104 protein-coding genes, 2 tRNA genes, 1 pseudogene and 1 riboswitch (2 of these 108 running past the window's edge) are annotated in these 115,343 nt (G+C 37.5%); of the genes and pseudogenes, 58 read left to right on the top strand and 49 right to left on the bottom strand.

Going from position 1 to position 115,343, the window contains the following annotated elements:
• The 4 genes from ACMGDK_RS13560 to ACMGDK_RS13545 form a co-directional block, all read right to left on the bottom strand.
• Positions 1 to 457 carry the 5' portion of a DUF502 domain-containing protein gene (locus ACMGDK_RS13560; protein ID WP_111953713.1) on the bottom strand. Its footprint begins 161 nt before the window's first position, so 457 of the gene's 618 nt are visible here — the first part of the coding sequence; its start codon is at positions 455 to 457; its stop codon lies off the left edge, out of view.
• Positions 458 to 480: 23 nt separating this feature from the next.
• On the bottom strand, positions 481 to 1,059 hold the full coding sequence (locus tag ACMGDK_RS13555; RefSeq protein ID WP_436808448.1) for a MiaE family protein: 579 nt from the start codon (positions 1,057 to 1,059) through the stop codon (positions 481 to 483).
• Positions 1,060 to 1,133: 74 nt separating this feature from the next.
• Positions 1,134 to 2,222 (bottom strand): acyltransferase family protein, encoded by a 1,089-nt coding sequence (locus ACMGDK_RS13550; protein WP_436808447.1) that lies wholly within the window; start codon positions 2,220 to 2,222, stop codon positions 1,134 to 1,136.
• A 115-nt stretch (positions 2,223 to 2,337) separates the two neighbouring features.
• Entirely contained in the window at positions 2,338 to 3,225 is an 888-nt protein-coding gene (locus ACMGDK_RS13545) for a neutral zinc metallopeptidase (RefSeq protein WP_436808446.1), read from the bottom strand.
• A 195-nt stretch (positions 3,226 to 3,420) separates the two neighbouring features.
• Here ACMGDK_RS13545 and rplU point away from each other — a divergent pair, with 195 nt between their 5' ends.
• The 3 genes from rplU (at position 3,421) to ACMGDK_RS13530 (ending at position 4,634) form a co-directional block, all read left to right on the top strand.
• A complete protein-coding gene (gene rplU, locus ACMGDK_RS13540) occupies positions 3,421 to 3,996 on the top strand; it encodes a 50S ribosomal protein L21 (protein ID WP_436808445.1) in 576 nt (191 codons plus the stop codon).
• 12 nt (positions 3,997 to 4,008) lie between these two features.
• Complete coding sequence (rpmA, locus tag ACMGDK_RS13535; RefSeq protein WP_111953703.1) at positions 4,009 to 4,266, top strand: 50S ribosomal protein L27; 258 nt, start codon at positions 4,009 to 4,011, stop codon at positions 4,264 to 4,266.
• Between the two features lie 200 nt (positions 4,267 to 4,466).
• Positions 4,467 to 4,634, top strand: a complete 168-nt coding sequence (locus ACMGDK_RS13530; RefSeq protein WP_436808444.1) for a bacteriocin-like protein — start codon at positions 4,467 to 4,469, stop codon at positions 4,632 to 4,634.
• Positions 4,635 to 5,033: 399 nt separating this feature from the next.
• Here the strand turns inward: ACMGDK_RS13530 and ACMGDK_RS13525 are convergent, their stop codons facing one another.
• Positions 5,034 to 7,562, bottom strand: coding sequence for a DUF5686 family protein (locus ACMGDK_RS13525; RefSeq protein ID WP_436808443.1), 2,529 nt, complete (start codon positions 7,560 to 7,562; stop codon positions 5,034 to 5,036).
• Positions 7,563 to 8,027: 465 nt separating this feature from the next.
• Here ACMGDK_RS13525 and ACMGDK_RS13520 point away from each other — a divergent pair, with 465 nt between their 5' ends.
• The gene (locus ACMGDK_RS13520) at positions 8,028 to 8,813 is read left to right on the top strand and encodes a phage integrase SAM-like domain and Arm DNA-binding domain-containing protein (RefSeq protein ID WP_436808442.1); all 786 of its coding nucleotides are present in this window, start codon (positions 8,028 to 8,030) and stop codon (positions 8,811 to 8,813) included.
• A 384-nt stretch (positions 8,814 to 9,197) separates the two neighbouring features.
• On the opposite strand, the gene ACMGDK_RS13515 is transcribed toward ACMGDK_RS13520, so the two are convergent.
• From ACMGDK_RS13515 to ACMGDK_RS13470, 10 genes are all read right to left on the bottom strand, one after another.
• A complete protein-coding gene (locus tag ACMGDK_RS13515; protein WP_436808441.1) occupies positions 9,198 to 9,818 on the bottom strand; it encodes a hypothetical protein in 621 nt (206 codons plus the stop codon).
• Complete coding sequence (locus ACMGDK_RS13510; protein WP_436808440.1) at positions 9,815 to 16,489, bottom strand: RHS repeat-associated core domain-containing protein; 6,675 nt, start codon at positions 16,487 to 16,489, stop codon at positions 9,815 to 9,817. Before ACMGDK_RS13510 ends, ACMGDK_RS13515 begins: the two co-directional genes overlap by 4 nt.
• A gap of 10 nt (positions 16,490 to 16,499) precedes the next feature.
• Positions 16,500 to 16,970: a T9SS type A sorting domain-containing protein gene (locus ACMGDK_RS13505; protein ID WP_436808439.1), complete on the bottom strand. Its 471-nt coding sequence runs from the start codon at positions 16,968 to 16,970 to the stop codon at positions 16,500 to 16,502.
• 8 nt (positions 16,971 to 16,978) lie between these two features.
• On the bottom strand, positions 16,979 to 17,806 hold the full coding sequence (locus ACMGDK_RS13500; RefSeq protein WP_436808438.1) for a cell wall anchor protein: 828 nt from the start codon (positions 17,804 to 17,806) through the stop codon (positions 16,979 to 16,981).
• A 431-nt stretch (positions 17,807 to 18,237) separates the two neighbouring features.
• A tRNA-Asn gene (locus ACMGDK_RS13495) sits at positions 18,238 to 18,314 on the bottom strand.
• A gap of 136 nt (positions 18,315 to 18,450) precedes the next feature.
• Positions 18,451 to 19,170 carry an AAA family ATPase gene (locus ACMGDK_RS13490; protein WP_436808437.1) on the bottom strand — a complete coding sequence of 240 codons (720 nt, stop codon included), beginning with the start codon at positions 19,168 to 19,170 and terminating at the stop codon, positions 18,451 to 18,453.
• 162 nt (positions 19,171 to 19,332) lie between these two features.
• On the bottom strand, positions 19,333 to 22,494 hold the full coding sequence (locus ACMGDK_RS13485) for a S41 family peptidase (RefSeq protein ID WP_436808436.1): 3,162 nt from the start codon (positions 22,492 to 22,494) through the stop codon (positions 19,333 to 19,335).
• A 126-nt stretch (positions 22,495 to 22,620) separates the two neighbouring features.
• Positions 22,621 to 22,697: transfer RNA gene (locus ACMGDK_RS13480), tRNA-Asn, on the bottom strand.
• An 81-nt stretch (positions 22,698 to 22,778) separates the two neighbouring features.
• The gene (rseP, locus tag ACMGDK_RS13475; RefSeq protein WP_436808435.1) at positions 22,779 to 24,260 is read right to left on the bottom strand and encodes an RIP metalloprotease RseP; all 1,482 of its coding nucleotides are present in this window, start codon (positions 24,258 to 24,260) and stop codon (positions 22,779 to 22,781) included.
• Between the two features lie 103 nt (positions 24,261 to 24,363).
• Positions 24,364 to 24,804: a DUF6646 family protein gene (locus ACMGDK_RS13470; protein WP_436808434.1), complete on the bottom strand. Its 441-nt coding sequence runs from the start codon at positions 24,802 to 24,804 to the stop codon at positions 24,364 to 24,366.
• A gap of 105 nt (positions 24,805 to 24,909) precedes the next feature.
• On the opposite strand from ACMGDK_RS13470, the gene ACMGDK_RS13465 reads away from it, so the two are divergent.
• Positions 24,910 to 25,668, top strand: a complete 759-nt coding sequence (locus ACMGDK_RS13465; RefSeq protein WP_436808433.1) for a nitrilase family protein — start codon at positions 24,910 to 24,912, stop codon at positions 25,666 to 25,668.
• Between the two features lie 59 nt (positions 25,669 to 25,727).
• Here the strand turns inward: ACMGDK_RS13465 and ACMGDK_RS13460 are convergent, their stop codons facing one another.
• The 3 genes from ACMGDK_RS13460 to ACMGDK_RS13450 form a co-directional block, all read right to left on the bottom strand.
• The gene (locus ACMGDK_RS13460) at positions 25,728 to 26,027 is read right to left on the bottom strand and encodes a thioredoxin family protein (protein WP_034701246.1); all 300 of its coding nucleotides are present in this window, start codon (positions 26,025 to 26,027) and stop codon (positions 25,728 to 25,730) included.
• 63 nt (positions 26,028 to 26,090) lie between these two features.
• Positions 26,091 to 26,468 (bottom strand): rhodanese-like domain-containing protein, encoded by a 378-nt coding sequence (locus ACMGDK_RS13455; RefSeq protein ID WP_436808432.1) that lies wholly within the window; start codon positions 26,466 to 26,468, stop codon positions 26,091 to 26,093.
• A gap of 1 nt (position 26,469) precedes the next feature.
• Complete coding sequence (locus ACMGDK_RS13450; RefSeq protein WP_436808431.1) at positions 26,470 to 27,879, bottom strand: MBL fold metallo-hydrolase; 1,410 nt, start codon at positions 27,877 to 27,879, stop codon at positions 26,470 to 26,472.
• 359 nt (positions 27,880 to 28,238) lie between these two features.
• Between ACMGDK_RS13450 and ACMGDK_RS13445 the strand changes: the two genes are divergently transcribed.
• The 16 genes and pseudogenes from ACMGDK_RS13445 to ACMGDK_RS13370 all read left to right on the top strand — a co-directional run bounded on the left by ACMGDK_RS13445 (position 28,239) and on the right by ACMGDK_RS13370 (position 43,497).
• Positions 28,239 to 29,765 carry a helicase HerA-like domain-containing protein gene (locus ACMGDK_RS13445; protein WP_436808430.1) on the top strand — a complete coding sequence of 509 codons (1,527 nt, stop codon included), beginning with the start codon at positions 28,239 to 28,241 and terminating at the stop codon, positions 29,763 to 29,765.
• A gap of 86 nt (positions 29,766 to 29,851) precedes the next feature.
• Positions 29,852 to 30,025 carry a hypothetical protein gene (locus tag ACMGDK_RS13440; RefSeq protein WP_436808429.1) on the top strand — a complete coding sequence of 58 codons (174 nt, stop codon included), beginning with the start codon at positions 29,852 to 29,854 and terminating at the stop codon, positions 30,023 to 30,025.
• Between the two features lie 117 nt (positions 30,026 to 30,142).
• Complete coding sequence (locus tag ACMGDK_RS13435; RefSeq protein WP_436808428.1) at positions 30,143 to 31,366, top strand: 3'-5' exonuclease; 1,224 nt, start codon at positions 30,143 to 30,145, stop codon at positions 31,364 to 31,366.
• A 260-nt stretch (positions 31,367 to 31,626) separates the two neighbouring features.
• Complete coding sequence (gene lysA, locus ACMGDK_RS13430) at positions 31,627 to 32,826, top strand: diaminopimelate decarboxylase (RefSeq protein WP_436808427.1); 1,200 nt, start codon at positions 31,627 to 31,629, stop codon at positions 32,824 to 32,826.
• A 240-nt stretch (positions 32,827 to 33,066) separates the two neighbouring features.
• Complete coding sequence (locus ACMGDK_RS13425) at positions 33,067 to 33,285, top strand: thiamine pyrophosphate-binding protein (RefSeq protein WP_436808426.1); 219 nt, start codon at positions 33,067 to 33,069, stop codon at positions 33,283 to 33,285.
• Positions 33,234 to 33,998 (top strand): annotated as a pseudogene (locus ACMGDK_RS13420) (thiamine pyrophosphate-dependent enzyme); the annotation flags it as partial. The gene ACMGDK_RS13425 and the pseudogene ACMGDK_RS13420, both read left to right, overlap by 52 nt.
• Entirely contained in the window at positions 33,998 to 35,242 is a 1,245-nt protein-coding gene (locus tag ACMGDK_RS13415) for an MFS transporter (protein ID WP_436808425.1), read from the top strand. The pseudogene ACMGDK_RS13420 and the gene ACMGDK_RS13415, both read left to right, overlap by 1 nt.
• Positions 35,243 to 35,339: 97 nt before the next feature.
• Complete coding sequence (locus ACMGDK_RS13410) at positions 35,340 to 35,831, top strand: hypothetical protein (protein ID WP_436808424.1); 492 nt, start codon at positions 35,340 to 35,342, stop codon at positions 35,829 to 35,831.
• 9 nt (positions 35,832 to 35,840) lie between these two features.
• Complete coding sequence (locus ACMGDK_RS13405) at positions 35,841 to 36,251, top strand: energy transducer TonB (protein ID WP_436808423.1); 411 nt, start codon at positions 35,841 to 35,843, stop codon at positions 36,249 to 36,251.
• Positions 36,244 to 36,618 carry an energy transducer TonB gene (locus ACMGDK_RS13400; protein ID WP_436808422.1) on the top strand — a complete coding sequence of 125 codons (375 nt, stop codon included), beginning with the start codon at positions 36,244 to 36,246 and terminating at the stop codon, positions 36,616 to 36,618. Before ACMGDK_RS13405 ends, ACMGDK_RS13400 begins: the two co-directional genes overlap by 8 nt.
• Positions 36,619 to 36,736: 118 nt before the next feature.
• On the top strand, positions 36,737 to 38,173 hold the full coding sequence (gene miaB, locus ACMGDK_RS13395) for a tRNA (N6-isopentenyl adenosine(37)-C2)-methylthiotransferase MiaB (RefSeq protein WP_223557783.1): 1,437 nt from the start codon (positions 36,737 to 36,739) through the stop codon (positions 38,171 to 38,173).
• A 10-nt stretch (positions 38,174 to 38,183) separates the two neighbouring features.
• Entirely contained in the window at positions 38,184 to 38,696 is a 513-nt protein-coding gene (locus ACMGDK_RS13390) for a hypothetical protein (RefSeq protein ID WP_436808421.1), read from the top strand.
• Positions 38,668 to 39,465 (top strand): tetratricopeptide repeat protein, encoded by a 798-nt coding sequence (locus tag ACMGDK_RS13385; RefSeq protein WP_436808420.1) that lies wholly within the window; start codon positions 38,668 to 38,670, stop codon positions 39,463 to 39,465. Before ACMGDK_RS13390 ends, ACMGDK_RS13385 begins: the two co-directional genes overlap by 29 nt.
• 30 nt (positions 39,466 to 39,495) lie before the next feature.
• A complete protein-coding gene (locus ACMGDK_RS13380) occupies positions 39,496 to 40,782 on the top strand; it encodes a sigma-54 interaction domain-containing protein (RefSeq protein ID WP_436808419.1) in 1,287 nt (428 codons plus the stop codon).
• Between the two features lie 155 nt (positions 40,783 to 40,937).
• Entirely contained in the window at positions 40,938 to 41,459 is a 522-nt protein-coding gene (gene lptE, locus ACMGDK_RS13375) for an LPS assembly lipoprotein LptE (RefSeq protein ID WP_436808418.1), read from the top strand.
• Between the two features lies 1 nt (position 41,460).
• A complete protein-coding gene (locus ACMGDK_RS13370; RefSeq protein ID WP_436808417.1) occupies positions 41,461 to 43,497 on the top strand; it encodes a DUF8458 domain-containing protein in 2,037 nt (678 codons plus the stop codon).
• A 58-nt stretch (positions 43,498 to 43,555) separates the two neighbouring features.
• Here the strand turns inward: ACMGDK_RS13370 and ACMGDK_RS13365 are convergent, their stop codons facing one another.
• The 4 genes from ACMGDK_RS13365 to ACMGDK_RS13350 form a co-directional block, all read right to left on the bottom strand.
• Complete coding sequence (locus ACMGDK_RS13365) at positions 43,556 to 44,164, bottom strand: DUF4126 domain-containing protein (protein ID WP_436808416.1); 609 nt, start codon at positions 44,162 to 44,164, stop codon at positions 43,556 to 43,558.
• Positions 44,165 to 44,373: 209 nt separating this feature from the next.
• Positions 44,374 to 44,751: a ribonuclease P protein component gene (gene rnpA / locus ACMGDK_RS13360; RefSeq protein ID WP_436808415.1), complete on the bottom strand. Its 378-nt coding sequence runs from the start codon at positions 44,749 to 44,751 to the stop codon at positions 44,374 to 44,376.
• Positions 44,751 to 45,476 (bottom strand): tRNA threonylcarbamoyladenosine dehydratase, encoded by a 726-nt coding sequence (locus ACMGDK_RS13355; protein ID WP_436808414.1) that lies wholly within the window; start codon positions 45,474 to 45,476, stop codon positions 44,751 to 44,753. Before ACMGDK_RS13355 ends, rnpA begins: the two co-directional genes overlap by 1 nt.
• On the bottom strand, positions 45,469 to 46,095 hold the full coding sequence (locus tag ACMGDK_RS13350; protein WP_436808413.1) for a TatD family hydrolase: 627 nt from the start codon (positions 46,093 to 46,095) through the stop codon (positions 45,469 to 45,471). The genes ACMGDK_RS13355 and ACMGDK_RS13350 overlap by 8 nt, the downstream gene beginning before the upstream one ends.
• A gap of 96 nt (positions 46,096 to 46,191) precedes the next feature.
• On the opposite strand from ACMGDK_RS13350, the gene ACMGDK_RS13345 reads away from it, so the two are divergent.
• The 8 genes from ACMGDK_RS13345 (at position 46,192) to ACMGDK_RS13310 (ending at position 54,519) form a co-directional block, all read left to right on the top strand.
• Complete coding sequence (locus tag ACMGDK_RS13345) at positions 46,192 to 46,821, top strand: TetR/AcrR family transcriptional regulator (protein ID WP_073328854.1); 630 nt, start codon at positions 46,192 to 46,194, stop codon at positions 46,819 to 46,821.
• Positions 46,822 to 46,924: 103 nt separating this feature from the next.
• Complete coding sequence (locus ACMGDK_RS13340) at positions 46,925 to 47,920, top strand: outer membrane protein assembly factor BamD (RefSeq protein ID WP_436808412.1); 996 nt, start codon at positions 46,925 to 46,927, stop codon at positions 47,918 to 47,920.
• Positions 47,921 to 47,962: 42 nt separating this feature from the next.
• The gene (locus ACMGDK_RS13335; protein WP_027372958.1) at positions 47,963 to 48,286 is read left to right on the top strand and encodes a DNA-directed RNA polymerase subunit omega; all 324 of its coding nucleotides are present in this window, start codon (positions 47,963 to 47,965) and stop codon (positions 48,284 to 48,286) included.
• Positions 48,287 to 48,408: 122 nt separating this feature from the next.
• Positions 48,409 to 49,614, top strand: coding sequence for a bifunctional phosphopantothenoylcysteine decarboxylase/phosphopantothenate--cysteine ligase CoaBC (coaBC, locus tag ACMGDK_RS13330; RefSeq protein WP_436808411.1), 1,206 nt, complete (start codon positions 48,409 to 48,411; stop codon positions 49,612 to 49,614).
• 36 nt (positions 49,615 to 49,650) lie between these two features.
• On the top strand, positions 49,651 to 50,553 hold the full coding sequence (porD, locus tag ACMGDK_RS13325; RefSeq protein ID WP_436808410.1) for a type IX secretion system protein PorD: 903 nt from the start codon (positions 49,651 to 49,653) through the stop codon (positions 50,551 to 50,553).
• 72 nt (positions 50,554 to 50,625) lie between these two features.
• Positions 50,626 to 52,275, top strand: coding sequence for a DNA repair protein RecN (locus tag ACMGDK_RS13320; protein ID WP_436808409.1), 1,650 nt, complete (start codon positions 50,626 to 50,628; stop codon positions 52,273 to 52,275).
• 49 nt (positions 52,276 to 52,324) lie between these two features.
• On the top strand, positions 52,325 to 53,791 hold the full coding sequence (locus ACMGDK_RS13315; RefSeq protein ID WP_436808408.1) for a DUF5687 family protein: 1,467 nt from the start codon (positions 52,325 to 52,327) through the stop codon (positions 53,789 to 53,791).
• 2 nt (positions 53,792 to 53,793) lie between these two features.
• Positions 53,794 to 54,519 carry an ABC transporter ATP-binding protein gene (locus ACMGDK_RS13310; protein ID WP_436808407.1) on the top strand — a complete coding sequence of 242 codons (726 nt, stop codon included), beginning with the start codon at positions 53,794 to 53,796 and terminating at the stop codon, positions 54,517 to 54,519.
• A 157-nt stretch (positions 54,520 to 54,676) separates the two neighbouring features.
• Here ACMGDK_RS13310 and fumC read toward each other — a convergent pair whose 3' ends face one another.
• Complete coding sequence (gene fumC / locus ACMGDK_RS13305; protein ID WP_436808406.1) at positions 54,677 to 56,071, bottom strand: class II fumarate hydratase; 1,395 nt, start codon at positions 56,069 to 56,071, stop codon at positions 54,677 to 54,679.
• A gap of 137 nt (positions 56,072 to 56,208) precedes the next feature.
• Between fumC and ACMGDK_RS13300 the strand changes: the two genes are divergently transcribed.
• The 15 genes from ACMGDK_RS13300 (at position 56,209) to ACMGDK_RS13230 (ending at position 77,528) form a co-directional block, all read left to right on the top strand.
• On the top strand, positions 56,209 to 57,816 hold the full coding sequence (locus ACMGDK_RS13300) for a fumarate hydratase (RefSeq protein ID WP_436808405.1): 1,608 nt from the start codon (positions 56,209 to 56,211) through the stop codon (positions 57,814 to 57,816).
• Positions 57,817 to 57,907: 91 nt separating this feature from the next.
• Positions 57,908 to 58,192 carry a hypothetical protein gene (locus ACMGDK_RS13295; protein WP_174772309.1) on the top strand — a complete coding sequence of 95 codons (285 nt, stop codon included), beginning with the start codon at positions 57,908 to 57,910 and terminating at the stop codon, positions 58,190 to 58,192.
• 740 nt (positions 58,193 to 58,932) lie between these two features.
• Positions 58,933 to 61,770: an alpha-amylase family glycosyl hydrolase gene (locus ACMGDK_RS13290; protein ID WP_436808404.1), complete on the top strand. Its 2,838-nt coding sequence runs from the start codon at positions 58,933 to 58,935 to the stop codon at positions 61,768 to 61,770.
• Between the two features lie 102 nt (positions 61,771 to 61,872).
• Positions 61,873 to 61,981, top strand: a riboswitch (SAM riboswitch).
• A gap of 97 nt (positions 61,982 to 62,078) precedes the next feature.
• Positions 62,079 to 64,499, top strand: coding sequence for a TonB-dependent receptor plug domain-containing protein (locus ACMGDK_RS13285; protein ID WP_436808403.1), 2,421 nt, complete (start codon positions 62,079 to 62,081; stop codon positions 64,497 to 64,499).
• A gap of 7 nt (positions 64,500 to 64,506) precedes the next feature.
• Positions 64,507 to 65,802, top strand: a complete 1,296-nt coding sequence (locus tag ACMGDK_RS13280) for an APC family permease (protein WP_436808402.1) — start codon at positions 64,507 to 64,509, stop codon at positions 65,800 to 65,802.
• Between the two features lie 134 nt (positions 65,803 to 65,936).
• Positions 65,937 to 67,022, top strand: coding sequence for a peptide chain release factor 1 (gene prfA / locus ACMGDK_RS13275; protein WP_111958425.1), 1,086 nt, complete (start codon positions 65,937 to 65,939; stop codon positions 67,020 to 67,022).
• 91 nt (positions 67,023 to 67,113) lie between these two features.
• Entirely contained in the window at positions 67,114 to 67,788 is a 675-nt protein-coding gene (locus ACMGDK_RS13270) for a hypothetical protein (RefSeq protein WP_436808401.1), read from the top strand.
• An 88-nt stretch (positions 67,789 to 67,876) separates the two neighbouring features.
• Positions 67,877 to 69,985, top strand: coding sequence for a prolyl oligopeptidase family serine peptidase (locus ACMGDK_RS13265; protein ID WP_436808400.1), 2,109 nt, complete (start codon positions 67,877 to 67,879; stop codon positions 69,983 to 69,985).
• Positions 69,986 to 70,129: 144 nt separating this feature from the next.
• Positions 70,130 to 72,247, top strand: coding sequence for a methylmalonyl-CoA mutase (scpA, locus tag ACMGDK_RS13260; RefSeq protein ID WP_436808399.1), 2,118 nt, complete (start codon positions 70,130 to 70,132; stop codon positions 72,245 to 72,247).
• A 56-nt stretch (positions 72,248 to 72,303) separates the two neighbouring features.
• Positions 72,304 to 72,804 carry a hypothetical protein gene (locus tag ACMGDK_RS13255; RefSeq protein ID WP_436808398.1) on the top strand — a complete coding sequence of 167 codons (501 nt, stop codon included), beginning with the start codon at positions 72,304 to 72,306 and terminating at the stop codon, positions 72,802 to 72,804.
• A gap of 457 nt (positions 72,805 to 73,261) precedes the next feature.
• The gene (locus tag ACMGDK_RS13250) at positions 73,262 to 74,653 is read left to right on the top strand and encodes an RtcB family protein (protein WP_436808397.1); all 1,392 of its coding nucleotides are present in this window, start codon (positions 73,262 to 73,264) and stop codon (positions 74,651 to 74,653) included.
• A 197-nt stretch (positions 74,654 to 74,850) separates the two neighbouring features.
• Positions 74,851 to 75,273: a nucleotidyltransferase family protein gene (locus ACMGDK_RS13245; RefSeq protein ID WP_436808396.1), complete on the top strand. Its 423-nt coding sequence runs from the start codon at positions 74,851 to 74,853 to the stop codon at positions 75,271 to 75,273.
• A gap of 1 nt (position 75,274) precedes the next feature.
• Entirely contained in the window at positions 75,275 to 75,973 is a 699-nt protein-coding gene (gene prfH, locus ACMGDK_RS13240) for a peptide chain release factor H (RefSeq protein WP_436808395.1), read from the top strand.
• A 63-nt stretch (positions 75,974 to 76,036) separates the two neighbouring features.
• A complete protein-coding gene (locus tag ACMGDK_RS13235; RefSeq protein WP_436808394.1) occupies positions 76,037 to 76,459 on the top strand; it encodes a hypothetical protein in 423 nt (140 codons plus the stop codon).
• A 76-nt stretch (positions 76,460 to 76,535) separates the two neighbouring features.
• Positions 76,536 to 77,528, top strand: coding sequence for an enolase C-terminal domain-like protein (locus ACMGDK_RS13230; protein WP_436808393.1), 993 nt, complete (start codon positions 76,536 to 76,538; stop codon positions 77,526 to 77,528).
• A 77-nt stretch (positions 77,529 to 77,605) separates the two neighbouring features.
• Here ACMGDK_RS13230 and ACMGDK_RS13225 read toward each other — a convergent pair whose 3' ends face one another.
• Complete coding sequence (locus tag ACMGDK_RS13225; protein WP_436808392.1) at positions 77,606 to 77,893, bottom strand: cytochrome C; 288 nt, start codon at positions 77,891 to 77,893, stop codon at positions 77,606 to 77,608.
• Positions 77,894 to 77,915: 22 nt separating this feature from the next.
• On the bottom strand, positions 77,916 to 78,206 hold the full coding sequence (locus ACMGDK_RS13220) for a c-type cytochrome (protein WP_436808391.1): 291 nt from the start codon (positions 78,204 to 78,206) through the stop codon (positions 77,916 to 77,918).
• 141 nt (positions 78,207 to 78,347) lie between these two features.
• Here ACMGDK_RS13220 and meaB point away from each other — a divergent pair, with 141 nt between their 5' ends.
• Positions 78,348 to 79,331 (top strand): methylmalonyl Co-A mutase-associated GTPase MeaB, encoded by a 984-nt coding sequence (meaB, locus tag ACMGDK_RS13215; RefSeq protein WP_436808390.1) that lies wholly within the window; start codon positions 78,348 to 78,350, stop codon positions 79,329 to 79,331.
• On the opposite strand, the gene ACMGDK_RS13210 is transcribed toward meaB, so the two are convergent.
• Entirely contained in the window at positions 79,328 to 79,879 is a 552-nt protein-coding gene (locus ACMGDK_RS13210) for a DUF4251 domain-containing protein (RefSeq protein ID WP_436808389.1), read from the bottom strand. The two genes, meaB and ACMGDK_RS13210, sit on opposite strands and share 4 nt — an antisense overlap.
• Before the next feature lie 108 nt (positions 79,880 to 79,987).
• Between ACMGDK_RS13210 and ACMGDK_RS13205 the strand changes: the two genes are divergently transcribed.
• On the top strand, positions 79,988 to 80,794 hold the full coding sequence (locus ACMGDK_RS13205) for a M48 family metallopeptidase (RefSeq protein WP_436808388.1): 807 nt from the start codon (positions 79,988 to 79,990) through the stop codon (positions 80,792 to 80,794).
• A gap of 94 nt (positions 80,795 to 80,888) precedes the next feature.
• Positions 80,889 to 81,197, top strand: coding sequence for a hypothetical protein (locus ACMGDK_RS13200; RefSeq protein WP_306841510.1), 309 nt, complete (start codon positions 80,889 to 80,891; stop codon positions 81,195 to 81,197).
• 34 nt (positions 81,198 to 81,231) lie between these two features.
• Here ACMGDK_RS13200 and ACMGDK_RS13195 read toward each other — a convergent pair whose 3' ends face one another.
• The 12 genes from ACMGDK_RS13195 to ACMGDK_RS13140 form a co-directional block, all read right to left on the bottom strand.
• Positions 81,232 to 81,846, bottom strand: coding sequence for an outer membrane beta-barrel protein (locus ACMGDK_RS13195; RefSeq protein ID WP_436808387.1), 615 nt, complete (start codon positions 81,844 to 81,846; stop codon positions 81,232 to 81,234).
• A complete protein-coding gene (locus ACMGDK_RS13190; protein WP_111958469.1) occupies positions 81,830 to 82,645 on the bottom strand; it encodes an ABC transporter ATP-binding protein in 816 nt (271 codons plus the stop codon). Before ACMGDK_RS13190 ends, ACMGDK_RS13195 begins: the two co-directional genes overlap by 17 nt.
• Positions 82,645 to 83,397, bottom strand: a complete 753-nt coding sequence (locus tag ACMGDK_RS13185; protein ID WP_436808386.1) for an MlaE family ABC transporter permease — start codon at positions 83,395 to 83,397, stop codon at positions 82,645 to 82,647. The genes ACMGDK_RS13190 and ACMGDK_RS13185 overlap by 1 nt, the downstream gene beginning before the upstream one ends.
• A 119-nt stretch (positions 83,398 to 83,516) precedes the next feature.
• Positions 83,517 to 84,887, bottom strand: a complete 1,371-nt coding sequence (locus tag ACMGDK_RS13180; protein ID WP_436808385.1) for an exopolysaccharide biosynthesis polyprenyl glycosylphosphotransferase — start codon at positions 84,885 to 84,887, stop codon at positions 83,517 to 83,519.
• Between the two features lie 46 nt (positions 84,888 to 84,933).
• A complete protein-coding gene (locus ACMGDK_RS13175; protein WP_436808384.1) occupies positions 84,934 to 85,563 on the bottom strand; it encodes a 7-carboxy-7-deazaguanine synthase QueE in 630 nt (209 codons plus the stop codon).
• A 6-nt stretch (positions 85,564 to 85,569) separates the two neighbouring features.
• Entirely contained in the window at positions 85,570 to 86,454 is an 885-nt protein-coding gene (locus tag ACMGDK_RS13170; protein ID WP_111958477.1) for a bifunctional 5,10-methylenetetrahydrofolate dehydrogenase/5,10-methenyltetrahydrofolate cyclohydrolase, read from the bottom strand.
• A 20-nt stretch (positions 86,455 to 86,474) separates the two neighbouring features.
• Complete coding sequence (locus tag ACMGDK_RS13165; protein WP_436808383.1) at positions 86,475 to 87,299, bottom strand: class I SAM-dependent methyltransferase; 825 nt, start codon at positions 87,297 to 87,299, stop codon at positions 86,475 to 86,477.
• Positions 87,300 to 87,302: 3 nt separating this feature from the next.
• Complete coding sequence (gene pgi, locus ACMGDK_RS13160) at positions 87,303 to 88,943, bottom strand: glucose-6-phosphate isomerase (RefSeq protein ID WP_436808382.1); 1,641 nt, start codon at positions 88,941 to 88,943, stop codon at positions 87,303 to 87,305.
• A gap of 206 nt (positions 88,944 to 89,149) precedes the next feature.
• On the bottom strand, positions 89,150 to 89,758 hold the full coding sequence (locus tag ACMGDK_RS13155; RefSeq protein WP_436808381.1) for a hypothetical protein: 609 nt from the start codon (positions 89,756 to 89,758) through the stop codon (positions 89,150 to 89,152).
• Complete coding sequence (locus ACMGDK_RS13150) at positions 89,748 to 90,182, bottom strand: RNA polymerase sigma factor (protein WP_436808669.1); 435 nt, start codon at positions 90,180 to 90,182, stop codon at positions 89,748 to 89,750. Before ACMGDK_RS13150 ends, ACMGDK_RS13155 begins: the two co-directional genes overlap by 11 nt.
• Before the next feature lie 100 nt (positions 90,183 to 90,282).
• Complete coding sequence (locus ACMGDK_RS13145; RefSeq protein WP_436808380.1) at positions 90,283 to 91,152, bottom strand: TraB/GumN family protein; 870 nt, start codon at positions 91,150 to 91,152, stop codon at positions 90,283 to 90,285.
• Between the two features lie 159 nt (positions 91,153 to 91,311).
• Positions 91,312 to 92,223 carry a DUF4349 domain-containing protein gene (locus ACMGDK_RS13140; RefSeq protein ID WP_436808379.1) on the bottom strand — a complete coding sequence of 304 codons (912 nt, stop codon included), beginning with the start codon at positions 92,221 to 92,223 and terminating at the stop codon, positions 91,312 to 91,314.
• A 207-nt stretch (positions 92,224 to 92,430) separates the two neighbouring features.
• On the opposite strand from ACMGDK_RS13140, the gene ACMGDK_RS13135 reads away from it, so the two are divergent.
• A complete protein-coding gene (locus ACMGDK_RS13135) occupies positions 92,431 to 93,789 on the top strand; it encodes an acyl-CoA dehydrogenase family protein (RefSeq protein ID WP_436808378.1) in 1,359 nt (452 codons plus the stop codon).
• Between the two features lie 99 nt (positions 93,790 to 93,888).
• Here ACMGDK_RS13135 and ACMGDK_RS13130 read toward each other — a convergent pair whose 3' ends face one another.
• On the bottom strand, positions 93,889 to 94,266 hold the full coding sequence (locus tag ACMGDK_RS13130) for a DoxX family protein (RefSeq protein WP_436808377.1): 378 nt from the start codon (positions 94,264 to 94,266) through the stop codon (positions 93,889 to 93,891).
• Between the two features lie 158 nt (positions 94,267 to 94,424).
• Here ACMGDK_RS13130 and ACMGDK_RS13125 point away from each other — a divergent pair, with 158 nt between their 5' ends.
• Positions 94,425 to 94,664: a bacteriocin-like protein gene (locus tag ACMGDK_RS13125; protein WP_436808376.1), complete on the top strand. Its 240-nt coding sequence runs from the start codon at positions 94,425 to 94,427 to the stop codon at positions 94,662 to 94,664.
• 102 nt (positions 94,665 to 94,766) lie between these two features.
• Here the strand turns inward: ACMGDK_RS13125 and ACMGDK_RS13120 are convergent, their stop codons facing one another.
• Both ACMGDK_RS13120 and lon read right to left on the bottom strand, forming a co-directional pair.
• A complete protein-coding gene (locus ACMGDK_RS13120; RefSeq protein WP_436808375.1) occupies positions 94,767 to 95,879 on the bottom strand; it encodes an AI-2E family transporter in 1,113 nt (370 codons plus the stop codon).
• Between the two features lie 238 nt (positions 95,880 to 96,117).
• Entirely contained in the window at positions 96,118 to 98,523 is a 2,406-nt protein-coding gene (gene lon / locus ACMGDK_RS13115; RefSeq protein ID WP_436808374.1) for an endopeptidase La, read from the bottom strand.
• 260 nt (positions 98,524 to 98,783) lie between these two features.
• Between lon and ACMGDK_RS13110 the strand changes: the two genes are divergently transcribed.
• The 6 genes from ACMGDK_RS13110 to ACMGDK_RS13085 all read left to right on the top strand — a co-directional run bounded on the left by ACMGDK_RS13110 (position 98,784) and on the right by ACMGDK_RS13085 (position 105,358).
• Positions 98,784 to 100,937 (top strand): peptidylprolyl isomerase, encoded by a 2,154-nt coding sequence (locus tag ACMGDK_RS13110; protein ID WP_436808373.1) that lies wholly within the window; start codon positions 98,784 to 98,786, stop codon positions 100,935 to 100,937.
• 127 nt (positions 100,938 to 101,064) lie between these two features.
• A complete protein-coding gene (locus ACMGDK_RS13105) occupies positions 101,065 to 102,015 on the top strand; it encodes an MlaD family protein (RefSeq protein ID WP_436808372.1) in 951 nt (316 codons plus the stop codon).
• A 7-nt stretch (positions 102,016 to 102,022) separates the two neighbouring features.
• Positions 102,023 to 103,363, top strand: coding sequence for a 4Fe-4S dicluster domain-containing protein (locus ACMGDK_RS13100; protein WP_436808371.1), 1,341 nt, complete (start codon positions 102,023 to 102,025; stop codon positions 103,361 to 103,363).
• 11 nt (positions 103,364 to 103,374) lie between these two features.
• On the top strand, positions 103,375 to 103,998 hold the full coding sequence (locus ACMGDK_RS13095; RefSeq protein WP_436808370.1) for a hypothetical protein: 624 nt from the start codon (positions 103,375 to 103,377) through the stop codon (positions 103,996 to 103,998).
• Positions 103,988 to 104,767, top strand: coding sequence for a (Fe-S)-binding protein (locus tag ACMGDK_RS13090; protein ID WP_436808369.1), 780 nt, complete (start codon positions 103,988 to 103,990; stop codon positions 104,765 to 104,767). Before ACMGDK_RS13095 ends, ACMGDK_RS13090 begins: the two co-directional genes overlap by 11 nt.
• Before the next feature lie 102 nt (positions 104,768 to 104,869).
• Positions 104,870 to 105,358: a hypothetical protein gene (locus tag ACMGDK_RS13085; RefSeq protein WP_436808368.1), complete on the top strand. Its 489-nt coding sequence runs from the start codon at positions 104,870 to 104,872 to the stop codon at positions 105,356 to 105,358.
• An 18-nt stretch (positions 105,359 to 105,376) separates the two neighbouring features.
• On the opposite strand, the gene ACMGDK_RS13080 is transcribed toward ACMGDK_RS13085, so the two are convergent.
• Both ACMGDK_RS13080 and ACMGDK_RS13075 read right to left on the bottom strand, forming a co-directional pair.
• Positions 105,377 to 105,985, bottom strand: coding sequence for an acyltransferase (locus ACMGDK_RS13080; protein WP_436808367.1), 609 nt, complete (start codon positions 105,983 to 105,985; stop codon positions 105,377 to 105,379).
• Positions 105,972 to 107,204: an oligosaccharide flippase family protein gene (locus ACMGDK_RS13075; protein ID WP_436808366.1), complete on the bottom strand. Its 1,233-nt coding sequence runs from the start codon at positions 107,202 to 107,204 to the stop codon at positions 105,972 to 105,974. The genes ACMGDK_RS13080 and ACMGDK_RS13075 overlap by 14 nt, the downstream gene beginning before the upstream one ends.
• Before the next feature lie 75 nt (positions 107,205 to 107,279).
• Between ACMGDK_RS13075 and ACMGDK_RS13070 the strand changes: the two genes are divergently transcribed.
• Positions 107,280 to 107,804: a hypothetical protein gene (locus ACMGDK_RS13070; RefSeq protein ID WP_436808365.1), complete on the top strand. Its 525-nt coding sequence runs from the start codon at positions 107,280 to 107,282 to the stop codon at positions 107,802 to 107,804.
• Between the two features lie 66 nt (positions 107,805 to 107,870).
• Complete coding sequence (serS, locus tag ACMGDK_RS13065) at positions 107,871 to 109,139, top strand: serine--tRNA ligase (RefSeq protein ID WP_436808364.1); 1,269 nt, start codon at positions 107,871 to 107,873, stop codon at positions 109,137 to 109,139.
• A gap of 76 nt (positions 109,140 to 109,215) precedes the next feature.
• On the opposite strand, the gene ACMGDK_RS13060 is transcribed toward serS, so the two are convergent.
• Positions 109,216 to 110,292, bottom strand: coding sequence for a PLP-dependent cysteine synthase family protein (locus tag ACMGDK_RS13060; RefSeq protein ID WP_436808363.1), 1,077 nt, complete (start codon positions 110,290 to 110,292; stop codon positions 109,216 to 109,218).
• 150 nt (positions 110,293 to 110,442) lie between these two features.
• Here ACMGDK_RS13060 and ACMGDK_RS13055 point away from each other — a divergent pair, with 150 nt between their 5' ends.
• Positions 110,443 to 110,907, top strand: coding sequence for an Lrp/AsnC family transcriptional regulator (locus ACMGDK_RS13055; RefSeq protein ID WP_436808362.1), 465 nt, complete (start codon positions 110,443 to 110,445; stop codon positions 110,905 to 110,907).
• 164 nt (positions 110,908 to 111,071) lie between these two features.
• Here ACMGDK_RS13055 and ACMGDK_RS13050 read toward each other — a convergent pair whose 3' ends face one another.
• The 5 genes from ACMGDK_RS13050 to ccoG all read right to left on the bottom strand — a co-directional run.
• The gene (locus ACMGDK_RS13050; protein ID WP_436808361.1) at positions 111,072 to 111,848 is read right to left on the bottom strand and encodes a hypothetical protein; all 777 of its coding nucleotides are present in this window, start codon (positions 111,846 to 111,848) and stop codon (positions 111,072 to 111,074) included.
• 77 nt (positions 111,849 to 111,925) lie between these two features.
• Positions 111,926 to 112,666, bottom strand: coding sequence for a hypothetical protein (locus tag ACMGDK_RS13045; protein WP_436808360.1), 741 nt, complete (start codon positions 112,664 to 112,666; stop codon positions 111,926 to 111,928).
• 16 nt (positions 112,667 to 112,682) lie between these two features.
• Positions 112,683 to 113,438, bottom strand: a complete 756-nt coding sequence (locus ACMGDK_RS13040; RefSeq protein WP_436808359.1) for a sulfite exporter TauE/SafE family protein — start codon at positions 113,436 to 113,438, stop codon at positions 112,683 to 112,685.
• Complete coding sequence (locus ACMGDK_RS13035; protein ID WP_436808358.1) at positions 113,429 to 113,881, bottom strand: FixH family protein; 453 nt, start codon at positions 113,879 to 113,881, stop codon at positions 113,429 to 113,431. The genes ACMGDK_RS13040 and ACMGDK_RS13035 overlap by 10 nt, the downstream gene beginning before the upstream one ends.
• Before the next feature lie 60 nt (positions 113,882 to 113,941).
• Positions 113,942 to 115,343, bottom strand: the 3' portion of a protein-coding gene (gene ccoG / locus ACMGDK_RS13030) for a cytochrome c oxidase accessory protein CcoG (protein ID WP_436808357.1). 53 nt of this gene lie beyond the right edge of the window; the window shows 1,402 of its 1,455 coding nt (coding positions 54–1,455); its start codon lies off the right edge, out of view; it ends in the stop codon at positions 113,942 to 113,944.

Here is a 115,343-nt window from a genome sequence, read left to right as displayed (position 1 = left end):
GATATACTGCCACGTAATTGTGCTTTTCAACGTCCGACATTTCTTTTTGGGTCAGAAAGCCGATTCTCCAGATCTCCGGATTTTCATTCGTCTTTACCCAGACAGGATCGTTGAATTTCTTTTTGTCTCCCACAAATGATGACATGACGTCTTTTGTAGGGGTATAAATATGCTTTACTCCCGGAATCTTTTCCAGAAGGCTGTCCATAGTGTCAAAAAAGAATTTTCCTACTACAAATTTATTTCCGAGATACCCCAGAACGGCTGTGATAAGTATCGTTGAAACAAAAACCAATCCCGGAATCTCTTTTGCGACAGAAGGAATAATGTTGTCAACAGCACTCACAACATACCATATCACAAAGATGGTAAGCCCGATGGGACCAATAATAACCAACCCCTGAAAGAAATTTTTCAGAAAAAAATTGGCAATATTTTCAAAGGTCAGTTTTTTCAATGTAGATTCTTTACTTTTTTATTTTACCCGTGGATTGTTTCTTTGTTCCCGTAAGATTTAATGATATTGGCTTCATACTCCAGCCACGCTTCCCAGCGCTTGTTTACTTTTTCAGGATTTCCAAGCTGTCTTGCAAATCCTATAAATGTTGTATAATGGTTAGCTTCAGAGATCATAAGCTCTTTATAAAATGTCTTAAGCTCTTCATCTTTAATGTTTTCAGTAAGAACTTTAAATCTTTCACAGCTTCTGGCTTCAATCATAGCGGCAAAAAGCATTTTATCTACAATTAAATCTTCCCTGCTGCCCTGGATAATAAATTTAGCCAGTTCATTCACATAATCATCTTTTCTCGGCCTTCCAAAAGTATAACCTCTTTTTTTAATGATTTCGTGTACCTGGTTGAAATGGTCAAGCTCTTCCTGCGCAATGGCGAGAAGCTCCGTAACAATTTCAGGATATTCGGGAAGCATAGTGATTAAGCCGATAGCATTAGTTGCTGCTTTCTGTTCACACCACGCATGATCCGTTAAAATTTCTTCAATGTTTTCCTCTGCAATATTCGCCCACCTTGGATCAGTGGGAAGTTTCAACTTAAACATGCCTTGAATTTTCTGTAAAATTAAAATAAATTGCGATAAAAAGATTATTTTATTTCAAATTGATTGCTGAAGTGTTAAGAAGCTGTTTTTTTTCTTAAAAATTCCAGAATTTTCCATCCCGTATCATCCACTTTCTTCAATCCGGCAGCAATAATGAAAGCAAGGATTACATTAACGGTATAAATTAAGATCATGAGCAGCCACCACGGCATGTTTTCCTGCAAGGCAACCACAATGAAATAGACGAGTGATGAGCTTATACCCTGAGCGAAATAAAAGAATATAGCATTCTTGCCAATGTGGGTAACAAAATTTTCTTTTGTAATTTTTAACCTGTTATAGAGCACAAATAATGTTGTAAGCGAAAACAGTGACCAAATAATATAAGGTATTTTTGGAGGGAATTTATTTTTATTGATTTTGTAGAAAATCTCATTTCCGTAATACCAGAACATCCAGATTAAGGCTGCCGTAACTATCGCATATAGAAAGGGAATTGCTTTTTCAGGAATCTTTTTACCATGCATTCTGTTGGCTGTTAAAAAGATAGCAAGATAGAAGGCGACATAGCCTACCTGTCCTCCGGGATAATATTCCGGGAAAATATTAAATAGGAAAGTCAAAGCCAGGCACAACCCTATGAACCAGTTGATATGTCTTGGGAAGAATCTTATGATCAGTACTCCGAAAACAGCCAGAATAAAATATACTTTCAGATACCAGAAGCTACCCATAACAACCGGAAAAGTATCTGCGTTGGTATACTGATGAAGGTACCAGTTTCCAAGGTTCTGCCACTGCGGGACATCAGACACGCTGGTCGCTGCATATTTTGAACCAAAGGCTGAGTAGAAGCTCTGGAGCCACTCCATTGAAAAGAATGTTAACCCGAAAACTTTGAAAAAGTAATCCAGAAAGAATAGGAATGTTACAAAGATCATATAAGTGATCTGAAGTTTTAATAACCTGTAGAATGTTTTTTCGATGTTCGATCCTGAAGTAATTCCGCTTAAAGCATAAAAGAGGGCGACATCAAATACGAGGGAAAATACTCTGACCTCGGCAGGAATGTAAAACTGTCCCGACCAAAAAGCGGTATGGATGAATATAATGGAAAGGGTTGCCATTCCCTTGGCAAAATCAATATAGAGGTCTCTGTTCATCTGTTGTAGGATATGGCTCAAAAGTAAATAAACTTTGGCATATTTATCAAATAAACTAAAAAGAGACAGAACATTGCTGCCCTGTCTCCTTTGTTAAATATGCTAAAAATGAATGTTATTTAAGGTGTTTAAATTCTTCTTCAGAAATTTCTCCGGTCTGGATCTTTCTAAGTTCATCGATATATTGGCTCATATAAGCATCGATCTCAGGATTCATAGTATTTTTACCCATTTTGTACGTGCCGTTTAACACGCCCTGATAATAGTAGAAGAAATTGTAGTCAAAATTGGCTGCATTAAGATCATACTGCCCAAGAAGGAAGCCTAAACGTACAGCAGATCTTCTTTGAGGAGGAGTTCCGTGGTGATTAGCACTTGTAGTCTGGTAGTCCCCGATGCTTTGTGCAAATTCATAGGCTGCAGCAATTTCAGCGAAACTGGTTTTGTTGTATCCGTTTGGTCTTCTTAAGTAATATCCTGCGAAACCGTCTGCTTCAAGTTCGTTTGGTCTTGCCGTGGATTCGTTTACAGTAGGAAGATTAAAGATGTATTGTAGCTGGTGGCCATATTCATGAGCAAGAATCATGGCATTCACGATATCTCCTCCTTTATTCTTTGCGTCTGCATAGATTGCGTAACCGTAGTAAATTTTCCCTGTGGAATAAGAGATCGCATTGTAGGTGGAATTGAAATTGGAAGGATCATCTACAAAACGAAGAGTTGGGTTGCTTCTTCCCCAAAGACTGGCGATTTTAGTCATCTGGGAGTTCATAAAGTTGGTATCCGCTGTGTTTGGAAGACCGGTTTTAAGTATTGCAGTTGAGCTCCAGTACTGATCTACATAAGAGCAGCTCTTTTGAAGTTCTCCGGGTTGCTCGATCTTTGAGCTTGCAGATTGAGATTCGGGAAGAACAGATTCTTCCATTTTGTCATCACGGCACGCTGTTAATGAAAAAGCGGCAATGGCTCCTGCAAATAAGCAGAATTTAAAGTTTCTTTTCATATAAAATATTTTTTGGTGATAACGAAGGTATAAAATTATCTCTTAATTATGAGCATATTAATATGAGAAATTATTCAAAACATAGTGAAATGACTTTTTATCATGTTTTTGCTAAAAAAATACGGGACTGATTGTAAGGTATTTAGAAATTTATTCATATATTTGCACCTCGAAATAACTAAAAATTTATAAACAATGTTTGCAATTGTAGAAATAGCAGGGCTTCAATACAAAGTTGAGCAAGACCAGAAGTTGTTTGTAAACCGTTTAAAAGGAGAAAAAGGAGACAAGGTTTCTTTTGGCAAAATTCTTCTTACTGTAAACGGTTCAATCACTGTTGGCGCCCCAGCTGTAAACGGAATCACTGTAGATGCAGAGATCCTAGACCACGTAAAAGCTGATAAAGTAATCGTTTTCAAAAAGAAAAGAAGAAAAGGTTATCAGGTGAAAAACGGTCACAGACAATCTTTAACTCAAATTAAAATCACTGGTATCACTGGTTTTGACGGAAGTACTAAGAAAGCTGCTAAAAAAGAAACTGTAAAAGCTGAAGTTCTTTCAGACAACGCAACAGTTAACTTTGGTGAAGATCACGAACTGAACTATCACTTAAAGAAAAACAACTTGTCTCAGTCTAAAGAAAACAGAGAAACTTTAATTACTTTAGGTAAAGCGGTTAAAGTTGAATTAGAAAAGAATGTTCTTACTCACGAAGAAGTGGATGCTGCTATCGTTAAGAACATTGATCAATTTAAAGCACTTAACAAATAATCCAGTAATAAAATGGCACACAAGAAAGGAGTCGGTAGTTCCAAGAACGGTAGAGAGTCTCACTCTAAGAGATTAGGTGTGAAGATTTTCGGTGGACAAGAAGCTATTGCCGGAAATATTATTATCAGACAGAGAGGTACACAACACCACCCGGGCGAAAACGTGGGTATTGGTAAAGACCATACTTTGTTTGCATTAGTAGACGGTAAAGTAGTTTTCAGAAAGAAAGCAAATAACAGATCTTTCGTATCTGTAGAGCCAAACGCATAATTATTTAAGCGTTTTATAAAATTTAAACCTCAGTCATTGGCTGAGGTTTTTTTTGTGTTTAATTCTGTGAAAAGAAAAATATTTTTGCTAATATTCTTATTGTAGTGAAATATTTATATATTTGTTAACGATCAAATAACAAATCATTTGCGGATGCCGAAAAGCAGATAGAGTAGGCAACAAATTAAAAACAAAATACTATGAAAAATCTAAAAAAGCTATCAAAAAAACAATTGAGAACAATAGATGGTGGTGCTTTAGCATGTCCTCCTCCTGCAACTACCTGCGTAGAATGGTGTACATGGACTCCACAACAGAGATTAATGTGCCGTAACATGATTATGGACCCGGATCCATGCGGATGTTAAAATAAATAAAGTTATTGAAAAAAGTAAACCTCGGCACATTGCTGAGGTTTTTGTATTAAAAGAGCATACTTTACTTTAAAGTTTTGAGCCTGCTTTTGATAAACTTATCAGTAATTTTATTAACCTGAGTTCAGGATAAGAGGAGAATATCTGAAAACAATATGTTATTGAAAAGGCAAACAAAATGGTTCTGACATGTCAATAAAGACAAACAAGGGTATCTCATTCAGCAAAGTAAAATGATATATTTCCCTGTATTGCTTACCAATAAGTGAAATGACTCTATTTATCTTAAAAAATCAAATGAACGCTTTTTAAAGCTTTGTTTATCCTTGCGTTTAATTTAATCTTTATCTCAATTATAAAAAAACTCTTTGTCGATCGACAAAGAGCTGTATTTTAAAATCCTACCTGGAATCCTGCTTTTATTCCGAATGTGGAAATATCCGGGCTGTCAAGATAATTTCCTCTCCAGTTAAAGTCTACTCTGAATATCCTAAGGTTTCCGATTCCTATATTTTCAATTCCGAATCCGTACTCAAAATAGATCTGCTCGCTGGGTGCTGAATATTTGAAGCCCTCAACATTAATGGATTTAGAAGCATCGCTTAAAGTTCCGTAAGCCGTTCTGATAAATGCAATTTCCCTAAGTTTCAGCTTCTTAATCAAAGGAATGAAAGAAAGTATTTTTCCATTGAAATGATGTTCAAGGTGAAGCGTTGAGTAGGTGTCTGCTACAAATTCATAATAATTAAGCTGTGAAAATGTATTCTGTGCCAAGCTGTAAGACTGGTTTCCCGGGATTACATTCTGAAGGGCCAGAGGAACCGTATCAAAAGTTTTTCCTGCCTCAAAGTTGACAATGGTCTTACCCCAGCTTCCGATCAGTATTGGTTTGTAGAACATGAACTGAAGCCTGTTATAGTTGAAATCACCGTTGAAAAGCCCTTCGATACCTCTTGTGTATTTCAGGATAATAGTAGGGGCCAGTGTTCCGTGTTCGTAGCGGTCAACTCCTGTCTGGGAGAATTTTGCTCCAGGTCTTGCAATTAAGCTTAAGGTAACGTGGGAATCATTAAGTGTTTTTCTCAGATCTCCATTGCGATAATACATTAAGCTGAATTTATCCGGATTGGCAGATTTTATACTTTGTAATGTTCCGTCTACTCTTACCTGGAAGTTTTTCCAGGGTTCAATGGCTGCAAAAATATTGGTCTTGTTTATAGAGCTCAAAGAAGCGTTTTCTCCTCTTGCAAAAAGAGTAGATGAAGCGAAGGTACGTGCCATAATTCCGTCATCGGTAGTAAGCTGTACGCCTAATTGTTCAATATCTCTTTTTGTTCCAGCCCCAATCATGAACCTGTTCACTCTGTTGAACATATAGCGGGCTTCAGCTCCGTATTTAACCTTTTCGTCTTTAAATCCATAGGCTGTATAAAACTGGACTCTCCATGGATCATTTTGCCCAAAGTAAGTTCTTGCTCCCAGTCTTATCCTGTCGCCTTCTACTTCATTTTTACCGTAAATTGAAAAAATAGGGCCTATATCAATCCCCTTAAAGGCATTATAATATCCTGATGCGAGTGTCTCGTAGATTTTAACAATACGGTTGAATTTTGGAGTCTGCTGAAGCTTGTCAAGCATTTCATAGACACCTTGTTCGGATTTTGACAGAGAGTCTGGTCTTGCTTTTACCCAATAGGCATCATCTTTGTCAACAAATTTATCGTCGTACTCTTCCTGCTTTCGGGTAAATACTTTATCATCCAGGGGTTTATTGAATTCATACTGAGAATAATCAACCGAGCGTTTGGCTATAATGCTTTTAGAGGTTCTCTTTTTTGCAAAAGGTGTAAGTTCTATTTCAGTAATGAATTTTTTAGGGAGAAAAGTGTTCTCATCGGGATTGTCATATTCCAGCTCTGTGGAAATGCTGTTGATGAAATTAACGTTGATCTTTTGTGTAGATTTTAAAGTAGCCCCTAAGACAGCATAATTATCTGTATCAATATAAAGATAACCCTGGAAAGCTAAAACGTCTTTTCTTTTGGGTTGGTACCTTATTTTGTAGGCATTCTCACCGTGGATAGAGATGGTGTCTGTTAAATTATAATCATAAGTGCTGAACCCATTTGAACCGACAGGGCTGGGAAACCCTATGTCAAAATAATTTAGCGTGTTGTCATAGATATTAATATCGCGGTAAAGATTTTTTGCAGTGATGGTAATTACTTGGTTATCTTGAAATCCTGATGTTTTTTGGGCAACCAGTAACCTTTTTGTCTTTTTTCCGGGTTTGTTTTCTCCGAAATTTTCATAGATGGATTCATTCAGGAAGATAGGAAGTCCAATTTTTCCGCTGGCTGTTGAATCTGCATAATCAAAAATGAAATCAAGCTTATTGAAAATCTTTTTACTCATAAAAGCGCTGTCCAGGTTATTCGCGTCAAACTGGATTTTCTCGTACTCTTTATAAGTATAGGTATCGAATTTCTCTAACCCATTGTTTCGTTTTCTTTTCCAGACTTCCTGCATAATAGCATAAGCAGGGTTTTCTTTCTTGTTTTTGTATTTGGTTTTTTCGTTATGGATAACGATCTCGCCAATTGTGCTTACCTTTTCCTGTGAAAGCTGTACAAAAATATTGGCAGCATTTTCAGGGGTAATGGCAATGGTTTCGGTAGAATAATTCTTTTTTGAAAATTTTAACTTATAAATAATACTGTCCGACTGAACATTAAAGCTTCCAAGAGAAGTTTTTAGAAAAGGTTCAGTATTATCATTAATAAAGATGTCTACACCGGTAATTTCTTTATTGGTTTTTGCATCTACAATTCTTCCGTTTGCTGTGTTTTGGGCGTATGCCAGGCAGGATATAAAAAACAGAAAGAAGAGATTATAATATTTAGAGTTGTTATTTAACATCATTTGGTTCTTCAAGCAATTAGCACAAACAAAAAGCGTGCTGTTTATTTAAAAAAGATCATTTTTTTAACGTTTTCAATGAAAATTCATAAAACTACAAATGTAACGAAAATAACAGTAAAAGATTGTACTGGTTAATCACTTCATAATATCGGATTTAAGAATGAAATCAACGTTATTAAATACTGTACATGGTATGCATTTATAATTAACATTTTTTCCACAATTTCTCCACGTATTTATTTTGTTATTAATAGCTTCTCAATATATTTCAATAAGTTATTCACATGCTTTTAACAGGTTTTTAAAGCATTCTCAATAATGTACTAATAGCTTATTGATATTTTTTCCACAAATTATTAACACTTATACTTTGTTTATTTTCAGTGACTTACTTATTTGTATTAAGCTTTTCCACAAATATATATTGTGATAAGTTTTTTTGATTGATTGTTAGAAATAGAAGATATGGGCTTAAAAAACAATATGATCACCTATAACTTTACTTTAGCACCCAAAGAAAATGTTAACGGAGAAAAAAGCATTATTATATCATTTATCAAAGAACGGAAAAATACCAGTCTTTCAATAGGTAAAACCTGTAAAGAAAAAGACTGGAGCTTTGAAACTTCGAGGGTTAAAAAATCACATCCCAACCATAACAATATCAACAAATTTATAGACAGAAGGATTAAAATCATAGACGAGATCATAGATGAATATGATAAAAACGGTATTTTCTTTACTTTACCAGATTTGACCAGCAAGCTAAAAACAATAAGCGGTCGAAGATTAACCTTAACCTATACGAAATTTCATGAAGCGGTGATTGATGATTTAAATAAAGCGGATAAAACAGAAACCGCCCAAATAGAGAAAGATCCCCTGAATTCCTTGCGACGGTTTTTCCGGAAAAAAGAAATTGGATTTAATGAGCTTGATTACAGCGCTTTGAAAAAAATTGAGTCTTATTGTATTTCGAGAGGAAACAAACAATCGAGCATAGCTATCAGAATGCGGACTTTGCGTTCTATCTTTAACCAGGCAATTAAAAGCCAGATCATAACAGAAAAGCAATACCCGTTTAAGCAATATAAAATATCGCAGCTAAAAGAGAGTGGCAAAAAAGATTATTTGAATGAAAATGAAATGGAGCTACTGAAAGCTTACGAACCAAAAGACGAGAAATATGGGTTTGCAAGAGACATGTTTCTTTTTAGCTATTATTCCAGAGGCATTAACTTTTTGAATTAGAATTGATACCAGTAGAAAAATAGCACAAGATTTCTGAGGAAGTAAAAACGATCAGCTATCACCTTGATTGTATTACTGCCTGCGAAAATTTTCTTATATCATTACTGGTGGGGCGGGTACTTCTCTCCTGAGAACTCGTGGGGGTTGGAGGATAGGGGGAAATACATGAAAATAAAGGTTGTCGAATTTTTTTTCAGATTTTTTTTCCAAAAAAATTTTTCTCCATACAACAGTATTTTCATAAACATTTCGGGATGTTATAATCTCTATATACTAAAATGCAATAAAAAATTCCTGCAACATTTGTCGCAGGAATTTAAAAATATTAAAGTTAGTGTATTACGAAGTATAAATTTTTTACTTCAAAAATGAGAATAACTTTATTTAATCAGTAATATCTTTTTCAGATAGCCTTAGAAATAAACTATCTTCTATTACTGGTTGTGCCACAAACTTTGCTTTACCAAAATTAAGCTTTGAAAACCTTTGTACATATTCTGAACCAGCATAACCACCTTTAATAACCTCATCATAGACGGGATAATTTTGTTTAAAACGACTAGAATATGAATTATTGCCAAAATTCTTTTTAACAAATAGTTTATACTTTATGCTTAAGCTACTTTTACTTTTTATTAATACAACATTGTTTTCTTTTTCATGTTTACTATCTATTGAAAGTTCATTTTTAATTACATATTGATTAAAAACACTATCTAATTTTTTCTGATAATATTTATTTTCTTGATCTTTATTAATTTCTGCATAAACAGTGATAGGAAAATCGCTTTCTCTTGTACCAAATGTTGATGGTGAAAAAGGATAATTTTTGTCTCCGAAAGCAAGTGTATTTGGAATTAAAAATACTAAATCATTATTGGTATTATTTTCAAAATGTAAATTGATATGCTTTTTATCAGCCTTATAATTTAATAGAAAGTCTATTTTATTTTTTTCTTTGCATGAAATAAATACAAAGAAAATCATTAAAAGATTTTTTTTCATTTTAATGTACTTTTTATATAATTGTTAAAAATGGGAGTAATCTTATTTATTAAGCCTTTCATACCTACATCGTTCAAAACAGCATCATCTAGGTTCATTACATTCAAATTTAATTTAGTCCAATTTCTAAATTTCACGTATGCTTGTTCCCATTTTGCTGTAAAATGTTCATGGACAAAATGCTTTTTATTAACACCATCCAAAGTGTACTGATCAAAAAGATAAGCATTATTTAAAATGGAGTGAAAAATCTCATGTCCCATTGTTAGATCTAACTGTTCTAAACTTACAAACGTTCCTTTAGGAAGCCAGATTCTTTGCCAAACCAGTTTACCTTTATGAGTAAGACTTTCTGTCACTCCCCAAGCTTGTCCTCTAGGACCATCTAATAAACCAGAGCTACTATCAAAAGTATAACCATTTGAAATTAAATTTTTACTTAAATCACTGGTTTCATCTACTATTTGCCAACTACCATCAATAAATTGATTTTTATAACGAGGAGTATTTGCTACATCTTTTACTGTATTAATATTAAATTCAGCTTTTGTAGTTCCATTCAATGTATTATCATCACTCACCAACATTTCGCTAATTCTATATTGGTATGAGTTACTTAATTTGTTGACAACCCAGCTAATTCCACTTACGATTCCAGCAGTAGCAGCACCAAAGATAGCTCCTCGATACATTCCTGTAAAAAAATTCTCTTTATTAAACAAAGCATCCACACCTCCGGAAATAGCACCATTCATACTACCCACAATAACAGCTCCTTGGAAGCCACTGGCGGACATTCCTCCGGTGAGCCCTCCTGTAGCAGCACCTGTGACGGCTCCTAAAAGCAAGCTTCTTGCAAAACCACCCCAAGACCATGTATTATTTACTAAAGATTTAAGAATGAACATTCCTGCGGCTACCATCGTTCCTACAACAGCTCCTGCGACCCATGATGCCACTAGTACACCAAATAAAGGTACAAAACATTCTCCATTAGGATCATTAAACATCAAAGGATTGTTCATTACATACCCATATTTATTATAGTTTTGGGTATTGGTAGCATCCTGAATATTTTCATCAGCATTTAAGAATCTTCTTAACAGTGGATCGTATAACCTACCATTCATGTGGATGATTCCAACTTCTGCAAAATGTTCGTGGCTTGTATATCCCCTTTCCAATAATAACGAAGTGTTGTTAATTATATTTTTATCGGTGATAATCGCTCCATTTCCTATTTGAAGATGAGTAAAATTACCCCAGGCATCAAAATGCCTTTGCTCCAGTTTGTTTCCTGCTTCATCGCTAATGGCTAGGATGCTTCCTAGATAATCTTTATGTAAGAATTTGTAGGAACCAGCTGGTTCATTATAATTTTTAAGATAAATTATACTGCTTTCATATGGGCTCCCGCCAATATAAAGAACATGTTTTTCCTTGCCAGTTATATTGTCTTTTACGATTTCAAAACTTCCGTCTTCACTGTAGAACTTAGTAAATTTACCTTCCTGGTCAGGATCAAAATTTCCTCCATAGCTTACTTTTTGCCTCATGCTAGTCAATCCGTACTGAAAAGCTACATCTCCTTTCTCGCCATCAATGAAGACAGGATCGTTATTCTCGTTGTAGGCTATGCTTTGGATCAGGTCATTATTATAATTCTGAGTTCCTACGGCATTCAGGGTCATTCCGGTCGGTTGATAGATCTTGGCAGGATTTTCATACTTCATCGTTCCTACCTGATCATTTTCCAGAATTCTACCTTTAATGTCATACGTATTTTTCGAAAGCTGTCCCGTTTTAGGATTTGTCCAGCTAATTAATCTATTATTATTATCATAATTAAATGATTCAATAATATTGAAATTCCCTAATGTTTTTCTAAGATTCAATTCATTTTTTACAGCATTGAAAGTATACTGGATATTTAGAATACTTTGTACAGGAGAAATATGTTTGATTTCTGTTAAGAAACCAGTTGCATCATTGTATGTATTATTAATATCTGATGCTCCTAATTTGGCTCTTACAACCTGACCTTTAACATTGGTCTCTTTAAGTTCCCATAAAACTTTCCCTGAGTTTTTATCTTTTACCTGATAAAGTTCTCCATTCCAGGCACTATATACATTTTCTAGCTGTACTTTAGTCAAAATACCAGAAGAATATAACTGTTTTTCGTAAGAAATCACTCTGCCTTTGTCATCATACGTAATACCTTTTCGTATAAAATATTTCCCATTACTGCTTTCAGACGAAGATAATAATCTTCCCTGCGGATCATAGGAAACATTTGAGCTATAAGATTTTCCTTTGGAGGTTCCGGCTTTTGAAACTACCCTACCTTTGTTATCATAAGAATAGGAAATTATCTTATTAGTTGCCTGTCCGCCATCTGTTGTGGAGATTTCTGTATGCGAAATAAGCTGACCTAAATTATTGTAAGTGTATTGTTTAGTTCCTTTCGGGCTGATGATTTTTTTAGATTGTCCAAAAGGATCATATTCATATTTATACAACCCGTTAGACGGGTCATTGAATTCTGATTTTCTTCCCCAAGAATCATATTTAGTAGTAACTATATTTTCAGCATATTGTGCCTTTATCTGTTCTCCCACAGCATTGTAATAGAAATTGACTGTTCCCCCCTTATCTGTACTGGAGATAACATTATTTAAAGCATCAGTGGTTTTACTATTTGTTCTTGCATATCCGTTAATTTCTGTTATAGAGATGGTATTTCCAGAAGCAACAGTTTCTATTTGCTTGCCCAAGAATGAAGATATTTCTCCGGTATTATTTAATGTTGCTAATGCAGTTGCTGTTATCTTAGCGGGATAAAAAGTATCATTATAGGCGATGACGTTCCATTGGCTTATATTTCCACCTTCAAAATAAGGTTCACTCTCTTTCGTTTTCCTACCTAAAACATCATATTGGGTTTCCTGAGATACAAATTGCCCCTGTCCAAATGCTTTGGTAGAGGCTTTATACTCTTGCCCTAATTTATTGGTGAATTTTTTCGCTATATCACCATCCGGATCATATTGGGTAACAATAATATTGGATTGAGTATCTCTATCATATTTATAAGTGGTTGTACCTCCTAAATTAGTTTTGGAGGTTAAAAGTTTACCCCAACCATCATAGGTATTGGTAAGCTTATTGTCCAACGGATCAGTTTTGGTAAGGATTTGCCCCCTATCATTGTATGTATAGCTAGTTATCAGTCCAAGATTATCAGTGTTTTTTTCAACAAATCTTCCAGTAGGCTCATATTTAGACGTGCTTGTTTGAGTTTGAGAGTCTATACTGTTACTGATAACTTTTTGAGTAATATTTCCAAAACCATCATAATTATAGGTTTCCTGTAAGTATCCTGTATTATCCCGGTTCCATGTTTTAAGCGTTTTTAAAAGGTTACTTTCATATACATATTCTTCTTTTGCAGACTTTGTATCACCATAGGCTTGATTTACGGTAGTTTTAGATTTGGGGCGACCAATATAGTAATTAGAACCTGTGCCTGCCAGATTATGAATGTATTCAAAAGTGGTATTTATCGTTGAAAAATTATTATTGACATTAAGCTGGGTTGAAGCTGGCAAATAGTAATTGTCATAAGTTACCGATTTTGTTAAAGTAATGTTTTTTAAGAAATCTTTTTCAATAATGGTTTCAGGAAGAATTACATCAACTTTGTTGGGCAATTGTTGAATAGAATAATTACTCTGCTTAAATGATAATAATTGAGTATTATTGACTGATAAGTCTGTTGGAAAGATCAGGTTTTCATCATTAGTTCTGATTGACCATTCTTTGACAGGCTGACCGAACTTTTGAGCATCTATTTCAACACCACTCCATATTTTCGTGTTTTCAAAACCATCTGCATACCATGAAGATCGAGCCATTTGTTGATACCCAATACTTCCCCTTCCTTGCAAATGCCCTGTCATTCCTCTGTATCGGAAATCCTGCTTTCTGCCTACCTGCTGAAGTTGAGAAACAACGAATGTCTGGTCCACTCTTTCTAATGAAAAATATGGATAAAGCTCTTTCTTAACTTTCTTATAAATATTGGTTCCATTAGAAACCGCTTCCGCGTAACTAATTCCCGTTATAATACTGCCATTTCCCTGGTTAATAGATTTGATTCTTGCCAATTCTGAAAGAGGAGATGGTGCTTTTATTCTATGTAAGTGCTGTTTCCAATATAAAAATACATTATAATAGTTATTGTTTGCCTTTATTGGGTTTGTTAATGGTGTGAATAATGTTAAATCCTGTATATCCTGCACCCCATAAGTGGGACTTACAAAGGATGGTATAGGTTGGAAATTCAGCGTACCGTCAGAAGCTGCACCATTAGCCAGTTTCGTACTTATAACGTATCCAAAATCTCTGTATCCTTGCGCACTATAAGGATTAACCTGATTATAGGAGAAAACCTGAATCACATCAGATTTACCATCCTTATTCATATCAGCGATGGAAAAGAAATACTGTTTTGCAAATTTATTATAATTACTGGTAGTCTCTGTCTGACGTTTTCTATAAGAGAAAAATTCTATTTTAAGAAAGTTATTGAATCCTGTCCCCGTTCCTATATAGAATCTCCAGTTATCTGGTTTACCAATAGCTGTATCTGTTACAGGAATGGTAAAGTCTAATTTACCGTCACCATTAAAATCACCAAATAATACAGGAAACTCCGGATCTTTGGTTTCAACTAAACTGCTTGTAAATCTAATCTTTTTGAGATATTGATTCGGAGCCGTTTTTACAAATTCAAATACTTTGTAATCATTATTGGAGACATTGATGATCTCCACCTTTCCGTCTCCATCTATATCCATATATTGCTGGTTATAAAGGGTACTTTCATTAATTCCTGTATCTACAGTATAAGTGGCAATCGGATTATTTGGATTTTTTAAATCTACAATAAAACTTCCTATTGAATATGTATGGCACTTCAACTCATGGCATAAAGGGGGTCTACTGGTCTCACCATCAGAAGTAGATGTTTGCTTTAAATCATTGCATCCTGGTATTGGTTCAAACTGGCACATTTCTTGGTCTAAATTTAGGAATATATCAGAAATACCATCCCCATTGAGATCTCCTTCATTCAAAGATTTTACTTCTACACGACAGCCTACACCTCCTCCTTGATAAGTACAATTCGGATCTATATACACTAATTTTTCAAATACCTTCACAAAAGTATTATCTCTAAAAATATAGCCTACAATTTTACCTCCCTCAAACTGCACAATCCCGTTCCCATTATAGATTTGTCCTTCTTCGTCAAGTAATGTACTCACTACTTTTGCATTAGTTTCAAAATATTTATTGGTGGTAATGGTCGTAAAAGTGTCATTATTAAATGCTCCCAATTTCACAGTACCATTTGACATGACAAAATCGATATAGGAATCCCCGTTGAGGTCTCCTGTCAGCTTTACACCACTAAATGGATCACTATTGGGTAAATAATCCAAGTCTACCGAAGAAGGAACTGGCTGGGGGTATTCGAATGCTATAGGATTAGCAGCAGCTTCCTCAGCATTGTATTCCGTAATTTTATTGACAAACTGATAGCTTGTACCATTGTTGCTATACTCAATAGTATATTTTTTATAGGAATTGTTGTTCGTTTTAACAACAACATTATCCAATATCCTGTCCTGAATCAATGCAACTCCAGCAACATAATACTGCTCAGATAGAGTTCTAGGCATATAATTAAATGTGACTTCATTGATTGCTGGAATGTTTAAAGTTTCATTACTTCCCCATTTAATGCTGGAAACTGAAGCTACATTTTTAGATGCAGTCTGTACATAGTTATACACAATATAATTTCCCTGAGCATCTCTCCATTTAACAATATTGTATTCTATGGGTGTTCTGGCTAAACTTGCTCCCGGAGTAGTACCACCATACCAAGCCTGAGAGCCATCTTCAAAAGTTACCTCCCAGTATTCGGGACCTTGCCATGCCTGTCCTGTGATCGCCCCAACTGATTTTATTTTGATATTTGAATACTTTTCAGTTACATATTCTGCACCATCTTTACCATATTCTCCTGATTTTAAAATTAATCGTTGTCCGTTAAAACTATAATAGTCTGAATAGTCTAATTTTACACTGGTTAACTCTCCATCTTTCTCAATATTCTTTCCACTTCTTGAGATAGTAGTGATCCCCGAGATTGTCCAGCCAAAACCTGAAATTCCATTTCCGGAATTACTCAGATAGATTAAGCTCATATTGGGAGAAACATTTTTAATACCCTGTGGCAGATCAATCGGTAATGTAAATTGTAATTGTCCTGCTCCTGTTACTTCAATATTTCCTTTGGTATCATGGAAACTTTGCCCTGTCGGGGCTGTAGTACCAGAAGGATTACCTGCGCCAGCTCCGGAATCCACGGGTCCTCCTCCCGGATTTTCTGTTGCAGGTCCAATTTTAGCTATAAACGGATTGGAAACATCCGATTTTGCATGGAATCCTTCAGTTAAAATAACCGTCTGCGGATCCTGAACCGTTCGTGTGGTACTTTCTGCCTGGTACAGTATGGTCTGCGAAAAGCCCAATACTGAACATAAGGACAGTATAAATGATGAAAATAGTTGTATTTTCTTGTCGTAAAATTTCATGTTTGCGTTTTTATCTTTTGGTAATGTTTTTACTGAAAACCCTTCCGTCTTTTAATGTAAAGCGTACCACATAAACACCCCATTCATAGCCTGTCATGTTAATTTTTAATTGCTTATTAAGGTTAGGGATATTTTGTTGCTGGAATTTCCAGTGTACAGTACTGTGCTGATATAATGAAACAGATTCGATAAGTCCGTCCACTTCTTCTGTCCAGTCAATTGTTAATACATCGTTTACTGGAACTGGATACAGTCTTATTTGTTTCCAGAAAGTAGCTTCGTCCATCATTTGAGACTGAACTTGGGTTACACCAACTGTTTTAGATTCTGTTTTTGCTGGTTCCTGTGTTGTTTTACCTGCTGAGTTGGTTCCCCTGTATCTTTGGTTTCCAGCTTCGTCATATTTAAAATATACTTCGGTCTGGGAAAAACCAAAGAAACCAATTAACAGAGAGAATATAGAAAGTAATTTCTTTTTCATTAGTAGTGTTATTTTTTAGCATTTAAAAGCTGTTGAACCTGTTGCTTCAATTCCTGTATTTGTTTATTTTGTTCAATGGAATATAGTGTTAGCTCTTCTATTTTTTCAAGAAGCTTCGCATCCATTTCACCAAGATTAATTCCTTCTTTTTCTACTTCCTTTGCTGATGGGATATTAGGTAAATGTCCTTTCTCCTGAATGTGCTTTTCAACTTCATCTAAAGTACAGAGTTTATAATCTTTTTTGAATACATAATCTGCCCAGCCATTAGTAGCAGGGTTTTCTACCTTAACCTGTTCTGCCTTAATTCCCTTTTTTACATAAAAAATAAAATTAGGATCATTATCATATTGGTCAGTACCTACGGTTACTTTTCCGGTATTGAATATAGTGAAGCTACTTTTATGAACGGAATCAGTGAATTTTATTTTTGTAATTCCTGATGAATTTGGTGTACTTACATCAGAATTGGGATCAACAGCATTGTTATTGGGCATATGAAATTCCATATTTCTGCTTCCCAGAGTTCTTATGACAATATCTGAAGGTACAGCCCAAGGAGAAGCACAACCATTACAAAGCACGCTTGCTATTTCCAATCTTCCTCTTGAGGTACCTGTTGCAGTAACATTTCCTATCACCATACCATTAGCATAGGGACCTGCGAAAATTCTTAATCTTTCTGTATTGTTTGTTTTAAAAACAAGTTCCTTATCATCTATTGTCCCAATAAAGTTATCTGTGGGTGTTGTTCCTGAATTACCTGTAGTATTCCATGTTTGTGCAAATGTAAATGATGAAGCCAATAAGGCTAACGAAAATAATTTTTGTTTCATGATAATATGTTAAAATGTAATTTTTAATTTTTTGCAAAAGTATTCTTTTTTACTCACAGTGAAAAGATTTATTCAATAAATTTAATCTGAATCTTCTCATCTTTAGTGTTTTAGATCAATTCTAAATATCGTATTACAAATTAATTTTCAAAGTGCTTATGAGTATGCAAATAATTTTTACTGCGGTGAGTTTGCAAATGATATTGAGTTCGTGGAATATCTATATGAAAATGATATACCGTTCAATCTCCCAAGTTTTGTAGTAATAGATTGGGAAGCCACGGCAAGAAATATTATGTATGATTACTTTGAGTCAACGGACATTATTTCCGAGCGTAAAATTGACTTTTATTTACTTTGAAACTTGACCTATACCGTGACCTATGTAAAAAATAAAAGCGCCTACGTTATTGTAAGTGCTTGGTTTTCAGTGGCTCCTCCTGCTGGGCTCGAACCAGCGACCCTCTGATTAACAGTCAGATGCTCTAACCAACTGAGCTAAGGAGGAATTTTCTCTGTTTAAGGTGTTGCAAATATAAAAGGAATATTAATATCAGGCAAATTTTATCCCCGATTCACGATGGTTTTTGACTAAAAATGTTGAATTTCAGTAAGAAATATTTCAGAAGATTTTTAGATTAACTTTAATCATCTTCAAATAAGTGTCGGAAATAGAGTTCGGGGGATTCTAAAAAATTCTTTGTTAGCTGATAATGCTCTGTTTCTCTGTAACTGGTCTGTTGAATTTTGTCATCCAGTAAATAAATTTCTGCACCCGGATAGCTCATCAGAATTGGGGAGTGGCTGGAAATAATGAATTGGGCCTTTCCTGCTTTTTCCAATTTGTGAATGACGGATAATAACGATAATTGTCTTTGTGGAGAAAGTGCAGACTCCGGCTCGTCGAGAATGTAAAGACCATTTTGGAAATGATTGTGAAATAATGCAAGAAAAGCTTCGCCGTGGGATTGCTGATGCAAGGATTTCCCTCCGTAGGCATTCAAAACTCTTCTGTCTTCTTTGGCAACTTCATCTATATAAGTTGCAAAATTGAAAAAGCTTTCAGCTCTCATGAAAAATCCCTGACCGGTTTTAGTTTTCCAAGACAATGTAAGATATTCGGAAAGCTCTGATTCGGTTTTGTGGAAATTGTAGTTGTGGTTTCTGCTGCCTCCGGATACATTGAAATCACACTTTTCTGCAATGGCTTCCAGTAATGTAGACTTACCGATGCCGTTTTCGCCAACGAAAAAAGTGACATTACTTTTGAGTTTTAAATCTAAACCATTGTTGAGAAAAGGAAGGTTGAAAGGAAAACCTTCAGGATGATTGTCTTTTAAATAAATCCGGGATAAGTAAGGCATCTTGATTATTTTATTTGCATATTGTCAATTCACATCCATCAAAAGGTATGCAAATAAAAAAGACCTACATTTCTGTAAGTCTTTTTTTACTTCTCCCACTCAAGCCAGTGAACTTTAATCAGCAGTTAGATAATCTTGCCAAATCCGAATGGAGTTGTGGTTTTATTTCTTTAAGTCTTTTAATATTTCCTGAACAGCCCGTTCCAGTTGGGGATCATTACCCTGCTGTCGGTCTATGAAGGTGTTTTTAACATAGATATCCGGTTTCACACCTGTCTTTTCAAGATTCTGTCCATCAAGGGTATAGGTTCCCCAGGAAGGAAGCCTGTAAAAAGAGCCGTCCACAAGGCTTTTTCCTGAAGTGAAGATAATCCAGCGATAGGTATCCTGCCCGATAATTTTCCCTAGCTTGAGAGCTTTAAAGCCAGCTGCGGTCATTTCAGCGTCACTTAGTGAGGCTTCATTAATCAGCAGGACGATAGGTTTCCCGGCAGGGGCAAAGTTTGGCTGTGTAGTCATTTTTCCTTCACGGTATTTCCATTGCAGATAAGGTTTTTGAGCAAGGAAATTCAATACTTTATCATGTACATTTCCGCCAGTGTTATACCGTAGATCGAGAATAACAGCGTCTTTTTTGTTTTCCTGTTCTACCATATCAAGAAGGAAACGGTCCAGCTCATCACTTGACATGTTTTTCATGTATGAATAAGCAATGCGATTATCGCTAAGCTTATTGACGCGTTGGCGATTATTGAATATCCAATCATCGTAAAGCAGCACTTTTAAATCTATATTTGAAATCGGGTGCACTTTTGTAGTTATATTTTTTCCGTTGCGACTGAAAGTAAGAATAAGCTCATCCTGTTTTTTTGGACTTGTGAAATAAGCTTCACGGTTTTCAAGAGGATCAATTTTTTTCCCGTTTACGGCAATCAGCTGATCACCGGGTTTAACATCAACACCGGAGCGGAATGCCGGAGATTTCCGTACAATGCTTTCTACTGTATAGGGCTGATCTGTTTTAAATACAATTCCGGTTTCATTTGTAAAGTAGTTCAGGTATCTGGTTTCTTCTTTTCCTGAAGAGGAAAACCCTGTGTGTGAAGAATTAAGTTCACCCAAAAGATCATTTAATAGAATTCGCAGATCATTTCTGTTATTTACATACGGAAGATATTTTGCATATTGTTCTTTTTTCGCTTTCCAGTTGATCCCGTGAAAGTTTTCATCATAGAAGTTTTCATCAACACCTGTCCAGGCTTCATTGTACATTTGAGTGAATTCGGAAGCCAGATCCTTATCAAAAGCATGCTGAATATTTATTTTTTCCGGCTTTAATGCATCCAGTGTCATTTTATAAATATTGCCTTCGATTAGTGCAAAAAGATTTTTTTCAATTTTGTTGATAAGAGATGCCTCTTTATCGAAGACTTTCTCGGATTTTGCGGGCTCAAAATCAATAAACACTTTTTTGAATAACTGTTTTTTCCCATTGTCCTGATTAGAATTGAACAATAGGGTTTCTTTCTTGTCGTCTGCAAAAACTGTAGGATTATCCTGGTATCCATATCTGTCAGTAACCAATTCGATTCTTTCCAGAGTGTTTTCCGGGTCAACTTTTAGTTCCTTTATAACAGGCTCTTTTTCTTTCTTTTTGTCCTTATTTTCGTCTTTTTTCTCTTTCTTATCCTTTGTTTTTTCAGAGGATTTTTGTTCTTCAATAAAAAGCTTGTCGAATTTTTCAGATTTATAGGGTTCGTCAAACCAGTCAAGGGCCATCCGGTAAATATTGGATTTTTGCATTCCTAAAGGGTACGAGGGATTGGTTCTGTCGCTGCTGAAGTAAATATATTTGCCATTGGGAGACCAGAAAGGGTCTTCCTCCGAAACACCGGTATTGGTAAGGTTTATAGTCTGGCTTTTTTTGATGTTATAAATTAAAATATCCAGTTCGAAATTCCTTTTTGCTGAGAACAATACATATTCGTTATTAGGCGAAAAAGAAGGTTTTGAATTTTGGAAAGCCCAGATTTCATCTTTTACAATAGTTGTAGAGTTAAAGCCTTTCAGATCCATTATCCTTACTTCATCACGGCCGCTTAAGTAAACTGCTTTTGAAAGATCAGTATTAAGGGTTATATTACGGTTGTTGCGTAAATCATGAGTAAGCTGTTTGGGTTGGTTTTTTCCGTCTGCAGCAATGCTAAACCAGTTTTGATAACCTTTGTCGGTCTGGTTAAAAAGCAGTGTGCGATTGTCTTTCAGCCACTTTACTTCCATTACCCGCTCTTTTCCATCGGAAATTTTTTGTGTGAATTTTCCTTCAATATCAGAAACGAAGAGAACACCGCGGCTTACAAAAGCGATCTTTTTACCATCCGGCGAAACATCATAATATGAAATGTTATTTTCTACACTGAAATTTTGCTCTTTTTCCAGGATTTTATTGGTATTGAGGCTGATATCAAGAACTTTCGTATTTTTTGCGGCTACGTCGTAAATATAAAGCTGGTAGTCTTTTTCAAATATAACTTTGGAACCGTTTGCTGAAACAAAAGGTTTTTTAATAGAAGTGTCAAACTGAGTAAGCGGTATTTTTTTACCGTTTTCAATTTGATAAAGGTTGTATTCATTATTGTTCTCATCGGAGATAAAATAAACACTGCCATTTTTATCTACACTTGGGTTAAAATCTTTTCCCTCATAATTCGTGTATTGTCTGAAAGAGTTATTCTGTGGGCTGTATCCTAAAATGTCAGGATTGTTTTCTCCTTTGTATTGCTTACGGTGTGTCTGGTTGGCGGCTTCTGAAGAATTGGTGAAAAGATATTCTCCCGCTGGAGTTTCGGTGATGCCGCTGGTGTTATTAAAGTAATTGTTAAAAAGCTTTTGTGGCGTTTTTCCATCAATGGTCGTTTTAAAACTTCCAAAATTATTATTCCTGTTTGAAGTAAAATAAAGAGTTTTGCTGTCCCATCCCCAGCTTTCTATTTCATCTTTTCCGGTGTGGAATGTGAGTTGTTTAATCGCTCCACCCTCAACAGGCATTACGTAAACATCATAATTGCCATACTGATTGGAGCTGAATGCCAGCCATTTTCCATCAGGAGAAATACGCGGATTAATTTCTTCTCCATCTAAAGCCGTGATTCTCGATGCGTTTCCTCCATTAGAGTCTACTTTCCAGATATCTCCCCCAAAGGCGAAGTAGGCTGTTGCTCCGTTGGGGCTAAGTGAAGGACTTGATAAAAAATAAGACTTTTCCTGTGCTGAAATCTGAATGATAGAAAAAGCTGTTAATAATGAGATAAAGATTTTCTTCATGAAATAATTTGATATTTATGCCTTATTCAAGTTAATAATTTATTGCTAATATATAATTGATTTCTCAGATTCGAAAAGGTTAAAGCAAAAAAAACACCTACATTATCTGTAAGTGTTTGTCCTTAATGGCTCCTCCTGCTGGGCTCGAACCAGCGACCCTCTGATTAACAGTCAGATGCTCTAACCAACTGAGCTAAGGAGGAATGTCCTTTGTTTTAAGTGGTGCAAATATAGGACGAATATTTATACCGTACAAATATTTTTTAGAAAAAAATTCAAAAAAATTATAAACTGCCTGTAAGTGCTTTAAAGATATCACTTCCGAAGATTAGCAACATCAATCCTAACAGGAAGATAACCCCGATCATCTGTGCATTTTCCAATACTTTCTGAGGAACAGGTTTCCCCGTAATCATCTCCCACAAAGTAAATAAAACGTGTCCTCCATCAAGTCCCGGAATAGGAATAAGGTTTAGGAATGCCAGCCAAACAGAAAACATAGCTGTAAAACTCCAGAATAAGCTCCAGTTAACAGAGACAGCTCCGTCTTTAGATTTCTGTACCGGCATATTTTTGATAATCGCCAATGGACCGCCTACTTTCTTGTAACCCTGAACTTTCTTGTTGAATACCAGCTTAAACTGCTTTACCTGATACGTTAAGCTTTCGATACTTCTTGTAAATCCTCTTCCGATGGATTGGATCATAGTGAAATTCTCAGTAGTAACATACTTTTCAAGCTGTTTGTAAGAAGCTATTCCTAATGTTCCTTCCTTAGAAACTTCAAGACTCAGCGGCTGTACTGTGCCGGCTCTTAATACTTCCATATTAATGGCTTTTCCTGCATTTTTTACAACTACACCTTGCAGTTCGTCATAATAATTAACTTTTTGACCGTTTACTGAAACTACCTGATCACCTATTTTTAAACCTGCTTCAGCAGTTTTAGGATTTACAATCGTATCAATTACAGGGGCATATCTTGGGGTTAGGAATGCTTTGGGATTTTCATCTTTAAAAGCAAGTGCTTTTCCGTCATCATTTGTATTAAAAGTAACCTCTTTTCCTTTTCTTAAAACGGTTACCTGATCACTTAATAAAATATCCAAAGACAGTTTATCCAGATTGTTCTGAACTTTTCCGTCTACTTTTAAGATCTTGTCACCATCTTCAAAACCCATTGCTTTTGCAATATTGGTATAATGCATTGGGGTATTTACTTTGGTCGTATCGAAAGAAGTCTCACCGTTGAAATAGGATAGACATCCAAAGATAACCCAGGCCAGGAAAAAGTTAACAGTAACTCCACCCAACATGATGATCAGTCTCTGCCATGCCGGTTTGGATCTGAATTCCCATGATTGTGCAGGTTTTTTCATCTGCTCTTTATCCATACTTTCATCAATCATCCCTGCAATTTTTACATAACCGCCGAAAGGAAGCCATCCGATTCCGTATTTTGTCTGTTCAGGATGCTTTCTCCAGTCGTTGTCTGAAAGTTTTGATATATCGATAGGAACTTCTGTCTCTTTTCCGTCTACGACAATAGTTTCTGTGTCCGGAAGGTTTTTCGAAAGAAATTTATACTGCCATTTTCCGTTGATCTTCTTCATTGAAAAGATAGAAAACCATGGATCGAAAAACAGGAAGAATTTCTCAGCCCTGGTCTTAAACCATTTTGCCGGTAAAAAGTGTCCAAGCTCATGAAGAACCACTAAAATAGAAATACTTAGTATGAACTGGAAAATCTTGATTGCTAATTCCATTAATAAATTTTAGATTTTAATTTGCAAAGGTAACAATTATCAAAACTATGCCAAATAAAAAAGCCCCTCTAAATGAGAAGCTTTGTCATATATTTAGTGAATTCTACAGGTTGAAAGAAACACCTATGCTGCCGTTGTTGCCTACTTCTGCAAAAACGCCCACTTTCTCGGTGAAAAAGTAACGGGCTCCAATATGGGCTCCGATCCCAAAATCCTTTCCAAGAACACCTACGTCAACACCTGGATAAATATCCCATTTTGCAGGCAAATCAAGTGCTTCATTAAGATGAAAATTCAATCTTCCGAAAACAAAAACACGGTTATCTTTATCATGATCTTTATAATTATCAAAATAAACATTCAGCCCGGCCCCAACGGATATCAGTTTATTCAATCCGTAATCATAGGTTCCGGTAACTCCGGTTCCGTATCCCCAGGCGCTTAGTCCTGCCTGAACTTTTTGGTCGCCTTTACCCGTGTATGCCTGCGCATTAGCTGCAGTACCGAAAAAAGCAATCATCAACACAAAAAACAATTTATTCATAAACTTTACTTTTTATAAAATGATAATAGTGAAAATATCCTCATCAAAAATAGAACCGAAATCATTGAAAAATCGTATTTTTATTGAAGTTATTTAACAAAGTTTATGAGAATTGCAGGACTTAATTTAGATATTGTCTGGAAAAACAAAGACAGAAATTTTCAACTGATCGAAGAACAGCTTAAAGACCAGAAAGCTGATATTTTCCTGCTTCCGGAAATGTTTTCTACCGGTTTCTGTATGGATGCGGCAGAAGTTTCGGACAGAAATGAAGAATCCCTCGAATTTCTGAAAAAGCTCTCAAAAGAAAAAAGTGCAGCTATTTGCGGAAGTGCTCCGGTAGAAGAAAATGGTAAATTTTATAACAGAATGTATTTTGTTCAGCCAGGCTCGGAAACTGTTTTTTATGATAAAAGACACCTGTTTTCTTTTTCGGGAGAAGATAAAGTGTATACACCTGGGAATAAAAGAGTTATTGTAAATTATAAAGGCTTCAGGATTTTATTGCAGGTGTGCTATGATCTTCGTTTTCCTGTTTTTGCAAGGAATAATGATGACTATGATGCCATTTTTTATGTTGCCAATTGGCCCGAAAAGAGAGTAGGAGCCTGGGAGCATCTGCTAAAGGCCAGAGCAATTGAAAATCAGGCTTTTGTTTTTGGCTTAAATAGAATTGGAACAGATGGAAATAATCTTTTTTATCAGGAAAGCTCACATTGCTTTTTTGCAGATGGAAAGGAGATTTCACAAAAGACAGGAAATATAGTCTCCGTAGAACTGAATATGGATGAATTAAAAGATTTCAGGCAGCACTTCCAGTTTCTGAATGACAGGGACAAGTTTTCAATAGATTTATCAGTATAGACTGAGATCAATAATAAAAAAGTAGAACATTTTCTGATCTCAGCCTCAGTCTAAACAGTTTAAGAATATTGCTTAAGCAGTTCTGTGAGTGTATTCACATCATGTACGCCGCTTTCTTTCCATAAGAGTTCTCCGTTTTTAAAAACTGCCAGAGTTGGGACTCCACGTACACCATATTGTGCAGCAAGAGCAGGATATTGGTCCACATCTACTTTGATAATTCTGGCGCCCTCGCCAATATTTTCCTTTACGGTATTTAAAACTGATGACTGTACTTTGCATGGCTGGCACCATGTGGCAAAAAAGTCAATAAGTACAGGTCTTTCCGAATTAATGATTTCTTGAAACTTTTGTGACATAGTTTTTGGTTTTTTATTTTAAAACATTAAGATTCAATAAATAAACCTTAATGGTTTGGTATTTTATTGTCCGGAATGTTTCTCGTCCTGGATTGCTTTTACATTTTGCAAGCTTGTACCATCATAAGCTTCCGCACCATTTTTCTTTAAGATCTCCATAGCCTGGTCAGCCTGAATTCCTTTATTACAGAAGACAACAACTTTCTTACCTTTAAGCGAATCAATGTTGCTTTGTATTTCAGCCAGAGGAATATTAACCGCGCCTTTTGCGGTTCCTGCCTGATATTGTTCAGGAATTCTTACATCGACTAAAGTGACATCTGAACTGTTGACCATTTCTCTGATGTCAGCCTTTTGAGTGAGGCTGTTACTTGTTGTTTTACAAGCTGTTAACGTTAAAACAATAGCAATGAAGTATCCTGCAACCTTTTCTTTTATCATCTTACAATGTTTTTGATTGGCAAACAAAATCTGTTGTAGGTAATTTTTCTATCTTTTTGATGCCGTTGAAGCCACCTTCTATTTCAGTAAAATTTCTGATTCCGTGTGAGTTAAGAATGCTTGCTGCGATCATGCTTCTGTATCCGCCGGCACAGTGAAGGAAGAAATGTTCAGAATCATCAATGGTTTTTACCCAATCGCTGATGATATCCAAAGGCTTGTTAAATGCATTGTCAATATGTTCAGCAGAATACTCACTTAATTTTCTTACGTCAATAATTTTGACATTTTCAGTAAACTGTTCTGCAAATTCTGCAGGAGAAATTCTTTTGACCTCATCAATTTCTTTACCAGCATTTTTCCAGGTATTGAAACTTCCGTCAAGGTACCCCAAAACATTATCAAAACCTACCCTGCTTAATCTTGTGATTACTTCTTCTTCAGTACCCTCATCACTTACAAGAAGAATTGGGTGTTTTACATCCACGATCATATTTCCTACCCAAGGGGCAAAATCTCCCTTAAGACCAATGTTGATCGAATTCGGAATAAATCCTTTATGAAATTCCGCCGGGCTTCTCGTATCTAAAATCAAAGCACCGCTTTCTTCCGCCAATGCTTCGAAATCTTCTGCAGTAACCGGATTCAAGCCTTTGTTCATTACAACATCCAGGCTTTCATAGCCGCCTTTATTCATGGCGACGTTCATGCCGAAGTATTTCGGAGGAGCGGTAAGGCCGTCAAGAACTTCTCTGATAAAGGATTCTTTATCCGGCTGATTAAGCGCGTAATTGGTCTTTTTCTGATTTCCCAAAATATCCACCGTTTCTTTCTGCATATTCTTTCCACATGCTGAACCGGCCCCGTGTGCGGGATATACTGTAATGCTGTCGTCTAAAGGTAAAATTTTAGACTGAAGGCTGTCATAAAGGATTCCTGCAAGATCTTCCTGGGTAAGATTAGTCGCTTTTTGAGCGAGGTCAGGTCTTCCGACATCACCTAAAAACAAAGTATCTCCTGTAAAAATAGCAGTTTCAGTTCCGTTTTCGTCAATTAAAAGGTAGGTTGTGCTCTCCATTGTGTGTCCCGGAGTATGCAGTACTTTTATTTTTATTTTTCCGATCTCAAAGATCTGGTTGTCCTCAGCAATAATAGCCTCAAATGCAGGTTGGGCAGTAGGTCCGTAAACAATAGGAGCTCCTGTTTTTTTACTTAGATCCAAATGTCCTGAAACAAAATCAGCATGGAAATGGGTCTCGAAAATATATTTTAAAGTAACATTGTCTTTGTCAAGGCGATCCAGGTAAGGCTTAACCTCTCTTAGCGGATCAATAATCGCAGCTTCATTTTCTGATACAATATAATAGGCACCCTGAGCCAGACAGCCCGTATATATTTGTTCAATTTTCATTGGGATCTTTTTTTAAATTTTAGATAAAGATACAAAGTATTAGATGAAATGTGAATGAATTGTTAAATTCAGACGATAGTTTCTTTCAATATTCATAGGCTGGCAGATATAAAACCCTTTGTTTTCAAATGAAAAACAGAAAGTAAAGAATCATTATTTGGCAGACTGTTTTTTATCATGTTTAAAAAATGAAAATAATTATGTAGTGCTATTATCTGCAGACATTTTTTCGTCTCTTCTTTATTTAACGATTTAGATTTATAAATGATGAATGAAAAGCTTTAGAGATATTATTAATATTATTTTAATGACTGAATATTTTATAAAAAATTTTATATTTATCAGTTAAAAAAGATCAGATGGCAGATAAAACACAATTTATTGAAGAACTAAATGCAAAATACACTCCGAAAGGAGACCACATTATACTGGGAAAAGGAATGCTGGACGGGGAAGTAGTACCGGAAGTTAACGTTACAATTCCTTTGAAAACAATTAACCGTCATGGTCTTATTGCAGGAGCAACTGGAACCGGTAAAACAAAAACACTTCAGGTGTTTGCAGAACAGCTTTCCCATGCAGGAATTCCTTCTCTGGTTTTAGATATTAAAGGCGATTTTTCAGGAATAGCAGAAGTTGGGCAGATGAATCCAGCGATTGAGGAAAGATATGCCAAAACACAGCTTCCTTATAATCCGCAGTCCTTTCCGGTAGAGCTTATGAGTATCTCAGGAGGAAAAGGAGTGAAATTAAGAGCTACTGTTACAGAATTTGGCCCAATTTTATTAAGTAAGATTCTGGAACTCAATGATACTCAGCAGAGTATTATGTCTATTGTTTTTAAATACAGTGATGATAAAGGTCTTCCGCTAATTGACCTCAATGATTTAAAAAAAGTCCTGCAGTATGTAACGGATAACGCCCAGGGAAAAGCCGAGCTGGCGGCGAATTACGGATCTATAGCTCCGGCTTCTTTAGGAGCCATCCTTAGATCTATTGTTGCCCTGGAGCAGCAGGGCGCAGCTGACTTCTTTGGAGAATTAAGCTTTGATGTTAATGACCTGCTGGAAACCAGGGATGGAAAAGGGGTGGTAAATATTTTAAGAGTAGCAGAAATTCAGAATAAACCACAGCTGTTTTCTACATTTATGCTTTCGCTTTTTGCAGAAATTTATATGACTTTCCCTGAAGAAGGGGACAGCGGAAAGCCTAAGCTGGTGCTTTTCATAGACGAAGCTCATCTTATTTTTGATGAATCTTCAAAAACATTGCTTTCACAGATCGAAACAATGGTCAAGCTGATCCGTTCCAAAGGAGTAGGTATTTATTTTATTACACAGATTCCAGGTGATGTCCCGGAAAATGTATTGTCACAGCTTGGTCTGAAAATACAGCATGCCCTGAGAGGTTTTACGGCAAAAGATAAAAAAGAGATTACGAAAGCTGTTGAAAACTATCCGACAACAGAGTTTTATAATGCATCAAGCCTGATTCAGAATCTGGGAATCGGTGAAGCATTTGTAACCGCCTTGGATGAAAAAGGCATCCCAACACCTCTTGTTCATACCTACCTGATCTCTCCGGAATCAAGAATGGATGTTCTGAATGACGTTGAAATTGCAGCGCTTACAGATAATTCTTCTTTAGTAGCTAAATATGAGGTGCCTGTTGACAAAGAGTCGGCTTATGAAATACTGACAAACAGGATGGAGCAGGCAGCTCAAAACCCGGCACCGGCTCAGAAGGCAAAACCCGTTAAAGAAGAGCCGGGAATGTTTGAACAGGTACTTCAAAGCAAAGCAGGAAGAACTTTTACCAGCACATTGATGCGTGAAGGAGCGAAAGCTATTCTGGGAATGTTCGGGCTTGGCGGAAGAAGGAGATAGTAATCGGAGTAATTATTATAAAACTAATCTGCTATGAACAGAGTATCAGCTTTTTATTGTGTGGTACTGCTGTCTTAAATTTAGTTATGGACAGTATCAATACGCGTTTTACTTTTTTTGATAATTTTTTTGTTATTTTAGCAGGATTGCCTTTATTGGTGAATAAAAAATGGCTGTATCGGCTATTTGAAAGAATGATTTCAATCATCAGCCTTGCGGTATTCTTATCCAGTATCAAAGATTTGCAGCAGGCGCAATAACAGCCGTTATGGAGCTGGCATAGGTTATGTATTAAGCGTCATAACCTTATGTTTCGGGATGTTGATGACGGAATGATTAATATTAATTTAAAAAAATAGCAGTATAACTACAACTCAATGTATTCGATTATAGATATAGAAAGTAATGGTGCAGGTTATAGACATGAATGCATTATAGATATAGCCATCTACAGATATGATGGACAGAAGATTACTGACCAGTTTATATCCCTTGTCAACCCCGAAAGTGATATTACCCCATTTGTACAAAAGCTGACAAACATTACGCCTAAAATGGTGAAAACAGCCCCGAAATTCCATGAAATAGCTAAAAGGATTATTGAAATTACTCAAAATACAACTTTAGTAGGGCATAATATTGATTTTGACTACAGAATGCTTCGTCAGTCTTTCAAAAGGCTTGGCTATGACTTTCAAACCAGTACTTTAGATACGATTCCTTTAGCGAAAAAAATGATTCCTGACGAAGTAAGTTACTCATTAGGTAAGCTGGTGAAATCACTTGGTATCCCACTGACTAACCATCACAGGGCTGAAGGTGACGCAAGGGCAACGTTGGAGCTGTTTAAGCTTTTAATATCAAAAGATACTGAAAATGAGATCATCCAGAAACAGCATGACGAGACCAATGCAAAAACGTATATTAATAAAATCAAAGTTCTGACCCAGGATCTTCCCAATGAGAAAGGTTTTGTCTATTTTCAGAATGAAGAAGGAAAAATTATTTTATCAGATTATGTTCAGGACATCAATAAATTTTCAAAAAAAGTTTTCAATTCCAAGTCTAAAAAGTGGGAACAGATTCAAAAAGATGTTGAGCAGATCAATTATGAGCTTACAGGAACAGATATTATTGCAAAGCTGATCCTTAATTCTAAAAACATCAAAAAAAGAGAAATATGTCCGTTTGGCCTTTACTATAGAAATAATAAGTACATTGTTGAGAAAAATAAGCTGAATAAAACAGAAAAGCCCATCCTGAAATTCAGATCATTTACCCAGGGAACAAAAGCCGTTCAGTTTATTGGTTTGCAGGAAGAATTTAATGATATCAATGTTTTCCTTAAAAAAATAGATTTCAGAAAAAGAAATGAGCTCTGGCTTGGTCAGGGCAGAAAATTAGGTGAGAAACTGTTTCTGATCATTGAAAACGGAAAGGTAATTTCGTATGGTTTTTATGAACTGTTTACACAGATACAGACCCTCAGTAAGATTTCAAAGCTGAAAATTGATCTGCCTTTGTCTTCTACAGATCTCCATAACGATCTCCAGCTCGCCCTGCTTCGTGGTGATTTCGAGACGTTACCATTGCCGAAATGATAGAGGAATTTATACTTTACAGGTTTTTATCAGAAAAAGATGCTTTTCAAATGAATTTTTTTGAAATAAAAAATAAATAGTACTTTTGCAAAAATAAAAAAGAAGCAATGCAAAATTTTAAACAAATTAAAACTGGAAAAAAGGGAGCTGTAAAGTTCTCTAAGGTTTGGAATATTTAAAAGAGTTGTCTTGCATAAAAAATAATTAATGTGGCAGACTCTTTTTGGAAGAATCTGCCTTTTTTATGTTAAAATGAAATTATGAATTCAAAAGATTTGCTACAGATTGCCAATGAATATGGCACGCCGGTGTATGTTTACGACGCTGAATCTATTAAATCCCAATACGAGAAGCTTACCTCTTCTTTCTTAAAACACACGAAGTTCTTTTATGCTGCCAAGGCGTTGACCAACATCAACATCTTAAAGTATGTCAAGAATCTGGGCGCATCTTTGGATTGTGTATCAATAAATGAAGTAAAACTTGGCCTTAAAGCAGGGTTTCCTAAAGAAAAGATCCTTTTCACCCCAAACTGTGTAGACCTTGCCGAAATTGAAGATGCAATGAAGCTGGGCGTTCACATTAATATTGATAATATCTCTATTCTTGAGCAGTTCGGGAATAAGTTCGGAAATACTTATCCGATCCTTGTAAGAATCAACCCGCATATTTTTGCAGGTGGAAACTATAAAATTTCAACAGGACATATCGACAGCAAGTTCGGAATCTCTATCCATCAGGTTCGTCATATTGAAAGAGTGATGAAAAGCACCAACCTTAATGTGGAAGGTCTCCATATGCATACAGGAAGCGAGATCAAAGATCCGGATGTTTTCCTGCAGGCATTAGATATTATGCTGGAACTTTCCGAGCATTTCCCAAATCTTAAATATCTGGATATGGGAAGCGGCTTCAAAATCCCTTACCAGGACAGCGAAGAAGAAACAGATGTGAAAACCTTAGGTAAAAAAGTAGAAAAAGTATTGGCGGAGTTCACAAAATCTACAGGAAGAAAGTTCGAATTATGGTTTGAGCCCGGAAAATTCTTAGTAGGAAAAAGCGGATATCTTTTGGTAAAAGCTAATGTGATCAAGCAAACGACGGCTACTGTTTTCGTTGGAGTGAATTCGGGATTTAACCATCTGATCCGTCCTATGTTCTATGATTCTTACCATAAGATCGAAAACCTTTCAAATCCAAAAGGAGCGGAAAGAATCTACACGGTAGTAGGAAACATCTGCGAAACCGATACTTTTGCCTGGGACAGAAAACTGAATGAGGTAAGAGAAGGCGATATCCTTGTTTTCCATAATGCAGGAGCGTACGGTTTTGAAATGAGTTCAAACTTCAATTCAAGATTAAAACCTGCTGAAGTGCTATTCTTAGACGGAAAAGCACACCTGATCCGTAAAAGGGATGAATTTGAAGACCTGCTAAGAAATCAGATAGAAGTGATTTAAATCAGTGAAAAATTATATAAACTCCGCAGTAATTTGCGGAGTTTTTTGTTTGAAAAGAACAGAAACCCAGGTATAGAAAGTTTCCCCATTCGATTATGACTATTCTAATATGTTGAAATTTTAATACTGTACAGACAGAGTTTTATAATTTATTAGCTAAATTTGAGAGAGAGAAGGATTTTTAATACTGAAAATACTTCAGTATTCTATTCCAAAAACAAACACCCAAAAATACTAATTATGGCTAAAAACATAGCAGAGCAGATTGTTGAAATGCTCGAAAATGCCAATGTGAAAAGAATTTATGCAGTAACCGGCGACAGCCTTAATCATCTTAATATTGCGGTTAAAAAAAGCAGTATCGAATGGATTCATGTAAGGCATGAAGAAGTAGGAGCATATGCGGAAAAACAGATACTCATTTCCTTAATGAACAATTGGCATTTTATGACAAAGTAAAAGAAATTCAACTTACTTATGTCAAAGACTTTGGAACAGAAAATGCCATTCAGCCTGAATACGTTGCACATACTTTAGACCGATTGGCTAAAAAAGATGCCATTTTCACAGTAGACACAGGCATGTGCTGCGTGTGGGGAGCAAGGTTTATTACAGGGACAGGCGAAAGAAAAATGCTGGGTTCATTTAATCACGGATCGATGGCGAATGCTATGCCGATGGCTATAGGTGCCTCTTTGGCTCACCCCGACAGAGAAGTGATTGCTATGTGCGGAGACGGTGGAATTTCAATGCTATTGGGAGATATGGCCACTATTTTCCAGTATAAACTTCCGGTAAAACTGATCGTTTTCAATAACAGAACCCTGGGAATGGTAAAACTGGAAATGGAAGTAGGAGGAATGCCGGATAATGAAACCGATATGATTAATCCGGATTTTGCAATGGTAGCACAGGCTATGGGATATCCCGGAAAGAATGTTCATAAGCCAGATGAAGTAGAAGACGCTATTAAAGAATGTCTGGCCTATAACGGACCTTATCTTCTGAATATATTTACCAATCCCAATGCACTCGCTCTTCCCCCGAAAATAGACTTTGATCAGGTCATGGGAATGACAAAATCTATGGCTCAGCTGATGCTTGGTGGTAAGATGGAAGAAGTTCTGGAAACGGTAAAGACCAATTACAAACATATTAAAGGACTGCTGTAATGAGTGCTTCCTTAAAAAAGTTTTATATAATCGCCTGGCTATTCGGGCTGGTATTTTACTTCCTGGATTATGTAGTCCGCTCAGCTCCGGCAGTCATGATTCCTGAACTGGTTAATAATTTCAGTACAACAGAACTGAAGCTTGTCAGCCTCATTGGAACCTATTACTATACCTATTCTACCTGCAGCCTCATCGCGGGTATGGCTTTGGATAAATTTGGCGGTAAAAAGTCACTTTTTGCCGGAGCTTTAATTTTAGGGATAGGCTGCTTACTGTTTCTGGCATCTGCCTATTCTGGCGGAGTAGTCGGAAGGCTGTTGCAGGGAGCTGGATGTGCTTTTGCATTTCCCGGCTGTGTGTATTTGGCAAGTAAAGGATTTTCTTCCCAATCTTTGGCGACGGCTGTTGGATTTACACAATGTATCGGAATGCTAGGTGGCACTGCAGGGCAGTTTATCGTGGGACCATGGGTAGAAGAAGGGATGAATATAAATACTTTCTGGCTTTGGTCGGGTATTATTACTGTTATTACAGCATTCTGCCTGTTCTTGGTAATTCCCGGTGAAAAACAATCTGAAGTACAGCCTGGTGATACTGTAAGAAAAGTTGGATATTTAGAGCCGTATAAAATCGTATTTAAAAATCCCCAATCCTGGCTCTGTGGCATTATTTCAGGATTACTATTTGCGCCTACCACCATATTTGCAATGACATGGGGTGTTGCATTTTTTGAAAAAGATAAAGGATTCGTGTTTCATGATGCTGCCATCACCAGTGCAATGGTTGCTTTCGGCTGGGTATTCGGATGCCCGCTTTTAGGTTTTATTACAGATAAAATAGGAAGAAGGAAGCCTGTGCTGATCGGCGGGGCAATCCTGATGATCTTCAGTTTTCTGCAGTTGCTGTATCTTCCGGACCTGTATCCGGCCAAAATAAGCATGTTTGTTTTCGGTCTTGGCTCCGGAGCGGCCATGATCCCGTATTCCATCATTAAAGAAGCAAATCCTGATTATGTAAAAGGAAGTGCAACCGGGGCTATTAATTTTATCACATTTGGAGTAACTACCTTGGTGAGTCCGGTATTCAGCAGATGGTTTGGGAAAAGTTTAGAAGCTTTTTCAGGAGAAATGCATTTTCAGTATTCCATATTATTCTGGATCGCAGGAATTGTTCTTGCTGTTCTGATTTCATTCCTGTTAAAAGAAACCGGAAGCAAGTCCCAGATACAGATTGTAAAGGCTTAAATTAATTTCAATAGTTTATAGAAACTTCAGGCGCAGCCTGAAGTTTTTTCTTTCTTAGAAAGCGTTTAAATAAGTAACTTTGTTAAAGCTAATGAACATGACCATGAAATTTTTCACATTATTGATAGCACTTCTTGTGGCAAATTTTACATTTGCCCAGCAAGATGTTGAAGAAAGGGATGATAACCCGATTACGGAAATCAATAAAAATCTTTTAAAAATAGATATCAAGGAACCTCTTTTGCAGGTGGCGGTGAAAAACTGTAAAGATTTCAAGCCGGCAGCTTTTGAAGGCGGTGTAACGGTTTATAAAGAAACCTTGCAAAAATTTATGTACGATTACCTAAATTCAGATTTTTATGTCCTGAACGGAGATTTTACATTTACTCTCACCATTGATCAGGCCGGAAAAGTGACCCATATTGAAGGAACTCCTAAAGTAGCCAATAGCACTTATTTTTTTGATGATATGAAATATGTAGTAAGAAGAATCAAAAAGAACTGGATTCCCGCTTCGTGTAACGGTCAGCCTGTTGCTTCACAGATCAAAATTAAAATGCATTTCTCTTCAATCGCTACAGATTTATAAACTACTCAGATGAAAAAATACCTTTTATTATTACTTTTACTATGCATCGGAATTAAAAGCTTTTCTCAAAATACGTCCCCGGTAGAAGTAGCTTCATATACCCAGAAAGCAGAATTTTCCGGTGGAGATGAGGCTTTCCGGAAACAATTTATGGATATGCTTTACGCTTATGTTGATACCCAAAGCTACGCCATCAATGGTAAAATAACTTTTTTAATCAATATTTCACCGGAAGGTAAAATGAACAAGCTTGACGTTGTCCCTAAGATTAAAAACAGTGAAATGTTTATTGATGATGTAAAATATGCTATGAAGAAGATCAAAGGAAAATGGACACCGGCCATGTATGGTGATACTCCAGTTGATTCTAAAATGATCATCAAAGTTAATTTCAGTGCCAATGCATATGATCATGATTAGAATGCTATTTGCATTATTGGTTATATTTTCCCTGAAGTTATCAGGACAGGAAGCTGTGCAAAATTCTTCGAAAGAAGCTATGCCGGGAGGAGTGAACAGTTTCAGAGCAGAAGTGGCTAAACAAATTGATCTCAGTGGTTTCGTCTGGACGCAGCCCTTTAAGCTCGTAGTAAATTTCTCCGTGAGCAAAGAAGGAAAAATGGAAAATATAAAACTGCAGGAATCTTCCGGAAATGCTGAATTTGACCAAAGAATCATAGACGGAATCAAAAGGATTAGAAAGAAGAAATGGACACCTGCAAAGAGATACGGAGAGCCGGTTGAGTCTTTTTATACCCTTCCGTTAAACTTTAATCCTCCCAAATAATCTCCTGCCATTCTGTCACAATATTTTGTATCTTTGCAGACTAATCTGTTTGGGATTTAAAATTCATCACGATGCTTTGAAATTTAAATGCTGAGCATTGAACTTTAAAACGATTATTGTGCAGGAAAAATATATAGACGAAACAAAACAGGGAGAAGCTTTTGCTATCGCTGAAAGACCTGAGAATTCTAAAAAACTCTTTTTAGAAAGCTATGGCTGTCAGATGAACTTTTCTGATTCTGAAATTGTTGCATCTATTCTTAATGAGCAGGGGTACAATACAACCCTGAAAGTAGAAGAAGCAGACCTTATCCTTTTAAATACATGCTCCATCCGTGAAAAAGCGGAGCAGACCGTAAGAATGCGTCTTTCACAGTTCAAAAACCTGAAGAAAGAAAAACCCAATATGACGGTGGGTGTTTTAGGATGCATGGCCGAAAGATTAAAAACTAAATTCTTAGAAGAAGAGCAGCTGGTAGACCTTGTGGTAGGCCCTGATGCCTACAGAGACCTTCCCAATCTTCTGAAAGAAACAGAGGACGGCAGAGATGCCATCAATGTCATTCTTTCAAAAGAAGAGACCTATGCAGACATCAATCCGGTCCGTTTAGGTGGAAATGGGGTTACAGCTTTTGTAACCATCACCAGAGGTTGCGATAATATGTGTACCTTCTGTGTAGTTCCTTTTACCAGAGGTAGAGAAAGAAGCCGCGATCCGCATTCCATCATTAAAGAATGTAAAGACCTCCTAAACAATGGATACAAAGAAATAACCCTTTTAGGGCAAAATGTAGACTCATACTTATGGTACGGAGGAGGCCCGAAAAAAGATTTTGTTAAAGCTTCCGAAATGCAGAAAGCTACGGCTGTTAATTTTGCACAACTGCTTGATTTAGTCGCTAAGGCCGTTCCTGAAATGAGAATCCGGTTCTCCACTTCAAATCCTCAGGACATGAGCCTTGAAGTGTTCAGAATGATTGCAAAACATGATAATATCTGTAAATATGTTCATCTTCCTGTACAGAGCGGCAGCAACAATATGCTTCTGGCGATGAACAGGCAGCATACCCGTGAAGAATATTTAGATTTAATTAAAAAAGCGAAGGAAATAGTTCCCGATATTGCTTTTTCACAGGATATGATCATCGGTTTCTGCAATGAAACAGAACAGGATCACCAGGATACCTTAAGCTTGATGAAAGAAGTGGAGTATGACTACGGTTATATGTTTGCTTATTCCGAAAGACCGGGAACGCCAGCCCATAAAAAAATGGAAGACAATATTCCTGCTGACGTAAAGCAAAAGCGTTTGGCTGAGGTTATTGCCCTTCAGGGTGAGCTGTCCAGAAAAAGAATGGAATCTTACGTGGGAAGACATCATCAGGTTTTGATCGAAGGGATCTCCAGAAAAAATAAAAACCAGTGGAAAGGAAGAAACTCACAGAATGCAGTCTGTGTTTTCGATATGCTTGAAGGACAGAAAATAGGTGACATTGTGGACGTTTTTGTCTATGGCAATACACAGGGCACGCTTTTAGGGAGAACAGCTGAATAAATTTAAAGTCTTGATCAAAACGGTTTGTTTTCTTGCTTTATTTTCTTTCGTGCTGATGTCCTGTCAGACTGAGAAAGGCATAATTAAATATCCCGCAACAGTAGGAGATATTGAATTTGATGAAAAGCTGGATGATCCCGATTTTAAAAAATGTACTCCTGAAAAGCTGATCAGTCTTCAATATTACCAGGGAACAGAAGGGTTTGCCTATAAAGGAGAGAAGCAGGCTATTATAGAAAAACTGCAAAAAGAAAAAATATCTTCCGAAACTAAGTTGACCGGTTATATTACCGTAAGATTTTTAGTAAATTGTGAAGGAAAAACAGGACTGTTCAGGGTTCAGCAGATGAATGCGGATCTGAAAGAAATAGTTCCGGATAAAGAACTGGCAGGCAAGCTGCTGCGGTTTACGAAATCGCTGGACGGATGGATGTCAAAAGAGATAAAAGGTTTTAAATCAGGCTATTATCAGTATTTAACCTATAAAATTGAAAATGGAAAAGTTTCAGAGGTATTACCTTAGCTTTTTGTTGCTTATCGTTTACACTAATACTATTGCACAGGTCAACTGTAATGCAGTAGAGGGTGAGGACTGCAAAAAAGCCTGTGAGTTATACAACTGGGCTTCAGACAGGCAGGGAAGCAGGGAATCCCAGGAAGCTTTTGATAAAGCCATTGGCCTTTGTCCCGATTTCTCCAATTCTTATATGGAAAAAGCTGTTCCATATCTTAAAAGCGGAGATTTTGTAACCTGGAAAATACTCATTGATAAAGCTGTTGCCGCAGATCCTAAAATGCACTTAGGATACAGGGGCTGGTGCAAATTCCAGTTTTTGCGGGATTATAATGGGGCAATCCGGGATTTAGAGGAATTAAAAAAATACTATCCTGATGATCTGGGAAGATCTTTAAACGGAGATTATCATTTAGAGGTGGTGAAAGCCTTGTCTTACAGTGCCTTAGGACAGAAAGAAAAAGCGGTTGGGATCATTGAAAATCTTCTTGTATCAAGGGGCTATTTCAAGGGAATGTATGATCACTATCAGCTTGGAGTAACCTATTTTGAGCTGGGTAAATATGATAAAGTCTTAGAAAATTTCGAAAAGCAGAGCAAAGAAAACAACTTTGCCGAGAATATATATTTTAAAAGTAAAGTTTCTAAAATCAGGAACAAAGATTATTTGGATTTAAAAAAGTTAGCATTAATGACTTATGATGAAGGAAAGACCATGAAAGATGTCTACACTCATCACTTCAACAAAATCTACAGAAAACAGATAGAAGAGCTGTAGATTATTAAATCAATAATCAAAAATTTACTTATGAGCAACGACTTACAAAACATAAAAAACCGCTTTGGAATTATTGGGAATTTCCCGGCACTGAACCGCGCTTTAGAAAAAGCAATCCAGGTTGCCCCCACGGATATTTCCGTTTTGGTGATCGGAGAAAGTGGTGTCGGAAAAGAATTTATCCCGAAAATCATTCATTCAGAATCCAAAAGAAAACACCAACCCTATATTGTTGTCAATTGTGGTGCGATTCCAGAAGGAACTATTGATTCTGAACTGTTCGGCCACGAAAAAGGAGCATTTACAGGAGCTACAGCAACCAGAAAAGGATATTTTGAAGTAGCAGACGGAGGAACGATCTTCCTTGATGAGGTAGGGGAACTTCCCCTGCAGACCCAGGTTCGTCTTTTGAGAGTGCTGGAAAGCGGTGAATTCATGAAAGTAGGTTCTTCCCAGGTTCAGAAAACCAATGTGAGAATCGTGGCGGCTACCAATGTCAATATGATGAAAGCCATTCATGATGGAAGATTCCGTGAAGACTTATTTTACCGTCTGAATACCGTACAGATCGACATGCCGCCTTTACGGGAGAGAAAAGGGGATATTCACTTACTGTTCAGAAAATTCTCTATAGATTTTGCAGAAAAGTACAGAATGCCGGAACTGGAATTGGAGCCAAGTGCCGTTCATTATATTGAAAACTATAGTTTTCCGGGAAATATCCGCCAGCTGAGAAACCTGGTAGAGCAGATGACCGTAGTGGAAAGAAACAGACAGGTAACAGTCGAAAAACTTGCTGAATATATTCCTATGGAAACCCATCTTCCAATGGTTGTGAATAATCAGAATGCCCAAAAGCAGAATGATTTCGGAAGTGAAAGAGAAATTATGTATAAAATTCTCTTTGATATGAGAAGTGATATCAACGACTTAAAATCACTCACCTCAGAATTGATCAAAAACAGAGGAACTGCTGATCTCAGCAACCAGGAAAAAAACCTGATCAACAGGATCTATTCTGCAGAGCAGACACAACCGGTCAGCCAGAATTCACTGCTGTATTTCGAGGATAAATCGCCGGCAGTACAGTCTTCGCCTACTATTATTTCAAATGCTGATGACAGCTATGAAGATATTGAAGATATTGAAATAGAAGAAAATAAGCCAGAATCCTTATCCCTTCAGAATAATGAAAAGGATTTGATTATTAAGGCATTGGAGAAGCATAAAGGACGCAGGAACAGAGCTGCGGACGAACTTGGGATTTCACAGAGAACTTTATACAGAAAGATAAAACAATATAACTTAGAAGACTAATAAACAGAAATGAAGAATCGGGAAGTACTTAGCATTTGTAGGAATCATTATTTCCCTGCTTGTAATTATAGCATGCAGAATAAGAATGCTGTTTTCCATACCTTTGGGAATCCGTATGAAGTCTGTAAAGATATATCAGAGAAATAAAAAACGGTATGAGTAAATTAAAAATAATAGTTGGGTTTGTAATTCTTTCGCTGTTTCAGCAGTGTTACTCTTTTACAGGATCATCATTGACGGATGAAAAAACCGTCCAGATCAATGAATTTCCTAATAATGCAGCGCTTGTGAATCCTACCCTTTCCCAGCAGTTTTCTACAGATATCCAGAACAGGTTTCTGCAGAGAACCACATTAAAAGGAACAAAATCAAATCCTGATATTCTGATAGAAGGTGAAATTTCAGATTATAATTTTTCGCCGACTACCATCAGCTCCAATACACTGACAAACCCTTCAGGAGGTGTCGTACAGCAGGCACAGAGCAAGCTGACGATCAGTGTAAAAGTGCATTATGAAAACAAAATACATCCGGATTCCAGTTTCGACAGAACTTATTCGGATGAAGTGGTTTACAACAGCGACCTGAGCCAGAGCCAGATAGAAACTTCCCAGGTGAAGCTTGTGACAGACAGAATTATTAATAAGATATTTAACGATATTGTAGCCAATTGGTAAGATGAATCCCAGAGTTTTAGAATTATTAAAGAGTCCCAAAAATATACAGTCAGAAGATCTCGGTCTTTTGAAAGAAGAAATACATGCTTTTCCTTATGTACAGAACATCAGGGCGCTTCATTTGTTTGGGGTACACCTCTATGATAAAGAAAACTATCAGAAAGAACTTTCCACAACCGCCGCTTATACTACAGATAAGAAGCTCCTTTACCAGTTGATCAACGGTAAAATTCAGCGTGAATCCAAACCTGAAATTGCAGAAGACAAACAAGTTTCTAAAACACTGGAAAAACCTGTAAAATATTCTTACAAAGAGAAAGCATTCCCTATAAAAAGAGATGGTTCTCCCGAAAAAAAGGAAAACAAATATGAAGAGGCAGCAGGTATGATACAGCCTGCACAGGAAATTAAACATATTCATGTCAACGGAGAAAGAAACAGAATTCTATTTGAAGGAGAAGAAAATTTCCTGAACGAAGTACATTCTGAAGTAATAGATCTTGAGTCTACACTGGAATCAGGCGTATTGGTTACCCAGAAAAACGAGCCAGTAAAAGAAAATCTTAACGAAGAGGTTACTGTACCCGAACCGGCCCAGGATGAAAACGGGCTGTCCGTAGATTCAGAAGCCGGAGTAGAGTTCACTCCTGAATTGATTGTTGAAGAAAATAAGATTGACAGTCCGGCAGAAGAGCTGAAAATAAATAAAGATGATGAGCTAAGCTTCCATGAAGTAGAAACTTTGACTCCAGAAAAGGAACCAGCTGAACAGACAGTGGAAAATGAAGTTATTGAAGAAGTGACTGCTGAAACAAGTCCGGAACTGGAAATTACTTATGAAGATGCTCATGCTGATGAACCCCATGCTGAAATCAGCTTCCACGGAATGGATGAGTTCTTGCCAGAAGTTAAGATCCAGGGAAATAATGATGATATTGCTGTAGTTCCCGACATTGCAAAACCGAATGTGAATAAGCATGAGGAAGAAATGAGACGCCTCATTGAAGAAGTGGAGAAAAAAATGAAAGAAGCACAGCCCGCAACAAAGGTTGAAAATGAAGAGAAGGAAACTGCCGATCATGAGATCAGTTTTGCTGAAACACAGAGCTTTCATTTCTGGTCCACTGAAAAAGAAGAATCAAAAACTGAAGAACCCGTAACACAAACAATAGAAAATACGGCAAAACAGCCAGCTTACAATGAAGAGCCTGTAGTAGAAATTCAGGAACAAGAAGAAGAACAGGAAATAGTTGTACAGGAAGCTTCTGTATGGAAACCTATGAGCCTGGAACCTACTTTACCTGATTCTATGATCAGCCATGCCGGCGCAGTTCCCGCAGCTAAAACAGAAGCTCCAAAAGAGGAGGAAACTCCGATAATTGAAGAGAAAGAAGGCGAAATTCTTCCACAAACAATAGTTGAAGAGCCTCAAAAAGACCCTGAAACAGCTCCAGACGAAAAACTTCCTGTTGCAGAAGAAGAAGCACCTGAAATTGCAGAAGAAAAAGATGAAGAAATTGAAAATTCAGAAGAAGTGACCGAAACAAAAATGCCGAAAGAAGAAGCGCCGGTTATGAATGTATCTTTCTTTGGTACCGATATTTCAAGCCTGGCAGTACAAAAGGCAGCGAAAGAAGAGCCCGCTCAGGAAATCAAAACAGAAAATACCGAACAAACACAGGCTGACAGCAATGTGCCCGGATTTATCAATACTTGGCAGAGCTGGCTTAAGATTGGCAGAACAGAAGAAGTTGTTGAGAAAGAAAAAACTCCGGTTCAGGAAATGGTTATTGAAGCCTTCATCGAAAATAATCCCAAAATAAGTCAGTTAAGAGACGAAAGCACCTACGTTGTCAAAGAAAAGAATGATGACATCTCTCATTTAATGACAGAAACGCTTGCCAATCTTTATTTCGAGCAGAAACTCTACACTAAAGCTATTAAAGCATTTGAAATTCTGATCAATAAAAACCCAGAAAAAAAGGAATATTTCCAATCTAAGATCAAGGAAATAAAAGATTTCAGAAGTAAAAGCTAAATAGGCTAAAAAAATATATTAAAAAGGCTGATCACAGAAAAGTGGCCAGCCTTTTTTTTTATATAGTATCAGTGGTACTTTTAGTGCCACGCAGTTTCCGCCATGCTTTCCGTCCGAAGATAATAACAAGAATAAGCAGGATGATCGCAAAAACAGCAGCGATAACCGGTGCAGCCATTGCCAGTATAGACATGATTCCCGCTCCTGCGGTTTCAGTAGTTCCTACAACAGAATTTCCCAGTCCACCCGTTGTCGCAGTAGAAGCTGCCCGGATTCCTGCAAAACCGGAACTGATGGTAGCAGCTGTTCCGCCTCCCGCAATTAAAGCAAGCGCCCACTGCGGAAAAGTTCCAAGATCAGCAAACTGGCTGGCAAACAAAACAGAGCCGGCTACAGTAGCCAAAGGAACCGAGACCGTATCCAGCAGATGATCTACAAACGGAATGTAATACGTTAAAATTTCAGCGATTGTCGCAATTCCGGTAGTAATTAGTGCCGGAAGCCCCGAAAGCCATTCAAAATGCTCATTCATCGGGATCCAGTGAAAATAAGAAGCGAGACTTACCGCAAACATCGGCAGAAAAACTCTAAAGCCTGTAGCAGCAGCCAATCCTATACCTATAAAGGCGCTCAGTATGTAAGGAAAATAGGGAACATGATCTAACATTTTAATTTTCAGATTTATTGTTTCCCCTAAAATTACAAAAACTATGCAAGATTTTGTAAAAAATAAATACTTGTAGATTTTATAACAACAACTTTCCGGAATCATCTGTGAAAATTTGTGCCATCTGTGGTTAAACATATCTTCAGGCTTTACAACAGTTTACACAAGATGATTTCGTTGGGAAATTACTACACTGTTATATTGCTACATCATTGAGGCTTCTTCTGCATATGACAAAGCTTGATGAACTGCTCTTCCACTTCCTGAAACTTAGCAGGCATTTCTGGGGAAACCCAAAACATCATAGCCAATGTTTTTTCTCCGAAAGCCTCCTTAAACAGATCTTTATTCAAACGATAGCACTCTCTTAAAAGCCTTTTTACCCGATTCCTGTAAACGGCCTTTTTGAAATATCTTTTAGAAACAGATACCCCGAACTTGTGGTTTTCCACTTCCAGATTGGGTTTATCCTTTAGAATGATGATTCTAAGATTTCCACAGCTCCTCCATTTGCCTTTTTCAAAAAGTAAAGCAATCTCAGTATTTTTTTTGAGTTTTTCTTCTCTGGAGTATTTAAAGTTCTGCATTAATCTTGTTTCACTAGATAATTAATCACCTCAGCTGCTGCATACAATCCGAAGATGGCAGGGATATAGCTGATAGTGCCGTAGAAAGACCTTTTGTAGTTAGCTCCGTCCGTCATTTTCAAACTTTCTTCCTGCTGAAGCTCATTCGAGAATACACACCGGAAACCCTTATTGATCTTTTCTTTTTTAAGTCTTTTTCTGATCTGTCTGGCAAGAAAACAGTTCTGCGTTTTGCTGATATCCCTTACCATCACTTTACTGGGGTCTGTTTTTCCGCCGGCTCCCATAGAGCTGATCAGTTTTATTTTTCTTCTTTTGGCTGCTTTAATTAAGCACAGTTTTGGAGTAACGCTGTCGATACAGTCCAAAATATAGTTAAACTTATCAGAATCAATAACTTCGTCCATTCTTTCCGGATTGAGGAATTCATTGATCTTGACTAAATTAATTTTCGGATTGATGTCGAGAAGCCTTTCAGCAACGACTTCCACCTTATGCTTTCCCACCGTGGAATGCAGTGCAGGAAGCTGTCTGTTGACATTAGTGATGTCTACCGTATCACCGTCTACAATAGTCATATTTCCTACGCCCGCTCTGGCTAAAAATTCTGCGGCAAAAGAACCTACGCCGCCTAAGCCTATTACCAGTACATTTGCTTTATTAAGTTTTTCCAGCCCTTCTTCTTTGATCAGGAGTTCTGTTCTCTCCAGCCAATACTTATCCATTCTTTATCTTGTCTAAATTTTCTAAAATATGTTCATTCAGTTTTTCCAAAGAAATACCCTTTAATTCTGAAACTTTTGAATATAATTCCTCGATGTTAAAATATTCATTATCAGTTTCTAAAAACATTCTGTTCAAAGGAGTGCTTCTTACGATATCCTGCAAAGATAGATGATACAAAACAGCTTTTCCAAAACTCAAATAAAAATTATTTTTCAGAAGGTCTTCCGCTATCCGCTGCTTTTTATTAAAACCATGAATGATAACCGCCTGTTCAGCCTTCTTCTTAAAAGAAATGACCTCATAAAATTTTCTTACACAGTGAATAATCAGAGGTTTTCTTACTTCATTGGAAATCATAATTTGTTTCAGAAAAACCTTCTCCTGGATATTCTGAGGTATCGGAACGATGGAATCCAGTCCGCATTCACCGATGGCCAGGCAGTTTTCTGAAATATTGGATTGCAGCCATATGAACTGTTCCTTCAAAGAATCCGCAACAATATCTTTAGGGTGTATACCTATAGAATATGGTGAATCCGGAGGTAATGCCCCGAAGTCTATACTGTAGATTCCGTACAGATTATTTTTCTTATGATGGTGAAAATCAAAAAAATCCATTCACAAAAGTACAACTATCCAGAATTAATTTAAAATTATTAAACGAACGTTTATAATTTTGTTAAAAATTTCTTAACTTTACTCAAAGTGCACTTCATGAGAAAAAAATTTACAGAAAAACAGATCCATATTTTGGACATTGCTGAAGAGCTTATTGCCAAAAAGGGATATGAGGGAACCTCTGTAAGGGATATCTGTTCCAAGGCTAACATTAATGTGGCCATGATTTCCTATTACTTCGGGTCCAAAGAAAAAATGATGTCTTATCTCTATCAGTACCGCGTGCTGAAGACCAGAGAGAATTTTTCCGAATTTGCAGATACCATTAAGGATGGCAAACCGGAAATGCAGCTCAGGGAAATCATCAAGTACATTGTTTCCCAACTATTCAAATACAATTATTTCCACGGGTTTGTGACGCAGGAGCTCAGGCATACCGAAAACTTAAAAGATGAGCTGCTGGATTTTTACCAGCTGTTTGTGAAGAAACTGGATGACGTGATTAAAAAAGGTGTTGCTTCGGGGGTATTTACCTTTACGCCAAAACCGGAAGACATCCTTACCATGATCATTGGCTCTACATTATTTGTCATCAGAAATAAAAATTTCTATGAGCTGTATGTACCGAGCAAAAATGAAGAAGCTTATACCAAAGAAGCAGAGAAAAAAGTAAGGATGAATCTTTTAGTCAGCGTTTTTGCGATTTTAGGATATGCTGCAGACTAAATTTACGTTAAATATTCATAAAAAAAAATCTATTGACAAAAAAGTTATATTTTTGCAAATTAGTAAATCGGCTGTATCATCCGAAAACTGTTGAATTTTTTATATGAAAAAATATATTTTAGGTCTTTTTGCAGTGGCAGTTATTTCCTCATGCGTAAGCCAGCAGGAAAAAGCAATGAAGAGTGCTGACAAGAATTTTATCTTAAAGGCGGCTAATGATAATTTTGCCAAAAAGAAATGGAAAAATGCATTGGCTCTGTATGACAGGCTTACTAACCTCGTTGCAGGAACTGATGATTTTCCTAATGTAGGTTTTAATACTGCTTATGCAAACTATTATGACAAAAGCTATAAACTGGCAGGACACCAGTTTAAAAACTTTGCCGTAAACTTTCCTAAAGACCCAAGAGCAGAAGAAGCGGCTTATATGTCTGCATTGTGCTACTACGAAGGTTCTATGGATTATAACCTGGACCAGTCTACTACAGAAACAGCGATTAATGAGCTTCAGGATTTCCTGACCAATTATCCAAATTCTGAAAGATCTAAAAATATCAGCCAGCTGATTGACGAACTGTCTTATAAATTAGAATTTAAAGCATATGAAAATGCCAAACAGTACTTCAAAATGGGAGAGTATAAAGCAGCTAATGTAGCCTTTGATAACGTATTGGAAGATTTTCCAAGTACGAAACTTCGTTCGAAGATCTATGATTATATTATGAAATCACGCTATGAGCTGGCCCTAAAGTCTGTTTATGACCTTAAAGACGAGCGTATAGAAAGCGCTCTTGCTTATACAAAGCTGGTAGAAAAGGAACTTCCGAACACGGAATATTCTAAAACAGCAATAGAACTTAGAGCAAAACTGACAAAAGAAAAAGAAAACTTTGCTGTCGTTAAAAAACAGACCGAAGCAAGAATTGCAGCATTAACGGCAAGACAGAAAAAGGAAGCTGAAAAGATGGCAGAAAAAGGTAAAGCTGAGCAGCAGATCAAAGATCAGATCAGCAATGAAAAGAAGGCAATGCAGATCCAGAGGGATAGTGCAGCGCTTCAGACCCCTCCGCCGGCAGCCACTTTCAAAATCCAAAGATAATTCGTAAATTTGCCACCTTATTAATAAAATAATTTTCTCAAAATGAGTGTAAAAGATACAAAAGCAGAAGTAAATACTATTACTTACGATAAAGACAAGATTGAAGATAAAGTAGGTTCAATCTATGAAGCTATTGTTATCATGGGAAAGAGAGCAGAACAGATCAACGCAGAGATCCGTACGGAGCTTCACAATAAACTGGACGAATTTGCTGTGCACAATTCTACATTGGAAGAAGTTTTCGAAAACAGAGAGCAGATCGAAATCTCTAAACATTATGAAAAACTTCCTAAGCCTACTTCTATTGCTATCGAAGAATGGCTGAATGAAGATATCTATTTCAGAAAGACAGAAGACAGAAAATAATTATTTGTGTTTTTTATATATGAAGGTCATAAAGGAATTCAGTTCTTTTATGACCTTTGTCTGTTTATACCTGTCTTTGTGCGAAAAAATAAGTAATTTAGTATTTCAAAAATTAAAACTAAATGAGCGTTTCCGGTAAAAAGATACTTATCGCTGTTTCTGGGGGAATTGCGGCCTATAAAATTCATTTCCTGATCAGGGATTTTGTAAAAAAAGGAGCCGAAGTTCAGGTGATTATGACACCCGATGCAGAGCAGTTTGTAACGAAATTAAGCCTTTCAACCCTTTCAAAAAATCCTGCATATTCAGATTTTTATAGTGATAACGGTACCTGGAACAGTCATGTGGAGATGGCCTTGTGGGCAGATGTAATGATCATTGCTCCATGCACCGCCAATACATTAGCCAAGATGGTTCACGGCATGTGTGACAATCTCGTGATTGCTACTTATATGTCTGCGAAATGCGCTGTATTTATTGCTCCGGCAATGGATCTTGATATGTATGCGCACCCTTCCACGAAGCAGAATATTGAACTGGCAGAAGATTACGGCCACATCATCATTCCTGCTGAAACCGGTGAACTGGCCAGTGGATTGGTAGGACAGGGAAGAATGGCAGAACCGGAGACCATCTTTAAAACTGTTGATAATTTCTTTACTTCCGGAAATCATACCAAGAGCTTAGAAGGAAAAACGGTGTTAATCACGGCCGGACCTACCTATGAAGCTCTTGATCCCGTAAGATTTATTGGTAACCATTCCTCGGGCAAAATGGGCTTCTCCCTTGCTGAAGAAGCCTCAAAAAGAGGCGCAAAAGTTATTTTGATATCAGGACCAAGTTCACAGAAGACAGATGATGAAAATATCCAGCTTCATAAAGTAACTTCTGCTAAAGAAATGCTGAATAAAGTTTTTGAATTTTATGATCACGTGGATATTGGTATTGCAAGCGCTGCTGTTGCAGACTATGCTCCAAAAGAAGTAGCAAAAGAGAAAATTAAAAAGAATGATGATAATTTAACCATTGAACTGGTTAAAAATCCCGATATTCTTAAAACAATGGGTGAAAAGAAAACCCATCAGTTTTTGGTAGGTTTTGCGCTGGAAACCCAGAATGAAGAAGAAAATGCCAAAGGAAAGCTGGAGAAGAAAAACCTCGATATGATCGTGCTGAACTCGCTCCGCGACGAAGGAGCCGGCTTTAAGAATGATACCAATAAAATCAAAATATTCACCAAAACAGAGAAAAAGGAATTTGATCTCAAATCTAAAGATGAAGTAGCTGCAGATATTCTGGATTTTGTTGAGGCTCAACTTTTAAAATAATTTTAATAAATTTCCGTTCTCAATTTTTAATAGATAATGAAAAAAATCATAAGCTTATTCTTACTGCTTTTTATATATAATCTGAGTTTTTCCCAGGAATTGCTTGCAACCGTGCAGATCAACTCCCAGCAGCTGGGAGGAAGTAACCAGCAAGCCTATAAAGCCCTGGAAAAAAGCCTTAGAGACTTTATCAATAATACCAGCTGGACGGGGAAAAAACTTCAGAATTTCGAAAAGATCAAATGTAATTTTGCAGTCGTTATTGCCGAAAGAGACGGAAACCGTTTCAAAGGAAGTATTGTAATCCAGGCTGTGCGGCCCGTATTCAGTACCAGCTATGAGTCTCCTCTGATTAATCTTCAGGACCAGAGATTTGCATTTGAATATGTGGAAAATGAAAACCTTGTATTCAATGAAAGACAGTTCTCAGGAAAAAACCTCATTGACGTCATCAGCTTTTATGTGTATGTGATTTTAGGCTATGATGCAGACAGCTTCCAGTCTATGGGAGGATCACCGTGGTTTGCAAAAGCCCAGCAGATTGCCCAGAATTCCCAAAACAGAAATTATGAGGGATGGAATGTCATCAACGAGCCGCGAAGCCGTACCATCCTGATCAATGAGATCATCAACCCGAACTGGAGCCAGCTGCGTTCCACGATGTATACCTATCACAGAGCAGGTTTGGATAACCTGTTCAACCAGGATCAGACCGCTGCGAAAAAAGTCATCTTTGATGCCCTTTTACAGCTGAAAAGATATGAAAACTCTTTCCAGCAGTCCTATTATTTTAATCTGTTTCTGGATAACAAAAGTGATGAGATCTTTAATGTTTTCAATTCCGGAAACAACGGAGGAATAGTCATGAACGACCTTAAACAGCTGATGATGACCCTTTCTCCAAAAAACTCGGAAAACAAATGGAACAAGTGGAAATAAAGACCCTTTGCTTCAAGTTATTGAATACTTAATTCTATATTTGCATTACTTAAAGTAATCAGCTATTTATCCATGCTTTCGAGAATTTACATTAAAAACTTTGCTTTGATTGATACTCTTGAAGTATCATTGAATAACGGTCTGCAGGTAATCACCGGTGAAACCGGAGCAGGAAAATCCATTATTTTAGGAGCTTTAAGATTGATCCTTGGCGAAAGGGCGGAAGCTAAATCGATTTCTAAATCCGATGAGAAGAGCATTGTAGAAACTGAATTTGATCTGAATAACCAGTTCAAAAAATTCTTTATTGAAAATGATCTCGATTATGAACATCAGACCATCATCAGACGGGAAATTCTTCCTTCCGGAAAATCCAGGGCATTCATTAATGATGTCCCGGTAACCCTTGATGTACTTAAAGAATTATCTTCAAAACTAATTGATATCCATTCGCAGTTTGAAACCTCGAACCTTTTTACCTCAGAATACCAGTTTAAAATTATTGACGGCCTTTCTGACAATAAAAAAACTATTGAAGAATATCAGAATGAATTTTCTGACTTTCAGAGTTTAAAAATGCAGCTTAAAAAATTTCAGACCCAGCTTTCTGAAAACAGAAAAGAAAGCGATTATAAAGAATTTCTCTTAAACGAGCTGGAGGAACTGAAACTGGATGATGTAGATTATGAAGACCTTCAGAACCAGCTTTCCATCCAGGAAAATGCTGAAATGATCTCTGAAAATCTGGTGCAAATCCTCTCGAGATTTCACCAGGAAGAAGTAGGGATTCTCTCTTTCTTCAACGAAGCCAAAAGTAAACTGTCAAGAATTTCTGAAGTTTCAAACAGCTTTTCAGAACTAGATGAAAGACTGGAAACTTCTTTTGTGGAGCTGAAAGATATTATTTCGGAGCTTGAAAATGAATCGGAAAGAATAGAGATCAATCCAGCCAATCTTGCTATCCTTGTTGATCTTAATAATAAAATCAATGCCCAGTTTCTAAAGCATAACGTTTCTGATATCAATGAATTGAAAGAACTCAGAGACCAGCTTGCAGGGGAACAGAAAGGTGCTTCAGAACTCGAAGATTATATTGCTGAGATTGAAGAAAGTATCTCCAAAAAAGAAAAAACACTTCAGTCTTTAGCCGAAAAACTTTCAAAAAACAGAAAGAAATCTATTCCTGTCTTTATCAAAAAAGCAGAAGGGCTTCTTAAAAAATTAGGTCTTGAAAAAGCCAGAGTTGATATTGAACTTCAGGATACATCTGAGTTTAATGCGTTTGGTAAAGAAAATATACAGTTGCTGTTTCAAGCCAACTCCGGCTTCCCGTTAAAGCCAATCCAGACTGCTATTTCCGGCGGTGAAAGATCGCGGGTAATGCTTGCGGTGAAAAAGATTATTGCCGAAAGTGATGAGCTTCCAACCCTTATTCTGGATGAAATAGATACCGGAGTTTCCGGGAAAGTGGCAGAAGAGATTGGAAACCTGATGCGGGAAATGTCCGCCGATATGCAGCTTATTGTTATTTCCCACCTTGCACAGGTTGCGGCTAAAGGAAATAACAACTACAAAGTGGTCAAACATGATATTTCCGGTAAAACACAGTCTACCATCATTCCTCTGAATGACGAGGAAAAACTGAACGAGATCGCCCAGCTTCTCTCCGGAAGCAAAATTACCGAGGCTGCTCTGGCACAGGCGAAAGAGCTTATTGGCTAAAAAACTGTAACATATTTTACATTATACTGACTAATGTAAAAAACTAAATATGTTTGTAAAGTTCCTCAGGCTTGAAATCAAGAGCTTTTTCCGTGGTACTTCTGTAGGTGTGAATCTTGCCATGAAGATCCTCCGTTTTATAGGAATCCTCTATTTTATGGCATGTCTGGCGGGAGGTGCATTTGCGGTATTCTTCTATGTACGGGACGAGATGCATCAGGATCCTTTAAAAATGGTTTCAAAGTTTTTAGTGGTTACCTGGGCACTGGACCTCATTCTGAAATACATCTGGCAGGAAATGTCGACCCAGAATATCAAACCCTTTCTTACCCAGAATATTCCCAAGAATACGTTGGTCAATTATATGCTCGTGAAGACCTTTCTTTCGGCGTTAAGTTGGCTGAACTCCCTGTTCTTTATCACATTTTCCGTCATTGCGCTGTTCAATGGATATAGTGTGACGGGTATTTTGACCTGGTTTATCGGGATTTCCTTTTTGTTTTATCTTAATAATTTCATTAATATTCTGTTTAATGATAAGGAAGCAGTAGCCATTATCATAGGACTTCTATTTGCTGTGGTTGCCGGTCTTGGGTATTATAATATCGTTCCTGTACTTTTTTACTCAGAAAAATGGGTTTATGCTTTTTATCACAACCCTTATTTTATTATAATTCCTATAGTCCTGTTTTTTAGTTTATGGCGAATATGTTTTAGGTATGTTCGTAAAGAGTTTTATCTTGATCAGGGGCTTGAAGCTAAAAAACAGTTCGGGAAAACAGAAAATATTGCTTTCTTAAACAAGTACGGCGTTATAGGAACCTTTATCAACAATGATATTAAAATGCTGAGACGGAATAAAGTAACAAAAGGTATTCTGATCGGAAGCTTTTTCTTCCTTTTTTACGGATTGCTGATGTATACGTCTGTGATTTATAAAACGCCAGCCATGATGATGTTTATGGGACTATTTGTAACCGGAGGTTTCCAGTTTCTTTTCGGACAGCGGGTTCCTGCTTTCGACAGTTCTTACTATCCGCTGATGATGACACTGAATGTTCCCTACAAAGAATATCTCAAGGCAAAATGGTGGCTAATGAATATTGTGACGGCAGCTTCAATCATTATTGCATTATTTTATGCCTACTTCGGCTGGGAAGTTTATATCACTTTTTTTGCAGCCGGGCTTTATAATATCGGAGTGAATTCCCAGCTTACCCTTTGGTCCGGAGCATTTAACAAAACCCAGATCGATCTTAATTCAAAGGAAAAAAGAATAGGACAGAAAAACAGCTTTAACCTGAAATCCATGCTCCTTTTGATTCCGAAAATGCTGCTTCCAATGGGTGTTTTTGCCCTCTCAAAATATTTCTTTGGAATGACGGCAGGAGTTGTAAGCATTGCCGTTTTTGGACTTATAGGGTTCTTCCTCAGAGAAAAAATATTCGATATCATTGTCAAACAATATAAACGCGAAAAATACAGTACGCTGGACGCATTTAAAAACAAAGACTAACTATGATTACTATCAATAACTTATCCAAGACTTACGGAACTGCCACAGTTCTTAATATTGAGCATCTTGAAATTCCTAACGGTGAAACTTTTGGACTGGTAGGAAATAATGGAGCCGGAAAAACTACGCTTTTCAGCCTTATGCTTGATCTGATACAGCCTACGACGGGATTTGTAAGCATCGAAGATATCAAAGTCAATGAATCTGAAGCCTGGAAAAACAAAGTCTCTGCTTTTGTAGATGATACTTTTCTGATCGGCTATCTGACACCTGAAGAATATTTCTATTTCATAGGAGAACTGAGAGGGCAGAATAAAGCTTCCATTGATGAATTTCTAAAACCCTTCCATGATTTTTTCAATGGTGAGATTCTCAATTCAGGAAAATACGTCCGTGATCTGTCAAAAGGGAACCAGAAAAAAGTAGGAATAGTAGGAGCTGTCATCGGAAATCCGGAGATCATTATTCTTGATGAACCTTTTGCGAACCTAGATCCTTCCACCCAGATCAAGCTGAAAAATTTGATCAAAGAACTTTCAAAGCAGGATGGAGTTACTTTCCTTATCTCAAGCCATGATCTTTCACATACCACAGAGGTCTGCAACAGAATTGTTGTTGTGAATAAAGGACAGCTTGTAAAAGATATAAAGACCAATCCGGAAACGTTGCGGGATCTCGAACAGTACTTTGCAGATCAGGTTTCAATGTCTTCGGCAGTTAATTTATAATAAAAAGGCCGGGAAAATCTTCCCGGCCTTTCCATCAATTATGAAATTATACAATTGGAATGTGTTTTAAGATTTTGAATATCAGTATTTTATAAAAAATTTAAAAAGCCTCAGAACTCCTGAGGCTTTTCTATCATTTAATCTCTATATATTAAATTTATTTCAGGCTTCCTACCATGTTTTCAGGCTTTACCCATTCGTCAAACTGCTCAGCAGTTAAAAAACCGAGGTTTACAGCTTCTTCTTTTAGAGTAGTTCCGTTTTTGTGGGCTGTTTTTGCAATTTTTGCTGCATTTTCGTAACCGATATGTGTATTTAAGGCAGTAACAAGCATTAATGATTTGTCCACCAGTTCTTTAATTCTCTCATGATTCGGTTCAATACCTTCCGCACAGTGATCGTTGAATGAAATACATGCATCAGCAATTAACTGGGCAGACTGAAGGAAGTTGTACGCCATTACTGGTTTGAAAACATTAAGCTCATAATTCCCTTGTGTTCCTGCAAAAGAAATCGTGGTATCGTTTCCAAGAACCTGAGCACAAACCATGGTCATCGCTTCATTTTGTGTAGGATTTACTTTCCCCGGCATAATAGAAGATCCCGGCTCATTTTCCGGAATATGAATTTCCCCGATTCCCGAACGCGGTCCTGAAGCCAATAACCTGATATCCTGAGCAATTTTAAATAAAGAAACAGCCAGCTGTTTTAAAGCTCCGTGAGATTCTACGATGGCATCATGAGCAGCTAATGCTTCGAATTTATTCTCTGCTGTGATGAACGGATGATTTGTGAATTTTGCAATATATTCAGCTACTTTTACATCATAACCGGTTGGAGTGTTAAGTCCTGTACCTACCGCTGTACCGCCCAAAGCAAGCTCAGAAAGGTGAGGAAGTGTATTTTTTAAAGCTCTTAATCCAAATTCAAGCTGAGCTTTGTATCCTGAAAACTCCTGTCCCAGGGTAAGTGGAGTAGCATCCATGAGATGTGTTCTGCCGATCTTTACAATATCTTTAAAAGTTTCTGCTTTGGCAGCAAGGGTATTCTTTAATTTTTCAACAGCCGGAATGGTTACTTCCACCACTTTCTTATAAGCAGCAATATGCATGGCTGTGGGATAAGTGTCGTTGGAAGACTGTGATTTGTTCACATCATCATTCGGATGAATTTCAGACTTATCACCTAAAGTTCCTCCATTATTGACGTGGGCTCTGTTCGAAACAACCTCATTGATATTCATATTCGATTGCGTTCCCGAGCCAGTCTGCCAGATTACCAATGGAAACTGGTCATTCAGCTTTCCTTCAAGAATTTCGTCGCATACCTTAGCAATCATATCTCTTTTCTCTGCAGAAAGAACGCCAAGATCAGTATTGGTGTAAGCTGCTGCTTTCTTTAAATAAGCAAAAGCTTCAATGATTTCGTGGGGCATAGAACCTTCAGGTCCTATCTTAAAATTGTTTCTTGAACGTTCAGTCTGTGCTCCCCAAAACTTATCTGCAGGTACCTGAACTTCTCCCATAGTGTCCTTTTCGATTCTGTAATTCATTGTGATTGAAATTTTTATAAAGTTAATTATAAACGCAGAATCCCGCAATTTATAATCATTATAAATATCAATACAGATGACTGATTTTACTCATGCTTTTTTGAGGATGCCGTATTTTTGCACAAACAAAAAATTGAATGGATTTTAGATATCAGGATCCGTATCCGATTCAGAAAGATGATACGGTGTATAAAAAATTGACATCAGATTATGTAAAGGTTGAAAGACTGGGAGAAAGAGAAATTTTAACCATTGATCCAAAAGGACTTGAGCTTTTGGCTGAAGAAGCTATGGCTGATGTATCTTTCATGCTCCGTTCTTCGCACCTTGAAAGTCTTAGAAGAATCATCGACGATCCGGAAGCTACTGATAACGACAGATTCGTGGCTTACAATCTTTTGCAGAATGCTGCCGTTGCCGTTGAAGGAGCTCTTCCTTCATGTCAGGATACGGGGACAGCTATTGTAATGGGTAAAAAAGGAGAAAATGTTTACACTGGGGTTGAAGATGGAGAATACCTAAGTAAAGGGATTTACAATACTTATCAAAAAAGGAACCTCAGATATTCTCAGGTAGTTCCTTTAACCATGTTTGAAGAAAAAAACTCGGGATCAAACCTTCCGGCACAGATTGATATTTATGCTAAAAAAGGAGATTACTATGAGTTTTTGTTTTTAACAAAAGGAGGAGGTTCTGCTAATAAAACATTCTTATACCAAAAGACCAAGTCGTTACTGAATGAAAAGTCTCTTGAAGAATTCGTTAAGGAGAGAATCTCAGATCTTGGAACAGCCGCATGCCCGCCTTATCACTTGGCTCTGGTCATCGGAGGAACTTCTGCTGAAGCGAATCTGGCTGCTGTAAAAAAAGCCTCTGCAAAATACTATGATCACCTTCCGACAGAAGGGAACGAAGCAGGACAGGCTTTCAGAGACCTTGAGTGGGAAGCTAAAGTTCAGAAAATCTGCCAGGAAAGTGCTATCGGAGCACAATTTGGAGGTAAATATCTTACACACGATGTAAGAGTAATCAGACTTCCTCGTCACGCTGCTTCTTGCCCGGTTGGAATGGGTGTTTCATGTTCTGCAGATAGAAATATCAAAGGAAAGATTACAAAAGAAGGGATCTTCCTTGAACAGCTTGAGCAGGATCCAAAAAGATTTTTACCGGATACTCCTCCGCACCTGGAAGAGGCGGTTGAAATTAATTTGAATAAGCCAATGCCTGAGATATTGGCTGAGCTGTCTAAATATCCTATTAAAACCCGATTAAAATTAAACGGAACATTGATCGTTGCCAGAGATATTGCCCACGCAAAAATTAAAGAGATCATCGACAGCGGAAAACCGATGCCGGAATATTTCAAAAACCACCCGATCTATTATGCAGGACCGGCAAAAACTCCGGAAGGAATGGCTTCAGGAAGCTTCGGGCCTACGACAGCAGGAAGAATGGATGTATACGTTGATGAGTTCCAAAGCCATGGCGGAAGCATGATCATGCTGGCCAAAGGAAACAGAAGTAAGGATGTTACCAATGCATGTGGTAAATATGGTGGCTTTTATCTTGGATCTATCGGTGGACCGGCAGCTATCCTTGCCAAAGACAATATTGTATCTGTAGATATCGTGGATTTCCCTGAATTGGGGATGGAAGCTGTGAGAAAGATTGAAGTAAAAGATTTCCCGGCATTCATCATTACAGATGATAAAGGCAATGATTTCTTCGCAGATCTTGCCCACTAATTAGTTTAAAATCAAAATAAATTATAAAATAGGGCTTGTATCTTTTGTGTACAAAACAAAAAAGTCCTATTTTTGCCTAAAATCTTAGAGAATGATAACTATTTTATCAGCATTTTGGCCGTTCTACCAGTTCCTATGGACTGTATTCTTTATAATTATGTTCTTAGTAGGATTCTGGTGCATCTTCATGTTCTTCGGATTGGTAATCCCAATGTGGTTAACTGAAGGTCTGAAAGAATATTTCGGAAAAGTAAAACCTTTCGATCCTGAAGACATCAGAAGAAAACAGGTAAATGAGCAGGAAGGCGTAGAAGTAATCTTCAGCAACCCTAAAGGGAACGGGCCTTTCATCCACGATCACGGACATCATCATTAATTGATTGTCATTGCTTTTTCACCTTAATTCTGAAAAAGTAATATCAAAGCAAAACAACATATATAAACCGCTTAATTTATTAGGCGGTTTTTTTATTTATCCGTTTCTAAGAAGATACCTCATTTTCTTAAATGCTTCAATGGCAACGGATATAATAAAGGCTTCCCATTTTATAGAGGATACTTTCATCAATTTACGGATCAAAAAATACATGGATAATATGCGATACTTATTTTATTGATTATCATGTGATAAAGAAAAAACTTACGTATAAAAAATTGAAATTGCGGACTATGTGGTTGAAGGATATACATATGATAATCATACAGATACAGTTTTTCCTAATGAGCTTATAATGATTGATAAAGTTTCAAAAGATACTATATTTCATTGTAGTTTTTCTTATAGGATTTTAATATGATACTTCAAGATACATTATTAATTTATGGAGGCAATAAATTGGATATAACACATGGAATTATTTTAAAGAAAGTGTCAGTTTCTCAAGAATACAAACATAATATTCCTTTTAGTATAAATAATACTATTTGCTTTTAGAAAATTTCAATAAAGTAATATAAAAGCTTCCCTCATGAGAAGGGAAGCTTTGTCAGTAAGATTTATGGCTTTAGAAATTGGAAATATTGTATTTAAAGCTTAAATTATTTTTTACATAAAAGCAAACAATTTCAAAAAATAAATTACTTTAGTAGTCAACTAATTTGAAAAAAAACAATTTTATGAAAAAAATTTATTCTACAGTACTGCTGTTTCTTACTATTCTGGTATTTGGACAAATAACTTATACGGTTACACCCGCTGCTTTTGATGAAACGAATCAGATTACTTTAAGCATACCGGGAGATCAGATTGATGAGTCTGCTTGGGGCGTTTCAAATAATGCAATTTATATCTGGTCCTGGTCCTTCGATACCAACTATCAGAACAGCCAGGACTGTCCTACCAACGGCAGTTGGAATAACTCTAATGACCTGAATAAGCTCACTTACAACTCAGGAACGGATACCTATTCCTTAACTTTTACTCCAACAGCTTTTTACGGGAGAACAGGAATCGGAAGGTTTGGATTTTTATTAAAAGATAAAACCGGAACTCATCAGACTTCACCAAATATTTTTGTGAATGTTGGTCTGTTGAATCTAAACTTAACCAATCCGCTTCCTAATAGTTTGACTTCAATTTCATCCGGAAGCTCAATTACAATCACAGCAACAACGAATATTAATGCGACCTTTCAGTTAAAAGCAAACGGAGTAGTCGTAAACTCGACTTCAGTCCCATCCACTTCATATTCTTATAACTATACTGTAACAGGGGATACAAATATGGAACTGACTGCGACGGATACTAATGCATACTCTAAAAAAGGAACATTCATCTTACAACTCCCAAGAAATGTTGTTTCAGAGGCAATTCCAGGCTGGATAAAGCAGGGAATCAATTATAATCCTACAGATAATACAAAAGTAGGTCTCGCACTTTATGCCCCTCATAAAAACTTTGTGCACGTTATCGGAAGCTTTAATAACTGGACGGTGAATGACTCTTATTTAATGAAAAGAGATACTACCAATCCTGATCTTTACTGGATTGAACTGACCGGACTGACTCCGCAACAGTTATATACTTTCCAGTACAGAACCAATGATCTGAAAAAAGTAGCGGATCCTTATTCACCGCAGATCTTGTCTTCCTATGATGATCAGTGGATCTCAGCTGCTACTTATCCTGATTTACCTCCGTTTCCTGCAGGACAGAGCTTTGAAGTATCTATGTTTAAAACCGGTCAGGCTCCTTACAACTGGCAGGTGACCAACTTTCAAAGACCTGCTAAGGAAAATCTTATGGTGTATGAATTACTGCTGAGAGATTTCACGCAGGAAAAAAACTGGCAGTCGTTAATCAACAAAATAACTTATTTAAAGAACTTAAATATCAATGCTATAGAGCTTCTTCCTATTATGGAATTTGAGGGGAATCTTTCATGGGGATACAATACTTCTTTCCATTATGCATTGGACAAAGCTTACGGAACCCCTGAAAAATTCAAAGAATTTGTTGACCTGTGCCACCAGAATGGAATTGCCGTTATTTTAGATATTGCATTTAATCATGCAACAGGACGATCACCTTTAGCGAGATTGTGGAATATTGATCCGGATGGAGACGGTTTCGGAGATATAGCAGCCAATAATCCCTATTTCAATCAAGTTCCGAAGCATTCTTATAATGTGTTTAATGATTTTAATCACTCAAGTCCTTCAACGCAGTATTATGTTGAAAGAAGTCTTCAGCAATGGCTGACTGAATATAAAATTGATGGATTCCGTTGGGATCTAACGAAGGGATTTACCCAAAACTGCTCTGAAAATGATGAAGCCTGTACCAATGCTTACCAACAGGACAGAGTGGATATTATGAAAAATTATGCTAATAAACAGTGGGCTATAGATCCGAATTCCTATATGATATTCGAACATTTGGGAACAGATGCTGAAGAACAGCAGTGGGCAAACTACAGAATTGCCGAAGGAAAAGGGGTGATGCTTTGGAATAAGCAGACTGAGCCTTACAACCAAAATACTATGGGTTACAAAGAAAACAGTAACTATGACAGAATGAATTACAGCCTTCACGGCTTTACCAATATGCATGCTGTAGGTTATGGGGAAAGCCATGATGAAGAAAGGTTAATGTTTAAAAACCTTGCTTATGGAGCCGTAAATGGAAGTTATAATGTGAAAAACTTAAATACAGCATTAGAAAGAATGAAAACGTTTGGAGCTACATTCTTCACTATTCCCGGCCCGAAAATGATCTGGCAGTTTGGTGAACTGGGCTATGAATTCAGCATCAATCGATGTGCAGACGGTACAATCAGCAGCGGATGCCGTACAGATGAAAAACCTGTTGCCTTTACTTTAGGATATGATACCAATGCCAACAGAAAAGCGGTGTATGATACCTGGGCTAAAATTATCAATATCAGAAATACCTATCCGGTTTTCAAATCAAAAACATATACTGTAGAATCCAACAACCTTACCAACGATCCTGAAGGTTTGATCACCAGAATTTATGTGTATGACAATGCAATAGCCGGAATGAAGAATGTGGTAGTTTTGGCAAACTATACCACTGCAGCTCAAAATGTTGTTCCTTACTTCCCTTACACGGGACAGTGGCAAAACCTGATGGATAACTCTGTTTATAATATTGCTTCTACAACAGCTCCTATTACCTTGCAGCCTGGAGAGTTCAGAATTTTCGGTAATTATGCAGGTGCATTATCAACATCTGATGTGAATGCAGCGAATAAACTCTCACTTCAGATTGCAGATAATCCTGTGAAAAACGGTGTGGCAAAATTAGTATATCACAAAGCTAAAAACGGAGAGATCATTATTTTTGACATGAGCAGTAAAAAAATGGATTCCATTAAATTGAATACCGAAAACGGAACGTATGAATTGAAGGCCAATTATCCGCCGGGCACCTATTTGGTTCACCTGCGGTCTGAAACAGGCACTGCCATTCAAAAGATGATTATTAAATAACAAAAGAGGGACGATAAACATCGTCCCTCCTTTTTATAAAACACTACAGAATATATAAATCTAATTTTTGCCAATTAAAAATATTAGTCTACTTTTGCAGTAGATTTATCAAGAAAGGTGGAGGGATTTGGCCCTATGAAACCTTAGCAACCTGCACGACTCTAAAAAGTGTAAAGGTGCTAATTCCAACCCAGTTTGGGGAAGATGAGAAAAGTCAATATTCTGACAGCAATTCCATTTCTTGAAATCTTTTATGTCTGCGGATGAGGTCCGTAGAGCTATTGAATCATTAATTTACGAGGACAAAGATGAAAAAATTAAGCCTGTCGGTTATACTCCTGGGAGCTGTTTTGGTGAACGCACAAGAGCAGGGAAAAGAAAGTCAGATCGAAGATGTAATTATCGTAGGAAACAGAAATGCTAAAAGAACAAAACTGGAAACACCGGTTCCTGTAGACATTATCAATATAGAAAAGCTGCAGAAATCTGCTCCTCAAACGACAGTCCAGGATCTGCTGAATTATGTGATTCCGTCATTTAATTCTGTAAGACAGTCGGCATCCGACGGGACAGAACATATTGATCCCGTAACCTTAAGAGGCATGGGGCCGGATCAGGTTTTAGTGCTCATCAACGGGAAAAGAAGGCACACCACTTCATTGGTCAACTATCAGAATACCGTTGGAAATGGATCTGTAGGAACAGATCTCAGTACAATTCCGGTAATTGCTATCGACAGAATAGAGGTTCTGAGAGACGGTGCCGCCGCACAATATGGTTCTGATGCCATTGCAGGAGTAGTCAATATTATTCTTAAAAAAGATATCGGAGCGACAGCTTCAGCATCCTATGGAATCAGCGGGAGAAATGACGGTGAAACCTATCAGGCCGGAATCAATTACGGATCTTCTCTTGGGAAAAAGGAAAGTTATATAAACCTTTCATTGCAACTGAGCCACAGAGGAAAGACCACAAGAACCCAAAATCATGACCTGGACATTTTCGGAGATAATTTTGCCTATGAATTTGCTAATGATCCTATCGCGGCCAGAGCTGCAGATGATCAAATTATTAGAGAAAGAGGTCTCACCAGGGATGATTTTAATTTTCAGATCGGAGATGCACAGATCAGGCAGGCGCAACTGTTTTTTAATTCCGAATATCCTTTAAGTGAAAGCTTTAAGCTGTATTCTTTCGGAGGTTTCAGCATTAAAGAAGGAAAAGGCTTCGGTTTCAGAAGACTGCCCGGTGAAAAAGATAATGTGGTTTCCTCTATCTACCCGAATGGGTTTCAGGCCTCTTTGAACTCACAGGTTTACGACTTTTCTTATGCTGTAGGAGCGAAATATAATGTTAACAACTGGTTGTTTGATGTAAGCAATACCTTCGGAAGCAACACTTTCAATTATAACGTAGACAATACCAATAATGCATCTTTAGGGGCGAAATCTCCAACGAGCTTTTACGCAGGAGCGCACAATTTTCTTCAGAATACAGTGAATCTTGATGTTTCTAAAAAATTGGATCAGTTTAATATTGCATTTGGAGGAGAGTTCCGCTTTGAACAGTACGAGATCAAAGCTGGAGATGAAACTTCCTACACCCGATATGATATCAATGGAAACCCTGCGGTTCCCGGATCTACAGTGGAAGGGAATGGCGGCTCACAATCATTTATCGGTTTTTCTCCGGACAATGCTTTAAAGAAATCCAGGCATTCAACAGCCATATATGCTGATGTTTCTTATGATATCGCTAAAAAATTGAACATAGATCTGGCAGGAAGATTTGAAAATTATTCAGATTTTGGAAATACGCTGAATGGAAAACTAGCCATGAGATATGAATTTATAAAAGATTATGCAATACGGGCATCAGTAGGAACTGGCTTCAGGGCTCCATCGCTTCAGCAGCAGTATTTTAATAATTCCTATGCCGATATCTCCACTTCAGGAACAGGAATTGTCACCAAAGGAATTTTCAGGAATGACAGTGATGCAGCCAGAGCGCTTGGATTTGATAAACTAAAGCAGGAAACTTCAGTCAATGCCAGTGCCGGATTTACCCTGAAGCCGGCTAACAGACTGTTTATAACAGTTGATGGGTATTGGATCAGGGTAAAAGACAGAATTGTGATCACCAGCAATATCGAAGATCCGAGACTGGCCCAGTATGACGTAGAAAGCGGAAGATTTTTCGCTAATGCAGTAGACACAGAAACAAAAGGAGTAGATGTTGTTATCACTTATGATTGGAAACTGGGCGGAGGAAATTTAAATATTAATCTGGCAGGAAATTATACAGAAACCAAGATCACAGATTTCCATTTTCCTGAAAACTTAGTGCCTTCCCAGGATGAATTCTTCGGGCCGGACCAGATCAATATCATTGAAACCCTTTCTCCTAAGACAAAAGCTTCCTTAGGATTGAATTATGCAATTGGAAAATTCAATTTCATGGTGAGAAATACGTATTTTGGTCAGGTCATTCGGGACGGCTATCCATTTGGAAAAATTCAAAAGTTTTCTCCCAAAGTGGTTACAGATGTGAGTGTAGGCTATGATATAACGAAAAATATTAATCTGACCATAGGTGCCAATAATGCCTTTGATGTGTTCCCGGACCTTCAGATCTATGAAAATTCATATTATGGAGTATTTAAATATGCGCCGGTTCAGATGGGAACGCTGGGAAGTTATTTCTTCGGAAGGCTTAATTTTAATTTTTAACTGCTAAATGAGTACTGATACACACCAGATAGGCTGGAAAACGGCTGCCGCTATTGTTGTCTCCAATATGATCGGGACAGGAATATTCACCACGTTAGGCTTCCAGCTGTCTGATATTACCAACACCTACAGCATTTTCCTGTTGTGGATCATTGGCGGGATTCTTGCCCTGTTCGGAGCATTTTGCTATGCCGAGCTGGGATCCTATTTTAAAGGAAACGGCGGAGATTATATTTATCTTAAAGAAACCTATCATCCTATATTTGGCTACCTGGTAAGCTGGATATCCCTGATTATTGGGTTTTCTGCTCCCGTGGCTTTGGCTGCGCTTGCAATGTCAAAATACCTTTCAGTATTTAACTATAGTTTTGGAAACGGCTTTGCCATAGGATTCATCTTTCTTGTGGCAGTGAGCTTATCGTTTAGCCTTAAAACATCAAGCAGGTTTCATAATTTTTTCACCTTTATCAAGATTGCTTTTATCATTATTCTGGTGATTCTTGGCGTTGTGTTTTCAGGGCCTGAGGCAGGAAACAGCCTGAAATTTACTGACAGCTGGCAAAATGAGATCATGCTCCCGGCTTTTGCTACATCCCTGGTTTTTGTTACCTATTCTTATACCGGCTGGAATTCGGCTTCTTACATTGCGGGAGAAATAAAAGACGTTCAGAGGAACCTTCCCAGAGCTTTAATTGTGGGAACTGTTTTTGTTACGGTAAGTTATCTGCTGGTCAATTTTATCATGCTGAAACATGCGCCTGTAAGCCAACTGGCTGGGAAAGAAGATGTCATGGGAGAAGCGGCAGGTAATATGTTGGGAATCGGCTTTGGAAAAATCGTCAATGTTTTTATTGCTTTACAGCTGGTTGCTACCATCAGCGGCTATTTATGGGTAGGTTCAAGGCTTACACAGGCTTTTGCGAAAGAAAACCATTTATGGAGATCACTTGCGGTCAACAATAAAAAAGGAATTCCGGTAAGAGCAATCTTTATACACGCTATAATAGCTTCAGTGATCATTTTAACGGGAAGCTTTAAAGAAATTTTTGTATACACTGCTTTTATTCTTCAACTGTTTGCAAGCCTTTCTATTTCAACCGTTTTTTTTCTTAAAAAAGACCAGCGGAAGATATTTAAATCCAATATATTTTACATTTTTCCTGCGGTTTTTCTGCTTTTCAGCATGTATATTCTTTATTTTACACTCATCCATAATCCTAAAGAAAGCATTATAGGACTTGGAATTGTAGCCTTTGGACTGGTTTTATATGTAATTGACCGGAAATTTTTTAAAAAACCATAATAAAGAAAATATTCCGTTCGTTCTAAAAACTCCATAAACCTTAATGGTTCAAAAAATTATGTGAATCTGACAGGTCAAAGGAATTTTAATTTGAATTAATAAATTCTTATCTTTGCACTCTCAAAAATTGCAGAATGTCTAAATCATTAATTCCAAAACTAGAAGCTATTAAACAAAGATATAATGAGGTTGCCGACCTTATTATACAGCCTGATATCATTTCAGATCAAAAAAAATATTCTTCTCTGAACAAAGAATACAGTGATTTAGGAAAGATTGTAAAAGTTTACGACCAGTATAAAGGTGCTCTGGATACGATTGAAGAATCTGATGAGATCATTGCTGATGGTTCAGACAGAGATCTTGTAGACCTTGCGAAAGAAGAAAAAATGGAAGCTCAGGCTAAAATTCCTGGCCTGGAAGAAGAATTAAAAGTTCTTTTGATTCCTAAAGATCCTGCAGATGATAAAAACATCATTGTAGAACTACGTGCCGGAACAGGAGGTGATGAAGCAGCTATTTTTGTGGAAGATATCTACAGAATGTACAGCATGTACTTCAAAACAAAAGGATGGAGACATGAAGTAACGGACTCCAATGAAGCTGCTAAAGGCTACAAAGAACTCATCATGAAGGTGGAAGGTGAAGGCGTTTACGGAATCATGAAATTCGAGTCCGGTGTTCACCGTGTACAGCGTGTTCCTGAAACAGAATCCCAGGGAAGAGTTCATACCTCTGCCATCACCATTGCAGTGCTTCCGGAAGCTGAAGAGGTGGATGTAGAGATTAATCCTGCAGACATTGAAATGCAGACTTCCCGTTCAGGAGGTGCTGGTGGACAGAACGTTAACAAAGTAGAAACTAAAGTACAGCTTACTCACAAGCCTTCAGGTTTAGTAGTAGTATGTCAGCAAGCCCGTTCTCAGTTAGCAAACCGTGAACTCGCAATGGAAATGCTTCGTGCAAAACTATATGATATTAAACTTCAGGAAGTTCAGGGAGATATTGCTGCACAGAGAAAGACAATGGTTTCTACAGGAGACCGTTCTGCCAAAATCAAAACGTACAACTATCCTCAGGGAAGAGTGACAGACCATAGAATCAATAAATCCATGTATAACCTCGATGCTTATATGAACGGAGATATTTCTGAAATGATAGACGCTGTCATCATGGCGGAAAATGCAGAGAAGATGAAGGGAGAAGAAGAAAATTATTAAAATAAATTATAAAATCAGGCTCTTGAAATTCAGGAGCTTTTTTTTGCTGTATATTCATCCTTGAAAAATCATTGAACTAAAACAAGATAATATGAAAAATTTTAAGATCATTATATTCATGATGCTGGCCTTATTAAGTCAAAATCTGCTGGCTCAGACAGAAGTGAAGAAACCTTCGGAAGTCTTTGAAATGTATTTCGGAACTTTCGTTAAAAATGATGATGCTGCACTTTCTAAGCTGAACGATTATTTAAGACCTACCGTAGAAGGAGAAAATGCTTACCAGGTAGATTTTAAAACCGTTTCCAGGGAAATGATGAAAGAAAGCACCGACAACTTTTTATCTGCTTTTTCCCAAACCACGGCAGATGCCTGTAGAAAAGAAGCCGAAGATTATTTCACTGCTATGATGGAAAATTTTAAAAATGGAAAACTTTCCGTTAAAAACGTGAAAATTGTCCAGAATGAATATAGAAAAGAGCAGAAAATTGCTAAGATTAATTATTCAGTCAGTTTCAAAGTTCCGGCTAAGTTTTCTGATATTCCAATAGGAGATATCAAAGATGTTAAACCTGAAGATCTTAAGAAGTATCTGGTTCAAAGCTTACAGGATTTTAAAAATGCAGATAAAACTGTAGTGACAGAGAAGGAGTTCAGTTTATACGAGCTTAACGAAGGAGGAAAAACATACTACTGGAATGGCAGCCCTGATGAAATTGTTTCAGGATTGACGGATTTCTATTTTGAAAGCTTCGGATCTAAATAATGATCCTTGAAAAATATTATTATAAGCTCTGGTTTCAGGGCTTTTTTTATTTCACATACTTTACGTATTTTTGAGAAAACCCTTGATTATGAATTTTAAGCCTATGTTATTAACCGCTGGAGTTTTGTTTTCAGCAACTTTTTATTCTCAAAAAATGAATTATCCTAAAGCAGTACAGGGAAGTCAGACAGATACTTATTTTGGTAACGCTGTTGCAGACCCTTTCAGAGATCTGGAAAATGATTCTGATGCTACAAAGAAATGGGTAGACGATGAAGTAGCCTACAGCCAGAATTATCTTTCAAAAATCCCGTTCAGAAATAAGATCAAGGATCAGCTGACAGAGATTTGGAACTATGAGAAAATTTCAGCGCCTTTCAAAGAAGGAGATTATACTTACTATTACAAAAATGATGGTCTTCAGGCGCAATCTATCCTATATAGAGCAAATAATAAGACCAAAGCAACAGAAATATTCCTGGATCCTAATAAATTTTCAGAAAAAGGAACCACTTCATTATCCAATTTGTCATTCAATAAAAAAGGAAACTTGGCAGCATACTCCATTTCTGAAGGAGGAAGTGACTGGAATAAGATTATCATCATAGACGCCATTACCAAAAAACAGATTGATGAAACATTGGTAGATGTAAAATTCAGCGGAATTTCATGGCAGGGTGATGAAGGTTTCTATTATTCAAGCTATGATAAGCCGAAAGAAGGAACAGTACTTTCGGGAATGACCGATAAGCATAAGGTGTATTTCCATAAATTAGGAACGAAGCAGTCCGAAGATAAACTCATTTTCGGAGGAGATAAAACACCAAGAAGATACCTTGGAGCCAACGTTTCCGAAGACCAGAGATACCTGATTATTTCTGCAGCCAACGCAACCAATGGAAACGAATTATACATCAAAGACCTAAAGAAAGGCGGCGATTTTGTACAGATCAATAAAGGATTTGATATGAATGCGAGCATTGTGGATACACAGGGAGATGATCTTTTTATCTTTACCGATAAAGACGCTCCGAATATGCGCCTTGTAAAAGCCAGCATCACCAATCCTTCACCGGAAACCTGGAAAGACGTCATCCCGCAGACAGAAAATGTTTTAGGAATATCTACGGGAGGCGGATACTTCTTTGCAACCTATATGATTGATGCTATTGATCAGGTAAAACAATTTGATAAAACAGGAAAGCTGATAAGAGAAATTGCACTTCCCGGAAAAGGAAATATAAGCGGTTTTGGAGGTAAAGAAGAGGAAAAAGATCTTTATTTTTCTTTCAGCAATTATATTACACCGGGAACTACGTATAAATTTAACGCAGATTCCGGGAAATCAGAAGTTTATCAGAAGCCGAAAGTGAAGTTCAACCCTGAGGATTACGTTTCTGAACAGGTATTCTATACCTCAAAAGACGGAACCAAGATTCCGATGATGATCAATTATAAAAAAGGAACAAAGCTTGACGGTAAAAACCCTACAATCCTGTATTCTTACGGAGGTTTCAACATCAGCCTTCAACCTTCATTCTCTGTAGTCAATGCGATCTGGATGGAAAACGGAGGAATCTACGCAGTGCCAAATATCCGCGGTGGTGGTGAATATGGTAAAAAATGGCATGATGCAGGAACAAAAACACAAAAGAAAAACGTTTTTGAAGACTTCATTGCAGCAGGAGAATATCTGCAAAGCAAAGGTTATACTTCAAAAGAATATATGGCATTATCCGGAAGATCAAACGGAGGACTGCTTGTAGGAGCAACAATGACCATGCGTCCTGATCTTGCAAAAGTAGCTTTCCCAGGAGTGGGAGTGTTGGATATGCTGAGATACAATAAGTTCACAGCAGGAGCAGGCTGGTCGTATGACTACGGAACTGCAGAAGACAGCAAAGAGATGTTTGAATACCTTAAATCCTATTCCCCGGTACATAATGTGAAAAAAGGAACATGTTACCCTTCCACAATGATCATTACAAGTGACCATGATGACAGGGTGGTTCCGGCGCACTCTTTTAAATTCGGTGCAGAACTTCAGGAGAAACAGGGCTGTAAAAATCCAATTTTATTAAGAATTGAGAAAAATGCCGGTCATGGCGCCGGGAGAGCAACTGATCAGGTGATCAGCGAAAATGCGGATCTTATTTCTTTTGCCCTATATGAAATGGGAATAACGAAATTGAAATAATATACAATAAGCAAGTATAATATAAACTAAGGCCGGACAAAGTCCGGCCTTTTTTGTAGCTTAAAATTCAGTAAAACTGAACGTTAACATAAGTTTCATGTTTCGTTCAAAAAAATTAACTTTACGGAGACAAAAATTATTGGAATGCGAAAGACAATTTCTGTGAAAACTCCGGATTTTAGCATAGAGCCTCAGCAAAGAGAGATCTATAATTTTGAAAAAGACGGGTTAGAATTAAAATCATCTTATACCCAAAAAGATATTAAAAATGAATCTTTAACACAGACTTCGCCGGGAATTGCACCCTATCTCAGAGGCCCGTATTCCACCATGTACGTACAGAAACCATGGACGGTTAGACAGTACGCAGGTTTCTCCACCGCAGAAGAATCCAATGCATTTTACAGAAGAAATCTGGCAGCAGGACAGAAAGGATTATCAGTTGCTTTCGACCTTGCAACGCACAGAGGATATGATTCCGATCATTCAAGAGTAGTTGGAGATGTAGGTAAGGCAGGTGTCGCCATCGATTCTGTGGAAGATATGAAGATTCTATTCAATGAAATCCCGTTAGATCAGATATCAGTGTCCATGACAATGAACGGTGCTGTACTTCCAATTTTGTCCTTCTATATTGTGGCTGCTGAAGAGCAGGGTGTAAAGCAGGAATTGCTTTCAGGAACCATTCAGAACGATATTTTGAAAGAGTTCATGGTGAGGAATACCTATATTTATCCGCCGGCGCCTTCCATGAAAATTATTGCAGATATTTTTGAATATACTGCTCAAAATATTCCAAAATTCAACTCTATTTCCATCTCAGGATATCATATGCAGGAAGCTGGTGCTACTCCCGTACTGGAAATGGCTTACACGCTAGCAGATGGCCTCGAATATGTAAGAACAGGAATAAAAGCAGGTATGAATGTAGATGATTTTGCACCGAGACTTTCATTTTTCTGGGCAATCGGGATGAATCACTTTATGGAAATTGCAAAAATGCGTGCTGCAAGATATATTTGGGCCACTCTTTTAAAACAATTCAACCCGCAGAATGCAAAATCCCTGGCATTAAGAACTCATTCGCAGACTTCCGGTTGGTCACTTACAGAGCAGGAACCTTTTAATAATATTACAAGAACTGCCATTGAGGCTCTTTCTTCAGCTTTAGGCGGAACCCAGTCGTTGCATACCAACGCGTTGGATGAGGCCATCGCACTTCCCACAGATTATTCAGCAAAAATTGCAAGAAATACGCAGATTATCCTTCAGCAGGAAAGCGGTATTTGTGATGTCGTAGATCCTATGGGTGGAAGTAACCTTGTAGAAAGTCTTACCCAGCAGATGATTGAGGAAGCAATGAAATACATTGATGAGGTAGAACAGGAAGGAGGAATGACAAAAGCCATTGAAGCCGGAATTCCCAAAATGAGGATTGAAGAAGCAGCTGCTAAAAAGCAGGCTAAAATCGACAGTGGTGAAGAATTCATTATTGGAGTAAATTCATTCAGAACAGCCTTAAAACAGGACGGAATAGAGATCCTGGATATCGATAACACAGAAGTCCGCAGAAAACAGATCGAAAGACTCGAAAAAATAAAAGCAGAAAGAAACCCTGAAGCCGTTACAGAAATCTTGAATGATATCCGTGAAAGTGCAAAGACAGGAAAAGGAAATCTTCTGGCATTATGTATAGAAGCAGCAAGAAGAAGAGTGACCCTTGGCGAAATGAGCGATGCCATGGAAGAAACTTTCGGAAGATATAAAGCCAATATCAGAACAATCTCTGGAGTATATGCTATGAATGCAGGGAAAAACGAATATTTTGAAAAAGCTCTTCAACTGACCCAGAAATTTGAAGAGGAAGAAGGCCGCCGCCCAAGATTGATGGTTGCGAAAATGGGCCAGGACGGACATGACAGAGGTGCCAAAGTAGTGGCTACCGCATTCGCAGATATGGGATTTGATGTAGATGTGGCACCATTGTTCCAGACTCCTGAAGAAGTAGCCAAACAGGCCGTAGAAAATGACATCCACATTCTTGGAGTTTCCTCACTGGCAGCTGGACACAAAACCCTCGTTCCACAGGTTGTGGAAGAATTGAAAAAATTGGGTGCAGATGATGTAACCATCGTGGTAGGTGGTGTTATTCCACAGCAGGACTACGAATTTCTGTATGCCAACGGAGCAGATTTTATTTTCGGTCCGGGAACCAATCTTCCCAAATGTGCGGTGGAAATCTTAGAGAAATTTTTAAATTAACATTTTTTATAGAATTACTGCACAGCTTTTGTATAGTTTAAGTGAAAAATTTCATTATGGCTTATACAGTAGTTTCAGTATTTCCGGTGACTGTAGATACAGAGGAAATTAAAAAGAATTTAAAAGAAAAAGGTTTTGATGAAGCAAATATTATTATTTCAAAATCTAAGGTAGAAAGCGGATTGTCAACTGATCATTATCAGGAAGACGAACAGACAAAAGGATTTTTTGAATACATTTTTGCTCACGACGCAGAAATGCTCGATGCCTACCGCAAACACAGTATTGGCAGAAGCAATGTTATTGTGTATGCAGATGACCTGGAGCAGGCTAAGGTGGCTAAAGCTGCTTTAAATGAACAGGGTGCGCTCGAAGTTTACCGTAAACCGTCACAAGCCCGGGACAGTATTCCGGAAGGAATGTCGGAACAGGAATATAACGGAATCATTGCCAAAGCAAGGCATAATATTTATTTTCTTGGATCAGAAAGAGTCTATCATTCTAATGAAGTTAAAGGAATGGACGACGAGATGGACAGCTTAGGATCGAAAGATTAATCTCCCCATAAAGTAAAGCCTGGATATAAATTATTCAGGTTTTTTTGTTTAAAATTTGAATATTCAAAAAAATTAATATATTTGCACCTGAAAATCAAGTTTAACCCATTAAAAAACAACGAAGCAATGTTCAAAACGAATCAAAATTCTTCAGCTGGAGTACCGCTTATGGTGGTAAGGCTTCGTGGTTTGGTATACTCTTAGAATAATAGTACAACGAAATATCAAAACCCGGAGTCGTAAAGATTTCGGGTTTTTTATTGCGCAATATTTAAACTCCAGTTTCCCCGAAGTCTTTTTTAAATATCAGGAAGAACATAATTATTGTCCTTTTTAGGATTCAAATGTATTCTTCATCATTAAAAATAGTTCAACTAGTGTTTTAGTTGATAAAAAAACATACAAGGTCAAAATCTTGAATCTTGTGTCTGGCATCTTATGTCTTAAAAATAAAACAATGGGAAATTTAAAACTAAAAGGAAAAGATATATTAAAACTCGGGTATCCGAATAATCAAAGCGTTAATGTGGCTTTGGAAGTCATGAAAAGAAATTTTGCAACGAAGAATATTCACCATGTAAAGTCTATTTTGAAAGAAATCCTTCTCAATCCGGAAAACTTTGAAAAGGACCTGACTTTCGGCCAGATTGCAGAATCGCTGCTTTCATCCAGAAAAACAGAAAAAAGAATGCTCAATACGCAGCGTGCCTCCTTTCAGATCTTTGGAAATAATATCTCCGAGGAAGCAAAAAACCAACTGTATACGGCTTTAAAACTGCCTATTTCAACGCAGGGAGCTTTAATGCCCGATGCACATAGCGGTTACGGACTTCCGATAGGAGGAGTTCTTGCAGTGGAAAATGCAGTAATCCCTTACGGAGTAGGAATGGATATTGGCTGCAGAATGAGCCTCAGCATTCTGGACACACCCGTTTCATATCTTGACGGAGCAAGAGATAAATACGAAAAAGCTCTTGCCGAACACACCAAATTCGGGATGTACGAAACGCATAAATCTCATATTGATCATGAAATCTTTGAGAGAGATACCTTCGATATGATTCCGGTTTTAAGGAGATTAAAAGGAAAAGCCATTAAACAGATGGGTTCTTCCGGCGGAGGAAATCATTTTGTGGAATTCGGAGAAGTGGAAATCACCGAAGAAGATGAGCAGATTGGCCTTCCGAAAGGAAAATATTTGGGGATACTTTCTCACAGCGGCTCCAGAGGTCTAGGAGCTGAGATTGCGCAATATTACTCAAGAGCAGCTGCAGATCAGTGTCCGCTGCCAAAAGAAGCCCAACAGTTCGCCTGGCTGGATCTGAATACTCATCTCGGCCTGGAATACTGGACCGCAATGAACCTTGCCGGAGATTACGCTTCTGCCTGTCACGATGATATCCATAGAAGATTGGTAAAAGCTGTTGGTGGAAGAGTGAAAGCAAAAATAGAAAACCATCACAATTTTGCATGGAAAGAAGTTCATAACGGAAAAGAGGTGATTGTGCACAGAAAAGGAGCAACTCCTGCCAACGTAAATGAACTGGGAATGATCCCAGGATCCATGACGGCAAAAGGTTTTATCGTCCGTGGTAAAGGAAACCCCGAATCTCTGAATTCAGCATCACACGGTGCAGGAAGAGCTCATTCGAGAGGAGAATGCAGAAGTTTTTTCACTCAGAATGATATCAAAAAAGAACTGAAACTGAAAAATGTCACACTGATGGGCGGAAATACAGAAGAAGCGCCAATGGCTTATAAAGATATTCATGAAGTAATGAATGCACAGAGTGAACTGGTTGACATCCTTGGAACTTTCCAGCCGAGGATTGTGAGAATGGACAGATAATTAGTCTAATACTTTACAACCTTATAGGTTTCCAAAACCTATAAGGTTTAAAATGTTTAAAAAAACAAAATGGGAGCACCACATAACACAAAAAGATACGGAGAAGTCTGGCCGGAATTTAGAATTCTGCACGGACTTGAAATTTTAAATAAACTAAAAGATAAAGTCATCATATCAGAGGCTGGGCCTGGCATTTCATGTCAGAAACAGGGCATACGGAATATAAGCATGCCCATGATCACAAGGATATTGATGTTTTTGTAAAAAAAGAAAATGCAGCACAAGCGGTCATGATCCTTCAGCAGGAAGGTTTTCAGAAAGTATGGACCCGCTATGATCATCTGCAGAGTGCAGAAAATTTCCGCAGGTATGAAAAAACGGCAGAACTGGAAAACGGTAAATCTCACAGGATTACTATAGATTTCTTCGAAAGAGATGATCTGGAAACTATTGAGATCGGTGGTTTTACGGTTGTTAAGCCTGAGCTATTACTTTCTTTTTACAGAAATATCCATTCCAGCGACAAATGCTGGGGTGTGATGGTAGCAAAAAGTTTATTGGAAAAAGGGATTGACCCTGTTGGTCATCCAAAACTAAGTGAAATACCTAAAGTAGATTAAAATGGAAAAGCTTATACAAATAACCTCAGGAAGAGGACCTTTAGAATGTCAGTGGGTAACCGCCAAAGTTCTGAAGGTTTTCCTGGAGGAAATTAAAAATAATACAATAGAGTACGAAATCGTTCACCGCGAAAACGGAGATGAAAACCTGACTTTGAAATCTGTAACCATCCTTTTAAAAGCAAAAGAACTGGATACATTTTTAAAAACATGGTTAGGAAGCATCTGCTGGACGGGTAAAAGTACATTCAGGAAGCTCCATAAAAGAAGCAACTGGTTTATCGGTGTTTTCGAGTTGGAAGGGCTGGAGAAAATCAATTTTAATGAAAAAGATGTTCAATTTCAGACCACAAGAAGCCAGGGAAGCGGCGGACAAAATGTAAATAAAGTAAATACGGCTGTCCGTGCCACCCATCTGCCAACCGGAGAAAGTGTATTCGCACAGGACTCCCGGTCACAGCTGGAGAATAAAAAGCTAGCTATTATTCGACTGAAAGAAAAAGTGACAGAATTGTATATCAAACAGCTTGAAAAAAGAATGCAGGATACATGGAACAATCATCTTCAGGTGCAGAGAGGGAATCCGGTCCGCACATTTTCCGGAACGGACTTTAAAAAGAACTATCAGGATAAATCATTTAAGAAACAGAGGAATATCCTGAAAAAAGAATTAAAAAACAACAAAAATGACCTTAACTAAAAGTAAATATTATTTTGAAGCCCTGATAATTATCCATACAGCCTTCCGGACTGCCTGGAAGCTTTGAACTATGCCCTGTCCTATGATCCTGAAGACGCGGACAGCCTCTGCCTGATGGGGAGAATATACAGCGAGATGCTGACCGATTACGAAAGGGCAAAAATGTATTTCGAAGAAGCCATGCAGTGTAATGTAGCCAACCTCAACACACCACAGCATTATATCAAATGTCTTTTGGATAATGAAGACCTCGATGAAGCAGAAAAACTGATTCATTATGCTTTAAGAATCAAAGGAATAGACAAAGCAAGAATATTGATACAGAAATCGCTGTTGTTTGAAATCAGGCTGGAATATAAAAAAGCATTGGAACCTTTAAAAGAAGCAAGAAAATACAGTTATAACCAGGCTATGATTGATTTTTTGAAAAGCAGGGAGAAATTTATTAAAAGTAAAATGACAAAAACTAAAAAGAAAGGAAAATAGTAATTTACTTTCTAAATGATGTCTTACTTATTAGAGAAGGATCTTTTTTAAGGTCCTTTTTTTGTAGCTTTAATATATGGAACTTAATTATGAACTTAAAAAGCTTCAGCTAAGGGAAACTTTCTCGATTGCCTATGGTAATTATGACACAAGAGAAGCATTACTGATAGAATTATCTTATTTAAACTGTAAAGGATATGGTGAATGTGTTGCCATAGATTATTATCATATTGATCTGAAAAACTTTATCATCAGATTAAAAGAGATACAGCCGTTATTTGAAAAGCGGACTGTTGTTCATCCCAAAGATTTTTTCCGCTTTCTTTCAGATATGCGTCTGCATCCGTTTTTAACGTCTGCTTTAGATTGTGCCTATTGGGATCTTTTCGGAAAACTTGAAAACAGAAGCTTTACAGAATTAAATCATATTCCTTCCGGGAACTTAACCGAAAGCTCCATTACTATTTCGGTAGCAGATGTTGAAGACCAGATTAGAAAAATAGAAAAAAGCAGCTGGAACAGATTCAAAGTAAAGTGTAAAGGGCTGCATAAAGATAATGTCGAAAAGCTGTTGAGGCTGAACCGCAATATCGCTTTGGATTCCAATGCCAGTTTTACAGATAAGGACTGTGTCTGGCTTCAGGAAAATGAAAAGATCGGCCAGTTTTCTTATCTGGAACAGCCACGGCCGATTGACCAGTATAAAGTTTTAAGAAAAGAAGGTTTTGCCAATTGGATGGCAGACGAAGATTCCCAGGACCTCAATTCCCTGGAAGAGCTTCTGCCTTATTATAAAAGTGTCAATATCAAACTAATGAAATGCGGAGGACTCACTCCGGCATTGGCAATGATCATAAAAGCAAGAGAACTAGGATATAAAACGATGATAGGCTGTATGACAGAATCTACGGTGGGCATTTCCGCTGGCTGTGTGTTGGCAGGGTTAACTGACTTTGCTGACCTTGATGGTGCAAACCTTATTTCCAATGACTATGCCTTTGGAAATTTTGTAGAAAACGGAAAAATAATCCTGTCCGGAAAGTCAGGATTAGGAATTACGTTAAAATAAACAATAGATCCGGAAGAAAAAGAGTTTCTCTAAACCCAAACGTCCATACCCTCAAACCCTAAACCTCTCCAGCAAACCTACTTCTTATTCACAGAAATCAGATAATCATACACCATCTGATGCTGATCATCACTTAATTTCGCTTTTGGAGCCATTCTGCTTAATGTTTTAATCCATCCCTGATCATCATGCTTAGCCGGATCCGGAAGTTTATGGCATTTGGAGCAGGAATTTTCAAAAATAGTTTTTCCCTGAACAAGCTGCTCAGATGCGGTGTATTTTGGACCCGTTACAGCAACGCTTTTAGGTCCACATGATACCATAAATACAGCACCTGCGATCATACTTAAGATTACTTTTTTCATACCCATATTCTGATTTTAGTGATTATTTTTTCACAGAAACAATGTAGTCGTATACCCACTGATGCTGCTCGTCAGTCAGTTTCGCTTTCGGAGCCATTGAATTCATAATACCTACCCACTGCACTGACGTGTGTGCTGTAGGATCCGGGAGTTTATGACATCTTCCGCATGCATTTTCAAAGATCGTTTTTCCCTGAGCTATTTGTTCTGCAGTAGAAACGGCAGGTCCTATGGGGCCGGCTGTAGAGGCTTTTGGTGTACAGGAAGCCAATAACAGGCAGGTAAATAATGCAGCAGCGGATATTTTTTTCATGTTTCTTGAATTTTGATTCGTAACAAATGTAGGAATTTCCCCTTCCCATTGATGAAATAGACCTTAGTTTTAATTTAGAAGAAATAAAATTAACTCCCGTTTGTGTGGGAGTTTGAAGGTTATTTTTATATTTTTGAATTAATGAAATTTTCTACAGAAGAACTAATGGAAGGAATACAGTCAGGAAATAAACGCCTGATCGCAAAAGCTATTACATTAGTTGAAAGTAAAAAGGCAGAGCACAGGGCCCAGGCAGAAGAGCTTCTGAAGAAAATAATGCCTTTCACAGGAAATTCCATACGGGTAGGAATCACCGGAGTTCCCGGTGCGGGAAAGTCCACATTCATTGAAAATTTCGGAAGGCTTGCTATTGCTAACGGTAAAAAAGTAGCTGTTCTTGCCATCGATCCCAGTTCTTCCATTAATAAAGGAAGCATTTTGGGAGATAAAACCCGAATGGAAGAATTGGCCAAAGAAGAAAATGCCTTTATCCGCCCTTCCCCAAGTTCCGGATTTCTTGGCGGTGTTGCCAATACCACTTTTGAGACCATGATGATCTGTGAAGCAGCAGGGTATGATTATATTTTGATCGAAACTGTTGGGGTAGGACAGTCCGAAGTGCTTGTAGCCGATATCACTGATGTATTTCTGTTCCTGAAAATCATTGGCGGAGGAGACGAACTTCAGGGTATCAAACGTGGGATCATGGAAATGGTGGATCTTATTTTTATCAATAAAGTAGAAAAAGATAATCTTCAGAAAGCAAAAAATACCAGGCTGGAACTGAAACGTGCATTGGATTTTATTCCTCCCAAAGAAAAAGGATGGAAAATTCCGGTATTATTAGGTTCCGCTCTTTACAATGAAGGCTTGGGAGAAATATACACTAAGATCGATGAATTCATACATCTGAAAAAGAAAACCGCACGCTTTAATGAGGTCCGTACCCTGCAGGCAGAAAAACGCTTTGAATATTGGGTTCAGGAATATATTCTGTCTATGATGAAAAGAAGTGATTCCGTAGAAGCTGCTTATGTACAGCATAAAAAAAATGCTTCAGAAATGGTTTCTAATCCCAGCACTGAAGCAAAACTGTTTGTTGAAAAATTTTTATCTAAAGATTAAAGCTTCTCCTTTTCTGTTGGTGCTTCTTCATTTTTAGAAACGTAACCGTTATAGGTTATCGGTTGTCTGTCATTACTTCTCATAGAAACAAATGCTTTACCATTCTTAAAAACTTCTATATTAATCTCATCAACATTTCTTGTATCATTGGGCTTGATCTTTAAGGTCCAGTTTCCTTTTTTATCCTGAGACTTATTGACAGTAAAGTCCTTGGATGTAAAACGGTATCCGTTGTCAGAAGTATTGTAGGAGGTATTAAATCGTCTTCCAAAATAAGGAAGGGTTACTTCCAGACTGTTTTTTTTAAGTTCTATGGTGTAGTTGTCACCGTCCAGCTGAAGCATCCTTATTCCCGGTGCATTCGGGATAGAACCCATTACATTGATCACCTCATAATTCATAGGATTTGCTCTTTGTGCATGAAAAGTAAATTCCTGGGAATCTACAAGTGCATCAACTGTTTTGGAATCTAATGAAGCCTGTGAGGAACAGCTTTGAAAGAAAAAAAGAAGTCCAAAAATAAATATAAGTGAAATATACTTTTTCATAACCGTAATAATTGTAAATTTAAATAGCAAAATGTATGCAAATATATCCCTTCTGAATCATTTTGGAATAAAAATTGTAAATGTTCAATTATTAACACTCAAACAACTATGAAATTTACACATCTATTAGGAATAGGAGCAGTTGCTTTGTCAGCTGTAGCATGTACTACTAATCCAATTACGGGCAGGTCTTCATTACAGATTGCCAATAATTCGGAAATATTAACAATGTCTGCTCAGGAATATAAAACGACGTTGTCTAAATCTAAGATTGTTGCAGGAACTTCAGATGCAAAAAGAATAACGAGTGTGGGAAGCAGAATAAAAAGTGCAGCAGAAAGATACTATCAAAGCATAGGAAGATCTGCAGATCTTGCTAATTATAAATGGGAATTTAATCTTATACAAAGCAATGAGCTGAATGCATGGTGTATGCCTGGCGGAAAAGTTGCCGTTTATACAGGAATTCTTCCTGTTACAAAAAATGACAATGGCTTAGCTGTAGTAATGGGTCACGAAGTTTCACACGCTTTGGCAGGGCATGGCAATGAAAGAATTTCTCAGGCTATGGTTGCACAGTACGGAGGCTCTATTTTGGGTGGAACAATTTCCAATTCACAATGGGCTGGTATTTTTGAAAAAGTTTATCCTATCGGATCGCAGGTGGCCCTGTTGAAATATGGTAGAAATCAGGAATCAGAGGCAGACCAGATGGGATTATACCTGATGTCTATGGCAGGATATGATCCAAGAGAAGCAATTCCTTTCTGGAACAGGATGGAAGGGGCAGCATCGGGCTCAAGACAGCCAGAATTCCTATCCACTCACCCTAATCCTGAGACAAGGATCTCAGATATCAATAAAAACCTTCCAAAAGCTTTGGAATATTATAAAGCTGCCGGAGGGAAAATATAATTATTTTCAGAATTTAATCTTGTATAAAGCCTTATTGAATTTTTCACTAAATTGGGTAAGGCTTTTTCAATGTAAACCACTAAACACAATATCTATGAAAAGTTTATCAATTACCGGGCTTATTCTGCTTGCCGTATCGGCACTGCTTTTTTATCTGACTACTGATTTTACGGTAGGAGGAATTACCATATCACATATGATGGGTGTAATGGCCGGTGTAGGAATTGGTCTTATTATTGGCGGAATGGTAGGATATGTAAGCAAAGGAAGCGCAATAAAGGCTGAAGAGAAAAAAAGAGAATTCAAAAGGCTACAGCAAGAAAAAGAAGATCTGGAAAAACAGGCGGCAGATATTGCCAGACGCGAAGCGGAACTTCAGCAAAATCAAAACCCTCAAATTTAATATTTGAGGGTTTTTTTATAGTGTTATTTTCAAATTATTTAAACTTATAACCTACACCTACTAAAAATAGATTAGGCCTGTTGTCATATCTGATTTCCGATCCGGAAACTTTATTGATGAAATTTCTTTCATCTTTGCTGAAAGCCCCTTCATATCGTGCATTAATGATCAGTTTTTTAATTTCAAGCTGTGCTCCGAACTGATATCCTACCGTGAAATTGTTTTTAACATTTTCTTTAAAATCATTGTAGGTATCTTCCTTGCTTAAATTATAGCTGGCTACCGGTCCTACAAAAACTCCGAGCATATCTCCTAAAAGATTATACCCTAAAAGAACAGGCATATCGATACGGTTGCTTTTCACATCAAAAGTAGTATTCTCCGCAGTGAATTCATTTTTGAAATGAGTGTAGTATAATTCCGGCATTACGTAAAGTGCAGTCGGAAGTCCTATCTTCAAAGAAAGTCCCGCGTTGAAACCTACATTGTTTTTTCCAGTTCCTTCAATGGCTTCATTAACCGTTCCTTTAATGTTTTTCCAGGAAGGAGAGCCCGTCGGGAATATTAAGTTCGCTTTTCCTACCAGAGAAATCTGCGCAGAAGCGAACATTGAAAACCCGATTAATGCTATACTAAGTACCTTTTTCATTATCATCTATTTTAGAGATTGTATTTTCAATCGTTTTATTATTTTCAAGTAAATATTCTCTCAGTTCTTTAAACAGTTCTGAAGAATAAACGAAGTCAATAAGATTTTTATTGCCTGCTGTAATAAGAATATCTTTGTTTCCTTCCCATTCCTTGATGCCGAGTCTCAGGTATACAATTTTCTCACCAATCGTCATCACGGAATTCATATCGTGCGTATTGATAATGGTTGTCGTGTTGTATTCTTTAGTGATTTCAAGAAGAAGATCATCAATGACATTGGAAGTATAAGGGTCAAGACCTGAGTTCGGCTCATCACAGAACAGATATTTGGGATTGTTCACGATCGCTCTTGCAATGGCAACACGTTTCTGCATTCCCCCGGAAATCTCAGACGGAAATTTTCTGCCCGCCTTATCAAGATGCACCCTGCCGATTACTTCAAATACTCTTTTCTTTTTTTCTCTGAAAGTAAGGTTGGTAAACATATCCAGCGGAAACATAATATTTTCTTCCACGGTAAGAGAATCAAAAAGTGCACTGCCCTGGAATACCGTTCCGATCTCTGAACGCAGGTGCTGCTTCTCCTCACGTGTCATGACGTTGATATCCCTGCCGTCAAAAAGGATTTCTCCTGATGAAGGCTGATAAACATTCAATAAGCTTTTCAGGAAAACAGTCTTTCCGGAGCCACTCTGCCCGATGATCAGGTTTACCTTTCCCTTGTCAAAAGAAGTTGAAATTCCTTTCAGTACCTCAACCTCGTCAAAACTCTTCTTAAGATCTTTTACCTCAATCATCAGCTTAATATTAATTGGGTTAAAATTAATTCAGAAATGATAATGAACACCATGGTCCATACTACAGCCTGTGTGCTGGCTCTACCTACTTCCAGGGATCCTCCTTTTACATTATATCCAAAATAGGAAGGTACTGTAGCAATAATAAAAGCAAACACTGTGGTTTTTACAAATGCATAGTATACAAATAAATTCGGCATATACATCTGGATACCCACTATATAATCATTTTCTGTCCAGTTTCCCGTCAGGATACCTGCCAGATAACCACCGCCGATACCGAAAACAATACTGATGGCAATAAGCAAAGGATTGAAAATTACGCAGGCGCAAATTTTTGGCAATATCAGGAAATTAGGAGAGTTTACTCCCATAATATCCAATGCATCGATCTGTTCGGAAACCCTCATGGTTCCTATACTTGATGCAATATATGACCCCACTTTGCCCGCCAGGATGAGGCTGATAATGGTAGGTGAAAATTCCAGGACCAAAACAGCTTTTGTAGCATAACCCACGAATGAAGGCGGAATAGGAAAAGAAGAAGAATCAAAATTATTGAACATCTGTATAGCCACAACAGCTCCCACAAATATAGAGGTGAAAATCACAAGTCCAAAAGAATTGACTCCGAGATCATTGATTTCTCTCATGAACAGCTTCCAGAAAACCCTCATTTTCTGGGGCTTCTGTAAGGATTTACCTAGAAGGATAATGTATTCTCCTACTGCTGTAAAAAACTTTTTTAACATGTTGCTAAATTAGACTTTTTTTATTTAATTAAGGCTAGACCTCCGTTGTGCACTTGAGGATTATTTAACCTTAGAAGCAAATATGATTCCTCAATTTTAGTCTTAACCTTTTGTTTAACTTATTTTGCGTTTTTATCACCGCCGATCACCAATAAAATGGTCTTTAAAATAATGATCAGATCCAAAACAAAGCTCCAGTTTTTTACATAGAACGTGTCTGCAAGAATCCGTTTTTTCATTTCTACCTCTACCTCTCCATAATCTCCGCGTAACCCGCTTACCTGCGCAAGACCTGTGATGCCCGGAGACACCATGCTTCTTAAGCTGTATCTTCCTATCTTAGGTTTGTAAAAATTGTCAACAGCCAGCATATGCGGACGTGGTCCCACAATGGACATTTCTCCTTTCAAGACATTGATAAACTGAGGAAGTTCATCCAGGCTTGTTTTCCTTAGGAATTTTCCTATTTTGGTGATCCGGGAATCATTTTCTTCTGTAGTTTTCGTTGCAGACTCATTATTAACGATCATGGTTCTGAATTTGAGACATGAGAATACTTCCTCATGAAAACCATATCTTTTTTGAAGAAAAAAAACTGGTCCTTTAGATGTTATTCTTATTAGAATTGCAATAATCGGAAACAGCCACGAACCTATTAAAACCAATATGATGATAGAAAAAGTGATGTCGAAGGCCCTTTTGACCAGAAAATTGGAATAATAATCCAAAGGGTATTTTGCCTGGCTGAGAATTGGCTGTGTCTGAATATATCCAAGATCGTACAGGAAAAAATCGCTCTGTGTGATGCTCGGAATTAATGAGACATGGACTTTATTGTCTTCGGCCAGTTTGAAGATCTCAGTTTCAACACTTTCTGTGAAATGGTTTTCTGTAGATAAAAACAGAGTGTGAATTCCGTTTTTTTTCCAAAACTCAACGAGTTCGTTTGGATTTATATCAGAACTTCCGTACTCAAATATTCTATATCCGTAATCTTTTCTGTCTTGAAATATATTCTTCAGAATTTCTGTAGAGCCTGTTTCTCCCAAAAACATTACATTTCTATAATTAATCCCGAGTGAACGGAAATATTTTATAGTAAAATAAATGATTGATTTCGCAAGGAAAATAAAGAAAAGAAGGTAGAATGAAAGCCAGTAAATATCTGAATTAAAAAACACATTTTTGCTTACTTTTCCAATGAGAAAAACACCTAGTATAAAAAATAGAAAATGAATAAGGAGGCGTTCCAGAAACAAAGTATAGGTAAGATTCCTCTGGATATTATAAATTTTTGTCCTGCCACTTAGAAGCATCCAGAACAAAAAAAGCAATACCAGGGAAAAAACATTCTGGTACCAGGTTTCCTCATGATATCTTAAACTTTCGTTCCTGCTTATGAAAAAGAATATGAAGATAGATGCAATAACCAAAAGGTCAAGCAAAATAATAATCGATTTCAGGTATCTAGAGTATCGAATTCTCTGCATCTATCAGTATTTTATAACGGATACGAAGAGCTAAGGTACGTATTTTTTACGGTATATTCAGGTATTTATGAGTCTGAACCGAAGCCTGCCATTCCGGATGAGCCAGAATAAAATCGGTGATCTTTGGATACATTTCATCACGCTTGCTCCATTCGCTCTGCATATACAGTCTGCAGTTTTCAGAAACCTTTGCTGCCTGCTCCTGGGCAAATGTAAAATCATGCTGATTGAAGATGATCACTTTAAGCTCACTGGCTTTCTCATAGATTTCTTCTTTCGGAAGTCCTGTTTTCTTAGGTGAAAGGGTAATCCAGTCGATCTGTCCGCTCAACGGATAAGCTCCCGAGGTCTCAATATGGATGGTGCATCCCAGTTCTTTTAATTTGGATGTTAAGATATCTAAATTCCACATCAATGGTTCGCCGCCGGTTAAAACAATTGTCTTACAGTGCTTTGCGGCTGTTTCGGCTATTTCCTCTGCATTCATTAATGGATGGAGGTTCGGATCCCAGCTTTCTTTTACATCGCACCAATGGCATCCAACGTCGCAGCCTCCCAATCTGATGAAATAGGATGCTTTTCCGGTGTGTGCCCCTTCTCCCTGTAAAGTGTAAAAATGCTCCATTACAGGGAGCATTTTACCTTCTTTTAATAAAATATCTTCTTCTTTGTTCATTTTAAATTAGTCGTTATAGACCGAAGTTTTGTAAGCGATGATCGTATTTTTCATCAACATGGCTCTGGTCATAGGGCCTACTCCTCCTGGTACGGGTGTGATCCAGCTTGCTTTAGCTGCACAGCTGTCAAAATCCACATCACCTGCAAGATAGTATCCTTTTGGAGAGTCATCGTCTACTCTTGTGATACCCACATCCACGATTACTGCACCATCTTTAATCATATCTCCTTTTAAGAAATGAGGATCACCTAATGCGGTAATAACAATGTCTGCTTTTTTTGTATATTCTTCGATGTCTTTTGTGTAAGAGTGTGTTAAAGTCACGGTAGAGTTACCGGGGAAATCTTTTCTTCCCATCAGGATGCTCATAGGTCTTCCTACGATCTTGCTTCTTCCGATAATTACACAGTCTTTTCCTTTAGTTTCAATATTATATCTTTCCAATAGTGTCAGGATCCCGAAAGGTGTTGCCGGAAGGAAAGTGTCCATTTCCAATGCCATTTTCCCGAAATTTTCAGGATGGAAACCGTCTACGTCTTTTCTTGGATCAATCGCAAGAATGATTTTTTCCTGATCGATCTGGTCTGGTAAAGGAAGCTGTACGATAAAACCGTCTACCTCCTTAGATTTATTTAACTCGTCAATTTTCTCCAGCAATTCAGATTCGGAAACGGTGCTTGGAAACTTTAAAAGCGAAGAGCGGAATCCTACTTCCTCACAATCTTTTACTTTACTGTTTACATACGCCTTGCTTGCCCCGTTATTTCCTACAAGAATAGCCACCAGATGTGGTGCTCTTTTCTTGCCTTCAAGGATCTTTTCCACTTCAACCTTGATTTCTGCCTTTATTTCTTTGGATACTTTAAGTCCGTCAAGAATTTCTGCCATTTTTACTTTTTTTACTTTATTTAGATTTTATTGAATACAACAATATCCTGGAATTCATCGGCTCCTTCCTTTTCTACATTGGTTCTCCAGAACCCTTCTTTTATCGTGTTTACTTTTAATCCTGCTTCTGCCGCCATCTTGTTCAGCAATGGGATGCTTACTGCAATATTAGCTGCGGTCACTTTATCGTCCATAAGCCTGTAGCCTTCATACTGATGCGGAAATGGCATTGTGCCAAATTCTTTTTTAGTTTCGTCATACAGAAAGAATGTGGCCAGACACTGTCCGTTACTGTTCAGCACTCTGCTGATTTCACTAAGGTATTTTTTGATCTCGGGAATCTGCATATGTGTGAAAACCGAGAACAGGAATACTTTATCAAATCGTGCATCATCATAAGGAAATGTAAAATTTTCCGCTTTCTGGCTGAAAGTATTATACAGGTCGTTATAAATCGGGGTAAACTTGAATTTAAAATTCGGATATTTTTTACCGATATGCTTGTTGCACCAGTTGATTCCCTTTTCTACGGCATCAAAACCATCGTATGTTCCTTTATCAATGACTCCGGTAAGGGCTACTGCTGTTCTTCCGATCCCGCATCCTACATCCAGAATATGATCCGTATTTTGTAAGCCGATATATTTTTTAAGCGCATTTACCTGACGGATTCCGTGAGGAATAAAGTCGCTGCCTCCTACATAAATGTCTCCTTTTTTAGGTTCATTTTTAGATCTTTTCCCGGTAATTCCGTTGTAGAAATCTATCGGGAAATAATAGATCTTTCTCCCCAAAAGCCTGAGGCCGGGAGGAAGTTTATAATAATATGACCGTAACGCAGACATCTGCTACTTGTTTCCTTTGTAATAATCGATCAGTCCGTTCGTAGAGCTGTCATGAGAACTGATTGTCTCATTGTTTTCAAGCTCCGGAAGGATTTTATTAGCTAAAACTTTTCCTAATTCCACTCCGAACTGGTCGAAGCTGAAAATATTCCAGATTACACCCTGAACAAAGATTTTATGCTCATACATTGCAATTAATTGCCCCAGTGAAAAAGGAGTTAATTCATTGAATAATATAGAGTTAGTTGGTGTGTTTCCGTGGAAGACTTTATAGTTTAGTAACTTGTCGATTTCTTCATCGGATTTTCCCGCGCTTCTTAATTCTTCCTCTACTTCCTCTTCTGATTTTCCGAAGGCAAGTGCTTCAGTCTGTGCAAAAAAGTTAGCTAAAAGTTTCGGCTGATGATCAGAAACTGCATTGCTGCTTTTCACATAAGCAATAAAATCTGCAGGAATAAGTTCAGTTCCCTGGTGAATTAGCTGGTAGAAAGCGTGTTGTCCGTTTGTGCCAGGTTCGCCCCAGATAATAGGTCCCGTTTCATATTCCACGAACTCTCCGTTTCTGTCTACGCATTTTCCGTTGCTTTCCATATCTCCCTGCTGAAGATAAGCTGCAAATCTGTCCAGATATTGTGAATACGGAAGGATCGCATAGCTTGTCGCTGCATAAAAATTACGGTACCAGATGCCTAAAAGTCCCATTAAAACCGGAACGTTTTCAGAGAAATCTGCAGTCTGGAAATGCTGATCCGTATCATAAGCTCCTTTTAAAAGCTGCTCAAAATTATCATAGCCTACTGCCAGAACAATGCTCAGGCCGATAGCGCTCCAGAGAGAATATCTTCCGCCTACCCAGTCCCAGAATTCGAAAATGTTTTCTTCTGCAATTCCGAAATTTTTAACTGCCTCAACATTAGTGGATAAGGCAACGAAATGCTTAGCCACATCTTCTTCTTTTCCTGCATTCAGGAACCAGTCTTTTGCAGAATTGGCATTCGTCATTGTTTCCTGAGTGGTGAAAGTCTTGGAAGCAATGATGAACAATGTAGTTTCAGGATTCAGGGTTTTCACAGTTTCAGCAATGTGATTGCCGTCAACGTTTGAAACGAAATGTACGTTTAATCTTGTTTTAAAATGCTTTAAAGCAGAACAAACCATCACGGGGCCAAGATCTGAACCTCCGATCCCGATATTGACAACATCAGTAATTTCTTTTCCGCTGAAGCCTTTGTGTTTCCCTGAAATAATTTTCTCAGAGAATTCTTTCATGTGGTCAAGAACTCTTCTGATCTGAGGCTTGATATTTTCACCGTCTACGATGATCTCTTTATCTGAGAAATCCCTTAACGCTGTATGCAGAACTGCTCTTCCTTCTGTTTCATTGATCTTATCACCAGAAAACATCTTGGAAATAGCATCTTTCAGCTGACATTCATTAGCCAGTTGAAGTAAAAGTTCCTTTGTTCTTGAATCGATCAGGTTTTTAGAATAATCAAAAAGGAAATTGTCTTTCTGTAGAGAAAATTCTTTAAAACGATCAGGATTATACTGGAACAGGCTTCTCAAATCAAAGTCGTTGCCTGCAAAATGTTCGTCTAAAGCTTTCCAGCTGGCGGTTTGTATAGGATTTATTTTTGATAGCATATTTTAGAAATTATATAGGTTCAGAAAACAAAAGGCTGAATCAAATGTTTAAAATCCATATCATTTTATTTCTGATCTGCAAATTTAAGGAAAAATAAAACCTCAGATAAATTTGAGCATGATAAATAACAATTTTTTAAAAAGGAAACCTCAGAACAGGTCTGAGGTTTCATGGTTATTGTTTTGTAAAAGATGGATCAGAAAAATTATTCTTCCGTTTCGTTAAGTATATTTTCCAAACGTTTAGCCTGGCGTCCGTATAAATATTTAGTCCATAGGACAATGCTGGCTACAATTGCTACTGTCCCAAGAAGTACAATCAGGATAGCCGTCTGCTGATAAGAATCTGCAAAACCTCCTAAAGACATTCCTTTTTTCTGGAATGCATTATAAAATGCCAGTCCTAATATAATCATAAAGTGGGGAAGAAGCAGGAATCCGAACGACTGGTATCTCTCCATATTCAGCTTTAGTTCATGATATATTTTCCAAAGGCTGTTTTTTGTATTTCCGGTATAGAGTTCGGTCTGTTTATAAAACTTATAGAAACCGTACAGGTAATAAGAAGATATTACAACCAGGATGGCATAAGACGTATAATAAATAACGTATTGAGAAGGTGGGAAATCCACCAGCTGTGGAAAGAAAGCGAACAGAATGATAGCAATAATCTGCACTGGAAATTCTGCTTTCATGCTTTTCTGGATTTTTTCGATAGGATGTTTGCTTTTCTTTAGCTGTTCTATGGTGTTGGGAATATTGACGTTTTCACCGTCTTCATTATTCCACTGTTCTTTTAATTGATCAAAATTCATAGCCTGATTTTTTTATGATTTGCTGTATTTTTTCTTTGGTTCTGTTAAGTTTTACGCGGGCATTGCCTTCGCTTAGCCCCAGATTATCTCCTATTTCTTTGTGAGACATCCCTTCCATGAAATAAAATATAATGGCTTTTTCAAGAGCTTTAAGTTCCTGGACTGCAGTGTAAAAAACTTCCAGCTGACGGTCCTTTGAAGGATTGTAATCCTCGTTCTGAACTTCAAAATGATGTGGAACATCTGTGTGATTATTCGTCCGTATTTTTTCCTTTTTTAAATAAGTAATGGCGGTATTAATCGCGACCCGGTACATCCACGTAGAGAATTCACTGTTACCTTTGAAATTCTGGTAAGACTTCCAGAGCTGGATAAGAATTTCCTGCTGGAGATCTTCTCGGTCTTCCAACGAGTCGGCATAGATCCGGGAGGCTTTATATAAAATGCCTTTGTGCTGGTTGATGAGCTTTAAAAAAGCGGTTTCAGTCTGACTGCTCACAATAATTTCATGGTTTGATTATACGTTATAGGCCTAATACCGGTTTTATAGTATATCCTTTAGACCTTAAAAGCTTGATGATTCCGTTTTCACCCATAAGATGAGCACTTCCTACTGCAAAGAAAGAACTTTCTTTTTTCATTATTTCGGGCATTTTTTCTGCCCAGTTTTTATTTCTGTCTGTAAGCATGGCTTTCTCCTGTTCGGCATTCATTATTTTGTCATTTCTGAAAGAGGTGTGGATAGACTGTACATCTTCTTTTTTAAAGGCGGCAATCATTTCCTTAAACAGAATTTCATATTCTTTTCCCATTTTTAATTGTTCTATCACTGCTTTCAGATCATAGGCCTTATTAATGGATGCCATCTGGTCTTCCACCTTTTCAAGCCCATAGATTTTCTTTTTATTTTTCAGGGCATTTTGGAGGAGTTCTATTTCGTATGATTTTATTTCAGTTTGAGGACATGGTAAAGCTTTCATGGAAATAAGTGCGTATAGGCCCTGTGAACTGGAATTATCCATCTTCTTTAAATCCGTTCCGTAGTCAGCAAGGATTTTATCCAGTTCTTGTGCTTCTTCAGGACTAAGCTGGTCTGATAGTTTTTTATCAGCCTGATATATTTTCTGCACTGCTGTCATTTCAGTGGGATCTGTATAATTGATCTCCATCACAAGATTATCAGATTTTTCAAGAGCTTTCATCACTTTCGGTTTGATCTCAAAATCCTGGCTGCACATGACATGAAAGGTTCCTGCAATGTATGAAGGTTTCGTGAGTCCATTTCCTGAAACTTCCCAGAGTGTACTGTTTTCTGAGCTTGCTTTCTGAGCTTTTGCCGTCATGAAGTTTGCCGATAATAACGCTGCGAACCCAAGTTTTACTAAATTTTTCATATAATTAATTTTTTCGATTTTCTTATTCTTTAAACAGTAGGTACGGACAGTATCATAATCGTTACAGCTTTTTTTGAAAAAAAATAAAAACCTCCTGAAAAAGGAGGTCTGTAAAATCTAAAATTATGACGATAACCAATTGGTTAGGATTGCTTTGTGCTATTCTTGAATTTTTGTATGTTCCGTCTTTATTAGTTTTCTTTTTCTCAAAAAGTATACAACGATAGTTAAGATTAATAGCAGAGGCCATATCGTGATAAGCCCCACTGCTATCTTTTGAATCAGGTAAAATCCTTCCACAAACGCATTTTTAGCGTCATATATAAAGTTGAACTTATATTTATTGTCAATGTTTCTGGTATTGGTTACTGCAATTTCTGCAGTCCGGAGCTTAGGCTCTTTAATGTAGATATCTATGGTGCTGTATTTGATATTGTCTGCAGTATCCATATTGGCGAGCTGCTGCAGATTTCCTTCCGCCATATTATCATTGTCCAGCTTTACTTTGTCTTTATTGGTTTTTAATTGTTCAATGTTTTCACCTGTCTTTTTAATTCTTTTACCTTCCATTTCTGCATACCTGATGTTGGATGTTACATCTTCAGCATTGATAATTCTGGAGTTCAGGAACAGCTTTTTATCATTGATGATCACAAGGAGCTCACCTAGCTTTTCTGTAGGAACCCGTACCTGCATAGTGTTTTCCGTCTGGTATTTTTTTATCAACATGGCGTCATTGCTGGAAGTGTTGTAAGTATCCTCGGATATTACATTACTGTGAAGGTTGCTGCGGGTAACAAACCCTCCAAGATCCTGAACTGATTTTTCAATGGAAATCGTTGCTTCATATACATCTTTTACTTCCATGTTCACATCTGCCGTTTTGATGAACTGTTTATCCTTTACGGTCATGGTTGCCGCAGACGAAACACTGTCCGATGTAGCTGTAGAATCTGCTACAGCATAATCTGCACGTTCGCTGGAAGACACTACTGCTTCTCCTTTTTTACATGAATAAATACCTAATAAAAGTACTGCGGATAATGATAATTTAATGTAAGTCGTTTTCATAGCATTCATTTTTGTGGGTTTCTTAGGTCAAAGTTCAGGCAGGATCCTTCGAAATATTTGAAAATCCGGCGTAAAAAGTTTGTAAAGAAATATTTCTATTTTAATATGTTGAAAATGAATGTTTTGTAAAATAGATAGGATGGAAGTAATTTGTTTTCGGAGCAGTTTTTGCTTAACTTTTACAAATCAATCCCACAAAACATTACTATGTCAAATCCCTTTTCCAAAATAAGAAACGCGATAGAATTATTCAGATCTATAGATTTTGACCAGCTGAGTGCTATTTCTCAAAAAGTTGATCTCCCGAAGCTGATGCAGAATTTCTCCAAACTGGATGATAAACAGCTGAACGGAATGATGAAAATGCTCGATCCCAGTAAGAAAAAGAAAGAGCTTCCGCCAATTGATGGTGACTTCTATGATATTTACCACACACTGACTCCTGAGCAGCGTGAAATTCAGCTTAAAGTGAGAGCTTTTATGGAAAAAGAAGTAAAGCCTCTGGTAAATCACTACTGGCTTAGAGACGAATTTCCTTTTGAACTGATCCCTAAATTTCAAAAACTAAATATCTGCGGTGTTACCTATGAAGGATATGGCTGTCCGGGAATGCCTTTTCTGATGGAAGGTGTCATTGCTATGGAAATGGCGAGAATTGATGCTTCTATTGCCACATTCTTTGGGGTGCAGTCGGGTCTTGCGATGGGATCTATTTATATCTGCGGATCAGAAGAGCAGAAGCAGAAGTGGCTTCCACAGATGCAGAAGTTTGAAAAAATCGGGGCTTTCGGCCTTACAGAGCCAGAAGTAGGCTCCGGAGCAGCAGGTGGTCTTACCGTTACCTGCAAAAAAACAGAAGAAGGCTGGATCCTTAATGGACAAAAGAAATGGATAGGAAATGCAACATTTGCTGATCTGATTATCATCTGGGCAAGAGATCTGGACAGTGGTGAAGTAAAAGGTTTCATTGTTGAAAAAGATAATCCAGGCTATTCCGTAGAAAAGATTAAAGGGAAAATGGCACTAAGAATTGTTCAAAACGGACTGATTACTTTAAAAGACTGTCTGGTGACCGAAGAAAACCGTTTGCAGAAGGCGGACTCATTTAAAGATACCGGAAAAGTTCTACGCATGACCAGGGCAGGAGTGGCATGGATGGCTACAGGCTGTGCAAGAGGAGCCTATGAAAGTGCATTACAGTATACCAGAACCAGAGAACAGTTCGGAAAACCTATTGCTTCATTCCAGATGATTCAGGGGCATCTGGTGGAAATGCTTTCCAACCTTACCGCCATGCAGACCATGGTTTTCCGGCTTTCGGAGATGCAGGATGAAGGAATTTTAAAAGATGAGCATGCCTCACTGGCTAAAGTTTTCTGTACTTTGAGAACCCGGGATATTGTTTCCAGGGCGAGAGAAGTGATGGGTGGAAACGGTATTCTCCTTGAGTATGACGTAGCCAGGTTCGTGGCAGATGCTGAAGCTATCTATTCTTACGAAGGCACAAAAGAGATCAATTCATTGATTGTTGGAAGATCTATTACCGGATTCAGTGCATTTGTATAAATCCTTCAATGTGAATGGTGAATGGTCATTATTGAGTATCGCAGTAATATAAAATTGACAGCGAAGCTAATTGACCATTCACCATTCATCAATAACTTCCTAGCTAATCAAAGCCTTATATTTCTCCCTGTTATCAATAATCATCCAAAGATTAATCAGGAACAGAGCTCCTGCGATAGACATTCCCATGGTAGATTTGTCTATTGTGAAGACGTGAACCACAATTCCTACCATTATAGGTAAAATGACAATGGTCCCTAATGCCCTTGTTTTTGGGAAAATAAAAAATAACCCGCCGACAACTTCTACAATACCAACCAGGGGCATCAGCCAGTGAATTTCTCCAAATGCTGCAAAAAGTTTCATTTGCTCAGGCGTTGGCTTTTCCATTGGCATATAATTAAAGAATTTGTTTAATCCAGCATTGATAAACATAAGCCCGAAAAGAAGGGCAAAGATAAATTTTACGATTTTCATGATTGATGATTTTATATCAAATGTAAAACAAAAATGGTATTCGTAAGTCTGTTTTTGATAAAATTTATTAATGTTGTAAATTTATCCCTATGTTTGGAATAATTTCTAATTTCATTTAATATATTTGTTATACAAATCAAAACTAAAACAATCGTATTATGCTGAAAAATCTTCAAAAATTAAATCGTGAGAACTTAAAGAAAGTTCATGGTGGAGGAAAGCCTCCTATCTGTGATATAGGACCGGCAGGCTGTCCGTGTATAATTCCGCCGGGAGATCCTTGCTTAGGCGGTCCGGGAGGAGGTGGCGAAGATTTGGGATATTGTCCTGACAGCCACACATATATTCCATGCAACCAGACCTGTCCTGACGGAAGGGATCCATTCTGTGCGCTATAAAACCAACTATAGAGGCTGTCTCAATTGAGGCAGCTTTTAAGTGATAACCAACAATATATTATAACAATTCATTGCTCATTACCAATTACTCATTGCTCATGGTCAGTCCATTTCCTTCAGCGTAATATTCTTAGAAATCTTGTAGCTCTTTTTCTTTTTATTAGGTTTTTCTTCCTCACCGAGCAGTTTGCCCCATGGCTTTAAGCCGTCTACTCTTTCAAAAATAATTTTAATAATTGCAATAGCCGGAATACAGAGAAACATTCCTGCGATTCCCCAAAGGTGCTCGCCTAAAATAATTCCGATGAAAGAAAACAGAGCATTAATCTTCACTTTTGAACCTACAACGAACGGAAGTACAATGTTTCCATCAATGATATGTACGGCAATATACCCGATCGCTACGTACACGCAAGTGGAAGGTGTACCGGTTGCAAAGGCAATGAAACATGATATTAAAAGAGAAATACAGATTCCCAAGTAAGGAATAACGTTTAATAACCCTGTCAAAACAGCCAGAAGTATAGCATACTTTACCCCTAAAATGGTAAGAAGGATCGAGCAAAGAATGGAAACGATCAAAACCTGAAGGCAAAGACCGAAAATATATTTCTTAGTCATAACCCTGATCTCGGTAACCACTTCCTGTACGCTTGCTTTATGTTTTTCGTTAAAAACGGTTACGATGAAATTATTAAGAATCCTTCTGTAGTTTAAAATAAAAATAAAGAACAGGGTAAAAAATACAATGAAGCCAAAACCGCTTGAAAATATCCCAAAAGTAAAACCAAGAATCACTCCCGAAGAAGAAAGAAGTTTATTTAACCCCTGATTAATATAGTCCAGCTGTTCATCTATCTTTACATTGAATGTTTTTGAAATCCAATGCTGCAGGTTATTGAAAACAGTTGTCATCTGATCCCTTAGGTGAGGAAGATCCTTGCTGAAATCAGAAAGCTGTGATCCGAAAAAATAAATAAGCCCGGATAAAATAGCCAGCATAATGAAAACCGAAGTCATTGTTGAAATAGATCTTGGAAATCTTAATCTTCTTTCCATGAATGTGGCAGCTGGAAGAAAGAGCATAGCCATTAAAAAAGCTAAGAAAAAAGGAGCTAATATGCTCTGCCCGAGTGCTAACAGGTAGCCAAGTCCAATGATGGAAATAACAACAAGCGTGAGATTAACAAGAAAAGGGAGTCGAAGAAAATTCATAATTTTTCAAATCTGTTGCATAAAAATAAGAAAACCCGCCTAATTACAGACGTGTTTTGGTTTAATTAACATAATTCTTTTTGAAAGAGAAGGCATAGGATAGTGACGTGTGGTATGTGTTTTTTTTAAAATTAATCTCAACTATTTTATGCTTTTGTAGCTGAGTTTAATGACAAAAAAACACACCTCAAATATAATCTGAGGTGCGTTTCCTTATTGAGAGTTGATATGTTTTACTTTATTTTTCAATTGCAAAGTCAACCACTTCCTCCATTCTGTTCACATAATGTACAGTCAGGTTTTTCAGATAATCTTTTTTGATCTCTTCCACGTCTTTTCTGTTCGCTTCACAAAGAATTACCTCTTTTATTCCTGCCCTTGTTGCAGCAAGAAGCTTTTCTTTAATTCCGCCTACAGGAAGTACTTTTCCTCGTAATGTTATCTCACCTGTCATTGCAAGATGAGGTTTTACTTTTTTATTTTTGAATGAAGAAACCATAGAGGTCAGCATAGCAATACCCGCAGACGGTCCGTCTTTCGGTGTTGCCCCTTCCGGAACGTGAACATGGATGTTTTTCTTATCCAGGTCTTCCTGCGCTATTCCAAGTTCGTCATGTTTGGCTTTAATATATTCGAGGGCGATGGTTGCAGATTCCTTCATAACGGTACCTAGATTTCCGGTCATGGTAAGGCTTCCTTTTCCGTTGCTTAGAATACTTTCAATGTATAAAATATCTCCGCCTACACTGGTCCATGCCAAACCGGTTACTACACCAGGTACTCCGGTGATTTCAGACAGGCTTTTCGGTCTTGGAACGCCAAGAATTTCATCAATCTTGTCAATAGTGATCTTTGGATCATATTCTTTCATCAGAGCAGTCTGAAGGGCAACCCATCTTGCAATAGATGCAATCCTTTTTTCCAGAGTTCTTACGCCGCTTTCTGAAGTGTGGGCTTCAATGATATGTTTAAGTTCAGGATTTCCAAGTTTGAATGATTTTGCGTCCAAACCATTTTCTTCCTGCTGTTTTTTGATCAAATGTCTCTTCGCAATCTCTGTTTTTTCCTCCATCGTATATCCGGCGATTTGAATGATCTCCGTTCTGTCCAGAAGAGGAGTCTGTATCGTGGAGAGTGAGTTTGCAGTAGCGATAAACATCACTTTAGACAAATCGTAGCCCATTTCCAGGAAATTGTCATAGAAAGCTTTATTTTGCTCAGGATCAAGCACTTCCAGAAGAGCCGAACTTGGGTCGCCGTGAAGCCCTTGAGCAATTTTATCAATTTCATCAAGCACAATTACCGGGTTGGAAGTGCCAGCTTTTTTGATGGATTGCAGAATTCTTCCCGCCATAGCTCCAATATATGTTTTTCTGTGTCCACGGATCTCACTTTCGTCGTGAAGTCCGCCCAGAGATAATCTTACATATTTTCTTCCCAAAGCATCAGCAACCGATTTTCCTAAAGATGTTTTTCCTACTCCCGGAGGTCCTACAAGTAAAAGAATAGGAGATTTCATGTTGTTTTTTAGCTTTAAAACAGCCATATGCTCCAGAATTCTTTTCTTTATATCTTCAAGCCCGAAGTGAGCTTTATCCAAAGTTTTTTCAGCCTTGGCAATATCAAAGACATCTTTTGTATAAGTTTCCCACGGAAGATCTGTGAAGAAATCCAGATAATTTCTCTGAACATTATAATCAGGAGAATTCGGGTTCTGACGCTGCAGCCTGCTGATTTCTTTCTGGAAATGCTCTTCAACTTCCTGGCTCCATTTTTTTCTCCTTGCTTTATTGATGAGGTCCTCTACATCACTTTCCGGACCGCCGCCCAGCTCATCCTGAATAGTTCTTATCTGCTGATTCAGAAAATACTCTCTCTGCTGTTTGTCAAGATCCTTTGATGTTTTCTGATGGATCTGGTTTCTTAATTCCAGTTTTCTGAAATCCTCATGCATCATTTCATAGCACTTGTGGGCTCTTTCCATAAGGCTTTTCTCCTCAAGCAGCTTTTGCTTTTCCATAGAAGGAAAGCTTGCATTGGTGCAGATGAAATTCAAAAGATCATCATTATTATTGATATTCTTAATGGCGAAATTAGCGGCATTCGGAATATTAGGATCCAGTTCAATGATCTTTAGGGCCAAATCTTTGATATTCTCAAGTAAAGCCTCATATTCTTCCTGATTTTTCGGCCGGGAATCTTTCAGTTTTGTGATTTCTGCTTTGAAATAAGGCTGGTTTTGTACAATCTTTTTTATTTTAAACCTGTGGAAACCTTTAGTGATAGCTGTTATATTGCCTTCAGGAAGTTTAATGATCTTGATGATCTTTGCCAGCGTTCCGGTCTGATACATATCCCTTTCGGCAGGCTGCTCCAGATCTGAGTTTTTCTGGCTCACGATTCCGATGAACTCACCATTTTTCTGTGCTTCTTCAAGAAGCTGTATCGATGTTTTTCTTCCAGCAGTAATAGGAATTACCACATTTGGAAACATGACCATATTTCTTACGGGAAGTATAGGGAATATTCTCTGTTCGGAATTCTTATCAGTTTCCGAAAAGTCTGAAAGATTGATCTCTTCGGCTACAATGTCAAACCCATCGCTGATCATTTCCTCTAAACTAATATCTTCAAATTCTGTCATAGTTAATCAAATGACAAATTGTCATCTTCGTTTTAAATCGTTAAAATGATATTTTACAATATGCGCTGAAAACGTGCAGCGTATTATAGTTCTCTAAATTGCACAATACCTATGCCATTTGTTTTTTGCTAAAAAATATGGTCAAAATTTCCTTTTTTTAATAATCTTTCATTTTAAAAATTAAAATAAAGGAGTTCTGCTTCTCTAATTTCTTAAAAATGTGTATTTTCGCAAACTGATAAAAAACTATAATATATAAAATGGCAATTTTAGGACAGATTAGGAGTAAGCCTTGGCTTTTGATGGGAGTGATTGCATTGGCGCTTTTAGCGTTTCTGGTAAACCCCGACAGTATCGACAAGGTTTTTGGAAAAAATCCTGATGTTTTAGGAAAAGTAAACGGTGAGAAAGTCACCCGCGAAGAGTTCAATGATCAGCTTTTCGTACTGCAGCAGCAGGCTGAGCAACAGGGCCGTCCAAAAACGGGACTTGAAGAGCAGGCTTGGCAGTTACTTGTACAATCTAAACTTATCAAGCAGCAGTTTGAGAAATTGGGCTTTGAAATGACTGATGATTACTTCTGGAATCAAATCCAGTACGATCAGATGTTCGCCCAAAATCAACAGTTCTTTGATGAGAAAGGTAATTTTAAAACTCAAGAGCTTAAAAAAGAGATTGAAACATTAAAAAACACCAACCCTGAAGGCTACAACCAGTGGCTGAAAACCAGAAAAACTGTAGAATACAGGTTGATGGCAAGACAGGTGTTTACTAATATTTCTGCAGGAATTACTACTGGTAAAAAAGAAGCTGAAGAGATTATGAAGCAGAGAGACCAGCTGGCTGACATCGATTTTGTAAAGATCGACTATGCTGCGTACCTTCAGAAAACAAAAATCAACGTTACTACGGCAGACCTTGAAAACTATATCAAGCAGCACCCTGTAATGTTTAAAGCTGAGCCTAGCAGAAACATCGGAATTGTTTATTTCCCTTCTAAACCTAGTCCGGCAGATGATGCAGCGGCTCAGAAGGAAATCAATAAACTTTTCTCAGGAGGTACTGATGCGAGCGGAGGAACAGAGAACTTCCAGAATACAAAGAACGACTCAATGTTCGTAATGGCTAACTCTGATATGCCTTTTAATAATCAGTATGCAGCGCCTGCCCAATTGCCTCAGGCTATCCAGGGGCAGATTGCGACTGCGGCTATCGGACAGACGTTCGGACCTTACAAAGAGCAGAACTTCTATGTGGCTTCGAAACTTTTGGATAAAAAGACTTCAGATTCTACATTGTCGAGACATATCCTTATCGCTTTCAAAGGAAGCCCTGCAGGAGAAGGGGTAACAAGATCTAAGGAGCAGGCTAAGAAATTGGCAGACTCTATCGGAGCTATTGTGAAAGCAACGCCTGCTAAATTCACAGAATTTATCAAAATGTCTAACGATCCAAACTCTGCGGCACAGGGAGGAAGCTTAGGATGGACTACCCCGGAAACTCCTTTTGTTCCAGAATTCCTTACTTATTTAGCTAATAATCCTAAAGGAGCTACAGGCGTTGTAGAAACACAGTTCGGATATCATATCATCAATATTGAAGATAAAAAAGCAGGGGCAATGAGCTATAAAGTAGCTAACCTTGTAAAAGAAGTGAAACCTTCAGATGCTACAGAAGCTGAATCTGATAAAAAAGCTAGAAGATTCATTCAGCAGGTTCAGGGGAAATCTTTCAACGATTTCGTGAATATTGCTAAAAAAGGAAACTATCAGTTCTCCAATCCTAAAGCAGCCAAAAGATTTGACGGACAGCTTCAGGGTCTTGGTACGGATAAAGACGGAGAAATCTTGGCTTGGGCCTTCGATAAGAAAAGAGCTAAGGGAGATACAGAATTCTTTACTGTAGAAGGTACAGGAGATAAAATTGTAGCATACCTTAACGGAAAACAGGAGGCAGGCCTTGCAGATCCTGAATCTGTAAGAGATCAGATTGAAGTAATCGTTAAAAATAAATTGGCAGCTAAACAGATCTCTGATAAAATTGCCGGAGCTAAAGCTTCAAGCTTAGATCAGATTGCAAAGCTGTTTGGTTCAACAAAACAAGCAGCTCAGGTTAATATGCTTAATCCGTCAGTAGCAGGTGCTATGGAGCCTAAAGTTGCAGGTGCAGCCTTCGGTGTTGCGAAAGGTAAACTTTCTAACCCTATCGAAGGAGGAACGGGAGTTTATGTATTGGTCAAAAAATCAGAAACAGTAAACAAGCAGCCGGGTGACCTTAAGCAGTTTACAGAATCTATTACCCAGAGAAATGCAGGTATGTTCGGACAGGCTTGGATGAAGAGTCTTCAGGATAATGCAGATATCGAAGATTACAGAATTGAAATCTGGAACAAGCTGGGAAATCAGCAACAGTAAGAAATTAACTTTTACAGATATAAAAGCGGCAGGAAATCCTGCCGCTTTTTTGTATTTAACGCAGAACAATAAAGAAAAAGATTAATTAAAAATGTGTTATATTTGCTCATTAGAAAAAAATTAGCAAGTGAAGTTCAGTAAAGAATTAAAAGCTGGTGTGATTGCACTTTTAGCTATTGTAGGCTTTGTGTTGTTGTTTCAATTCATGAAAGGCAGAAGTCTTTTTACTACCGATAATATATTTTACGCAAAATACGATAATGTGGAAGGGCTGGCACAGTCATCCGCGGTTTCCATTAATGGTCTGAAAGTAGGTCAGGTCGATAAGATCATCCCTAGAACGGCAAAAGATGGAAAGATTAGTTTTGTCGTAAAAATTACAGTAGATGACAACTTCGAGTTTTCCAAAAATTCAACCCTTGAAATCTTTGAACCAGGCCTGATGTCAGGAAAAGAAATGAGAGTGAATCTTATGTACGGAGGACAAACTGCAAAAGATGGAGATACATTACAGGGTACTTTCAAACTGGGAACTTTGGGAAGTCTTTCTTCTCAGGTAGGTCCTGTTAAAGACCAGTTACAGACTGTTCTGTACAGAGTAGACTCTTTGATGGCGAATGCAAACCAGGTGGTTAATGCACAAAACAGAGAAGAGATCAGAGCCCTGCTTGCCAATCTTAATAAAACGGTAGGTGCTCTACAAACTACTGCGGGAAGTGTAAATACCCTTGTAGGAAACAATGATCCTAAACTTCAGAAAGTACTTGATGACGCAAGCCTTACCATGCAGAGCGGGAAGGTGACATTAGATAAATACGGTAACCTTGCAGAAAGCATTGATACTAAAAAACTGAATGCAACAATTGCCAATCTAGATGCTACTGTAGGAAAACTCAACCAGGTAATAGCTGGAGTTGACAACGGACAGGGAAGCTTAGGAAAGTTAATGAAGGATGAACAGTTGTATAATAATCTGAACTCTGCCTCCACTAACCTGAATTCATTGATTGAAGATATGAAAGCAAACCCTAAGAGATACATCAATTTCTCGGTTTTCGGTAAGAACAATAAAGACTAATCACCTTATGCAGTACATCGATAACATCATTTTTCTGATCTTATTAGTGGCGGGATTCGGGCTGTTTGCCAAAAGCCTGCAAAAGATTTACAGAAATATCAGATTAGGAAGAGAGATCAACAGAAGCGACAGGAAAGCCGAGCGCTGGGAAACCATGGCCCGAGTGGCAATGGGCCAGAGCAAAATGGTAAAACGTCCTGTAGCCGGTATTCTCCACCTTTTTGTATATGTCGGGTTTGTTATTATCAACATTGAATTGATAGAAATTATTGTTGACGGAATCTTTGGAACTCACCGGTTTTTGGCTTCCATTTTTGGAGATAGTTTCTACAGCTTCTTTACAGCAACATTAGAAATACTAGCTCTTTTAGTCATAATTGGAGTTGTTGTTTTCTTTATCAGAAGAAATTTCTATGGAGTTAAAAGACTTAATATGAAAGAACTTTTTGGCTGGCCTAAAAATGATGCCAACTGGATCTTAATCATTGAGTTTGCTCTAATGGTAGCTTTCTTCAGCATGAATGCTTCAGAATCTGTTTTACAGGCTAGAAATGCAGAAGGTTTTCATCATACAGGTTCTTTCCCGATTAGCCAGATGCTTTTTGTTCCAATCCTGGAAGTATTCAGTTTTGATAATGGTTTCTTGGTTTTTGTTGAAAGAAGCGCATGGTGGTTCCATTTTGTGGGGATTCTTTTCTTCATGAATTATCTTTATTATTCAAAACATCTTCATATTATTTTAGCTTTCCCAAGCACATGGTTTGCTAACCTTGATAAAAAAGGAAAATTCAATAACCTGGATTCTGTAACCAAGGAGATCAAACTAATGATGGATCCTAACGCAGATCCGTATGCTGCACCGGCTGAAGGAGAAACAGCAGATGCTCCGTCTAAATTTGGGGCAGAAGATATATTTGATCTTGACCAGGTACAGTTGCTTAATGCCTATTCCTGTACAGAATGTGGAAGATGTACCTCTGTATGTCCTGCCAATATCACGGGTAAAAAACTTTCGCCGAGACTGATTCTTATGAAAACAAGAGACAGGCTGGAAGAAGTAGGTAGAAATATAGACAAAAACGGAAAATTCGAAGACGACGGCAAGAAGCTTCTGAATGATTACATCACAAAAGAAGAACTTTGGGCGTGTACTACTTGTAACGCTTGTACAGAAGCATGTCCGGTGTTGCTGGATCCGCTTTCTATTATTTTCGAAATGAGGAGATTCCTTGTCATGGAGCAGTCTGCTGCACCTCAGGAACTCAATCTGATGATGACGAATGTAGAAAATAATGCCGCACCTTGGCAGTATAACCAGGCAGACCGTCTGAATTGGGCTAATGACTAAACTCTGAAAAGATGAAAAGACTATTTTTTGCGTTTGTTATCCTGTTTTCAGGTCTTGTATTAGCTCAGAATGCTGATCAGAAAAAAATCCTTGAAGATTCACAGTCATTCATGTCCATGTTTCAGAAAAGAGACTATGACGGAATGCTGGATCTTACACATCCCGGAATTTTTGAAAAAGTAGACAGGCAGACCATGACCAGAACTTTCAAAATGCTGCTTGAAGGAAACGATGAATTCAAAATAGAGATCCTGGATCCCAATAAAAATACTTTTAATGTCTCTGATATTTTCACCACAAAGGAAAATACAAAATATGCCTTTACGACTTATCCGATGAAGATGAAAATGACTTTTTTAAAAGAGAAGTTTGATGAAAGTAAAAAGAAAACTGTGATCAGCATGATGGCAGTTCAGGGGATGGATGCCAAATTCTTAGATGACAGCTCTCTGGAAATGAGTAAGCAGGCCATGATCATTGCTCTGAACGACAAGGGTACAGGAAATACATGGAAATATCTGAACTATGATGAAGCCAATCCGCTGTATGTATCTGTAGTTCCGGTAGAAGTAATGAAAAAGGCAAAGGAATACTACGCTGATTTATTAATTAAACAAAAAGAAAATGCAAATTAAAACAATGGCAGAATATGCTGCCGAAGGAAAGTCCCCGGAAGTTTTATTTTGGGTTGGATGTGCCGGAAGTTTTGACGACCGCGCCAAAAAAATTACAAAAGCATTTTGCAAGATATTAAACAAAATAGGAGTTGAATTTGCAGTTCTGGGACCGGAAGAAAGCTGTACCGGGGATCCTGCAAAAAGAGCAGGAAACGAATTTGTTTTCCAGATGATGGCCCTTACCAATATAGAGGTTCTGAATGCCTATGAAGTAAAAAAGATTGTGACGGCATGCCCTCACTGCTTTAATACCCTGAAAAATGAATATCCAGGCTTGGGAGGTTACTATGAAGTAGTTCACCATACCCAATTCCTTAAAACATTAATGGAAGAAGGAAGGCTGAAGATAGAGGGAGGTGCTTTTAAAGGAAAAAAGATTACATTCCATGATCCCTGCTATCTTGGAAGAGCTAATAATGAGTATGAGGCTCCAAGAATCCTGCTAGAAAAGCTGGATGCAGAACTTGTGGAAATGAAACGCTGCAAGACCAACGGTCTGTGTTGTGGAGCAGGAGGCGCGCAGATGTTCAAAGAACCTGAAAAAGGGAATAAAGACATCAATATCGAAAGAACAGAAGAAGCATTGTCTTTCGAACCAAAAGTTATTGCTACAGGATGTCCTTTCTGTAACACGATGATGACAGACGGTGTAAAGCATTTTAATAAAAATACAGAAGTAGCTGTAAAAGATATTGTAGAACTTCTTGCAGAAGCTGAAGATCTGTAAAAATTACATATAAGATAGTGAAAACTCAGGCTCATGCCTGGGTTTTTCTTTATCATAAACTCAGGAATATTTCTTAATTTTATACTTTAAAATTGACAGGATATGAAAATTGAAGAATCCAGCATAGTAGAAACCAACGACTACAGAGTTATTATATATCCGGCATCAAGGCCTCTTGAAACTAAAGAGGCTAAAGCTATCACTGAAAAACTTTTTGACTTCCTTGCGTCCTGGGCGGCACACGGAAAACCACTTTCTTCATCTTTTAAGATTGAAAAAAATCAGTTTATTGTGGTATGTGTGGATGAAGAGAAAGAAATGGCTTCAGGCTGCAGTATTGATGCCTTAGGGAAGATCATGCGCGAAATAGATGAAGAATATCAGCTTGGGCTTTTCGACAGAATGAAGGCCAGCTTTGTACAGGACGGACAAGTAAAGACATTGAAACTTCAGGATTTTAAATCTCAGCTGAGAAGGGGTGAACTGCCGAAAGACATTCAGATTTTTGACTTCTCTAAAAACACATACCTGGACTTTTTGAGCCACTTTTTACTGCCATTGGAAAAAAGCTGGGCTGCAGGTATTGTTTAAAGGTAAAATAAAAGAAAATCAGAACTTTAGATTGAAGTCTTCAGGCAGTTTTCTGTTGAAAATAGTCTTTGTAAAATCTTCAATATAAGGTTCTTTTTGTTTGATGACTTTACAGGGATTCCCTACCGCAATAGAATTGGAAGGAATATTTTTTGACACGATAGAGCCTGCTCCAATGACGACATTGTCACCAATTTGTACGCCGGGAAGAATTACCGAATTGGTTCCTACAAAAACATTATTTCCGATAATGATAGGACCGCATTCATCATGAATACTGTGATCGTTGTGGTTGTGGTTAGCAGATATCAGTGAAGTTCCTGCTCCGAAGCCTACATTGCTTCCGATAATGATGCCATTATTCGCCTGAATATAAATATTGGGATTATCTCCCGGATCACACAAAATTCCCTTTTTAATATTCTGATAACCTCTGATTTCCGAAGTAAAATGTACAGGCCAAGGTACTTTCCCGTTAATTCTCAATATTTTTTGTGGTATTAGATAAGTGAAAAAAAGCACGTGAGGAAGCAGGTAGTCATACTTTTGGCGGTAATATTCAGGATAGAAAAAATTATTAATTCTATGGAAGATTTGATATTCAATAAATTTTTTAATCGGATTCATTTTTCTTCAAAATAAGCATGATGTAAAAATACAAAAATCCATAGCCGATAAACAAAAATCCTGAAAAAATCCCTACCAGATAACTAATTCCCATTTCCTTTCCGATGTAAATGGCAGCAATATTGGCTAGGAAAAGATAAATATTAAACACCAATGCAACATTGTTGCGTTTTAAGATCGTTAAAATATCTGAAATAGGGTTGATAAGACTTCGGGTCAGAAATCCGAAGGACATTAGGAAAATAAAAAGCCCAAGATGTTCCCAGTTTTTATTGAAGAACATTTTAAGAATGGGAACACCAACCAAATTAATAAGAATATAAAGTGCGAAAATGATGTAAAAATTCATCAGACTCATCTTTCTTGTATATGCAAATAGTTCACTTCTGCTTTTACCTTTATTTTTAATTTCTGCAGCTCTTGGATAGTAGACCGTAGCAATAGATGAAGAAATCAAAAGAAGAGGAACGGACATTATTTTTACAGCCAAAGAATATTCTCCCAACAGCGAATCAGCAAAATAAAGCGAGATCAGGATGGGCATAATATTGTTTCCTAAGGCATTGATCAGTGTAGAAGGATAAGAATATTTAAAAAGCTCCGGTCTTTTCTTAGCATTGGCAATATAACGCTTCACATCAGGTTTCATGAAATATTTCCTTGAATAATAGATGGCAACAAGAAAAGCGGCAATATATCCAATAAAACTCCCTATTACAAGCCCGTTTTCAATCTTAATAAATACAAATAATACCTGAAAAAGAAAGCTTACCAAAGAATCTACGATCGTTAATACAGAAACCAGTTTGAAATGCTTCTTCTTGGCAAGCAGAAACTTCGCATTATTCGTAAATAAATAAATGAAGCCTGTGAAGATTCCAAGAAATAAAATGTTTTTCGGAATGTCAAAAGGAATAAATACCAACAGGAAAGCCAGGAACATTACTGCTGCTGAAACTATACCCGCCGCGCTGAAATTATTACTCACATCCTGCTCATTCCCTTCAAGCATGATCATATGTTCCTGTGCAAGGCTTAATACCACAGTAAATATGCTCATTATGCTCAGATAAATACTGAAGATGCCGTACTCCGAAGATCCGTAATATTTTGCCAGCAAAAGCCCCCCGATCACCAAAACAAACTTGGAAATAAAGTTTCCCTTAAATATGGTGGTGATATTGCTGCTGTTTAATCTTTTGAGTTTATTTAAAAACATGGTAAAATATTACGAGAACAAATATATAATTATACATTTGCATAAGTAAAAAAGATTATTGAAAATTAATGGAAAATGAAATTCAAGCTGAATCATATTTTAATACTTAAATTTATAGCCATTCTGTTTTTAACGGTTTCGTGCGGCAGCGATGACGATTCTTTACAGAGAATTGATCAGATTCTGAATATCTATATAAAAAACAGCGCCGGCCAGGATTTGCTGAACGCAAAAAAGACAGGTTCCTATTCTTCCTATGCGGTAAATGATGCCTTTGGTGTTACGGATGTGGCTCCGGTATCTGTACCTCTTAAAGTGACTACAGATTCTATATATTACTTTGAGTATCTACGGGGTGCAAAAAGAAGAACATTGGACTCATTAAGTCCTGATAACAGAACCTATCATTCCAAATTGGCATTCGCATTGAGCAGAACAGAAAACAATGTGGTGATAACCACTATTGATTCAATGGAGATCAAATACCGCTGGACACCGTCGGTATTCCAGGTTTCTGAGGTTCTTTACAACAATGAGGTTGTATTTACAAAGGATGCAGATGCACCCAATGCTATAAATACTATTACTATCATAAAATAATTTAAATTTGCAAAACTGTTAGCTTAGTATTTTAAGTTAACATCTAATATTTAACATCTAAATAAAATGTTACAAGTCAATTTTTTGCGCGACAATAAAGAACGCGTTTTAGAAGGTCTTAAAAAAAGACAATTCAAGAATCTTGGGTTGGTAGACGACGCTGTTGCTGCCGACGACGAAAGGAAAAGAATCCAGTTTGAATTAGATTCCCAGCTTTCCGAGATCAACAAAATTTCCAAAGAAATTGGACTTTTGATGAAAGAAGGAAAGAAAGAAGAAGCGGAGTCTGCAAAATCTAAAACAGCACAATTCAAAGAGTCGAGCAAAGAACTGCAGTCCCAATTAGATGCAACAGAAAAAGTTTTACTGGATATTTTATACCAGATTCCAAATGTTCCGTTCGAATTAGTAAAAAGTGGATCGTCTGCAGAAGACAACGAAAATATTTTCCAGTCTCACGATGTGGAAGGGCTTGGCGAAGGAGCGATCCCTCACTGGGAGCTTGCCAAAAAATATAACCTGATCGATTTTGAGCTTGGGGTGAAGATCGCTGGTGCCGGATTCCCTGTTTACCTGGGTAAAGGCGCAAGGCTTCAGAGAGCCCTGGTTCAGTATTTCTTAGATAAGAATGTTGAAAAAGGATATATGGAGGTCAATCCCCCGCATGTTGTGAATGAAGCTTCAGGTTACGGAACGGGACAGCTTCCTGATAAAGAAGGGCAGATGTACCACATTGGACTGGATGACCTGTATCTGATTCCCACAGCAGAAGTTCCTGTAACGAACCTTTATCGTGATGTATTGTTGGAAGAAAAAGATCTTCCAATTAAAAATACAGCTTTTTCTCAGTGTTACAGAAGAGAAGCAGGAAGTTACGGAGCTCATGTAAGAGGCCTGAACCGTCTTCACCAGTTCGAAAAAGTGGAAATCGTAAGACTTGAAAAGCCTGAGAACTCTTATGCTGCCCTGGAAGAAATGGTAGAGCATATTAAAGAGATCCTTACAGATCTTGAACTGCCGTTTAGAGTGTTAAGACTTTGTGGTGGAGACATGGGCTTCACTTCAGCGATGACCTATGATTTTGAAGTATGGAGTGCGGCGCAGGAAATGTGGCTGGAAGTAAGCTCTGTATCTAATTTTGAAACATTCCAGGCCAACCGACTGAAATGCCGTTTTAAAACAGAAGGAAAATCTCAGCTGGTGCATACCTTAAACGGTTCTGCAATGGCTCTGCCGAGAATCATGGCTGCATTGCTTGAGAACAACCAGACAGAAGACGGAATCAGAATTCCTAAGAAGATTGCAGAATATGCAAAATTTGATCTGATCAACTAGAATAATATGTCTAATGATACAATAATTCCCTTTCAAAAAATTGAAAGGGAATTATTGTATCATTTTTGTTATGATATTAATTGCCTAGTAATGGTTTTTTAAGTCGGGCAATAGGTAAAAAACCTGTAAAGCTTAAATCTTTAGAGATATACTCATTTTTCATAGGCTCTTCCTTAACCAGATCGGTACTTAAATATTTTTTATTGTCATCGGGAAGTAAAGTTACCACAACAGCATCGTCACCCATCTCTTCTTTTAATTTTATAGCACCAATGATATTGGCTCCTGAAGAAATCCCAACGGCTAACCCCAGCTGCTTGGCCAGTTTTTGTGCAATAATGATTGAATCTCCATCTGCTGCACAAATAATACTATCCAGATCCTCTAATTTAACGATAGCGGGAATAAACTCATCTGAGATTCCTTGTATACGATGCGAACCTATCTTATATCCGGTCGTTAACGTAGGGCTTTCTAATGGTTCCAAAGGATGAATTTTAACGTCTGGGTTGTGACTTTTCAATTGTTTCCCTATTCCCATGACTGTTCCTCCGGTACCTACTCCTGCAACGAATGCATCTACTTTTAATCCTTTAGAAGCAAGCTGAAGTATTATTTCTCTTCCGGTTGTTAATTCATGAGCTTCCGGGTTGTATTGATTTTCAAATTGGCGAGGCAAAAATACACCTCCTTTGGAAGCCAGCTCTTCGCTCAATTTAATGCTTCCTAAAAAGCCGCCTTCTTCTTTGGATATGAGCTCTATATCTGCGCCCATACTTTTGATGATATCAATACGCTCCTTGCTCAGCCAATTGGGCATAATGATCTTTACATGGTGTCCCAATGCCTTTCCGATAGCAGAAAAAGAAATTCCTGTATTCCCGCTGGTGGCTTCAATAATAGTATCTTCGGGGCGGATGTCACAATTCATATAAGCCTTATATAAGATATACAAAGCCATTCGGTCTTTGATGCTGCCGGTAAGATTATAATTTTCGCATTTTACATATATTTTCCCAGGCCTACCTTTATAAATATATTGTAGCTCAAGCATTGGCGTATTACCTATTAAGCACCATAAATACTTGAATCTGCTGTCCAGTTCGGGAGATAAGCATTTCGTAAATACTTTTTTTTCAGTTGTTGATATCATTTGTTCTAATTATAGCACAAAAGTATATGTATTTCATTTTTTATTCAACGGGTTGCTGAAAATTCAAGAAATTTTATGGAAAATGAGTAATAAACAAGAAATATTACAGATAATGTACTAAATTAGTGTGGTATTCAAAATAATTTTAAGATGAAATTGGACCAGACAGACGTCAAGTTATTACAATTGCTGCAGGAAAATGCCACATTAAATAACAAAGAACTATCACTGAAGCTGCACTTATCGATTGCAGCAGTACACGAGCGCGTAAAAAAGCTTAAAACAAATGGATATATTATAAAAACGGTAGCATTATTAGATCGGCATAAAATAGGTTTAGGACTGATCTCTTTCTCACAGGTATTTTTAAAAGCGCATACATTTGATGTAATTCAAGAATTTGAAAAAGAAATTATTAAGCTTCCTGAAGTGATGGAATGCTATCAAATTGCCGGCTCATATGATTTTATGCTTCGCATTGTGACAAAGGATATGGATGCCTACAATATTTTTCTGCGGTATAAACTCTCCTTACTTTCTCATGTGAATACTGTTCATACATATTTTGCGCTGTCGGAGGTTAAGAGCGTTACAGCGTTTCCTTTGGAACAGTGATTTTCTTTTCTTTATAATGTAACAATATTATCTTTTTATCAGCATTTTCGCGCAGAAGTAAAATATTATGATATTAATTACCAAAAACCTGCTTTAATTTATAAGGAAAGAACTTAGTAATATGATTTCGAGGTATAAACCTAATACCAACTGTAGCGGTTTTTTTATTCAGTAGTAATAACCACTTTTTTATCTTTATTCACGAGGTTTTTACCGTCCACAAGATCATTAGACCTTACGATAATCTCAACAGTCTTGTTATCAACCTGTTTTACGAAATCATGTTTCCCTTCAATACTTTTGATCGGTTTCTGAAACTTCAGGGTATTGGTAAAGGTAAGATTAAACATTCGGAGCATTCCTGCCATTCCGGAAGCCATCTGTTTTCCGTATGCTTCAATAGAGTCGCTTTTGGTTTTAGGAACCGTTTTTTCTTCTGATTCTTTCTCTTCCAGCATTTTGAGAATTCCATCAGAATTGAATTTATCAGTATTAATGGTCAGGGATTTACCATTCCAGACTGCAATGTCCTGTAATGGGATCTTTCTCAGGCGTTTGTCACTAGCCAGAAGCTGGGTGATTTCCGAAGGCATAAGTTTATCATATTTAAGAGAAAGACCAACGATCTCGTTTTTATCTTTATCCACTTTCATATAAACTTTTTTAAGCACTTTTGCCGAATCTTCATTAAGCGTTATTTTTCCGTGTTTCTGAACATTATAAAGACTTGTCCAGTCGGTAGGGAGCTTATCAAGATCGCTCAGTTTCTTTGAATCTGGCCCCATCATACTCATCATGCCCATTACACTTTTATCCATCAGGATATTAGATTGCATGCTGGTTGCGGCATCTTTATAATAGGTAGTTTCGGTATTGATGGAGCAGGACTGAAATACCATAAAAAGAATCACAGCCCATAATAATTTAATATATTTGGTCATTGTTAAAAATTTTCTGTTTTCTAATGTATTACAAAACAGATACCAACCAAAAAGCGGGCTGAAATTTCAGCCCGCTTTTATTCTGTAACAATCACAATTTTTTTATCGGAATTTTTAAATTTAGCCTCTTTATCATACATGGTTTTGAGATCATAATTTATTTTAATGGTATAATTATCGATCTGTTTTACCCAGTCATGCTTTCCGGTGATAGATTTTATTTTGTTTTCAAACTTCAGGCTTGTTCCTATGCTCTTGAAGAACATTGTGATCATTCCTTCAACCTTTTCAGCTTCATCTTTTGAAGTTTTACTTTTAAGCGTTTCCTCAATATTTTTAAGATTGAAATTTTCTGTATTGATGGTCAGCGTTTTTCCGTCCCAATTATTGAAGATATTTTGATCTAAGGGAAGTTTTTCCTTTTTATTATAATTGCTCAGCATTTGATAATCTGCCTGCGTAAAGTATTCCAGTTTTAAAGAAAGACCTGCAGGCTCGTTATTCTCTTTATTGGACTTCATAAAGATCTTTTTCATGAGCCTGATAGAATCTGGGTCTTTAGTTTCATACTTTCCATCCTGTTTCTGGATATCAAGTAAACTTGTCCACACCGTTGGGAGCTTATCCATCTCTCCAAATTCTTTCTTCTGCTGCAGAGAGTCAGGAGTCATGGCCTTCATTTCTGAAATGAATTCTCTCATGTCGATATCCGTTACAGAAGTGGAGGCGGCATCTTTGTGGTAGATAATTTCAGAGTTAATAATACACGATTGCAGAACAAAAGCTGTTGCAATGAGTAAAAAAAGTATATTTTTCATGGAATTAGTTAGTTTATTAATGACAGTTAGCCGAGCTATGATCGTGGCCTTCGATATGGCAGTTACCATTGTGATCTTTAGAAATGGTCATGGCTTCAGCTCTCGGTGAGATATAAGGAATTCCCAGTTCAAGGCCTCTCAGAATAAATAATCCTCCCAAAATAATCATAATCACAGGAACCGCTTTCAAAATTTTAACTCTAAAAGCCTGATTCATCAGATTTCCGGCCAGAACTACGGCAAACATGAATGGGAGGGTCCCAAGACCAAATAAAGCCATATATGAGCCTCCCTGCCATACTCCTCCGGCTGCCAGGCTTGCTGTAAGAGCCATGTAAACCATTCCGCATGGAAGAAAGCCGTTAAGGAGTCCGGTTGTAAATCTTGATCGGTAATCTGCTTTCTGCAGCAGTTTCCCTAAATTTGATTTTATTGAAAAGAGAAATTTAGAAAGAAAAGGAATTTTAGAGGCAAAATCTTTTCCGCCAAACGAAAACAAAGCCATGATAATCAGAAGAACTCCCGCAATGATCGTAAGATACTGCTGGAAGCCCGCCATTTCAAAGCCTTCTCCTACAATTCCCAGAACCGCACCCAATAAAGAGTAGGTAAAAATTCTGCCAAACTGATAGGTTAAATTCTGAAGATAGAAATTGGTGGCCTGTTTTTTAGTCAATCCCATCGATAAAGCAATAGGTCCGCACATTCCGATACAGTGAAAGCCGGAAGCAAATCCTAATGCAATTGCCGATAAAATAAGTCCTAGTTCCATATCACATCATAATCCATTCTATAGTCTGCTTTGTCTTTTGTCCACATCAGTCTCAGAGTATAATTTCCTGCTTTTAATACCTGTCCCGGTATAAAAAAAGACTGAGTGGCATCAAGCTGTACAGATTTTTTTATGTCTAAATTCTGGTCGTCGGTTCTGTTTAAAACAAATTTTACCGTAGTATTTGTATTATTATATTCTTTTGGAAAAGTAATTTTGATTCCGTTCTTTTCCTGGCTGTATACAGGTTTTTCATGCAGATCATCTGCTCTTTTCTTGGCATCAATTACATCCTGGTATTTAAGCTCCTCTTCGTAATAATTATCGGTTACCATTTCAGAATTCTTCTGCCCGTTCGGGAAAAGAAAAAGCATGGATAATATAAAAGCAATAAATGCAAATAATGCAATGACTACACCGTGTCCCCAACTAAAGTTTTTCATTTCTTCCGGATTTTTTTATCTGTTTGAACCTCATACTTTAAATTATAGAGGTTTTTTTAATTAAAATTGAAGTTTGAACGGCCCCTCAAAATACGTCTGATAAGAATCTATAAGATTGCCTTTCATATCATAGACCCCAATGGTTATATTTTGTTTTGAAAGTTTCATATCATTTTCCGGGAAGCTGATATTGATTGTTCCTTTCGAGATTTTATCCCTGTCTACCTGGATCTTACTGGATGCACTGTAAGTGATTTCACCATGAGCCGGCTCCAGAACTTTTATCGTTACAATCTTCTTATCGTTGGTTTTGTTAAGGAAGGTATAATTGTAAGTATTGGTGATCTTACCGTCTCTTACAAAGAATGTGCTTCCTGCCGGCTTAATGAATTTTGCCTCCATTTCTCCTCTGCTGTAAAGAAGGAACCCAAGGAATCCAACCAATAAAACAAGAACCACTGCAAAACCTTTCATTCTTCCTGTAAATTTGAATTGAGTCTGGTCCTCGATCTCGTTTTCAGAAGCATATCTTATCAGACCTTTCGGAAGGCCTACTTTTTCCATTACTTCATCACACGCGTCGATACATGCGGTACAGTTCACACATTCCAGCTGCTGTCCGTCCCTGATGTCAATTCCTGTAGGACAGACAACTACACACTGATGACAGTCGATGCAGTCTCCTTTCCCTGCCGCCTTACGGTCTTCGCCTTTTCTCCATTTCGATCTGTTTTCTCCTCTTTTAAAGTCGTAGAAAACATTAATTGTATCCTTATCAATTAAAACGCCCTGAAGCCTTCCGTATGGACAAACCAAAGTACAAACCTGTTCTCTGAACCATGCAAATACAAAGTAAAATGCCGCTGAAAAGAGAATCATTATGATAAAGTTGGTAGGATGGGCGAACGGCCCTTCTGATATAATTTTGAAGATCTCCTGATAGCCAACGATATACATGAGCATAAAGTGGGTGATAATCAGGGAGATAATCACGTATATCGTCCATTTCAAACTTCGTTTCCATATCTTTTCGCTGTTCCACTCCTGTCTGTCCAGCTTCATCTGCCTGTTTCGGTCTCCTTCAATAAGATATTCAATTTTACGGAAAATAGATTCCATAAAAATTGTCTGAGGGCATATCCACCCGCAGAAAATTCTTCCGAATGCAATCGTAAAAATGATGATAAATATTAAGGATGCGATAGCCCCTAAAGTAAGGATAAAAAAGTCCTGTGGATAGAAAGGCTGTCCGAAAATGAAAAATTCCCTATCGATAACATTAAACAAAAAGAATGGATTGCCATTAATTTTGAGAAATGGCACTGTAAAATAAATAATTAATAAAGTATAACTTACAATGTTTCTATAGTTGGTGTATTTTCCTTTGGGTTTTCTCGGAAATACCCATTTTCTTTTACCGGATTGCTCCATTGTCCCGATAGAATCTCTGTAAGTTTCAGGA

Origin of the sequence: Chryseobacterium hilariae (assembly GCF_051400735.1) — a bacterium.
Taxonomy (GTDB): domain Bacteria; phylum Bacteroidota; class Bacteroidia; order Flavobacteriales; family Weeksellaceae; genus Chryseobacterium.
Note: the sequence above shows the minus strand (reverse complement) of the source record. Positions and strands in the feature narration are given on the sequence as shown.

Coding starts and splice junctions, on each gene's coding strand:
- ACMGDK_RS13555 (WP_436808448.1), bottom strand. CDS start 1,059: ATGTTTAAGTTGAAACTTCCCACTGATCCAAGGTGGGCGAATATTGCA.
- ACMGDK_RS13550 (WP_436808447.1), bottom strand. CDS start 2,222: ATGAACAGAGACCTCTATATTGATTTTGCCAAGGGAATGGCAACCCTT.
- ACMGDK_RS13545 (WP_436808446.1), bottom strand. CDS start 3,225: ATGAAAAGAAACTTTAAATTCTGCTTATTTGCAGGAGCCATTGCCGCT.
- rplU (WP_436808445.1), top strand. CDS start 3,421: ATGTTTGCAATTGTAGAAATAGCAGGGCTTCAATACAAAGTTGAGCAA.
- rpmA (WP_111953703.1), top strand. CDS start 4,009: ATGGCACACAAGAAAGGAGTCGGTAGTTCCAAGAACGGTAGAGAGTCT.
- ACMGDK_RS13530 (WP_436808444.1), top strand. CDS start 4,467: ATGAAAAATCTAAAAAAGCTATCAAAAAAACAATTGAGAACAATAGAT.
- ACMGDK_RS13525 (WP_436808443.1), bottom strand. CDS start 7,562: ATGATGTTAAATAACAACTCTAAATATTATAATCTCTTCTTTCTGTTT.
- ACMGDK_RS13520 (WP_436808442.1), top strand. CDS start 8,028: ATGGGCTTAAAAAACAATATGATCACCTATAACTTTACTTTAGCACCC.
- ACMGDK_RS13515 (WP_436808441.1), bottom strand. CDS start 9,818: ATGAAAAAAAATCTTTTAATGATTTTCTTTGTATTTATTTCATGCAAA.
- ACMGDK_RS13510 (WP_436808440.1), bottom strand. CDS start 16,489: ATGAAATTTTACGACAAGAAAATACAACTATTTTCATCATTTATACTG.
- ACMGDK_RS13505 (WP_436808439.1), bottom strand. CDS start 16,970: ATGAAAAAGAAATTACTTTCTATATTCTCTCTGTTAATTGGTTTCTTT.
- ACMGDK_RS13500 (WP_436808438.1), bottom strand. CDS start 17,806: ATGAAACAAAAATTATTTTCGTTAGCCTTATTGGCTTCATCATTTACA.
- ACMGDK_RS13490 (WP_436808437.1), bottom strand. CDS start 19,170: ATGCCTTACTTATCCCGGATTTATTTAAAAGACAATCATCCTGAAGGT.
- ACMGDK_RS13485 (WP_436808436.1), bottom strand. CDS start 22,494: ATGAAGAAAATCTTTATCTCATTATTAACAGCTTTTTCTATCATTCAG.
- rseP (WP_436808435.1), bottom strand. CDS start 24,260: ATGGAATTAGCAATCAAGATTTTCCAGTTCATACTAAGTATTTCTATT.
- ACMGDK_RS13470 (WP_436808434.1), bottom strand. CDS start 24,804: ATGAATAAATTGTTTTTTGTGTTGATGATTGCTTTTTTCGGTACTGCA.
- ACMGDK_RS13465 (WP_436808433.1), top strand. CDS start 24,910: ATGAGAATTGCAGGACTTAATTTAGATATTGTCTGGAAAAACAAAGAC.
- ACMGDK_RS13460 (WP_034701246.1), bottom strand. CDS start 26,027: ATGTCACAAAAGTTTCAAGAAATCATTAATTCGGAAAGACCTGTACTT.
- ACMGDK_RS13455 (WP_436808432.1), bottom strand. CDS start 26,468: ATGATAAAAGAAAAGGTTGCAGGATACTTCATTGCTATTGTTTTAACG.
- ACMGDK_RS13450 (WP_436808431.1), bottom strand. CDS start 27,879: ATGAAAATTGAACAAATATATACGGGCTGTCTGGCTCAGGGTGCCTAT.
- ACMGDK_RS13445 (WP_436808430.1), top strand. CDS start 28,239: ATGGCAGATAAAACACAATTTATTGAAGAACTAAATGCAAAATACACT.
- ACMGDK_RS13440 (WP_436808429.1), top strand. CDS start 29,852: ATGGACAGTATCAATACGCGTTTTACTTTTTTTGATAATTTTTTTGTT.
- ACMGDK_RS13435 (WP_436808428.1), top strand. CDS start 30,143: ATGTATTCGATTATAGATATAGAAAGTAATGGTGCAGGTTATAGACAT.
- lysA (WP_436808427.1), top strand. CDS start 31,627: ATGAATTCAAAAGATTTGCTACAGATTGCCAATGAATATGGCACGCCG.
- ACMGDK_RS13425 (WP_436808426.1), top strand. CDS start 33,067: ATGGCTAAAAACATAGCAGAGCAGATTGTTGAAATGCTCGAAAATGCC.
- ACMGDK_RS13415 (WP_436808425.1), top strand. CDS start 33,998: ATGAGTGCTTCCTTAAAAAAGTTTTATATAATCGCCTGGCTATTCGGG.
- ACMGDK_RS13410 (WP_436808424.1), top strand. CDS start 35,340: ATGACCATGAAATTTTTCACATTATTGATAGCACTTCTTGTGGCAAAT.
- ACMGDK_RS13405 (WP_436808423.1), top strand. CDS start 35,841: ATGAAAAAATACCTTTTATTATTACTTTTACTATGCATCGGAATTAAA.
- ACMGDK_RS13400 (WP_436808422.1), top strand. CDS start 36,244: ATGATTAGAATGCTATTTGCATTATTGGTTATATTTTCCCTGAAGTTA.
- ACMGDK_RS13385 (WP_436808420.1), top strand. CDS start 38,668: ATGGAAAAGTTTCAGAGGTATTACCTTAGCTTTTTGTTGCTTATCGTT.
- ACMGDK_RS13380 (WP_436808419.1), top strand. CDS start 39,496: ATGAGCAACGACTTACAAAACATAAAAAACCGCTTTGGAATTATTGGG.
- lptE (WP_436808418.1), top strand. CDS start 40,938: ATGAGTAAATTAAAAATAATAGTTGGGTTTGTAATTCTTTCGCTGTTT.
- ACMGDK_RS13370 (WP_436808417.1), top strand. CDS start 41,461: ATGAATCCCAGAGTTTTAGAATTATTAAAGAGTCCCAAAAATATACAG.
- ACMGDK_RS13365 (WP_436808416.1), bottom strand. CDS start 44,164: ATGTTAGATCATGTTCCCTATTTTCCTTACATACTGAGCGCCTTTATA.
- rnpA (WP_436808415.1), bottom strand. CDS start 44,751: ATGCAGAACTTTAAATACTCCAGAGAAGAAAAACTCAAAAAAAATACT.
- ACMGDK_RS13355 (WP_436808414.1), bottom strand. CDS start 45,476: ATGGATAAGTATTGGCTGGAGAGAACAGAACTCCTGATCAAAGAAGAA.
- ACMGDK_RS13350 (WP_436808413.1), bottom strand. CDS start 46,095: ATGGATTTTTTTGATTTTCACCATCATAAGAAAAATAATCTGTACGGA.
- ACMGDK_RS13345 (WP_073328854.1), top strand. CDS start 46,192: ATGAGAAAAAAATTTACAGAAAAACAGATCCATATTTTGGACATTGCT.
- ACMGDK_RS13340 (WP_436808412.1), top strand. CDS start 46,925: ATGAAAAAATATATTTTAGGTCTTTTTGCAGTGGCAGTTATTTCCTCA.
- ACMGDK_RS13335 (WP_027372958.1), top strand. CDS start 47,963: ATGAGTGTAAAAGATACAAAAGCAGAAGTAAATACTATTACTTACGAT.
- coaBC (WP_436808411.1), top strand. CDS start 48,409: ATGAGCGTTTCCGGTAAAAAGATACTTATCGCTGTTTCTGGGGGAATT.
- porD (WP_436808410.1), top strand. CDS start 49,651: ATGAAAAAAATCATAAGCTTATTCTTACTGCTTTTTATATATAATCTG.
- ACMGDK_RS13320 (WP_436808409.1), top strand. CDS start 50,626: ATGCTTTCGAGAATTTACATTAAAAACTTTGCTTTGATTGATACTCTT.
- ACMGDK_RS13315 (WP_436808408.1), top strand. CDS start 52,325: ATGTTTGTAAAGTTCCTCAGGCTTGAAATCAAGAGCTTTTTCCGTGGT.
- ACMGDK_RS13310 (WP_436808407.1), top strand. CDS start 53,794: ATGATTACTATCAATAACTTATCCAAGACTTACGGAACTGCCACAGTT.
- fumC (WP_436808406.1), bottom strand. CDS start 56,071: ATGAATTACAGAATCGAAAAGGACACTATGGGAGAAGTTCAGGTACCT.
- ACMGDK_RS13300 (WP_436808405.1), top strand. CDS start 56,209: ATGGATTTTAGATATCAGGATCCGTATCCGATTCAGAAAGATGATACG.
- ACMGDK_RS13295 (WP_174772309.1), top strand. CDS start 57,908: ATGATAACTATTTTATCAGCATTTTGGCCGTTCTACCAGTTCCTATGG.
- ACMGDK_RS13290 (WP_436808404.1), top strand. CDS start 58,933: ATGAAAAAAATTTATTCTACAGTACTGCTGTTTCTTACTATTCTGGTA.
- ACMGDK_RS13285 (WP_436808403.1), top strand. CDS start 62,079: ATGAAAAAATTAAGCCTGTCGGTTATACTCCTGGGAGCTGTTTTGGTG.
- ACMGDK_RS13280 (WP_436808402.1), top strand. CDS start 64,507: ATGAGTACTGATACACACCAGATAGGCTGGAAAACGGCTGCCGCTATT.
- prfA (WP_111958425.1), top strand. CDS start 65,937: ATGTCTAAATCATTAATTCCAAAACTAGAAGCTATTAAACAAAGATAT.
- ACMGDK_RS13270 (WP_436808401.1), top strand. CDS start 67,114: ATGAAAAATTTTAAGATCATTATATTCATGATGCTGGCCTTATTAAGT.
- ACMGDK_RS13265 (WP_436808400.1), top strand. CDS start 67,877: ATGAATTTTAAGCCTATGTTATTAACCGCTGGAGTTTTGTTTTCAGCA.
- scpA (WP_436808399.1), top strand. CDS start 70,130: ATGCGAAAGACAATTTCTGTGAAAACTCCGGATTTTAGCATAGAGCCT.
- ACMGDK_RS13255 (WP_436808398.1), top strand. CDS start 72,304: ATGGCTTATACAGTAGTTTCAGTATTTCCGGTGACTGTAGATACAGAG.
- ACMGDK_RS13250 (WP_436808397.1), top strand. CDS start 73,262: ATGGGAAATTTAAAACTAAAAGGAAAAGATATATTAAAACTCGGGTAT.
- ACMGDK_RS13245 (WP_436808396.1), top strand. CDS start 74,851: ATGTCAGAAACAGGGCATACGGAATATAAGCATGCCCATGATCACAAG.
- prfH (WP_436808395.1), top strand. CDS start 75,275: ATGGAAAAGCTTATACAAATAACCTCAGGAAGAGGACCTTTAGAATGT.
- ACMGDK_RS13230 (WP_436808393.1), top strand. CDS start 76,536: ATGGAACTTAATTATGAACTTAAAAAGCTTCAGCTAAGGGAAACTTTC.
- ACMGDK_RS13225 (WP_436808392.1), bottom strand. CDS start 77,893: ATGAAAAAAGTAATCTTAAGTATGATCGCAGGTGCTGTATTTATGGTA.
- ACMGDK_RS13220 (WP_436808391.1), bottom strand. CDS start 78,206: ATGAAAAAAATATCCGCTGCTGCATTATTTACCTGCCTGTTATTGGCT.
- meaB (WP_436808390.1), top strand. CDS start 78,348: ATGAAATTTTCTACAGAAGAACTAATGGAAGGAATACAGTCAGGAAAT.
- ACMGDK_RS13210 (WP_436808389.1), bottom strand. CDS start 79,879: ATGAAAAAGTATATTTCACTTATATTTATTTTTGGACTTCTTTTTTTC.
- ACMGDK_RS13205 (WP_436808388.1), top strand. CDS start 79,988: ATGAAATTTACACATCTATTAGGAATAGGAGCAGTTGCTTTGTCAGCT.
- ACMGDK_RS13200 (WP_306841510.1), top strand. CDS start 80,889: ATGAAAAGTTTATCAATTACCGGGCTTATTCTGCTTGCCGTATCGGCA.
- ACMGDK_RS13195 (WP_436808387.1), bottom strand. CDS start 81,846: ATGAAAAAGGTACTTAGTATAGCATTAATCGGGTTTTCAATGTTCGCT.
- ACMGDK_RS13190 (WP_111958469.1), bottom strand. CDS start 82,645: ATGATTGAGGTAAAAGATCTTAAGAAGAGTTTTGACGAGGTTGAGGTA.
- ACMGDK_RS13185 (WP_436808386.1), bottom strand. CDS start 83,397: ATGTTAAAAAAGTTTTTTACAGCAGTAGGAGAATACATTATCCTTCTA.
- ACMGDK_RS13180 (WP_436808385.1), bottom strand. CDS start 84,887: ATGCAGAGAATTCGATACTCTAGATACCTGAAATCGATTATTATTTTG.
- ACMGDK_RS13175 (WP_436808384.1), bottom strand. CDS start 85,563: ATGAACAAAGAAGAAGATATTTTATTAAAAGAAGGTAAAATGCTCCCT.
- ACMGDK_RS13170 (WP_111958477.1), bottom strand. CDS start 86,454: ATGGCAGAAATTCTTGACGGACTTAAAGTATCCAAAGAAATAAAGGCA.
- ACMGDK_RS13165 (WP_436808383.1), bottom strand. CDS start 87,299: ATGTCTGCGTTACGGTCATATTATTATAAACTTCCTCCCGGCCTCAGG.
- pgi (WP_436808382.1), bottom strand. CDS start 88,943: ATGCTATCAAAAATAAATCCTATACAAACCGCCAGCTGGAAAGCTTTA.
- ACMGDK_RS13155 (WP_436808381.1), bottom strand. CDS start 89,758: ATGAATTTTGATCAATTAAAAGAACAGTGGAATAATGAAGACGGTGAA.
- ACMGDK_RS13145 (WP_436808380.1), bottom strand. CDS start 91,152: ATGAAAAATTTAGTAAAACTTGGGTTCGCAGCGTTATTATCGGCAAAC.
- ACMGDK_RS13140 (WP_436808379.1), bottom strand. CDS start 92,223: ATGAAAACGACTTACATTAAATTATCATTATCCGCAGTACTTTTATTA.
- ACMGDK_RS13135 (WP_436808378.1), top strand. CDS start 92,431: ATGTCAAATCCCTTTTCCAAAATAAGAAACGCGATAGAATTATTCAGA.
- ACMGDK_RS13130 (WP_436808377.1), bottom strand. CDS start 94,266: ATGAAAATCGTAAAATTTATCTTTGCCCTTCTTTTCGGGCTTATGTTT.
- ACMGDK_RS13125 (WP_436808376.1), top strand. CDS start 94,425: ATGCTGAAAAATCTTCAAAAATTAAATCGTGAGAACTTAAAGAAAGTT.
- ACMGDK_RS13120 (WP_436808375.1), bottom strand. CDS start 95,879: ATGAATTTTCTTCGACTCCCTTTTCTTGTTAATCTCACGCTTGTTGTT.
- lon (WP_436808374.1), bottom strand. CDS start 98,523: ATGACAGAATTTGAAGATATTAGTTTAGAGGAAATGATCAGCGATGGG.
- ACMGDK_RS13110 (WP_436808373.1), top strand. CDS start 98,784: ATGGCAATTTTAGGACAGATTAGGAGTAAGCCTTGGCTTTTGATGGGA.
- ACMGDK_RS13100 (WP_436808371.1), top strand. CDS start 102,023: ATGCAGTACATCGATAACATCATTTTTCTGATCTTATTAGTGGCGGGA.
- ACMGDK_RS13095 (WP_436808370.1), top strand. CDS start 103,375: ATGAAAAGACTATTTTTTGCGTTTGTTATCCTGTTTTCAGGTCTTGTA.
- ACMGDK_RS13090 (WP_436808369.1), top strand. CDS start 103,988: ATGCAAATTAAAACAATGGCAGAATATGCTGCCGAAGGAAAGTCCCCG.
- ACMGDK_RS13085 (WP_436808368.1), top strand. CDS start 104,870: ATGAAAATTGAAGAATCCAGCATAGTAGAAACCAACGACTACAGAGTT.
- ACMGDK_RS13080 (WP_436808367.1), bottom strand. CDS start 105,985: ATGAATCCGATTAAAAAATTTATTGAATATCAAATCTTCCATAGAATT.
- ACMGDK_RS13075 (WP_436808366.1), bottom strand. CDS start 107,204: ATGTTTTTAAATAAACTCAAAAGATTAAACAGCAGCAATATCACCACC.
- ACMGDK_RS13070 (WP_436808365.1), top strand. CDS start 107,280: ATGAAATTCAAGCTGAATCATATTTTAATACTTAAATTTATAGCCATT.
- serS (WP_436808364.1), top strand. CDS start 107,871: ATGTTACAAGTCAATTTTTTGCGCGACAATAAAGAACGCGTTTTAGAA.
- ACMGDK_RS13060 (WP_436808363.1), bottom strand. CDS start 110,292: ATGATATCAACAACTGAAAAAAAAGTATTTACGAAATGCTTATCTCCC.
- ACMGDK_RS13055 (WP_436808362.1), top strand. CDS start 110,443: ATGAAATTGGACCAGACAGACGTCAAGTTATTACAATTGCTGCAGGAA.
- ACMGDK_RS13050 (WP_436808361.1), bottom strand. CDS start 111,848: ATGACCAAATATATTAAATTATTATGGGCTGTGATTCTTTTTATGGTA.
- ACMGDK_RS13045 (WP_436808360.1), bottom strand. CDS start 112,666: ATGAAAAATATACTTTTTTTACTCATTGCAACAGCTTTTGTTCTGCAA.
- ACMGDK_RS13040 (WP_436808359.1), bottom strand. CDS start 113,438: ATGGAACTAGGACTTATTTTATCGGCAATTGCATTAGGATTTGCTTCC.
- ACMGDK_RS13035 (WP_436808358.1), bottom strand. CDS start 113,881: ATGAAAAACTTTAGTTGGGGACACGGTGTAGTCATTGCATTATTTGCA.